Source organism: Shouchella rhizosphaerae, assembly GCF_900142675.1.
GTDB lineage: Bacteria > Bacillota > Bacilli > Bacillales > Bacillaceae_D > Shouchella > Shouchella rhizosphaerae.
The window spans coordinates 288,002-403,344 of the sequence record NZ_FRBS01000005.1 but is presented as its reverse complement, the minus strand read 5'-3'; the positions used below and the strand labels follow the sequence as shown (position 1 = coordinate 403,344).

Sequence of the window (115,343 nt, the reverse complement as noted above, 5' to 3'; positions counted from 1 at the left end):
GCCTTGGTAGGTGAATTCACGAAAAACAAGATCATCTGTGCCATGCACAGCTGCTGTTAATTTGTTTTTAATCTCTTTAAGTTCGCTCATCTAAACCACCCTCTACTTGCTAATAGGCTTACTATTTCCTAAGAGTGGTTCTTTATACGGCAGCCAAGGTGATTTTAGCCATAACGATGCCATTGTTTGGGCAGCGGTGCGTTGAGGAGTGAAGAATCGACTGATCGCTTCGAGGATTGGGTAGCGCCTGCTTTTTATAAATCTAAATAAAAGGATAAATGACGTGATTGTATGCTATTAACTGGGTTTCATACTCTCTTTTTTACTATATACATTCATTTAAAGGGTTAAAATGTATTTTTACTAGGCCTTAGTTCTTAATTGTTTCTTCTTCACTGGCAGTTTATGCTCCTTTTCTTTGTTTATTTTAATTAAACGGAAGAAGGCGAATTTGAAAAAAGGGTTGATTGCGACTGTCATGTTGGCTTATAGTGGTTACTGGATTGATTGGCCTCATTTTACAATTGGGGAAATGTTGGACGTTTTTTCAGTGTCTGGCAATACAATAGTATGGATGGTGCCAAATGATGGAGGAGGATTATTTGTGAATAAAATGAAATGGTTTTTGCTTGTGCCTTTCAGCACGCTTGCATTAGCGGCTTGTGGAAGCGACAATACAAGCGGTAACGGTGGACAAGAGGCAGAAGCGGAAACTGAACCTGCAGCGGAAACAGAAGAGCTAACGGCTGAAGACGTATTAGTAAAAACAAGTGAAGCGATGGAAGCTCTTGATAGTTTTCGTATGGAAATGTCAATGGATTATGGGATGGAGTACGAGGGCCAGCCGTTTGAAATGTCCATTGGCATGACGGCTGATATGATTCAAGAGCCCCTATCGGCTTATTTGAGCACGACTATTTCCGATTCAGAAACAGGTATGGATTTTACAACAGACCAATACATGGTTGACGATACTTTTTACATGCAAAATCCACTTGGACCAGAGTGGATGAAGTATGATATGAGCGAAGATCCAGCATTTGCAACAGAAATGGAAATCGATACGCAAGAACAGCTTGACGTATTGAAAAGCGTCGCGGAACATATTGCCCTTGAGGAAGAGGAAGGGTCGTATGTCTTAAAAGTAGACGGATCAGATGAAGAAATGAACGCATTGGTTCAATCTTTTATGGAAATGGGCCAAGAAGGCGCGCTTCCAACTGAAGAAGACATGGCATTAATGGAAGGCTTTGGATTAAAAAACGTTACCTACACGATTTATGTCAATAAAGAGACGTATCTTCAAGAAAAAATGGTAATGGATTTTGAGATGGCTTTTGACGATGAAAGCGAAAGTGAAAGCTTTAGTATGTCTGGTACTGCCGAAGCAACTTACTCGAAATTCAATGAGTTTGACGAGATTGATATTCCACAAGAAGTGTTAGACAATGCTGTTGATGGTGCAGAAATGGAAGCACAATGGGAAGCTGAGATCGATGCCCTTGAAGACATTGAAGGCCTCGAAGATGTTGAAGGGTTCGAAGAAATTCTTGAAGATATTGAAGAAGAGAATGGCGAATAATCATTTGCAACAACACGCGTCCTTTTGATCAAGGGCGCGTTTTTTTATGCCCACTTTTTCAAAAAAAAGCACACTCATTAGCCACTATGTTTAATAATTGCCCTATGAGGGTTAAGAAATAGGAGGCAACGAATAAAGCAAGCGTTGCTCAGAAACAACACTATTTAGGAGGTTTTCATTATGCAAGAAAAGGTAGATCTCTATCCTTCACGCGTTAAGGAGACCGCAACCATTATGGAAAGAAAAGACCCAATCGTTTATTCAAGGGAAAAAGGGCCGCTTGATCGTGAGGAATTGGCTTTTTATGAGGCAAATGGGTATGTAATGTTAGAACGGCTTTTTCAAGAAGACGAAGTGCAAGTCATGGCTAATCAATTGGATGAAGTGATGAAACAGAACCAAGAGCGGGACAGTGATGAAGTCATCAAAGAGCCTGATAGCAATGAAATTCGCTCTGTGTTTGAAGTCCACAAAGACAACGGCTTTTTTGAAATGTTGTCTAAACATGAGCGCATTGTGGCCATTGCAGAACAACTCCTAGGCAGCCAAGTGTACATCAACCAATCGCGCATTAATTTTAAACCTGGTTTTAAGGGCAAAGAGTTTTTCTGGCATTCTGATTTTGAAACGTGGCATGTGGAAGATGGGATGCCAAAGATGCGGGCTGTCAGCTGCTCGATTATACTTACGGATAACTATGAATTTAACGGACCGCTAATGCTAATCCCAGGCTCACATAAATGGTATGTTTCTTGTGCGGGCACAACGCCGGACAACCATTACAAATCATCGTTAAAGCAACAAGTTGCAGGAACGCCAGACCATACAAGTTTGCAATGGCTGACTGAACAAGCGGGCGGACGGATTGACCGTGCTACTGGCCCAGCCGGATCGGTGCTATTTTTTGAGTGCAATACGATGCATGGCTCCAATGCCAACCTTTCTCCTTACCCACGCAGCAACGTCTTTTTCGTATTTAACTCAATTGAGAACCAGTTGCAGGCACCTTACTCCGGAAAACAACCAAGGCCTGAATTTTTAGCCAACCGCGACAGCATAACCCCGATTCAACCTGTGAAAGATAGCATTGCCCAACATGCCCATGCAACTAAATGAAGGACAGATCTGGATTGAAAGTAACCGTAGCAATATGAAAGTGGTGGCAATCAAAAACGGGACGAGCGGCTTTATGACGTTTCCAATTACAAACCAGCCACTTTTGTGCCTGCTTGCTGGAGTACACGGATGGCCAGGGGAAAAAACAGCGTTAACAGCCCATAGTAGAATCAAAACACGAACAGTGCATGAGCCTGTTCGTGTTTTATTGTAATTAGAATGAGAAGGGGGACGCGCATTCGTCAGGAAATATGCTATATTTATTGATAATGATTATCAATTAATTGAGGTGTGTGCGAGTGAGAGATTGGAAAGAAGCGCTGATCCGTTTGGAAAAAACGACAACAAGCACTGTCTCTCTGGTTCATAGCATGGCATACGCGGACACGTATATGCTTTGCTTTGTCCAGTCCGGTTCTTTGGCGGTCCAGGTAAACGATACAAAGGCATCGCTGTCCCCCTACCATTTTTATCTTTTAAAACCTGGGGATGCCTACCATTTTCCAGGCGAAGGCGCGGAAATCGCCCTCTTTTGTTTCCGTATGTATGAACCGAGAGAGAATGGGGAGTTGCTGCAAGCGACAAATTGGCATTTTCCAAGACGAAAAGGATGTGCAAATGAGAAAACGGCAGATCTTGCAGCTGCTCTTTTGAGAAAAAACAAATATGCGTTTTTCTGGAATCAAGTCCAATTTCCAGACTTGTTATACCGCTGTCTGGAAGAAGGCAGCAATATCTCGATGAGCGGAATTGAATTGGCAAAGCAATATATTGAAGAAAATCCCCATGCCCGTATTAGCTTAAAAACGTTGGCGGGATTATCAGGCCTCCATCCGTCGTATTTAAGCGAAAAGTTTGCGCAACAAACGGGCAAAAGCGTGTCACAATATGCAGCGGAAGTCAAATTAACGGAAGCAAAACGGCTTATTCAAACAACGACGTTGCCCCTTAAAGACATTGCACATCGGATCGGCTATGACGATGAATTTTATTTTAGCAGGAAGTTTAAAAAGGAGGTTGGCCTTTCGCCTAGCCAGTATAGAGAGAAGAAAATGCGGAAACTGGCCGCCTACGATCTTGATTCGCTAGGTGATTTGCTTGCTTTGCGGCAAATTCCATTTGCTGCGCCGATGCACCCGAAATGGACAAAGCACTATTATGAGCTGTACCAGCACGAGGTTCCAGTCCATTTGAGCGCTTACCGGGCGAATCATGATTGGCAAGCAAATATGGAAAGGCTGATCGATTGGAAACCGGATGTTTTATTTGCGAAAAGGAAACTCCATGAAGAAGAACGGAATGCCTTTACTGTCTCCATCCCTACTTTTATAGACCTTAGCAACGCTGGAAGTTGGAAAGACCAGTTTATCCTCGTCGCCGAAGCCTTACATGAACAGAATGAAGCACAGCGGTTTCTTAGCCATTATGAAGAAACAGCAGTCGCTTGCAAACAATCGATTGAAAAAGAAAACACGGCCAGTCCAGTCATTTTGCGGATTGCAGGCGAAGGGATTTATTTATATACAAACCCAGGCATTTCAAGTTTGTTTCATGACGTTGGTTTTGAAGGCTGGCAGCAGTCGGCAGCACCGTTGTCTTTGCTTGAGCTTAAAGAATTGGCGCCGAGATGGTTGTGGGTGCTTTGCCTCCATGACAGCCAAACAAAGGCTTTTTATGAACATGTCCGGCAAAGTGAAGAATGGAACGGGCTGCCTGCTGTAAGAACCGGCCAAGTCAAACATTTGCCTTCTGATTTGTGGTTCGAATACTCTGCCTTTGCCCAGTGGCGCAAGCTTCTTTTTCTCCGCTCCCAACTTCAGTCCATGTAATTGCTGAAAAAATTCCATGTGCATATACAAGTTGTCCCCCTATACTAACCAATAGTGATAATCGTTCTCATTTAATTGACGATAAAGAAAGGGGTTATAAACAATGGAAAAAGGGTGGTTAGGGGCACTTGCCTTGGCGAGTATAGCTGCATTAACAGCATGTGGTTCTGGAGCAGAGGGCAGTGGTCCAGCTAATGAAGGAACGACAGAGAACAGTGGGGAACAACAGGGCAATGGCGAGCAGACGCTCTCGTACCTTGGCCAAGACTATGTGCTGCCGGAAAACGTCGAGCGCATTGTTGTAACGGGAGCGATGGAAGCTATGGAAGATGCTCTTGTTCTCGATGTAGAGCCAATTGGCGCTATGACCATTGGCGGTGCGTTTCCTGACATGTTTGCGCCGATTACGGGGCAAACAGAACCAATCGGGGAAAAGACGGAGCCAGATGTAGAAAAAATTTTGGCGCTCGACCCAGATGTCATCTTGGCTTCAACGAAATTCCCTCCTGAAGTCATTGAAGAGCTTGAAAAAATAGCGCCCACTGTGCAAATTTCACACATTGCAACAGACTGGGAAGACAATCTTCGCTTTTTAGCGGAGCTAACAGGCAAACAAGAGGTGGCAGAGGAATCGATTGCCGCTTACTACGAGGAACTGGAAGAGGCGAAGGCAGTAATTGGCGATTCGTTAAAGGATCAAACGGTTTTAGCCGTCCGTGTGCGAAATAACGATCTTTATATTTATCCGCATACCGTATTTGTCAATCCAATTCTTTATGAAGACTTAGGTATTGAGGCGCCGGAAGTCACACAAGCTGCCGAAGCACAACAATTGATTTCAACCGAGCAACTTGCCGAAATCAATCCCGATTATTTGTTTATTCAAGATGCAGCACAAGAGAACTCAGAAGATGAAGGGGATTTGCTTGAACAACTGCAGGATGACCCAATTTTGCAAAATGTCCCTGCCCTTGCTGAAGGACGGACATTTGTGAATGTTGTGGACCCATTGTCTGAAGGAGGTCCGTCTTGGAGCAGGATCGAGTTTTTAAACGAGGCTGTTGATCTCCTTGTCGATTAACGGCGACGCCTTCCGACCAGCAAGGCGAAACGCAATAGTTCTCGCCATTGGGTTTGTCGTTCTCATAGCAGCGATCGGATGGTGTTCACTTGCCATTGGCGCGAAGTCAATGGAGTGGCGCACGGTCATACAAGCGCTGTTTCAGTTTGACCCTGGCAATACGGACCATCAAGTAGTATGGCGTACGCGCTTGCCACGCTTTGCCGGAGCAGCACTCATTGGCGCCAGCCTCGCGGTCTCAGGGGCGTTGATGCAAGGCATTACGCGGAACTATTTAGCTTCCCCGTCCATTATGGGGGTAACTGATGGTTCGCTGTTTATGATTACGGTCTTAATGGTATGGCTTCCGGGGGCGTCGGGGCTCGAAATGATCTTGTTTTCCCTAGTTGGCTCTGCTGTAGGAGCAGGGGCAGTTTTTGGGGTTGCCTCGCTCTTGCCACATGGTTTTTCCCCTGTCCGGCTTGCGATTTTAGGAACGATTATGGGGACGTTTTTAGGAGGAGTCGCCCAAGCGATTGCTGTCTATTTCCAAGTCTCTCAAAACGTGAGCTTTTGGTATAGCGCCAGGCTTCATCAAATGGAACCATCTTTACTGGTGTTGGCGCTCCCATTCTGTGTCGTAGGCACCCTATTAGCGCTGTCTTTGGCGCGGCAAATTACAGCGCTTGCTTTAGGCGATGAAGTATCGGCGGGTATCGGACAGCGCACTCGCTTGATTAAACGTTTAGCGTTTTTAGCCGTTGTCATTTTAACCGGCATATCGGTTGCCTTGGCAGGGAAAATTGCTTTTGTAGGCCTAGCCATTCCCCATATTGCCCGGTTTCTATTTGGGTATGATTACAGAAAAATCATTCCTGCATCTGCCGTATTAGGAGCGATGTTTTTGCCTCTTTGTGATGTAGCGAGCCGCCTCGTCCATTTTCCGTTTGAAACGCCTGTTGGCATAATGACATCTTTCGTTGGCGTGCCTTTTCTCTTGTACTTAATTAAAACCAAAGGAGGGAAAAGGCATGCCCTCTGATCGAAAGCGCTTTGGATTGTTTCTAGTTGGGGCAGCTACACTGCTCATCGTCGCCGTCTATCTTCATTTAACGAGTGGGTCATATGAATTAACGCTTACGGAAACGTTCAAGACGTTATTTCGGCTTGAAGAAAATACGCGCTTCGACCTTGTTGTCTTTGAATTCCGCTTGCCTCGCATTGTGATTGGGGCGGTTGTCGGATTTGGGCTTGGCCTTGCAGGGGCAATTTTGCAAGGCATCACGCGAAATCCATTGGCTGACCCCGGCATTATAGGCATTAATGCCGGGGCAGGGGCGGCTGTTGTTTGTTTTATGTTCTTCTTTCAAGGGCAGCTGTCTACTGTCAATTGGCTAAGCGTGCTGGCAATGCCAGTATTTGCCTGGTGTGGCGGTTTGCTTGCCATCGTTTTTATTCTCGCATTTGCAATGGAAAAGGGCCGGCTCGATCCGCAAACATTTATATTGACAGGCATCGCCGTTTCGGCTGGATTTGGAGCGCTCACGCTGTTTTTCTCACTTAAAATGAATCCTAGAGATTACGAAGCGGCTGCTGTTTGGTTGGCAGGCAGCGTCTATAGCGCCAATTGGAAACATGTCGTCACAGTGCTGCCGTGGATTTTTTTATTGACGCCTGCTGCCTTTTATAAGGCTAGAGTTCTCGACGTACTTGGCTTAGCTGATACAAGTATAAAAGGGCTTGGTGTTGATTTAGCAAAAGAGCGCCGTCTCCTGATTTTGCTAAGTGTTGGCCTTGTGAGCGCATGTGTATCCGTGGCCGGAAGCATGACCTTTGTTGGTTTGCTTGCCCCTCACATAGCAAGGAGGCTTGTAGGGATCCACCATCGTTTTCTTTTGCCGTCTAGTGGACTTATTGGAATGGGGATCGTCGTCGCTGCTGATTGGCTAGCGAAAACGATGTTTTCCCCAGCACAGCTCCCGGTCGGCATTGTCATTTCGATAATCGGCGTCCCTTATTTTGTATTTCTATTGTTCCAAACACAAAAAGCTAAATAAATCGATGCACGGCAAAGGAGGTTGGTGACATGCTAAGCAATGCTGGGGCATACGTATTGCCTCATAGCGATAAGTGGGTTTTAAAAGCAAATGGCAGCGAACACGTCCTATTTGTATCGGTGCCATCAGAACAGGCACCTGAAGGTGGATTCCCTGTGTTGTATTTGCTCGATGGCAATGCAGTATTTGCCTCGATGACAGAGGCGCTTCGCCTCATGACACGGCCGCCACATGGTTTTTCTCCCGCGGCTGTTGTCGCCATTGGTTATGACACCGATGGACCGTTTTGTAAGGAAAGGCGCTTTTTTGATTATACCGTTTCTGCTACACAAGAAGAGGTTGGCACAAGCAAACATGGCGAACCTTGGCCACCATCAGGCGGGGTAGACGTTTTCCTTTCTATGTTGGAAGAACAGGTAATGCCTGAGCTAGAGCGAAAATATCCCCTTGATCCAACAAAACGAGCATTTTTCGGGCATTCACTCGGCGGGCTTTGCGTTCTTCATACATTATTTACGAGAAACCACTTGTTTGACACGTATATAGCAGGAAGTCCGTCGGTTTGGTGGAAAAACCGCTATATTCAAGACGTGGCAGCCGCGTATTTAGCGGGAAAACACGATGCTGCAGCGCCCATGAAAAAGCTACTGCTTAGTGTAGGAGAAAAAGAAAAATCCCATATGGTCGAAGATGCGATCGCTCTCCATGCACGTTTAACAAGGAATGCATCCAACATTCAATCCACTTTTTTCTCTGTACCAGAAGCGGGACATATGAGTGTATTGCCTACACTGATCGGAGAAGCGATTCGTTTCTTTTTAGCTAATGGCACGGAGTCTGAACATTTATAAGGCAACCGCCAGTAAGCTCAATAAACTTACTGGCGATTCAAGTGCTTGGCTCCCAATTTATCTCCTATTTGTTTTTCTGTTTTAGTTGATAGAGGTCAACAATTGGGCAAGTACGTCCTTTAATACGGCTGTGCCTTTTACACAGTCATCAAGTGAGGTAAACTCCTCTGGACAATGGCTTCTGCCGTCAACGCTCGGTACAAAAATCATGCCTGTATGGGGGACATGGCGGCCGATAATCATCGCATCATGCCCAGCACCGCTAGGGAGAGTCATCGTAGGCAAGCCTAGTTTTTCCCCACTTGTTTTAATCGTCTCTTGAATAAAAGCAGAAATGGGAACAGGGGCAATATCAGTTAATACTTGATAAGAAAAGTCCAGTCCACGTTTGGCAGCAATCTCCAACCCGGCCGCTTGAATGGCTTCCACTAAGCGGTTGCGTTGTGTGAGCTCAATGTCGCGAATGTCAACGGTAAGTGTTGCTTCACCGCTAATAACATTCGGCGTATTCGGATATACCGTTTGTTGGCCAACGGTAGCAACAGCCGTTTGGCTAAACTGGGCAGGGAGGCTTTCAATCGCGACCAGCCATTCCGCTCCAGCGACAGCTGCGTCCTTGCGCATGCCCATCGGCGTATTCCCGGCGTGGTCGCTTTCACCTTTAAATGTGCCCTGAAGCCATAGCGGGCCCGCAATCCCGCTAACGACACCAATCGGAATATTTGCTTTTTCTAACCGTTTGCCTTGCTCGATATGCAATTCGATGAAGGCATAAAAGTCTTTGTGCTGACGATGGGCTTTTGCTAGTTTGTGTGGGTCAAACCCTTGATTTTTTAAGGCATCTACTAACGTCACGCCATCTTTGTCAGCGTAGCGCTCAAGATCAGCCTCAGTAAATTCGCCCATCATCACTTGTGAGCCATAAATGCCAGTTGGAAATCGAGATCCTTCCTCGTTCACAAAAATAATCCATTCCAACGGGCGAGGAAATGACTTGCCGTCTTCTAGAAGCGATTCAATTGCACATAGGGAAGCGACCGCGCCGAGAGCGCCATCGAACGCTCCGCCATTGACAACGGTATCAATATGAGAACCTGTCGCTACGGCTCCTAGATCAGGCTGTGTTCCTTCGAGCCGGCCAATAAGGTTTCCAACCTCGTCCTCTCGCATTGTCAGCCCAATGCGTGTCCCCCATTGCGTCAGCAGGCGTTTTGCGTGTGCTTCTTCGTTGGTATAAGCAAGCCTCGTCACCCCTCCTGTTTTCGTACGGCCAATTTGCGATAGGGCGGTGAGGCGGGCTGCAAGTTTGTTCGGCTGGATGCCATTGAGCGCCTTTGTTTGGCTGGCATCATCGTTGAATTGTTGGCGGATAAAACTCATATTATGCTCCTTTTTCATATAAATGGTTGTCTCCCTTGTCTCCCTTATTATACACGGCCAAAGCTCGTTGTCTTTCTAAATAAGTGGAAGTCGATTATGATAAGGAAAGAGTGATCGTAAAAAAGGAGGAAAAGGGATGCAGAAAACCGCCATCCAAATCATTAAAGGGCAAGGTTTTCCAAGCGGCGAGCAGCTTTTTGTTCGCGGAGGTCGAATGCTCATTGGCCGGGCAGGCCCTTCTGTCGATATTGGCTTTGCTGATCCTTATATTTCACGCAAGCATGCTTTAATAGAAGAAAAAGATGGCGATTATACAATAACAGACTTGAATAGCAAGCATGGCGTCGAAGTGAATCGGTTGTCAATACCAGCAGGCAAGCCTTTTCCCCTACACCATAGTGATTCGATCACATTGGCAAAAGGGGTAGTGGAGCTGACATTTTTGCATGGAAGCGAACAACGCCAAGAACAAACGCGAGAATTAGATGCCGTCATTGACCATCGTTTAGTTGTACACAAGACGAAGCGGCAAGTCATTGTCGATGGCAAGCGCTTAGCATTGAGCGGCAAACATATTGAATTGCTGTTTTGCCTATATGATCATCGCAACCGCGCCGTCAGTTATGAAGAATTGAAAGCCAATGTTTGGCCTGAGCGTTTGGCCGTACAAGGAGGAACGGTGCCTGATGTTGAGAAGGAAGAAGTGAATGCACTCGTTTATCGACTTAGGAAAAAGCTAGGCGCATACAGCAGCATGATTGTGACAATACCAAGGTACGGCTATATGCTGGATTTAGGGGAAGGTCGCTCAAAGAAAGGTTGAATCGGACATCTCAAGATTCTGAACATTATTAGGGAAACGTCAGGAAAGCATCATCTTCATGCCATGTTAAAAGAAGTGGCTTTTTGCTATGCTCGAGGAAGAAGATGAGGTGAAAGCAATGAAGAAGGCAATAATGGCAGCGAGTGTTTTAGGTTTAGCTGGTGTAGTAGCGTTTATAGGCGAAGGTGTTCCAGCAGATGAACCAACATTTGCAAAAGAGATTCCGAAACTAGAGGAGATTGAAGCGGAGGAATATTTTTCTGGCCATGATGGCACTTTTGTTCTTCACGATTTACAGCAGGACCGTACATTTGTGTACAACCACGAGAGAGCAGAAAAAGCATTTCCGCCACAGTCGACTTTTACAGTCGCAAATGCCCTAATTGGCTTGGAAACGGGGGCAGTGGAAGATGAATACGATATAAAGTACTGGGACGGCATTGAAAGAGAGCTCGACGTCTGGAATAAGGATCACACACTTGGATCTGGATTGAGGCATTCTGTCGTTTGGTATTACCAAGCGCTTGCCAGGGATATTGGCGAAGAACAAATGCAAAAATGGCTTGATGCCATTTCTTACGGCAATCGCGATATCACGGGTGGCATTGACCAATTTTGGCTAAGCAGTTCACTTGAGATTACTCCTCTTGAGCAAGCTGACTTTATCCACAATTTATACTACGAAGTACTTCCATTTTCAAAAGATGCAATGAAAACAGTAAAACGTATGATGATGGAGGAGGAAGGCGACCATTTTACCCTTTATGGGAAAACGGGGCAAGGGCCAGACGTTGGCTGGTATGTCGGTTTTATTGAATCTAGCAATGGCACGTATGCGTTTGTGACAAACTTAGATGGCACAAGTGCGCACGCGAAAGAAATTACGTTAAGTTTGTTAGAAGAATTTCACTTAATGGATAGGCCATCATAAATAGAGCAGACAGAGCTCTATCCGAGGTTGTCGACTAGGTTGACAACCTCTTTATGCTTATCGCAGGAAATCGAGCATTGTCAGACATACACGATCCGCCTTCTATCAACGTCTTAAAGGCTTTTTACTTCTTCCAGCAGTGCCTTTAGTTGGGCAATGGCTTGCTGGCAGCAGGAAGCATGACTAGAAAGAAGAGTGATTGCTTCATCAATCCGTTCTGTGTAGTGAAGCGGCTTACGTGGAAAGGATGAAATCATCATGACGGCTTTCTTCTCATTAATGCAATATCGTTCATTTTTAGCGAAGAGGACTTGATTTAAACAGGCTATCGCTCGGTAGCCGTGCCCCATCAAGTATGATAAATCGTTTTTATCAACATTGGCTTCCATCAACATGAGGGAAAATGAAGCTTCAAACGTGAAAAACTGGATAAGCGCCTGTTTCATTTTTATTGGATATGGCTCAGTCAACGCTTTTAATTGTGCGAGTTTTCCGAAAGGATCAGTTTGAATACGGGAGATCGCCAGTTCACCCATATACATAGCATTGGCATAGCCGTGTGGATGTCCCGTTTGGTAATGCATCGTGACGGCTCCGTTACGGCAATCGGCAATGGCTTGTTCGACCCGTGTGATGTCACGTAATATTAGATCCACGTGATAGCTATTAATAACAAGCCAGGCACCAGCATTCACCCACTCTCCCCACTCCCCAATAGCGGTAACGACACGCTCCTCTTCGTTACAATCTTGTAAAGCCCGGACAGACCGGTCAAGCTGTTCGGTCGTAAATCCTTGGCTGAGATCATAATAGATGCCGATATCGATGTCAGAATTGGCGCTGTGGGTGCCTCGCGCGCGAGAACCACCAAGAACGGTGCCAACAATTCCGGGCACAGCTTTTAGTTGTTCGCCTACTTTGGCAACGAGTTCGTTTGGATCCATGGCTTATGTGCTCCTTTCGCTAAAGGTTTTGCAAACAAAACAAGCATACACGATAAGCAATCATTCATCAAAGCTAAACGGAAAAAACTGGCTGCCGATAAAAAAGAAAAGTGTGCAAATAAGAAGGGGGCAGACTGTTGTTTTTAAGAAAAGCAAACAAACAGGAGAACGAGCAAGTGAAAAGGGAGCCAGAACCTATTAAAATCGAACTGGATGAAAGTGACTGCCAAAAACAAATTGGGTTTATCGATTTACATGCAAGTGATCTCGAATATATACATCTCTTGTATCCACTTGTAAACGAACATATTGCACCGATTACTGAAGCCTTTTACGAGAAATTGCTTGAACAGCCCCATTTACGGCAGTTAGTAACGACTCATAGCAGCATTGACGCGTTAAAACAAACATTAAAGCAGCATATTTTAGAAATGTTTGAAGGAAAGGTGGATGCCGCTTTTTTTGCTAAGCGTAAACGGATCGCACAAACCCATGTTCGAATTGGCCTTAAAACCAAGTGGTACATCGGCGCTTTTCACAACTTGCAACTAGAACTACAGCGGATGATCGTCAAACACTTCAAAAGTGGCAATGAACAATTTCTTGCTTTTTGCGCAGTTGGGAAGTTTATCAACTTTGAACAACAGCTCGTTTTAGAAGCGTATGAAGAGGAAGAACGGCGGATCCGGTTAAAATTTGAGAAACACAAAGATACGTATATCGGGCAAGTCCGCCACGCTCTCCAAAACATTGAGCATTTAATCGGTAAAATGGAACAATCTGTCCAAAAAGCAGCTGTCCAATCCCAATCAATTGAAACATTAACGGACGAAGGCAAATTTCATTCCGCGCGCTCATTAGATGCTTCCAAAAGTGGCCAGCTGCAAGTGGACAGGCAGAGCGGCCATATGGACCACATCCAAGCATGTATAAAACAAATTGAAGCTAGCATGAATGAATTGACGACGTTATCTACACAATTTGAGGAAGTTGTTGCGATTGTTAAGCAAATCGCAGACCAAACGACACTATTGTCTCTAAATGCGAGCATTGAGGCGGCACAAGCGGGAGACTACGGAAGAGGGTTTGCCGTGGTAGCAGACCAAGTCCGCAAATTGGCAATAAAAACCAAAGACTCAAGTGGCCACGTAGCCAGTTTAGTTTCAGACGTCCATGCCCAAAGAAAGCTTGTTGAACATTCGATTTCGGAAGTTGTCCAAGCTGTTGAACAAGGAATCTCTAGTATGGAAACGATGGAGACATGCTTCGAACAGATTCTCCATTTTGGGCAAACAAATGAAGCCCACTTTGGCGAAATTCAAAGCAATGTTAGCCAATTGCATGTATCGATAGCTGAACAAATGAAAGCGGTTGTCTCATCAGCTGCAGCTGCGATCGAACAATTGGCAGCTCAGACTGCAAATTATGAGCAATCGATCGAGAAAAAGACAGAAGACGAGATCACGACTTTATCAGGGCATTCCTGAATAGTCTTAAAAACCCTTTAAAGAGCGTGTTTAATCCATCGTTTTAGTGGATGAGGGCATCTGGACGGAGTGCCTTTTGATGAGTTCATGTCGGATGATGCGTCCTGAACTTGCTTGCCCGGTTGCGATTGAATCAAACAGCAAGTTAGCAGCCGTTTTGCCCATGCTAAAAAAATGTTGCGAAACGGTTGTTAAAGGAGGAACGGCCATTTTTGCGAGCTTGGTGCCATCAAAGCCGATAACAGAAAGATCTTCCGGAATGCGAAGCCCTTTTGCAGTAGCGGCGGACATGGCACCGATCGCGAGTTCATCGCTTGCCGAAAAGATAGCTGTCAAATTCGGATGATCGGTGTAAAGCCGTTGAAAGGCTTTCTGCCCATCTTCAAAATAGAACCCTTTGTCCCAGGCAACTTTCGTAGGCACATAAGCAATTCCCGCTTCCTTGAGCGCCCGTTTGTAACCGGCCATTCGTGGCGCTCCAGCCAACAAATCAGACGGGTTTCCGCTAATCATACCGATCTCTGTATGGCCTTGCTGAATGAAATAACAGACCGCATCATAAGCTGCCGTTTCATTGTCGACTTGGACAGCTGGTATCGTTGGGTCTTCCGAATAAGCAGATACGGTGACAACAGGCACGCCCATTTTGCGGACGATTGCCACATATTCCAATGTTAGCAGTTGGCTTGCAAATAAAATGCCGTCTACTTGTTTTTCTTGCAACAACTTTAAGTATTCTTTTGTTTTATGGCCGCTAGAGGCTGTATTGCAAATGACAATGCTTTTCCCTCTCGCATGTGCAGCTTCCTCTATTCCTTGAAGAATTTCAGCGCTGACAAGTCCTGATATTTCTGGAAACAAAACGCCAATCGTATTGCTTTGCTTATTAATGAGGCCGCGGGCAATCGCATTTGGGGAATAACCCATTTCTTCGATTGTTTTTAGCACATGTTGTTTTGTTTTTATAGAATAGCCAATTCCGTTGTTTAATACGCGGGAAACAGTGGCAATCGAAACGCCTGCTTCTTTGGCTACATCTTTAATGGTTGGTTTGTTCAATCGCGTCATTCCCCCTAAAACACACTTTCCTAAGTTTAGTATGGGAGCGTTATAATAAATAGTCAAGCGCTTTCATGAAGCAACACGAGTACATTTACTGTACTCGTGTTAGCCTGTGGACAAGGGTATGCTCGGCATTTGCCTCGATCATATGCTTGCTTATGAAACTACGTGTATTCGTTACGTCCCGCTCTACCATTTTTTGTCTAATCGTTAAAATTCTTCATATTCGGCAGGATCCTGGTTTTGAATGCGGCCGTCGGCTTTTGTTAATTTGTTTATTTGCTCCATTTCTTCCGTGCTTAGGGAAAAATCGAAAATCGCTATGTTTTCAAGTTGGCGTTCAGGTGAAGCCGATTTTGGCAACGGAATTGCCCCAAGCTGTACGTGCCAGCGCAATATAATTTGTGAGACGCTTTTTCTGTGCGTAGCCGCAATCTGTTTAATCACTTTGTCTTGCAAAACGCTGCTAGCGCGGCCGAGAGGGCTCCATGATTCGGTAACAATATGATGATTGTTATCCCAAACACGTTGGCTTTCCTGAGAAAAATAAGGGTGAAGTTCAATTTGGTTAATGCTTGGCATGACGCCTGTTTCCCGTTCTAATCGCTCTAAATGCTCTGGCAAAAAGTTACATACTCCAATTGAGCGAATAAGCCCCCATTTTTGGGCATCGATTAATGCTTGCCATGCTTCTACATATAAGTCGGTTTTTGGGTTTGGCCAATGGATCAAGTATAGGTCATAATAGTCCAATCTTGCGCGCAACAAAGATTCTTGAATGGTCACGATCGCTTGCGCATATGCTTGTCGCCGCCCTGGTAGCTTTGAAGTGACGCGCAACTGTGCCCTTGGGACAGAACTACGCCGAATCGCTTCTCCGACAGCTCCCTCATTCTCGTAGTTGAAGGCAGAATCTAGCAGACGATAGCCAATATCAATCGCGCTCACCATTGCATTGACGCCTGCTGCTCCATTCAACGCATACGTGCCAAAGCCAATAGCTGGCAACTGCAGCCCATCTTTCAGTGTGACAGTGGGAATCATCTGAAACACTCCTTGTCTTTTTTCAATAGTCTAACATTGAACGTTTATCAACGTCTAACCAAAGGTTGTTTGCGACTTCAATTGCTGTTGACGCTTTGCTTTGCTGCTGCTATAGTGTTGGTGATAATGATTTTCATTTGCAAATAAACATATGGAGGTACTTGGTTCATGAAGGTTCCTGTTATTTTCAGTTCTTTCCTTGCAACTGTACTTTTGCTTGGAGGCTGTGGTACAAGTTCAAATGAAGGCGAGGAGCCTAGCGATAATCAAAACGACGCAACTACGAGTGGAGAGACGCGGGCGTTTACGGCTCCTAATGGGGAAGAAATAAACATACCTGAAAATCCAGAAAGAATTGTCACTGATTTTTATGCTGGCGAGTTTTTAGCCGTTGGTGCGAATGTGGTCGGGGCAGGTTCTTGGAGTTTTTCGAACCCGTTTATTGAAGAAGAGCTTAAAAATATAAAGGATGTGGGTGATCCGATTCATACAGAAGAGGTTCTTGCGCTTGAACCTGACTTAATTGTTGTGATGGACGAAGAACAATACGAGAAGCTTTCTCAAATTGCGCCAACCGTAGTCATTCCATACAATACGGCTAAAAATGTTGAAGAATCGTTGCAACTGTTTGGCGAACTAGCAAATGCCGAAGCAGAAGCGGCTCAATTTCTCGACAGTTTTAATGAAGAGGCGGAAGCGGCTCGAGCTCGCGTACAGGAAGTAGTCGAAGACGATGCGACATTTGGCATTTATGAATTGACGGACAAAGGCGATTTCTGGGTATTCAATGACAACGCCGGCCGTGGCGGGCAAGTCATTTACAATGCGCTTGGTTTAAAGGCGCCGAAAGCGATTGACGAAGAAGTAATCAAAACAGGGGAAATGAAACAATTGTCTACGGAAGTCATTCCTGATTACGCAGCTGATTACATGTTTATTACCGACTACCATCCTGAAGGGGACAGCAAGCTTCCTGAGATGGAGTCTTCCCCTATCTGGCAAGGGCTTGAGGCAGTCAAAAACAATCGTGTGTTTATAAATGATTTCGATACATTTTATCCGTATGACCCGATTTCTGTCCGTGGCCAAATCGATTTAATTGCTGACATGATTGTAGAGCGTGCTGAAAATAACAGCCAGTAGAAACGGGACAAATTAGCGATCTCGCTGTTCCATTTCGGTGGAACAGCTTCTTCCGTTTTCATCTACCGGGGCTTGATTTGCCAGCAACTCTCTGCCAAGGTACAATGGTAGAAAAAGAGGTGTGAACCGTTGTCAGCTCCTACGCCGGAAATCATCGAGGCTGTTTCGTTTATCCAGCGAAACCTCCATGAATCGCTTCGCTTAAACGTGATCGCCAAACATGTCGGATATAGTCCGTATCATTTTGTCCGAAAATTCAAAAATGAAATCGGGATTTCGCCGCTTTATTATGTCTCTGCCCTTCGTTTAGATAAAGCGAAACGTCTGCTCGTCCATACAAATTTAGGAGTTCGCGACATCGGTTTAGAAATTGGCCAGCAAAGCCTTGGCACGTTTACGACCCGCTTTACTGAACGAGTAGGGGTGAGCCCTGGCCGTTTCCGTGAATCATTAGCAAGTGCGGAAGGACATTTACAAGCTTTGCAAAGGCTGCAAAAGTGGCACGCGACACGAGCGGCTGCCCCTCCGATAAATAGCGTAAGCGGGACTGTTACAGCCGGTTCGCCGTTTTCAGGTGTTGTGTTAGTCGGCTTATTCTCAAAACCGATCCCTGAAGGGTTGCCACGTTACGGTACGTTGCTCTCTGGCAGCGACGATTTTTGCTTTGTGAATGTTGCCCCTGGGACGTATTATTTGCTGGCAACAGCCGTTTCATGGGGGATGGAAGGCAAAGACTTTCTACTCCCGCAGCAAACATTGCGCGGCCGCCTAAAGACAGCGATTGTCATGCGGCCATTTGCCGCAGTAGAGGGGATTCGCCTACAACTTCACCCTCCTAAACAGGATGATCCGCCAATCTTGATTTCCTTGCCATTATTGATGAACCATTTTCTTCTTAAACAGCGCAATTGGTGAGAAACGGCTGTTTGTTCCATTTGGTAAGATGAGTGTAACTTGATTTAAGGAGGCAATGACTTGAAAACAGAACAAACACAGTTTACGCAATTGTATGCAGATTTAAATGAGGCATTCGCCAAAGGGGACGTTGATTTTATTCTTAGCCATGCGGCCGAAGACATCCGGTGGGAAATGGTAGGTGACTCCGTTATTGAGGGGAAGCAGGAGGTCGCCAAAAGGCTGGAATCAGTAGTAGGGGTTGTGAGCGAAGAATACACGACAAAACGGATCATTGCTTCTGGCCGTACTGCAGCCATCGAAGGAACGATGCTGTGCCCAGATAAAACAGGAACGAAAAGGAAAGCGGCGTTTTGTGACCTATATACACTCAATGAAAAAGGAAAGATTACGGATTTAACGGCTTATTTCTTTTTTTTATAAAAGAAGATCGTTTCCGAGAACAACGCCTGGTTACGCCAGGCTGTTACGCCAGGCGTTGATTGTGTCATAAAATTTTATGCTTGTTTTTTAAAACGTTTACATGTATGATTTTAATAATCTTACAATTGACTTACGATAATCAAAACGAAGAGGGAAGAAATGAAAGTCACAGCAAAAGAAATATCGAAACAACTAGGCGTTTCAATTGCTACAGTAGATAGAGTTCTGAACAATCGCGCCAATGTCAGTGAAAAAATGCGCAAGCGCGTATTGGAAAAAGCGGAGGAAATGGGCTATGTTCCTAACCGGATGGCCAGCATCCTCTCACGAAAAGTAACCTTTCATGTCGCTGTCGTTTACAAAGAATATCCGGCTTACTTTTGGGAGCAAATCGAGACAGGCATTGGCCAAGCTGAATTAGAACTGCGGGACTACGGCGTCACAGTCCATCGTTTTCGCCTCCCGGTTGAAGCATTTACGGAATCACCTGAACGGATTCAAGAAATATTGGCAGATGACACCATTGATGCTGTTGCAATAGCTGCCCTTGGCGATGCGATTTCCCCGTATTTAAAAGCGAGTAAAAAGCCTATTTGTACGTTTAATGTGGACGCACAAAACAGTGGGCGGTTATTTTATGTTGGCTGCGATTATTACTCGTCAGGAAGGTTAGCTGCTGAATTAGTGGCGAAGCTGGTTCCAGCGCAAGGAAAGGTTGGCGTGCTGCTAGGCGGAAATCATGATTACCAAGCGCGGGAAAAACTACAAGGTTTTCGTGAAGGCCTAGAGGAATTTAGGCTGGAGCTGTGTAAGGCGGTTCGCCTTGGAGAAAGTGACTTGCCCTTCCAGCCAGGACAGCAATGGCAGAAAGAAATGGCTGGTTTGGATGGGTTGTATGTAGCTACAGCAGAGTTAGGGAATGTGGCCGAGTTTTTTTCAAAATACCCTAAGCATCAAGTGGCAGCATTGGTTGGCCACGATATGAATGATTTGATCTATAAGCATCTTCGTACGCAAATGATTGCCGCAACGATTACTCAAGACCCAGTCAGCCAAGGATACCTAGCAATCAAAAAATTGTTTTCTTTGATGGTGCTCGAGGACGAAGACGCTAAACAATCAACGATTACGAAACTGGAAATTGTCATGAAAAACAATGCCTCGTACTATACTTAATCATTGGGTTGTGATATTCCAATGATTAAGTTGTTTCTTTACTTTGTTTTGATTATCGATAATCAATTGACTGAAAAATGGAGGTTGAGGGAACATGTTAAAAGCGATTCAAGTTGGAGTAGGGGGGTTTGGACTTTCTTGGTTTGAACTGCTCCAATCTTACCAGCAAGCAGAGGTAGTAGCCATTGTCGATCCACTCGAGACGAATGTGCAAGCGGCATTGAAACGGGCAAATCGCAGTGTTTTATCATTTGACAGTCTAGCAGAAGCAATCGAGAAAGTAGAAGCCGACTTTGTGTTAATTGTGACGCCACCAACTACTCATGCCGATTTGGCGAAGACAGCCATCAAAGCGAAGCTTCATGTCATGATGGAAAAACCATTGACAGATACGCTCGAGGAAGGAAAAGCATTACTGGCATTTACGAACGCACACGCGCAAAAAGTAATGGTTAGCCAAAATTATCGCTACCACCCGCAAATCCAGACGATTAAAGAGCTACTCGATCAACAGGTGATTGGAAAGGTGGAGTATGGGGATTACTATTTTAACCGCGCCACTCGTTTTGGCGGCTGGAGGGACGAATATGCTGATATTCTTTTGCAAGACATGGCGATCCACCATTTTGACATTCTCCGTTTTCTGCTAGAAAAAGAGGCGGTTGAAGTGACAGCAGCAAGCTTCCGCCCATCATGGAGCTGGTTTAAAGGCATGCCTAATGCCCATGTTGAGATCCTGTTTGAAGAGGAAGTGCGAATAAGCTATACCGGTAGATGGGCTGGAAAGGGGCGTAAAACCCCTTGGAATGGAGAATTGCGTCTCGTAGGTGAAAAAGGGGCAATTGAACTAGTCGACGACCGCGTTTACGTGTATAAAGCAGAAGAAGATGAACCAACGGAGATTCAACTTAAAACGAGTTTGTTGCCAGACCGACTATTGTCGCTTGATGCATTTGTTGCCGCTATTCACCATGATACAGTCCCACCTACGTCAATTGAAGATAATGTGAAAAGCCTCGAATTGACGTGGGCAGCGATTGAAGCGGCAAAGTCAGGAAAGAAATGGACTTGTTGAAAACGGCTTGATACTCGTTAAACAGGGAGTGTTTCTTTATGAAAAAAGCATTTGCGTTCATGCTGGCATGTTCACTGGCGCTTGGCGTTGCCGCCTGTAACGAAACAGCCTCGAAGGAGCAAACGACTTTGTCATGGTGGGATACATATGGCAGGGATGGCACAGAAAAATCAGTCATCGATGCCATTGCCAAATATGAGGAAGCCCATCCTGATGTCAAGATTGAACGCGTGTCTGTCCCTTTTTCAGAAATGCAACGGAAGCTTCTCTTGGCGATGGTTGGCGGGGAACTTCCAGATATTATGATCGTAGATAATCCGAACCATCAAGCGCTTTCAGCTGCTGGGGCAACAGCTGATCTGACAGAATTGGTTGAGCAATGGGGAGAAGCAGACCAGTATTTTGAAGGCCCGTGGGAATCAACGATGTACCAAGGACGGAATTTTGGCATTCCATTTGGAAGCAACAATTTAGCCCTTTTTTACAACAACGACTTGCTAGAAGAAGCGGGAGTCAAACCGCCTAAGACATGGGATGAGTTGAAGGAGGCTGTTCCTCATCTGGCAGGTACGACGGACGGTTACCCATTTTCTGTAGCTGCTGTTCGCAGCGAGGAAGGCGCCTTTCAATTTCTCCCTTTTTTATGGCAGGCAGGCGGGGATTTGCACCAGTTGGATAGCGAGGCAACGAGAGAGGCACTTGCGCTTTGGAAAGAGTTTATTGATAGCGGTTACATGTCCCGTGAAGTTCTATCGCTCAATCAGCAGGATATTGCCTTGCAATTTGTAAATGGGAATACAGCGATGATGGTAAATGGGACTTGGCAAGTGGAGCAATTTCGCGATTCGCTTGAATTTGATTGGGGCGTAGTCCCTCTCCCAGCGGCTGAGGCACAGGCAACCGTCATTGGCGGCGAAAATTTTGCGATTGGCAGTTCTTCAGAGCATATTCAAGAAGCGTGGGATGTGATCATGTTTATGCAAGAAGAAGAGGTGCTCATGCAAATGGTAAAAGACAAACATTACTTGCCTGCGAGAAAAGACTTAATCGAAGACCCCTATTGGCAAGAAGACGAAATGTATGAGCCGTTTGCTGAAAGCATGGAATTTGCCAGAGCAAGGGCATATGGCGAACAGTACCCAGCCATTTCCAACGAAGTACAGAACATGATTCAAGCAGCGCTGTCTGGATCAATCCCTATTGATGAAGCGATTCAGGAAACAGCCAGTGAAGTGAACGCCTTGTTTGAGAAAAACCAATAATAAGCTTAGGGGGAAAGCGAATGGAGTCGCCACTTTCAGCCGTAAAACGGCCGCGTTCGTTCAAACCGAAGAAAAGGCTGCAAAACGATATAGTAGGAAAGTATATGTTTGTGTTGCCTGGGCTGCTTTTTTTAGCTGTCTTTATGTTGTTCCCAATCGGCTACAATGTATATTTGACGTTTCATAATGTAACCGTATTCAACATTATGTCTGGCTACGAGTTTACTTGGTTTGACAATTACAAGGCTGTTTTAACGGACGCGGTGTTCTTGCAATCCATGAAGAACTCGGTTGTGTTTACAACATTATGTTTGCTATTCCAGTTTGTCATCGGGCTTGCCTTGGCGTTATTTTTTAATAAAACATTTCCAGGCCGTGGCCTATTTCGGGCGCTCCTTTTAATGGCCTGGATGATTCCACTTGTGATTACTGGTACGCTGTTTCAATGGATGTTCGCCGGCGAATATGGGGTCATCAACCATTTTCTATTATGGGCAAACATTATCGAAGAGCCTATTTATTGGGTGTCGAATGAGCAAACGGCCCTTTATAGCACGATTATTGCTAACATTTGGATTGGCATTCCCTTTAACATGGTCATCTTGCTGGCAGGACTCCAATCGCTGCCAACGGACATTTACGAAGCAGCCCGAGTAGATGGGGCTTCTAAATGGCAGCAGTTTTTTGCGATTACATTGCCTTTGCTAAAACCGACGTTGTTCATTTTGGTCATGCTCGGCATCATTTACACATTTAAAGTGTTTGACATCATTTTGATTATGACCAAAGGCGGGCCGCTGTACGCTTCAACTGTCATGCCGTTTTATGCCTATGAACAAGCGTTTATTAACTACAACTTCAGTATCGGCGCTACCATTACCACCGTGATGCTTGCCTTGTTGATTGTTGTTTCGCTTATCTATTTACGGATTGCTCGTAAGGAGGATGCAGCATGAAAAAGCGGTTTGTGGAAAGTCAGTATGTAGCCAGTTTAGTTGGGCTTATTTCAACGATGCTGTTTTTGTTTCCTGTTTATTGGATGTTTGTTACGTCCATTAAACCAATGTCAGCGATTTTCGCAATTCCCCCACAACTCATTCCACGGGAGGCGACTACGGATGCCTATATGGACAATATTTTAAGCAACCCAGAGATTGTCCGTTTTTTTCTCAATAGTGTCGTGATTGCACTGGGCACATTGGTTTTAACATTAGCGCTTGCTGCTCCTGTTGCTTACGGATTGGCAAGGCTCGACATTAAGGGGAAAGGAGCGATGATTGGCGTCATGCTTGTAGCGCAAATGCTGCCGAGCATCATGCTGGCACTGCCCTTTTTCTTGCTGTTTTCTCATTTGGGGTTGTTAAATCATGTTATCGCCTTGATTTTGGCCAATACAACAACGGCGCTGCCGTTTGCCGTCCTTGTATTGCGTCCATTTTTTATGTCCATTCCCCAAGGGTTAGAAGAAGCAGCAGCCATTGACGGAAGCAATCGTTTTTTAACGTTTGTACGGATTATTTTGCCATTGGCAAAGCCAGGGCTGCTAACAGTCGGTGCCTTTGCCTTTTTATTTGCCTGGGGTGACTTGCTATACGCCCTTATTTTGACAACCGATGAAAGCATTCGGCCGCTTACAGTCTACTTGTATACGTTTGTTGGCCAGCATGGAACGAATTGGAACAGTTTAATGGCAGTTTCATTCGTGGCCATTATTCCGATTATCTTAATTTTTATTGCTTTTCAAAAGCATATTGTCGATGGTATTGCATCTGGTTCAATGAAATAAATAATGGGAGGAACGAATGATGAGGCTTGGTGTATTTGCTGTTTTATACGGAGAAAAGCCGTTGGCAGAAATGTTGGATCACATAAAAGACAAGGGCCTTAATACAGTTGAAATCGCCACAGGCGGTTATGTTGGTGATGCCCATTGCCAACCAGAGGTGCTTTTAACAGATGAAAATAAGCTTGCCGCGTTTAAAGCTGCTTTTGACGAGCGTGGTATAACCATTAGCGCCCTTAGTTGCCATGGCAATGGGCTACATCCTAATCCGCAGGTGAGCAACGCGCATGACCGTGTGTTTGAGCAAACTGTACAATTGGCTGCAAGGCTAGGTGTGGAGACTGTTGTGACCTTCTCTGGTTGTCCAGGCGAGTCGGAACAGTCTCGCTATCCTGTTTGGAATACGTGCCCATGGCCACATGATTTTTCGGAAATGCTTAAATGGCAATGGGAGGAAAAAGTCCTCCCTTACTGGCGCCAAAAGCATCGCTATGTAAAAGAACATGGTGTGCGGGTTGCCATCGAGCCACATCCTGGTTTTGTCGTATATAACAATGAGACATTGTTGCGGCTACGCAGGGAATGCGGGAAGCAAATCGGCGCCAATTTTGACCCGAGCCATTACTTTTGGCAAGGCATGGATCCCGCCCTTTGTATTCGTGAACTTGGAGAGGCCATCTATCATTTTCATGCGAAAGACACGAAAATCGAGGCAGTAAACGCAAGCCGCAACGGCGTTCTTGATATGAAGCCGTACCGCGATATCGCGAATCGGTCCTGGATTTTTCGGACTGTCGGTTATGGCCATCATGAAGAAGTTTGGCGAGAAATAATTAGTGCCCTTCAGCTCATTGGCTACAAGGGAGCCATTAGCATTGAGCATGAGGACGGGCTCATGACAAACGAAGAAGGCTTGACGAAGGCGATCGCGTTTTTACAAACGGCGATTATTCGTAATGATGCGGGCGAGATGTGGTGGGCTTAAAGGAAAAACGAGTACGCGTCAAAGCAAGCAAAAAGAGGTGATAATAAAATTGAATCAATAAGCTTCCAATAAACCACACACTAGCACCACGCTGATAGCGCTATAATGAGGAAGGAATGTTTTGAATTAAAAAGGAGTTATCAGCAATGGGGTACATGAGTCTTGTATTTATGAACGTTGTCCTTCCAATTCTTATTTTAATGGCAATAGGCGCTTTGTTTCAGCGGCGTTTTCACTTTCAATTAACGCCAATTTCGAAACTCTTGACGTCTTGTTTTATGCCAGCTGCTGTGTTTTTGAACATTTATGAAGCACAGTTTGACATGCAGTTATTAGCGCAGCTTGTTTTTTATTTGCTCGTGTTCACAGGAAGCACGATGGCGCTTGGGCAGCTTTTAGCGAAAGTCCTAAAATTAAAACGCGGGGAAGGAGCGGCATTAAAAAACAGCATCTCGTTGATGAATTCCGGCAATTACGGGCTGCCTGTTAGCCAACTTATTTTTAGTGCAAACCCGTTGGGCGTGTCTGTACAAATTATTGTCCTTGTTTTTCAAAACTTGCTTACATATACATATGGGCTTTACAATTTGTTATCGGCGACTAAGTCGATCGTTGACATTGGCAAGTCGCTTGTAAAGCTTCCAATTGTGCATGCGCTGTTAGCAGGAATCGTTTTTCAAGCTTTTGCTTGGCCGATTCCAGGATTTGTACTCGTTCCACTTGAGCAATTGGCCAATGGATTTGTAGCGTTGGCACTGTTTTTGTTAGGTGCTCAACTTGCAGGCATACGTTTACGTTCTTTCCATCGTGCAATCGCCTGGAGTTTGCTTGGAAGGCTCGTCGCCGGTCCCGCCTTTGCTTTGCTGTTCATCTTTACCCTTGGCATTGAGGGTGTTGTAGCCCAATCCTTGTTTATTGCAAGCTCGTTTCCTACTTCAAGAAATACGGCGACACTGGCGCTTGAGCACGAGGTAGAGCCTGAGCTCCATGCCCAAATCGTTCTTTATTCAACGCTGCTCAGTTGTGTAACAGCTACAGCAGTCATTCATTTGGCGAGCGTCTTATTTTAATGGCAGGAGGCTACTATCTGTCGGCGTTTATCCAACGGTCTCTGTTTCGGTTACCTTGATGTCGAGAAGATAGTAGCCTTCTGTACCGCGAAGCAACGTGCATAAAGCTTCCAGTTTTGCAACGGCTTCAGTAGGAGTTAAGGCTTTGTTATCATTTAGGCGAATGCTTGTCGAATGTTCTCGGTGATGATCTCTACTTGCTTGTTTGCTTGACTCGCCTTCCCCCGCCTTGTTTCTAGCCGACTCATGTGATGGTTCGTTTGACATAAACATCCTCACCCTTCGATTTGATTGTCCGCTACTTTCAATCTGCAGCGGGAAAGACTAGCAAATGCTATCGTAATAGGCGAAACATTACACCTCTTTTTTCTATTTTCTTCTTCCTTTTTCCTCTTTTTCCATCCATTTCTTTAAAAGTTGTTTTGCCTCTTTACGCCGATGAAGACCAATTTTGCTATAAATGTTACTGATATAGTTTCTTACAGTCCCTTCATGAATCGCCATTTCGTGGGCGATTTTTTTGTTAGGGTAGTCAGCCACTATGTAAGCGATTACTTTTCTTTCCATGCGGGAGAAGTGGACACGGGCCAAATGAGTCGATTCCTCTTCCAATAAATAGGTATCATAAATGGACTTGCCTTGCAAGATTTTTGCTACTTTTTCCATTAATTGTTGAAAGTTGGTGCTTGTCGATAGAAATCCGTTGACATCATAATTCCTACAAACTTTGATGTACTCGTATGTCGCCCTATCTGCGAGCACAAGCACCGGCAAATGGGGATTGCTAGCGCGCAGTTGTTTAATAAAGGCGATACTGTCTGGCTGTTCTCCATAGACGATGGCGATATCTACGGAAAAATTGGCAAGACACGTTTCTATCTCATGAGCTGTGTGGACAACGCACAGCTGACTGTCGGTTACTGCAATACGGTAACGGAACATGTCGGCAAGCAAGCCTTTTCTTGAAATAAATAATAGGTTCATCGCCTCATCATGACTATATATCAACCCTTTCCCTTCGTGCTCACACCTCTACCGTAATGTGACGACCTGTACAATTCCTAAACATTCCACAAAGCCTTATGGACTATGTATAGAAATTGTATAGATCAAAACAGTATTGTTAACCAAAAGAGTATTAAACGAACGAGTGTGTCGGTTTTAGGAGAAGCGAGGCGGATTAGGCAATGACGGTGCAGATCATACCAGTATTTAAAGTTACGAATTTGGCTAAGAGCAAAGAGTTTTATACAAAACGGCTCGGGTTTACAGCAAACGATATTGCAGCTGATTGCGTAGCGGTCCAAAAAAAAGATGCGATCTTCCATCTAATGGAGAGATCAGGAAGTCAAAACGCCCATTGCCGTCTATTTGTAGAAGACATTGGCGAGTTTTTTACGGAAAGAGAGACTTCATTAGAGGAATGGAAGGTACTTGGGAAATTGTGGTTAAGTGCAAATGGCCAACTTATTTTAGCAATCAAAGATACGGATGGAAATACAATTGAATTGATTGAGGGCAACCAAAAACAGTTGGATCTGGTACCTCACCTAAATGCGTATGAATAAATTGTTCCTTTTCTCATAAGCTAAATCCAGCTTAGAAAGAAAAGAGGGTAAAATTATGGGCAACAAGGACAAAAAGCGCAATAACCAATTTAAAGAGAACAGCAATCATGGCGCACACCGCAATGGCCGGTTAAGCCAAATCAAAAACCATCATGCAACTGGCGGCGAACCAAATGAATATTTGAACAGAAAAGCGGATGAGGAAGAGCATGGCCCAAACACAATCAATTAATAAAAGACGCCCTATGCAAGTGCGTCTTTTTTGTTTTTCGCTAAAAGGAGGGAATAGACATGGCAAATCGGTAACAGGAAACCATTCCTGGCTAGATCGTATTTTCAGCAATAATAAATAGTCGTCAAAAAAGTGGCAAATGGAGGCAGCGGCGTGCTGTTGTTAACCAAGGCAAATTATGGCGATTTCTTGAATTAGTTTGTGAAATGTTGAACAAATGAAAGTAGTTGTGTATAGTGGAGGTAGAAAGACATGTGAAAACATTCACAAATAAAAGGGGGAAATTATATGTTACATTTTTTACAAAAGACAAAAGCCGCGGCTGTATGTTTGCTTGCTGTGCGACTATATTTAGGATGGATGTGGGTTACTTCTGGCTTTGGCAAAGTGACAGGCGGATTCGATGCTTCCGGGTTCCTAGAAGCCGCAGTTGCCAATCCTGTTATGAAAGGGGAGGGACTTGCTTTTCCACTCTACCATGCATTTTTGGAAAATGTGGCCTTGCCGAATGCCGGGTTGTTTAGCTTTTTCGTTATGTGGGGGGAAATCTTCGTTGGGATTGGCTTGATCGTTGGTTTGCTTACACGAAGCGCTGCGTTCTTTGGAAGTACGATGAATATGTCCTTTTTGCTAGCGGGCACCGTTTCTAATAACCCGATCATGCTCATTCTCTCCATTTTCATTCTTATTAGCAAAAACAATGCAGGAACGATCGGTTTAGACCGTTATGCAGCTCCGTTAATGGGACAATGGCCGTTATTACAAGGAAAACCGAAAAGAAAAGCAAAGAGCGCCTGACCTGATGCCTAAATAAATAGGGTCAACGCTTGTGCGACTTCAAGCAGCTACAATAGCTGCTTGTTTTTTTATCCGTAATCGCTCCAGCAAGGCAGCTTCTTTGATTAAAATAAAGCTTTGGTAATGAAAACGTACAGCGTTCAAGCTTACAGATATTGCATGTGCTCATTTGGTGGTGCTTGCCCATACTAAGGGCAATGAAAGATAGCGAAGCCAAGGAGAAGGAGCCAGTATGTTATTAAGACATTTGTTGGATATATTGGAGTACGAGGAACGTCACGGCAGCGATGCTGTTAACATAACCGGCATATCGAATAACTCAAAAACAGTGAAGCCAGGTGATTTGTTTATCGCCATTGCGGGCTATTCGATCGACGGCCACAAGTTCATTGACCAGGCGATTGCCGCAGGAGCTAAAGCAGTCATCGGCGAGAAGGAAATCGGAAAACAGACTGTTCCTTATATAAAGGTGACAGATAGCAGAAAGGCGCTTGCGTTAGCTGCAAAGCGCTTCTATAAAAATGAACAGAAGAAAGCGATCATAATTGGCATAACAGGAACAAATGGAAAAACAACAACGTCCTATATGTTGAAACACATAGTAGAAACATGTGGGCATACATGCTCTCTGTTTGGGTCTGTCCAAAACATCGTAAACGGACAAATCTTACCAGCAACTACAAACACGACGATGGATGCTCTGGAGCTACAAAGGCAATTGGCAGCGAGCAACGACCAAGTGGTTATTATGGAAGTCACTTCCCATGCATTGATGCAGTATAGAGTATTTGGAATCGAATTTGATTATGGGTTGTTCACTAATTTAAGCCAAGACCATTTGGATTATCATGGAACGATGGAAGCTTATTTTGGGGCAAAGCTACGGTTATTTGAACAACTTGCGCCAGCTGGCAAAGCCGTCATTCACGCTCAAGGTGAATGGGGGGAAGCATTTCTAGCCTCTTTGAAAAAGATGGATGTGCCTTACATTTATACATTAGGTGGAGCAGAAGCGACGCTACAATTAAGCAATGTCCGGATCGAAAAGCCGATGCAAGCCACGCTTGCTGAAGACCATAAATCGTATGATTTAAAGGTTCCTCTTCTTGGCGAACATAATGTGTACAACGCTGCAATCGCTTTTTTGACAGCGCGCTTGCTTGGGCTGAATGCAAGAAAAATGTTGGCTGCACTTGAAAAATTCCCAGGGGTTCCTGGACGTTTTGAACTTATACACCATCCAAAAGGCGCCAATATCGTGATTGATTATGCCCACACAGAAGAGGCGTTTTATCATTGTTTAAAAACAGCGAAAGAGTTAAATGCCCGTCGAATCATTCATGTGTTCGGCTTCCGTGGCAACCGCGATACGTCAAAACGGCAGGCGATGGTTAACGTTTCGAAAAGGTTCTCTCACTTCATTATTTTGACTATGGATGACTTAAATGGCGAAAGCTTTGAAAGGATGAGGAAGAAGCTTGAGAACTACCAACTTGGCGAAAATGGAGTTGTGATTCCCGACCGCACAAGCGCCATTGCTTATGCGTGGGAATTAGCGGAAAACGGGGATTGGGTTTTTATTACAGGCAAAGGGCATGAAGCCTATAGGCAATCGTACCACTTGCCAACCCAATCCGATAAAGATACGGTACAACATTTATGGCAAAGAACAATAGCCAGTAAGATGTTGGTTGACTGAAATTTAGCCTAACTTTGCTTCAAAACTTAGTTTTTCCAGTGCTGCAGAGATGGATGAATAAATGCGGATATGGGTAAAGTCAATGCCAAGTTGAATCGCCGTTTGGGCAATTTCTGGTCGGATGCCTGACAGTGAAGCTTTTGTTCCAATTAGTTTTAATCCATCTATTAAGGAGAAAATCTGATTGGCGACCATCGTGTCAATCACCGGCACGCCAGACAAATCAATGAGCAGTGAATCAACGCGGGTGTTGACGCATTGTTCAAGAGTTTGATCAAAGATAACTTTTGCTCGGTGCGTGTCAATTTCACCGATAAGCGGCAACAGTGCTACTTGCTCATTTAAATGGATAACAGGAGAACTGAGTTCTGTAATCATATCTTTCTGTGCTTGCAGTAGTTCTTCGGATAACTCCTGGTTACGGACACTAAACGCAATCATAATTTTTTTGAACGAGTGGAAAATTAACTGGATCGTCTCGTTATACTGTTTTATGCTCATCTCAGGATGGTGCGTTTCCACATATTGGTGCAAGACGTGTAAATATAAGGATTGAGTATTTAAAAATTCTTCCATAATTTCAGGGAGGGGTGTATCCAAATGAGCAGGGTCCGAGGCGATGTCAGTAACCCACTTATCTATGTAGATGTCGACTTCTTCATTTGCTGGATTGAAAATTTCAATAAACAGTTCGTGAAACTGGTGGTTTTGCGCTTTTAATTGCTTGATTTTTATTGGGTCCGTTGTTCCATAAATCCCCTCTTTCGACTTGTCTAAATTTGCATACCATGTTTCCGTCAACTCTGCAGATCGGTCTTTAAAATATTGATATAAAGACAAAGGCATAAGCGTTCGCTACTCCTTCTTAAATACTGTATTTATCGTCATTATTACAGCTTTTTAAGCGCTTGTCCAGATTGTGGCCCGCAACAAGGACAAACGATGTTTTCGCAAGTATGTCGCTGTTTCTCTGTTACTTGAATCGAAAAGGAACCTCTTGACTTGTCTTTCTATTTCATGCTAATTTGATTACATAATCAATTTTTTGATTGTTTATTCAATAGGGGGGAGTCCCGTGGCCGAATCGTTTATTGCCGAAGCACGCAGAGAACAGATTATCCAAGCATGCATAAGAACGCTTTCTGAAATAGGCTACAATAAAATCAGCTTAACAAAGATCGCCAAAAACGCGAAAATTAGCACAGGTTTGATCTCCTATCATTTTACCGATAAAGCGGACTTAATTCATCATACGCTTATGTATTTAGTTGCTGATCAGCTTCATTATATTAGTGAGTGCATAGAAGCGACGAAAAAAGGGGCAACGGAACAATTAAAGGCTTTTATTGAGGCGAGCCTTGCTTATCAGGCAACCCATTATGAAAACAATGTGGCCATGATTGAAATTGTTTTTAATGCCCAAACGGAAGACGGCACGCCTTTTTATCTTTTAGCAGACAAGGAGACAGATGGGCTCGAATTGTTATTAACCGAAATTTTGATCGCTGGGAAGGACAAAAAAGAGTTTGCCACTGATTTCGATCCAGCGCTTGTTGCCACGATCATTCAAGGAGCGATAGGGGAGATCATGTTAAAAAACTGCAACCATGAGCAATATGAAACGTATAAAAATGAATTGACACGGATGGCTTTAAAGATGCTGGCTTAGAGCTATCCATCTTCTACGAAATAAAACTGATTGAACAGCCAAATAAAAAATTGGTTAACTAAAAAAACGGAGGATGAACCATGCAAAACGTTACCAAACTAGGCCCGAAGCGTTTTGAGCAGGGGCTTGTGTGGATAATACCGGCTCTAGTAGGAGGAGCAATCGGCTGGTTTCTGCCAGCGATTATTGATTTTTTGCTAAGTATTCCTTTCTTGTCATCGCAAGGCGTTCTGTTGCTCATTGATTCGTTTTCCGCCTTATTTGTTTCCATTGCTGGAGTAGTGGTTGGCGTATTGTTAGGACTGATTTTGTCGGGGGCAGCTTTTCATGAATCGTTAGTGGTTGATGTTTCCGACTCAAATGTTACCGTAATGAAGAAAAACAAACAAAAACAGTTTTTAAAAACGGATATTTCTGCAGTGTTTGTTGAACATAAGAGCCTTGTCATTCTCGGGGCAAATGGGAAAGAGCTTTATCGCGAAACGATTGATGTCAAGCAAGACAAAGTCGAGCAAGCGTTTTGGCACCATCGTTATCCATGGGTTAAGAGCGATCCATTTGCTAATGCGTACCGACTTTGGACGCTTAGCGATGAAGCTTGTGGTGAAGCAGCGAACAAGGTTCTCTATTCACGCCGTATGGCCTTAAGAGAAGGGGAAAGCGAACAAGCAGAGCGGTTGCGGGAAGATTTGCGAGAATTAGGTATTGCCGTAAAAGATAAGGGAGAAGAGCAGTATATCCGCTGTATGCAAACAAATAATAGCTATTAGCACAGAATCAATTTCTGTGCTTTTTTTTGCCAGTCCCTTGACATTATATCTACTTAGTAATACTATATACCTGTACTTAGTAATACTATATACCTGTACTTAGTAATACTATATAGCGGTGCTCTTTCATCCTTATTTGCATAAAGAGGTGCTTGTTATCGATAATTTAAGTTTAATGCTCAAAGGAGTATTGCAAGGAATGATTTTGCAGTTGATTGAGAACAAAGAAATGTATGGATACGAAATTACACGTAAGCTAAACCAACTGGGTTTTACTGGCATCGTCGAAGGGACCGTTTATACTGTGCTTGTTCGTTTGGAAAAGAACAAGTTGGTCAATGTGGTGAAAAAACCTTCTGATATGGGTCCGCCGAGAAAATTTTATACATTAAACGAGGAAGGCAAGGAAGAGCTTTTGCGCTTTTGGGAAAAATGGGCGTTCTTAAGTGAACGAATTGAACAAATCAGAAATGAGGGATAAGAATGGCTTTAAGCAAACAGGCGCAAGAAAGCATTAAATTATTCGCGAAAGAACAAGCCAGCAAGCATTTGGACAATGCGGAAATGAGTTATTTTGAAAGTTTAAGCCAAAAAAGCGGCGAAGTGAAGAAAAAACTCGCCAAACAAATGGAAAAGTTTAAACGGACATCCAAGCAAACCCTTGAAGCACGTGAGGATTTAGAAACGTATATGAGCGATTATGTCAATGATCTCATGAGCCAAGGCTACCAAGAGGAAGAAGCGATGGAGCTGGCCAAGCAAGCACTAGCTGCTGACAGCGACAGCGATTTAGCGGCAAATTTTCAAGATAAGTATAAAACGTATTATTTAACCCGAAGCCCTGAAATGGAGGAAACAATCGGACTGTTTTACGCAGGCTTTATGTTTGTTGGCATGGCGATCGGTGCCGTGGTTGGCATACTGATAGGGGCGTTTGTGTTTACTGCACACTTTTTTGCCTCAGTGGCGATCGGTACTGGTCTCGGGTTGATTTTTGGACTCGGCTGCGGCATGCTTAAGCACGGCTCTATCGTGAACAAATCATCAGCCAATGACCGCTATTGATGCGAGTATTTAGGAAAACTAGTTAGGTAAAAAACGCCTAACTAGTTTTTTTGATTCGTGTAGCCCATGTAACATTTTGGTGTTTGTGGCAACTAGGGGCCTAAATTTCTAGTGTTTTCGCCGTTCGTTTACACATTATGTCTCTTGTTCGGACAAAAATGGACAAATTAAATTACAATCATATTACAAATCGATTACATTTTTCTTGCTTATTCTAAGTGTTTGTTATAAAATCAAAATGGATGGAAATATATTCTATCCATTTAGCGAAAAGTAAACCTAGTTGTCTACTTTTCGGGCAATCATAATCGAATAATCCGTTACATACGCTATCTAGGAGACTTTGAAAAATACCGAAAAAAGAAACTTTCTAGGATTGTTTCAGTTTTTAAGTCGGATGCTGTGTTTTCTTCCTCCTAAATGAAGCAAAACGGAGTGATTGAGAGGTGTTGACGAATGAAACACTTTCTGGCACTTATGGCGTTTGCCTCTATTTGTGTGCTCGCCGCTTGCGGCAGTGGTGAAGAACGTGTGGCCGCTTCAGTTTCTACCCACGAGAACGTTGTCCTGGAAAAAACCATTCCTGACCTTTCCGTGACCGTTTTTTTAGACGAGGAAGAATTCGATAAACTTCCAGTGGAGTTGGTCAACGAGGATGACCTCCGAAAATGGGCAAGGGACTTGGCTAGAGGCAAAGACGGCTTTGACCAAACGATGATACCGGCTAAATGGAATGGCCAAGAACTAGTTGGCGGCCAAGACCAAGTAACGCTCGACGAACAGAAGCTCGTTGAAGACATCCTTAGCTTAAGCGTTTGGGAGCGAGAAGTGACGCTGCCTATCAACAGGCAAGCAATTTCTGCCAGAGCCGAAGATATAAACAACATTGAGAATAAAACAATTGGCCACGGCCGAACAAGCTACAATAAGAGCGTTAGCGGACGTGTTGAAAACATTCGCTTGTCGACAGAAAGCGTAGACTATGTCGTTTTAGGGAGCGGCGATACGTTTACGTTTAACGGCATTGTAGGCGAACGCACAAAAGAACGGGGCTACCAAGTGGCAAGCGTCATTATGGATGGCGATTTTACAGATGGGCTTGGCGGCGGCATCTGCCAGACATCGACTACTCTTTACAACGCTGTTCTTGACGCAGGTTTGACGGTATTAGAACGCCATCCGCATTCTCTCCCAGTTGGTTATGTAGAAGAGGGCATGGATGCGATGGTAAGCTGGGGCAGTGCAGATTTGCGCTTCCGTAATGACTTTGATTACCCAGTCGTGATCCGTGGCGGCGTTGATAAAGAAAAAGGCGAAGTCTGGTTCGACATTCGCAAATAATGTTGGGTGAGGGGAACGAAAATGGTCGTTCTCTTTTTTTGTTGGAGAAAAAAGAAAATACTTGAATATTGTGTAAAATTTGATGTCGAAATGGAAGGGGGAATTAAAAAAGAAGAGCGTGGTCTATCAGTGGGGCAACTAGATTGTTTTCTTGTAAATCCACGTGGATATATGACAAATTTCAATTTTATAACACTATAAATCGGTGAGACAATCGTTAAAAACAGGCAACCTATTCTTTATAAACAAGTCGCTTTTTTTTGTACTTCATACTAACGCGAAGCTAGTAATGAAAAGGGTTATGAACGAAACAATCATTAGAAACGGGTATGGAAAGAACTTGTTTTGAAAAGCATAAATATAATGATCCAACGATGTGACTCCTTGAATAGGAACGTTTCTCCCGTCCACCTTTACTTGTATATTACGAACCTCACTTCCTACGTACCAAGTAAGTGCGAGTGAAAACAACAATATCATTATAGACGCGCCTAATGGTAAAGAGTATTTGTAAAAATTCATTTATTTCCCTTCTTCCCTTAAACATTTTTATCCATTATAACACGAAAGGTTTTAAATTAACTATTATTTCAGAATACAAATATTAATACTGAGCATCCATCCGTTGGACTGCTTTGCGACGAGGTAATGGGAGCGAGTGATCGTAATAACGCAAGGAGGCAATTGCTTCGCCGCTAAAAAAAGGCCCCAAACAATAGACGTCTGGGACATGAATGGTGCCCTTTAGAAGGGCGAGAGAATGGAATTCGGGAGCGAGTATGGTGTAGGGGAGAATACTCGCTCTTTAAATACTACCATATTTATCGGAAAAGTAAAGATTTAAAATTGGTTTTTTTGATAACGGCTTTTTCATCTATTTTCTGCTTTGTGGTTGAGCGAGCCCCCATCTGTCTCTTTTTTGCTCAGCATAGAGTTTATAGCGGTCCCTTGTATGTTGGGTTGTTTATAGCTTTACTGATTCGGCAAGCATGCATTTTATCACTATCATAAGGCTCAAGCACTTTTTGAAGTAGGGAGGCGTCGGTAATATCAACATCAAGCCATGCTTCGCGGTTGCCTTCTTCTAAAATAACAGGCATGCGGTCGTGGTATTTTGCCACTAGCTCATTGGGGCGCGTGGTAATAATCGTGCAGGAAGAGACCGCCTCGCCGCTTTCGCTGTCTTGCCACGTGTCCCATAATCCAGCAAACGTCATGAGCCGCCCATTTTCGTTTTGAAAGTGGAATGGGGTTTTATCACTCGTCCATTCATAAAAGCCATCGGCGACAATGAGGCAGCGTTTACGGGGGAGCAAGTGTTTAAAAGGCATCGTATCGGCAATGGTTTCCGCCCTAGCATTAATCGGTTTAGGGCCTTTGTTCTTCTGTTTTGACCAATGAGGGATAAGGCCCCAATGAAAAAAGCATGCTTTTGGCGCCGTATGAATGGCAGCGATCGCAAGAATCTCTTCGGTAGGCGCAATGTTATGGCTAGGTGGAAACGACGGAATCTCAATGCCTAACTCCTCTTCAACGTCAGTAGGTGAGGCAGTTAGCGTAAAACGTCCACACATACAGCAAACCTCCTTTTTAACAAGTATATCCCTTTTTGCTTATTCCATAGACAAGCCTACATAACAAGTGGACAAACTTGGCATATTTCGTTCAGTTCGTCCATATATCTGTAAAAAGCGTTTAGCAGCTTAGAGAACACGAACATTCACATAGGACAAAATCGCAATCTTTGAAAAGGAGTGTCTGCACATGCGTAAATTTCGCTTGATCCCGTATAAGCAGGTTGACAAGGCAAGTGCTTTATCTGAAGTACCGATGGGGGTCGAAATCGTTGAAGCACCTGCTGTGTGGAAAGCTTCAGGCAAAGGAGCCGGCCAAATTATTGGCGTAATCGACACTGGTTGCCAAGTCGATCATCCTGATCTGGCTGAAAGAATTATCGGCGGTGTCAATTTGACAACTGACTATGGCGGAGATGAAACGAATTTTTCAGACAACAATGGGCATGGGACACATGTGGCAGGGACTGTTGCTGCTGCAGAAACAGGGAGCGGCGTCGTTGGAGTTGCTCCGAAAGCGGACTTATTCATTATAAAGGCGCTGAGTGGCGATGGCAGTGGGGAAATGGGCTGGATTGCCAATGCGATACGCTATGCAGTGGATTGGCGCGGCCCTAAGGGCGAACAGATGCGTATCATTACGATGTCTCTTGGTGGCCCCACTGACAGTGAAGAGCTTCATGATGCAGTCAAGTATGCTGTGAGCCACAATGTGTCGGTTGTATGTGCTGCTGGAAACGAAGGGGATGGCCGTGAAGACACAAACGAATTTGCTTATCCCGCAGCATACAATGAAGTGATTGCTGTAGGTGCTGTTGACTTCGATTTGCGGCTAAGCGATTTTACGAATACGAACGAGGAAATTGACATTGTTGCGCCTGGAGTAGGCATTAAGTCAACGTACCTTGACAGTGGTTATGCCGAGTTGTCAGGCACATCAATGGCAGCGCCCCACGTCGCTGGAGCTTTGGCATTAATTATTAATCTAGCAGAAGATGCCTTTAAGCGCAGTTTATCGGAAACAGAAATTTATGCGCAACTTGTCAGACGGGCGACGCCAATTGGTTTTACTGCGCAAGCGGAAGGCAACGGGTTTTTAACATTAGGCTTAGTTGAGCGTATTACTGGCCAGTTTACTGAGAAAGGCAAAAAATAAGGTCGTGGGATAACCACACAGCAAACACTCTCTCTTCGAACATGCAGGGGGAGTGTTTGCATCTGCATCGCTTTGAGCTGTTTTGCTAAAAATAGCGCATCTCGATAAGGAAATTTAGTATACTGAAAAGAAGTTTAATGTTTCGAGGTGCTGTCATGAAGGCAATGTTACTTGGCATTTTAGCCGCTTTTTTCTTTTCATTTACCTTTTTATTGAACCGAATGATGGAAGTTGAAGGTGGAAGTTGGTTGTTTAGCGCGTCATTGCGCTTTTTGTTTATGTTGCCATTTTTGTTGGTTATCGTTTATATCCGAACGGGATTCAAAGCACTGTGGCTGTCGGTGCGCAAAAACCCTTTCCCTTGGTTTGGTTGGAGTTTTGTCGGGTTCGTCTTGTTTTATGCGCCGCTTACGTTTGCTTCAGGCTATGCGCCTGGCTGGCTTGTTGCTGGTACTTTCCAATTGACGATTGTTGCCGGCTTGCTGCTGTCGCCGCTTTTTTATCATGTTTCAGCAAATGGCAGCAGAATCAGGCAAACGATTCCCTTACGGTCGCTTTTGTCTTCGGCCGTTATTTTCGTAGGCGTCGTCTTTATTCAAGCACAGCATGCGACCAGTATTTCTGGAAACTTGTTGTTCTCAGTCGCGCCTGTTATCGTTGCTGCATTTGCTTACCCACTCGGTAACAGAAAGATGATGGAACTTACTGATGGACGTATCGACACCTTTTCCCGTGTTCTGGGGATGACCGTGATGACGACGCCTGTATGGGTGGCATTGTTTGTGACAGGGACGATTCAACACGGATTGCCGACCGCTTCGCAAACAGGCCAGGCATTGATCGTCGCCATTTCTTCCGGAATCATTGCAACATTGCTTTTCTTTTATGCGACAGACCGTACACGGAAAAAACCAAATCAACTTGCCGCCGTCGAAGCAACCCAATCAGGGGAAGTCATTTTCGCACTCATATTGGAGCTTCTCTTTTTGCACGCATTGTTTCCTTCTCCCCTTGCGCTTCTAGGGATTGGACTTATTGTCATTGGCATGGCGCTGCACAGCTTTCTCTCACGGAAAACAGCACAGCCGGGTAACAGTAGATCTAGAAAGATTTTGGACTAGAGAGATTAAAACGAAAATCCCGAATGCGTACATACGTTTCTCTCAGGCTGAGTGATTTTGGCGACAGCCGCAAATCGCATCTCGCGTTTTTTTTGCTGAAATGAAAAGTTGGGACAAGTAAGCGGATACAAACGGTCGGGGCAAATCTATAGAACTATTACTTCTCTACTGTTTTACTAAAAACGCAGATTTTTTGCGTGAACATCATAACAAAGGAAAACATTTCCGTTAAAATACATACGTAGAGAATAGCAGTCTTAGCTGCCGTATTTCTAAAATAGCATCTAGTAAGTGAGTGTTCTTTCCATCTCCCTATTCCGATATACCCGCAATCAAGTAACATTAATGACATCTTTTAGCTGGCAATAGGGATCCATTAAGAACATATTTCCTGACATATTAAAAAAGTAGGGAACTCTAGAAAGCGCGATTCTTGTTACGAAGCCACACGTTCTTCCCTGAAAAAAGAAAAACGTTTCTTGGCTAATTAAGATCATTTTGAAGCGGGATGTAGCTTCTTTGTAGGAGGATGCACCGATGAATGGAGAAAACGAAAGGGGCAAGCTTGCTGAGCTAGGCCAAGAAGATATGGGCAGCGATAAAAGGCAAGTCTTAATTGTCGGAAGCCAGGAAGAGGGGGGCTATGAAGCAAGTTCACTAGATACAAGCCTCATGACAGAAAAACCGTTATATAGTGGAGGGGCCCAACAGATCGAACTTGATTATGGGTCGGTAGCCCAGTTAGGCAATTTATTGGAACGTACTGTACAGGAAAGGTTGCTTTTAGTCCGTACGCATATTAACGATGCGAAGGATATTACAGAGCAGGAGAGCGCACGCTTCCTAGAACGAGTCAACCAACTTCGTGAAATGTATGTCACGCTCGTTGAACAGGCAGGGGAGGGCGGGCTTTTTCAAGGGATTGGCCAAGCAAGTGGCCGTCTTACCCAAGCCATTTCTGGAGTGCAGCAGCTCATTAGCGATGCGGAAAGGTGTTGCCGTGGCCTTCGGGAAGCGCAAACGAATGCACCTGAGGAATTAGCTGGTTCGGTCTCGCAACAGGCCGTGCAAATGGAAGACATCTTTGCGGAAATTAGACATCTTGTTTCTCGCTTGGAAGAAGGGGCTGACCAGCTATTTTTGTTTGTTAATCATGTGTCAATGAATTATATTGAAGATGTGTTTAGGGGCGGACAGGACCTATTTGCCGACTCGGTAGTCGAAGAGTTTCGCGCCCATTTGGATTATATTGTCCGCAACGAACAACAAGTTTACCAGCAAATTGCCGATTATAAAGAACAAGTCGTATTTCTTGCCCAAGCTTTTACAGAACAAGATCAAACACGTGCCCTTGCCGATCAATCAAGCGCGAGCGGGGCGGTTAACCTAGCTACCCAAGGAACGTCCTATCCTCTGGAAGACTCACCTTATATGCTGTCGGCGATGGATATCCGGGAATTTCACGCTACTAACGGAATTGAGCGATTGTCAACGGCGACTGTACCGTTGCTGTTTAACATCTTAGAAGAGACTGTTGTCGCTGTAAAAAAACTAGAACTTCTCGGAGAGGAAGCGGTAGCTGCTGTCCAGGAGGCTTCGCATGTGCCCCTATACGGCACACTTTCCGTAAGTGGGGAAAGCCTATTTGCTTCTTATCGTGCCTCAATCGAGGAAAAAGCGCTAGAGGCTATGAGCTTGCTCAGAGAAGCGAATACTCAAGTAGCTGGAATTAGGCAAGGACTTTATTCCCTCCAATGGAACTATCCGTCTTTACTTGAAGAATTGCGCCCACAGATCGAAGAGGTTCTGTTTAATGGCATGGCTTTCCAGAGTGTTCATGCGTGCCACTCCGCTGCCAGTGATCTTTTAAATGAAATGCAAATCGCTTTTAAAGATGTGGTCTTCCAGCTCGCCCAAAATCAAGCTCAGTCCATTGAGGAGCTGCACAACAGTTCTCATATGATTGTCGAAAATATGGAATTGCTAAAATCGCAAATGAAACGCGGGACAATAGGCTAATAAGAAGCGCCTTCCACACGGAAGGCGCTTCAAACTGTAGGCAAACGCTCGCATACTTCGTCGTTTGCCTCACTCATATGCTCATGAACCCACGTTCTATTCGCATCTTCCCTCGGCTGCACTCCTCGTCTGACAAGCGCTTTCTATCAGTCTGAGGACGCTTCTTTTATGACGACTGATGGTTGCCTAATCGTCTTTCTTTTAAACCATTCATTAACACGGCAATCGCCCCGTCACCTGTTACGTTTGCAGCTGTTCCAAAACTGTCTTGAGCGAGGTAAAGGGCAATCATCAGGGCGATCGCTCCTTCCTCAAAGCCTAGCATAGAAGTAAGGATGCCTGTCGCAGCCATGACTGCTCCCCCTGGAACACCAGGAGCGGCAATCATAATGATGCCGAGCATAAAGATTACAGGAATCATTCCTGAAAATCCCGGAAACGCCAATCCTGGGTAAATGTGCATAACCGCTGTAGCAGCTGTTAAAATCGTAATGGTGCTCCCTGAGAGATGGATATTTGCGCATAATGGCACGACAAAGTTCGTGATCGAGTCACGGATGCGGTTTTTTCGAACAGCTTCCAGTGTAACAGGAATGGTTGCAGCACTGCTCATTGTCCCAAGCGCGGTTACATACGCAGGCAACATCGCTTTTAGCAACGATAGTGGATTGTTACGATTAACGGCTGCCGCTACGGTATATTGAATAAATAGCCAAATAATGTGCATAGCCACCGCTAAAAGCAGGACAACGCCAAAAACGCCTAATGTGTTAAAGACAGTGCCTTCGTAGCTCATTTCCGCAAAAACGCCAGCGATATAAAAAGGAAGCAACGGAATAATGGCCTTACGTATGACTAATTCAACAATGTTTTTCCCTTCCTCGATAAAGCCATATAGTGTACTTGAATGTGTGGCGGCAATCCCGATGCCGAAGACAAAAGCAAGAAGCAACGCCGTCAAAACGTCAAAAAGCGGCTCAACCGACAGTTGCAAGAACCCCTCGATTTCTGAAGGGGCGTTGGCGCCTGTCCCAGCAATCCCCAGTGAAGGAATAACGTTCATCGCTACGAAAACCGCAAAGAAGCCGGCTAGAATCGTTGACAAATACGAAATGAAAATGGTCGAGCCGAGCATCTTTCCTCCGCCCTTGCCTAGAGCAGCAATGCCAGCAGCAATAAAGAACACAATAATAAGCGGAACCATAAAGAAAATAAAGCTGCCGATCACGTCTTTTATCGTTACCATCAATTTGGCAATAAACTCATTGGCAACAAAGCCAATAGCAACACCGGCAATAATACCAAAAACAAGCCGGGCAATTAATTTCACAAACAACACTCCAATCTAAATAACGGTTGTTACTTGAAAAGTACGTTGCTAGTATACCATTATTTAGTAGGCTTCGCATTGAGAGCGTTATCATTGCCGTCCTGTTGAGTGAAAGGGCAAAAACGTTTCATTTTCAAAAACGCCTAAGTTTGGTACGATTAAGTACATGGAGGGGAAAATATGGGAAAATTTTATCAAGAACAATTGGATTTTTCAGATACGAAAAGCATTGAGCAAGCATTTACGAAATTGTTAGCTGTTTCTCTTGATACGAGAGAAGGACTTGAACGCTTTATGGAAGAGGAATCCGTCCTCCTTGATCAGTTGGAGGAAGCGATCACTGGGCATTATATTGATTTTAACTGCCATAACGGTTCTGAAGAAGCAAAGCGTGCCTTTGAGTATGACCAACAAGTGATCGAACCTCTAATGAAGCGTTATGAGGCTAAGCTCGATGAGGCGTTCTTGGCAGCGCCAGCTTTAGCACATTTGCCAGAAGAGAAATATGGCCTGTTTGTAAAAAGAAAACGAAATGCCCAACAACTTTACCGGGAAGAAAACGTCAAGCTTGAAATTGAAGAAGCAAGCCTCGCTACCGCCTATTTTGAACATACCGGTTCAATGACAGTAGACTGGGACGGGCAAGAGCTAACCATTCCACAGCTGTCTCCTTATTTTCAGAATGAAAATAGGGAGACCCGCAAAAAGGCCATGTCGTTGGCGAGGGAGGCGCTGCTCAAAATCGAAGAGCCATTGCAGGAAATTTTTTCGAAGTTGATGGTCATTAGGCAGCAAAAAGCCGAGAATGCAGGGCTCGCTAATTATCGTGATTATATGTTTAAAAAGTACGCCCGCTTTGATTACACGCCTGAAGATTGTAAACAGCTCGCTCTTAGCATTGCCAAACATGTGAAACCATTAAAGGAAAAGTTGCAGCGTAAGCATGCCGCCCAACTTGGCGTCGACACATACAGGCCGTGGGATGTGGAAGCCGTTATTCCCGGGCAACAGCCTTTAAAGCCATTTGAGGGAGCAGCGGAATTAATTGAAAAAGCCGGAACAGCACTTGATGCACTTGATGCTCGTTTTGGCGGCCTGCTTAGAAGAATGGATGGAGAGGGCATGCTTGACTTAGAGAGCCGCAAAGGCAAATCGCCTGGAGGCTTTTGTGCGCCACTGCCGATATCAAAGCTTTCGTTTATTTTTATGAACCACGCAAATACACATGATGACATGATTACGCTATTCCATGAAATGGGCCATTGCATTCATAATGACTTAAAAAAGGAATGGCCTTTGTCGCTTTACCGTGACACGCCGATGGAATCAAGCGAACTGGCGAGCATGTCGATGGAGCTTATGACAATGGACCAATGGTCATTGTTCTATTCAGAAGAAGACTTAAAACGAGCCAAATACAAACAATTAAAAGGCATTGTTGACTTTTTGCCAGCAGGAATTGTCATTGACCAATTCCAACATTGGCTCTATGAACACCCATCGCATAGCGAAGAAGAACGAAATCAAAAATACCGTGAGCTGTTAGAAACAATAGATGCCAATGTTTCTGATTGGAGCGGATATGAAAAATGGCGGGAGAGCAGTTGGATCAGGGTGCTCCATATTTTCGAAGTACCGTTTTACTACGTAGAATATGTGATTGCCCAGCTTGGGGCGCTGCAGTTGTATAAAAACTATAAACAAGAGCCTGAACAAACGCTTGCCCGCTATAAGGAAGCCCTAGCACTTGGCAGTTCAAAATCTCTTCATGAAGTCTACAGTGCAGCTGGAGTGCGCTTTGATTTTTCAGCAGAAATGATTGGCGATTTAATGGCTTTTGTTGAACAAGAGTTAAACGAGCTTGTCTAAAGATAGACTAGCTGCATCGTTTTTTATAAAACATAGAGAACTCTAGCTGCGGAGAAGGAGCGCAGCTCCCCATCGGCGTTCATTAATCTGACCTTTTTTGACTTTTTTTGCCCAAAGGGGTTGAAAGGTCAATGAAGGTCAGTTATAATAAAGCCATAGTCAACAGCCTCTTTATTTTAAAGGCTGTTTGTTTTTACTCACAAAGGTCAAAGATAGTCAAAATCAAATTCCGCTTATAAATAAAAAACAAGGAGGAGAAAGTCCATGAAATGTCAACATTGTCAAACTCGTGAGGCTGTGATTTCCTTGAATGTTGTTGTAAACAATCGTCAAAGCCACTATGCGCTTTGCCAAGAGTGCTATGCGCAGTGGAGCGATTCAAACATGAATGGTCAATTTGATTCGCTGTTTCAGCAATTTATGAATCAAGGCCAGCAGCCACAACAAAACGTGCGCACAAAAGAGCAAAAACGGACCGATGACGGTTTTCTCGGTCAATTTGGCCATAATTTAACAAACGATGCGAAAGACGGCAAAATTGACCCAGTGATTGGCCGCGACCAAGAAGTAGAGCGCGTCATTCAAGTGTTAAGCCGTCGAACAAAAAATAACCCTGTGTTGATCGGGGAAGCAGGCGTCGGAAAGACAGCGATTGCTGAAGGGCTTGCACGGCGAATTGCCAGCGGCGATGTGCCTGCAAAACTGCAAAATAAACAAATCTATGCGATTGACTTTTCTTCTCTAGTCGCCGGTACAAGCTACCGCGGCCAGTTTGAAGAACGGATGCAGAAGTTGATTGACGAAGTCAGCAGCCGTGATGATGTAATTGTGTTTGTCGATGAACTTCACATGATCGTAGGCGCTGGTGCTTCTGGAGAAGGCAACATGGATGCAGGCAATTTGCTCAAGCCAGCGCTTGCTCGTGGAAGCATGCAACTGATTGGGGCGACAACGCTAGCAGAATACCGCAAAATTGAAAAGGACCCGGCCCTGGAACGCCGCTTCCAACCGGTAACAGTCAAAGAGCCTACTACAAGCCAAGCGTTGGCGATTTTGCAAGGTCTAAAAGGCGTGTATGAAACGTACCACGGCGTTCGTTACTCAGATGAAGTGCTAGAAGCGTGCGTTAAACTGTCAGATCGTTATATTCAAGACCGTTATCTTCCAGACAAAGCGATCGACCTACTTGATGAAGCCGGTTCCCACTTGTCCTTGTCTTCTAACCATGAAGATAAAGCGACATTGGAGAAACGTCTTGCTACGATACGCGCGAAAAAACAAGAAGCAACTAAACAAGAACGGTATGAAGAAGCGGCCGCGCTTCGGGATGAGGAACTGAAAGTACAAGCAAAATTGCAAGAAGCCGTGTCAGAATTAGAACCAGTAGATGTCACTGTTGAAGATATTGAAATGCTGATTGAACGGCAAACAGGCGTACCTGTCCGTAAGTTGCAGAAAGCGGAGCAACAAAAAATGAAAGACTTGGCCAACAGGCTTGCAGCCAAAGTCATTGGGCAAGAGGAAGCAGTCGACAAAGTTGCCAAAGCTGTAAAACGAAGCCGTGCTGGTTTAAAAGCAGGCAATCGTCCAATTAGTTTTCTGTTTGTCGGACCGACTGGCGTCGGAAAAACGGAATTGACGAAACAGCTTGCCCAAGAGGTGTACGGCAAGAAAGAAAGCATGATACGCCTTGATATGAGTGAGTTTATGGAGAAACACTCTGTATCTAAACTGATTGGTTCCCCTCCTGGCTATGTTGGCCATGAAGAAGGCGGACAGCTGACGGAACGGGTGCGACGCAATCCGTACAGCATCATTTTGCTGGATGAAATTGAAAAAGCCCATCCTGATGTGCAACATATGTTTTTGCAAATTATGGAGGATGGCCGCTTGACGGATAGCCAAGGGCGTGTCGTTTCCTTCAAGGATACAATGATCATTATGACGTCAAATGCGGGTGTTGGCGTGACAAAACCATCGCTTGGTTTTACAGCTGAACAAAGCAAAACATTGGGGATTTTGGAAAACCTTAATGATTATTTCAAACCAGAATTCCTTAACCGCTTTGATGCATTGATCGAGTTTAACCAGCTTTCAGAAGAAAACTTGATTGACATTGTCGATGTGATGCTTGCCGATTTGAATGAACGGTTGGCAGCGCAAAACATTGAAATGGAAGTGAGCGAGGAAGCGAAGCGTAAACTTGCTAAACTTGGCTACCACCCTGCGTTTGGTGCCCGTCCGCTTCGCCGGGTGATTCAGGATACCATTGAAGATGATATCACCGACCTTTTGATCGATGATAACGACTTGAAGCGCGTAAACGTCGATGTCGTCGACGAGCAACTTGTTGTCCGTAAAGGATAAGCGCAAGGCAAACGGTGATGCGTGCGAGCGTTAGTCCGTAGTTTGCAGGCTGCTGGGATCATTCCAGCAGCCTTTTTTGGTTGTGCAGACACTAAGCTGTGCGAAGACTTAGGCAAAACGAGATAGATGCGTCTCTGTTTGTACAAAGGCTTGCTGGAACAGGTCATGCTTTTAATGGTATTGTTGGAGCCCGCGTACAATCGCTGTTGCAGCTTCGTTTGGAAAGCTGGCGGCTTTCATCCGTTCTGCTTCTTCAGCATTTGTAATAAATCCAAGTTCGACAAGGGCCGCAGGCATGGCAGTATTGCGCAATACACTAAAATTTGCCGATTTGACGCCGCGGTTTCTTGTATTTAGTGTGTTGACGAGTTCTGTTTGCAAAGCTGAAGCCAAAGCTTGTCCTTGGCTGCTTGATGGGAAGTGGAATGTTTCTGTCCCATGGGCACTTGGGGTAGCTGCATTGGCATGAATGCTAACAAATGTATCGGCATTACGGGCATTAGCAAGTTCGGCCCTGGCTTCGAGCCCAACATATACGTCCCCTGTTCTCGTCATAATGACTGTTGCCCCTGCCTCTTCCAGCCTATCTTTCGTATGCGCAGCTACTTTTAAAACAAGATCTTTCTCGGAAATTCCATTTGCGACTGCCCCAGGATCGCTTCCACCGTGGCCCGCATCAATGGCAATGACTTTACCAGATACACTAGCCGCCGCTTCTGATGCTAGAAAATAGCTAGTGGAGACTACTGCAAGGATGGCGGCCATCAAAAATGAAAAAGCATGCTTTTTTCTCATGAGCGCCTCCTTGGTTTTTATCGCTTGGCTTATTAGTAGTCTAAGAGATTGCCATAGAGGCAACAAGGGATTTTGTCGAAAACAGCCCTTCCTGATTAAAATGAAGGGAAAATATGTATCCAAAGAGAAAAACATGAAGAATCACAGTGGTTAAGTTTTATGAAAGCAAGGAAAAGCGTCTGAACAGAGGTGACTAGTAACGGTTCAAGATCGCCTAGTTAGGAAGCTGTTTAGCTCATTTCAATCTTTTGTCCCAGGTAGATATGGTAACGAAGTAACAAATCGGCTTAATTTCTCGTTTTTCGGCAATCATAGATGTTTCAAATTTTGCGAGCAAGGCGCAAAATATGAAATTAGCAAATTGGAAAACTATAGTAAAATAAGTACTAAAACCTAGACCTTTAGGCTTGTAATCGGAGGAGAAACGATGAAATCAAATTTAGAAGCATACCGGATTATGAATGACATTTATCGTCTATTGCGCCAAGAGGTAGGCTCTCCGACGTCTACGTTTCGTGAAGTGGTAGATTTTGCGATTGTAAAGCTACGCGGGCGAATGGAAGACAAAGAATTAAGTCGCCTCTGGCATATCGTTTACTTGCGTCAAGACATGATGAATTTCGAGACGATCTCCCGCAGCCAAGTCGAGTACTTAAAAGCTGTTCGCAAAGCTTTAATGAAAGCGCTAAAAAAGCAGGACGATGATAATGAGATCTGCGTATAAAAAACGCAGAAGCAGTGCTCAAGAGGGGGAGAAGGGGAGGAACGGCTTAACTAAACCATATTGGCAGATAATTCGGAATATAAATCGTTGAACGATTTCCTTATTTTATTCTAAGATAACGTTTTTTGTTAGGCCAATTAGCAGGCTTTTGCGTAATACTGGCAATGGGGTGCTATACAATGCATTTGCTATAAGCAGTCTGGTTATGGCTATTGATGGCTAGAAACAGTCATGTATTAGAAGTGCTTTGCTGTTTTTAACAGATAGCTACAAAAACAAAGGAATATTGACAGTCTTTGCAAAATAACTGGAAGGAAACCCAATTGTTGCGGAAAATAGGTAACCGTTATTTTTTAAACTTCATGTCCAATGATAAATTGTTTATGGCTAAGCGAGAGGAGGTGACAAAAAAGCGGGGGTCTGCACAAGAAAAATTATAGGGGGTTATTTGAACAGGCCAAAGCTAGGAGTTTGGAGGCAGAACGCAGCTGGTGGTTAAAGCGTTGATTGTAGGAAAGGGCTTGGGGTTTAGTCTACTCTTGTTCTTTATATAAAGCCCCTTTTATGGACTCACTTATAATAGCAATTAGAGGTTATGGGGGAGATGGCGTAGCAGGTTGATACGGCGAATATGCGGGATGCCGCTAGATCATTCACTAAGAGGGTTTTTTATGGATATGCTGACAGATAAACGCATTGAGCGCTTAGTGAAATTGATTCATTTCATTGGCGCCAAAGAGAACTGCACGAAGGCGGAAATCCGTAAAACATTGGCTTGTTCGGACCGCACGGTTGATTATACGATAAAAGAATTGGAAAAAGAACTACAGCAAACGGGCACAGACATGGCGATTGTGCGCAATGCTCATAATCAATATAGTTTTTCAAATAAAGATGACCGGCAGCTTAATGAAGTTTTGCGTCGTCTCTTTTTTCAGGATGATATGGTCCGTTTTATTGGCTGCTCTTTATCTGGCCGCTTAAGTGTGGATTCGTTTATTCAAAAACATTTCTTAAGCCGTTCTACATTCTTCCGTAAGCTCCATAAAATCAAACCTTTGCTTCATGCTTTCCATCTGCGGTTTGAGCCAAGGACGTTTAAACTTATTGGCAAAGAACATCATATCCGCATTTTTTATTTTTGCTTTTTTTGGGAAGTGACCGGAAGTGGAATTGCGTGGCCTTTTTCGATTGAAAAACAGTGGGCTAAACAATTGTTTGCGCCGATTGCAAAGGCAATGAAGTTAAACTTGTCCTCATTGCAAACAGAACGTTTCTTGTACTGGATTGCTATCCAATGGTTGCGAGTAAAACAAGGGCACTTCACTGACCTTTATGATGAGGCATTTCCGTCCGACTTGCAAACAAAGATGCTTGCACATGCTGGAGAATTGCTTAAAACCGTGCCGGAAAACATAAGGTCATCAGAAGTGCAGTTTTTATTGATCATTCTTTTAAATTCGCCATTTCTCTACCATGACGCGGAGCTTGTCGCTTCAAATCTAGCTGCAAACCAGTTACACCGCACTGAAGAGTGGAGGGCCACGCGGCGGTTCGCCCGTGCATTAAAAAAATGGTTTTCTAATGCATTAGACGAAGAAGCGGCGCAGCGGATGGAAGGGCATTTGCTACAAATCCACCGAAATAAACGGTACTTTTCCGTGAACTATTCGAGTTTTAAAGAGCGGATTCAACTAGACGTATTGCAAGAACGTCATCCGCTTATTACAGAAGGCGTTTTTGCTGCTTTTGAAAAAGTCTTGGCTGAGGAAATGGTGCCTTTTTTGCAAATGGATCAAGCTGCTTTGCTCATCCGTTATATTTTACTAGTCTATACATTTGCCGACATTGAGAAATTAAATGAACCATTGAATATCCACATCTTTTCAAGTGAAGGGCCTGTCTATGAGCAAAAGCTTTCTGAACGAATGAATGCTGCATTGCCGTACCATTTAAACGTCCAAACGTCCGTAACGTACACCCGTGACAAAGCAGAAATGCCTGCATTCATTGTGACAGATACACTTTTTCCCTATCATGAAAAAGTCGATGTTGTTTATATCCAGTCTCCACCAACGAACCAAGACTGGCGACGGATCCAACAACATTGTGAAAAACACCACAAAAGGGCGATTGAGTCGATCCTTCTTAAACGAAAAGAGCAGCAAGAGACGGAACACCTTTTCAAAAGGGAAATGAATGGGGGATAAAAAACCTGCAAGGCTAAGCAAGAACCTTGCAGGTTTTATAGGTTGTAGACTTGTTCTTGTTCATGGGCCGCCGAACGTCCGTTAGGTCACATCTCCGCTCGCCTACACTTCTCCCGCCTTCTATGTGTGAAGAAAAAAACCATTGGAAAGCCAAAAGCACAGTTGTCCACTATAAAGGGGGCGTGCCAAGAGACATTTATGTGTTTTGACCAGCTGTGTGCAGCATGCCTCTGCGGAATAATTCGTTTTTTAAAATCACAATAAAATCAACGGATAATTGATGTTCGATCGCTTGGTAGTATGAATGGAGCAGAAGGTCGTCTGATAAATCTTTCAGCATACGATATCCCCCTCTGTTATGTGGTGAGAAATGTTGGCTATGTGTGCCCTAATATTACTACATATAGTATTTAATATCAATAAAAAACCCTATATATATGATTGGTGATCGTTTAATTCGACCATGTAATAGCGGAGCGTTTTTTCAACATTTCTAGAAAGGACGAACGGCGCACCGCCAACTGAATATTTTACTCCTTTAACCCAATAAAGGTGTTCGATATAATGGGGAGACAAGGATGCTTTTTCAGAAACATGGATAGCGTGTTTTTGCATAAAGTCTTTTAGTTTTCTCATGTCGATGGAGAGGCGGGCGAGTGCTCGTTGAATGATGTTTATATAGATAGAAGGGTATTTAATGCCTGCCACTTGTTTCCCTTGGAAACGCACCAATTCCCGCGTCAAAATGATGCGCGCATAATGCAAGCGGATATAGGCTTGCGCCGCCTTTTCCGCTTTTTCGCTAATGGTTTCCCGGGCGGTTGGGGCAAGCCCAAACAGGGCTCGCACTTGGTTGTTGGACAGGTCCATGTTCAAACGGGGCTGACATGTTTGATGATACGCAAAGGAAGCCACTCGCACCTATCTGGAAAAGCGATTTTGATTCGCTTGTTCCATTCGTCCAATTTATCAATAGTGCCAATTTTTTGGCGGTAGCGTCCGTGATCCCAATAAGTGACAGTCACCTCATACGTGTGATTTAACGCGTCCATGATGGTAGCCCCTAGCTCGCGCCATTCGTCATCGTCCAACTCTCCATGCAACGGAACGTCCTCTTCCTGCCGTTGAAGTTCAATCCATGCCTGTTTATGCTCAGGCAGCATCATCCGACTTCCTTCCCATAACAAGTTTCCTCGATGGATGTACCACTCTTCTTTTCCCATCAGCAAACTCCTTTCTTATTGGAACGTTTGTTTGTATTGTATGCGAATGTCCGTTCGATAACAAGAGGAAAATAGAGGAAAAAGACTGGTTCTTTTCTGGATGGGAACAGCGTAAATGTAAGAAGGAAACGTCGTGCCTGTTAGCACCATGAAAACAGCTATCGCATTTCTTGAATACGTGCAATAAAATGGGCAAATTGTGTTATGATGTTGCTTAAGGCTTATGGTAAGATGAAATTTTTGCGAAAAACAAGGGAAGAGGAGACGTTGTATGAAACTAACTGCGACCATGCCTTCGGAGCGGATTCACGAGTTGGACATGATCCGGGGAATTGCCTTGTTCGGCATTTTAATGGCAAACATGATTGCCTTTAAAACGTTAGCTTTTACCGATGCGAGCTCTATGCTTGAGGGGAAAGCCCTGTCTGAAAACCGCTTGGACGCCAATGTACAGCTGTTTATCAGTTTTTTTGTAGACGGCAAGTTTTACCCGATGTTTTCTTTGCTGTTTGGACTTGGGTTTTTTATTTTTTATACCCGCGTTCTAGCGAAAAATATGGCAGCAACACGGGTTTTTTATAGGCGGATCGTCTTTTTGCTAGTGGTCGGTCTTGTGCATTTGCTGCTCTTATGGTCAGGAGACATCTTGTATACATATGCATTAACAGCTTTGCTCTTGCCATTGTTCTTCCACCGCAAGCAAAAGACGCTCATTACTTGGACGATCGCTCTAATGCTTGTTTCCGCAGTAACGATGACATGCTACATGTTGTTTTTAGGAGTTAGCATGGAATTTGGCTTACGGGAAGGGCTCATGACAATGGAAGACATTGCTGGCGATACGGCTAGTGCTTTAGCAACAATGGCGAACGGCACCTATTTACAAATAGTAGAATATCGCTTTTTTAATGAATCATTTTTCCAACTTTTCACCGTTATCTTTGTCATACCAGGAATTTTGCCGTTGTTTTTAATTGGCTTATCGATGGGGAAGGCAGGAATGTTCCATGATGGGAAAGCCAACGTAACACGCTGGAAAAGGCTGTGCTGGATTGGCTTCTTGGCGGGTTTGCCCCTTACGTTGCTTGAAGTGTCGATCAGATACAATTTAATCGACATCAATCCTGTGTTTACACAAGGGTTGGCCGAGGGCATCAGAATGCTTGCTGGCCCGTTGCAAATGTTGTTTTATGTATCAGCATTTGTGCTCCTTTTACAGAAAGGAACAGTGGCACGGTTGTTCATGCCAATTGCTTCGGCGGGGCGCATGGCCTTGACGAATTATTTGCTGCAAACGATTGTGGCAACGACCATCTTTTATGGGTATGGCTTTGGGTTGTTTGGCAGCGTCTCTAGCAGCCAAGGGTTACTTATTGCCATTGTCATTTATGCTACGCAAGTTATACTTAGCCACTTGTATTTAAAAAAATGGAAACAAGGGCCCCTTGAAGCTTTATGGCGGAAATGGACATATAGCGGCGGGGCGGCCAAACGTACCGCATAAAGAGCCATTTGGGCAATCGCCCAAATGGCTCTTAGCCTGAAAAAGCACCCCTTTTACAACGAGTTTCGCTTACAACCTCATCCGAGCCATACTGGACTAAACCTCAAAATCTGCTAACATTTGAAAGCTACTGGAAGAACTTCTGACAAATTAAAGGCGATATTAAAGAGGGATTTGCCTTTATAACATCGAAATGGTCTTAAAAACCGAAACTTTTTAAAGTTAAAACGAAAAGTGAGGTGGCGAAAAGATTAAGCCTCCGGTGCAATTGCATGAAGTCAATCGAATTAATGCGTTAAACCTTATCCGCCTACGCGGGCCCCTTTCCAAGAACATGATTGCCAAACAAATACAAGTCAGCCCAACGACGGCCGCAACGATTTTAAACAAACTTATTGACGAAGGGTATGTGCAAGAAGAAGGGGTCGGCCATTCAACAGGTGGAAGAAAGCCGGTGCTTTACCGCTTTAATCCAGACAAATCGTTTATAATCGCCTTGTCACTGGCAAACTCATCCGTTCGCATCGCTGCTTTGAATTTAGAAGGGCATGTCCGCTCCGAACAATATGGACAAGTCGATTCGCTCCGTGGCGAAGCTTATATCGATTTTGTTATGAAAACGCTATCTGAATTTATTGGCCGGTTTGAAAAGCTGGACGAATGTTTGGGCATTTCGATTGTTGTCCCAGGAATTGTCCAAGCCGAACGAGGTATCGTATCTTATAATGCAAAACTTGACTTGTATGACGTTCATTTAAAACAAAAAGTGGAAGCGGCATTTGGCTTGCGAACGTATGTAGACAATGACATGAATGCGATGATGATGGCAGAAAAGCAGTTTGGCACAGCGAGATATAAAGAAATGTTGTTTATTTCAGTAGGCGAGGGGGTTGGTTCAGGGTTGAGCGTAAACGGCAGCATTTACCGCGGCTTCAGCGGCAGTGCTGGCGAAATTGGTCACATGTCCGTTTTGCCTGGTGGTCCTGCTTGCCCTTGTGGCAACCAAGGCTGTCTTGAAAACTATGTGAATTGGCCAGCTATTTATTCACGAATCCTCTCTGCCTGGCTCACACAAGGCGTGAAAACGGCCATCATTGAGAGCGCCGCTGGGCGGCCAGAAGCAATCAAACCAACGGACTTTGTTGAAGCCGCTTGCGCAGGCGACCCGTTTGCGCTAACGGTTGTCGAGGAAATGGCAGAATCTCTGGCGGTAGCAATTACCAATAGTTTGCACTTATTGAATCCACAAGCAGTTGTGTTGACTGGGCCTCATGTGCAAAACAACCTGCCTTTGTTTAAACGCCTTAATGAAAAAATCAACAGCCGGGCATTGAATCCAATTGCGCGCCACACGGAAGTAAAACCGGCCTCTCTGGAAACAAATAAAGACATTCTTGGCGCGTTAGCAGTTTTGTTGCAATACGAAATGCAAGTTGGCAAGTATGAGCTGTTTTTACCTGAGGCAAATGATTAAGGAGGCAAAGCATGAAAAAAGCGATCGCTTTAGTAATGCTAGTCGCAGTACTTTCGGTGGCGGGGTGTCAGAGTGAACGGGCAAGTCCGCGGCAGCAGACGCTTGATATTGCATTATGGGATGAAAAGGCGAAGCCGGCAGTTGATGAAGCAATTGCCGCCTTTGAAAACAAGCATCCAGATGTCCGTGTCAATGTAACTTATAGCCCTTACTCTCAATATTGGACAACCCTTAGGACGAGCATAGGAGGAGGGGCAGGGCCAGACCTATTTTGGATGAATGCCGTCAACTTCCACCAATATGCAGAGCCTGGCTTGCTTCAAAGCCTTGAGCCATTTATTGCCGAGGACGAAACGTTTCAAAAACAGCATTACTATGAGAGCATGATTGAACTTTACAGTTATGAAAATGACCTATTCGGGGCGCCCTACTTTGTCGATGCTGTCGGCTTGTTTTACAACAAAGCGCTTTTTGATGAAGCAGGTATCCCCTATCCAGATGAGACTTGGGATTGGGAAGACATCGAGCGGGTTGGCGCTCAGCTGACAGACGCCGATAAAGGGGTTTATGGATACGCAGCGCCGATTGTTAGCAACCAGCGAGGCTATTACAATTACATCCACCAAGCGGGCGGGGAAATTGTTAGCGAAGACCAGGCGCATTCTGGTTTTGGCACTGCCGCGGCGAAAGAAGCGTTTGCCTTTATAGAACGACTAGTCGACCAAGGCATTTCGCCAGATATTAAGTCGCAAATTGAAAATGACCTCGATCAAATGTTTATGTCTGATAAAGTGGCTATGTATCCAACGCTCTCAGTTAGCGCTGTCTTGTTTCATGAGGAAATGGGCAACAAAGTCGATGTCGCGCCATTGCCGAAAGGGAAAGAAGATGCTGTGATTCTACACGGGATTAGTTGGACGATGAATAAAAAAACGGAGCACCCTGAACTTGCCTGGGAACTAATTAAGGAGTTAACAGGCGAAGCAGGCAACGAAACGATTGCCAAAAGCGGCTTTTCCACACCTGCTGCGCGCTCTGCAGGCGATCTCTGGCTTGAATCGATCCCAGACATGGATTTGCACGTTTTTATCGCTGCGCAAGAAACCGGAGTGGCGTATCCGGTTTCAAAAAACACAATGGAGTGGCAGCGGATGGAGCAAACAGAAATTCAAGGCGCTTTCCTTTCAGGGGAACCCCTTGACGATGCACTTGACCGAGTTGCTACAGAAATGGAGCGAATTTTGCGGCAAGGACAAGAGTCTGAATAGGAGGGAGATGTCATGATAAGCGAAGCGGGAAAACCCCCAGGTATGCGAGCAACACCTAAAGCGGGGAAACGAAAAAGCAAAGGGGCAAAAGAGGCGCTATGGGCGCTTTTGTTTATCAGCCCAACGTTCATCGGCTTGTTTGCCTTTTATCTCGGCCCGGCGATTGCTTCATTTGCCCTTTCCTTTACACATTGGGATGGGCTAACGCCGCCTACTTTCGCTGGGTGGGAGAACTTCAGCGCGCTGCTCTCGAGCCCGGTGTTTATCCGGTCGCTCGTTAATACACTTCTTTTTATGCTTGTCGCTGTGCCCGCTTCTGTGGCGCTTGCCACATGTATAGCTGTGCTGCTAAACCAAAAAATCAAAGGCATGGTTGTCTATCGTGCCCTTTATTTTTTGCCTGTCGTGACAATGCCGATCGCCGTCGGAATGGTTTGGAAATGGCTTTATAATACGGAGTACGGTTTGGTGAACTATGTTCTCGGCTTTCTCGGCTTGCCTCAACCTGAATGGCTATTTGATCCGAATATCGCTTTGCTTAGTGTGATCGCTGTATATGTCTGGATGACAGTCGGCAATAACATCATTTTAATCGTGGCGGGGCTCCAGCATGTTGATCCTACTTACTACGAGGCAGCAGCGATAGACGGGGCGTCCAAACGCAGTCAATTTTTTCGTATTACGTTGCCTTTGCTGACGCCGACGCTGTTTTTTGTCGTCATTACAGCCATGATTAGTTCGTTGCAAGTATTTGATTTGATCTTTGTAATGATCGGCGACACGACGGCGCTAGTCGGCCCGCTGCGCACGATGGTGTATGGCGTTTATGAATCAGGGTTTATGTTTTCACAAATGGGCTATGCGTCAGCGCAAGCGTTCCTGTTGTTCCTTCTTATTTTGGCAATGACAGTCATACAGTTTGCTGGGCAAAAAAAGTGGGTTCATTACGACGGATAATTAAGGAGAGGAGCGGTGGTCATCGTGAGAAAAGGAGTGGTTCATCTTCTTCTAATTGCCGGGGCCATTATGATGGTCACCCCGTTTTTATGGATGGTGACTACCTCATTGAAGACGTATTTAGAATCGATGCAAATTCCGCCAACCATTTGGCCGGAAACGTGGCGTTTTGACAACTTCGCCCGTGTGTTTGAGAGCGCCGATTTCCTGCGTTATTATGCCAACACGATTTTTATCACAGTGTTACGCACAGGCGCACAGCTTTTCCTTTGTTCAATGGCAGCCTATGCGTTTGCCCGCTTGAATTTTCCGTTTAAAAACACGCTTTTTCTCTTAATGTTGTCTGTTCTGATGGTGCCGATGCAAGTGATTTTGATTCCAAACTATGCGCTATTAGCACAATTAGGCTGGATTGATACATTTTATGCCCTTATTGTGCCAGGCATGTTTAGCGCGTTCGGTGTTTTCCTGTTGCGGCAATTTTTTATGGGGATCCCGAAAGAGCTTGATGAAGCGGCGATCATGGATGGCTGTACGCACTGGGGCATCTATTGGCGGATTATTTTGCCCAATGCCAAACCGGCACTCGTGGCACTGGCCATTTTTACAGTGCTTGCAGCTTGGAATGATTTTCTGTGGCCGCTTGTAATGACCAATTCCGCTGATATGAGGGTTTTGTCGGTAGGGATCGCCAATTTTGAAGGGCAGTATTCAACCGAGTATCCGCTCTTGATGGCCGCGGCGCTCATGTCGACTGTGCCGATGCTGCTCATGTTTTTATTTTTACAAAAACATTTAATTGCAGGAATTGCACTAGGGGGAGTACGAAGATAGTAGAGCAAGCCAGTAAAAATCGATTTGGACAAAGGGGATGGGAAGATGGTTCGTGTAGTAGTTGTCGGACTTGGAACGATGGGGGCTGTCCACGCACGCAGTTTCGCGAAAATGGAAAATGCAGACCTTATCGGCGTTGTCGATATAAACGAAAGCCGAGCAGATTCGTTTGCGAAAGAACTGGATACATTGGGATTTTATTCGTTTACTGATGCGAAACAAGCGCTCGGGGAACGCATTGATGTAGTGTCAGTTTGCTTGCCGACAGACTTGCATCCTTCCTATGTGAAAGAGGCGGCCAATATAGGCGCAGATGTTATCTGTGAGAAACCGCTTGCGCGTACGGCTAAAGCGGCAGAGGAGATCGTCCGTTACTGCAAGAAAAAGGGAGCCAGATTGTTCGTTGGCCATGTAGTCCGCTTTTTCCCAGAATACCGAAAGGCAAAAGAAGTGGTTGAGGCCGGGCGAATTGGCGATGTTGGCGTCGTTCGGACGACAAGGGGCGGCGCTTTCCCAAAAGCAAGCGAAAATTGGTATGCGGACTATGATCGCAGCGGTGGTGTTGTCCTCGATTTATTGGTCCATGATTTTGACTTTTTGCGTTGGACATTCGGCGAAGTAGAGCGAATCTATGCGAAAAATATCGGCGGCGTAGCTGGCATTAATGAGCAGGCAAAAGAGTATGCGCTCGTATCGATTCGGTTTAAAAGCGGCGTGATTGCCCATTTGGAAGGGTCATGGGCCCATAAGCAATTTAGAACGTCGTTTGAATTTGCCGGGCGCGATGGCATTTTAGCTTATGATAGCCAGAGCGCGCAACCGCTAATCGCCGAAAAAAGCGACGCAGGAAAAGCAGGTGGCGTGGCTGTACCAGAAAGCCCACTCAAACAGTCGCCTTATGAACAAGAACTCCGTCATTTTATTGCGTGCATTGAAAAAAATGAGCAACCGCTTGTTACCGCAGAAGATGCGTACCGAGCCGTTGAAATCGCAGAAGCCGCATTAGAGTCGATTAAACAAGATAAGCCCATCACGTTGCATGTGCAAACGGTGCTGTCATAACGAGAAAGAGGAGGAGATGAAGTGAGAGTAGGAATAATCAGTTTTGCGCACGGTCATGCCTATTCATATGCGTCGAGTTTACGGAACATAGAAGATGTCGAATTGGTAGGAATCGCTGATGATGACCAAGAAAGGGGAAAACAAGCCGCGAAAACATATGAAACGGCCTATTACCCTACCTACCAAGCGTTGCTTGCCGAAAAACTTGACGCAGTCGTTGTGACAAGTGAGAACAGTCGCCATAAAGAACATGCAGTGGCAGCGGCAAGAGCAAAAGCTGCTGTATTATGCGAAAAGCCTCTTGCCTCTACAGCCGAAGATGCACAAGAAATCATTGACGTTTGCAACGAAGAAGGCGTGCTCTTGCAAACCGCTTTTCCAGTAAGGTTCAATGAAGCCGTAGCCCGTGCCAAACAGCGCATTGATGCCGGTGAATTTGGGGATATAGTGGCGATTAAAGGGACAAACCGTGGCAAAAATCCAGGCGGATGGTTCAATGACGAGGAGTTAGCAGGCGGAGGCGCGGTAATCGACCATACTGTCCATATCGTCGATATTATGAGGTGGGTGCTGGATGATGAGGTGGCACAAGTATACGCAGAAGTAGACCAATTGTTTTCCGGCAACGGCGTTGATGATGCTGGATTGCTGACATTCACCTTTCACAATGGCGTGTTCGCCACTCTTGACTGTAGTTGGTCGAGAAATGACCATTTCCCCATTTGGGGAGACGTGACCATTGAGTTTATTGGCACGAAAGGGACCTTAAAAGTGGATGCCCAAGGGCAAAAGTTTGATGTGTTCCATGGCAGCGGGCTCAGCTACACGTATTGGGGAGATGACATGGACGACGGGCTTATCCGCGACTTTATTGCCAGCGTCCAAACAAACCAGGCCCCGTCCATTAGTGGGACTGACGGTTTGCGCGCGCTTGAAGTCGCATTAGGTGCCTATGAGGCGGCCGCTACAAAAGAAGTCGTTGTCCTCCAAGGAAAGGAGAACGAAGGCCATGAAAAAAGGGATTAACCAATGGTGTTATCCACCAGAGACAACGCTCGAAAATGTCTTAAAATGGACAAAAGCAGCGGGGTTTGAGGCGATTGAGCTCAATGTCAGCCAGCCAGGGGCAATCGGCTTGACATTGGAGACGAGCCATGCAGAAGCAAAGCAAATCAAACAAGCGATTGCAGCTCATGGACTAGAAACGGACAGCCTTTCCACTGCCTTGCTCTGGGAATTCCCTCTGTCGTCAGCGGACAGCGCTATTCAAGAGGAAGGCAAGCGCATCGTCCGAAAAATGTTGGAGTTGGCCTCTGCCATCGAGGCAAGTACGATCCTTGTCGTTCCAGGCGTTGTAACAAAGGAAACGCCTTATGATGTTTGCTATCAGAACAGCATTGCTGCTTTAAGAACGTTGTTGCCGTATGCGGAGGAGCTAGGCGTCGCTATTGGAATTGAAAACGTCTGGAATCGCTTTTTGTTGTCGCCCCTTGAGATGAAGACGTTTATTGATTCACTGCAATCAGAGCATGCTGGCGCTTATTTTGACGTAGGCAATGTATTGCCATTCGGTTATCCTGAGCAGTGGATCCGCATTTTAGGCAAGCGGATTTTAAAAGTTCATGTCAAGGATTTTAAAGAAACGATTGGGAACATGAATGGATTTACGAACTTGCTTGCCGGTGACGTTGATTTTAAAAGGGTGATCGCCGAACTCAAGGCCATTGGCTATGATGGGGAAGTAACTGCTGAACTGACCCCGTACAAAGAGCATCCTTTTGCGCTCGCGTACGATACGGCACGGCAACTTGATGTGTTGCTCGGACACGATTCTCTCGTCAGCCTGTAGACAAACGCTCGCTATACAACCTCAAACATGGAGCGCAATGGTCGCGCTCCATGTTGCAGCCTATAGACAAGTTTTTCTATCCGTCTAGGCGAGGTTTCTCATGGAGTATGCCTGCTATGTTTGATAAATGTCTTCTAAAAATGGCACAAGCTCTTGCATCATAGCGTCTGGCTGCTCTTCAGGAACATAATGACCACAACCAGCAAGCTCTTTCCCTGTAACCATCGTCGCTACTTCTTTCCATATCGTAAGCACAGGCTGACCAGCCAAATTCCCGTTTTCCCCCCAAAGCAGCAAACAAGGTTGATTGATGTTTTTATTCATTTCTTTTTCTACTCGATAGTTCGGTAAATCAAGCTTGTGCGCCGCACGATAATCGTTCAGAGCGGCTTGAAAACCACCTGGTTGCTTCCAAATACGTACGTATTCATCCCAAACTCCGTCAGCTTTTAATTGCTCCAGTAAATGGGGCGTTCGTTTAAACAAAGCCCCAAGATAAACCTCTTCCCGACCTGCAATGAGCGCTTCAGGCAACTCTGCGACTACTTGAAAAACCCAATGCCAATATTTTTTAGCCGCTTCCGAGGCAGAAAGGTTGTCATAAACATATTCCAAAGGAAGAATATCGATGAGGCAAAGGCTTGCTACATAGTCAGGATAATCTAAGGCGAATCTTCTGGCTACTCTAGCCCCACGGTCATGCCCAATCAAAGTCACTTTTTCTAATCGTAAATGGGTCACAAGGTCATAAATATCTTTGGCCATGTTCGCTTTCGTATAGCCTTCTATTCCTTCTGGTTTATCCGAATCCCCATAGCCTCTCAAATCGACAGCGAGTACACGATAACGCTTTACTAAATCGGGAATAACGAACCTCCATAAGACCCAACTTTGTGGGAAGCCATGCAATAAGACAACCGTATTAGAATGCTGCTCCCCTCCTTCAACATAGTGTAGTTGAATCCCATTCACGTGAGCATAGCGATGCTTCAGTTGGCATAACTGAAAATCATTCCAAGCATCCATTTGTCTAGCGCCTCCTTTTGCTATCTTTATAGCAATACAATTGCATTGTAAGCCCTTTCCTTTATAATTTAAAATGATTAAATTTAAAGGTATCGATCATTTTTAGTGATATGGAATAGGCGAACAACGATGTTAAAACAAAGGAGACGGTAAAGGTGGATATTAAAGACCTGCTTATATTTAAAACATTAGCTCAGCAAAAAAATATTACGAAGACTGCGGAGCAGCTTAACTATGTCCAATCAAATGTAACAGCAAGAATAAAAAAGCTTGAGGAAACATTAGGGACTAAGCTGTTTTATCGTCATCCACGGGGAGTAAGTTTAACTGGTAAAGGGCGCATTTTGTTGAAGAAAGCAGAACAAATCTTATTGCTCATCAACGAAACCGAGAAAATGATCCAAGATGATGACGAACCAAATGGGTCACTATCGTTAGGAACAAACGAAACAACAGCAGCGACACGGCTGCCGCAGTTATTAGTGACATACAATAAGCAATACCCTAAAGTTGAACTATCGTTACGCGTTGCCTTAACACATGAACTCATTGCCGATGTACTTGATTACAAACTCGACGGGGCCTTTGTGCTTGGCCCCATACATGATCAGCAGCTTCAGGCGATTCCAGTCTTTCAAGAAGAACTTGTCATTGTATCAAAATCAACAGCGTTGACTGAATGGCATACACGAAACGTCTTAACACGGCCATGTTGTCCTTATAAAGGGAAACTCGATCAATGGCTGGAAACACAAGGCTATCGCCCTGATCGTATTATTGAATTTGGCACGCTTGAGTCGATCATTCATTGTGTTCAAGCAGGCCTAGGAATGGCTATTATCCCAAAGTCATTAGTATTGAAACAGTTTGCGGAAAAGGATATAACGATACATTCCTTACCTGAACCTAATCAAATGATTAATCTTTTCTTTATTCATCGAAAGGATACGTATCTTGACAAAGCTTATCTCGCATTTCTGGAATTCTTGCAAACCTAAAAGGTGACATCCTTCATCCCACTTTTTTTGGTCTGTCACCATCTAAGGATTTTCCTGAATCAAAAATAAGACATGGAGCACAACAATGGCTTCATGTCAGAAAATAAGGGCACAAACCGTTCTGTGGATAAGATACCGCTGTTTGTTTATAAATATAAGATGAATAGTGGACAAACGTGGTGTATATGTGTATATGTTGATGGTTCATGTGGATAATCTCTACGGTCTGTGGACAATATTGTGGAAAAGAACGCGGCTTCAATTGTACTACAGGATGTGCTCCACTTTTATTGTACGGTGTAGCCGCCATCCACAACGAGTGTTTGTCCTGTAATGCCTTTTGCCTCAGCAGAAGAGAGGTATATCGCCAAACTAGCGACTTCTTCCACAGTAATCAAGCGTTTTTGTGGAACAAGTGGATAAATAACATCATCTAACACTTTTTCTACCGGCACTTGGCGGGATTTCGCCAAAGCTTCCATTTGATTGCGGACAAGGGGGGTGTCAATATATCCTGGGGCAATGCAGTTAACGGTTATTCCGTCTTCAGCCGTTTCGAGGGCAGCGACTTTCGATAGGCCAATAATGCCATGTTTTGCGCTGTTATAAGCCGCCTTACCAGAAAAGCCAATTAAGCCGTTAATGGAAGACATGTTGATAATCCGGCCAAACTGTTGTTTCCTCATAATGGGCATGACGTGTTTAATTGCCATAAATGGGCCAACAAGCATAATGTCAACGAGGAGCTTGTATGTCTCTGTTGGAAAGTCTTCAATCGGTGATACATGTTGCATGCCTGCGTTGTTAATAAGCACATCAATTCGTCCAAAACAAGCAACTGTTTTTTGAACCATCGCTTTTACTTCGTTCTCATTCGTAACGTCTGTTTGGATGCCTTTAGCAACGTAGCCGTTTTCCGTCAATGCCAATGTCGCTTTGTGCAAGCTGTCAGCATGCACATCGGCAACCATAACGCTCGCTCCTTCAGCGGCAAAACGTTGAGCTAAATGAAAGCCGATCCCGCTTGCTGCACCAGTAATCAGTACAACCGTTCCTTTCATCATAAAACCTCCAATAGGCGCTGTGAAATGGCCAATAGACTGAAAGAAGTGCGTCTTCGTTTACAGGCATAAAAAAAACACTTCTTTTTTATCAAAGTGCCAAAAAACATATGTTCGTTTGTTGCAGCAGCTAAAGAGAAAAATCGCTTCCTTTATTTTCTTATTATTAGTATAAAATATTTCTGAATATAAGTCTATATTTTTATTCTCCTACTTCATAAAATAAAAGGCACCTGGCCAGGAATACAGTGAAAAGAGGAGCATTGCGTGTATTGGAAACGCCTTGATCGGAATCTGAAAGTGCGTTTAGTCGGTGAAGGGCTGTTTAACATTTGTTACTGGATGTATTTTCCGTTTATTGCTCTCTATTTTAGCATGACTTTGGGCAGTGAAGTTGCTGGAGCATTTATGATGCTTCCGCCTCTTGTCAGCATGATCGGAAATTTGGCAAGTGGAAATCTAGCCGACCATTTCGGACGGCGTCCTATCCTAATAGGAGGGGCGGCTATACAAACAGTGATGTTTGTTTTCTTTGCTTGTTCCTTTTCCCCTTGGCTTGATTATGCTGCATTTATCGGCATTGCGCTTGGAAGCGCTCTATACCGTGCGCCAAGTCTGGCAATGGTAGCTGATGTCGTACCTGAAGAGGAGAGGCGCGACGTATTTGCGCTATTTGCAACGACGAACAATATGGGTGCTGTCGTCGGTCCAGTAATGGGAGCTTTTCTCTTTTTTCAATTTCGCCAAATACTGCTATGGACGACCGCAAGTGTATTACTGCTTTATTTATTGTGCCTAATTTTGTTTGTCAACGAAACAAAACCAACAAGCACACATGAAAAACAAGTTTCTGTTATCGCTGGGGTGAAGCATGCTTGCGTTGCATACAGGCATATTTTGGGCGACCGGGTGTTTGCCCGTTTTATTATTGCCGGTGTTTTCTCCGTTATGACCATCATGCAACTAGACTTGTATTTGGCCTATTACATTGTGACGGAAATACCAGATCAGCGCTTCTTATTTTTTGAATTAGGTAGTATGTTGCTGACAGGCGAGACCATTCTAGGTTGGATGCTAGCCTTAAACGGCCTGCTGTTTGTTATGCTCGTTTTTCCGCTTGCCAATTGGACAAAAAGGTGGAAAGAACGAGATCTGTTTGTCTTCTCCTGCTTGCTCTCAGGTATCGGCATGTTTGCACTCGGTTTCGTGTCGACGATTTGGTCATTGTTATTATTGACCGTTGTCTTTACAGTCGGTGAACTATTGCGAGCGCCAATTTCTGATAGTTTTGTAAGTCGTTATGCGCCTATGGAATCAGGGGCAATGTACATTGGCGCTTCCAATTTACAATATACAGTTGGACGAATGCTAGCCCCCCTTACGATTTTATTTGCTACATGGGTGGCTCCGTTAGGGATATTTTTTTTCATGCTTGTTTGTTCACTGGCGAGCGCGGCATTGTATACCAACTTGTTTCGGATCATTTCTCAAAACAAAGAGAAGCATGAACGGAGCAGTTGAGCGATATCGTTTTTATGTCTGCTCTGCTGCAAAATTTGATGATAGGAGAATAAACCAAAAAAATGTGCACCCTTTTCGCAAGGGGTGCACATTTTTATTCGGCTTGTGTTTGTTTGCTGCGCTTGATAAAAAATGAAAGAACGACTGCTGCACAAGCAAAAAAGAAACCAGTAGAGAAGCTTTGTTGGGAACCGTATATGAGCGCTTCGACCGTCTGTTCAGCAGTCGGCTCGCTAATGCCTAAATTAGCCAAATAACGTTGTTGGCCGTTTTCCATGACAGAAATAAACAAAGCGGCGCCGATTGCGCCAGCGACTTGCATAAGCGTGTTCATAATCGCTGTTCCGTGAGGGTAAAGTCTTGCTGGCAGTTGGTTAAGCCCGTTTGTATTGGTAGGCATCATAATCATGGCGACAGCAACCATTAGAATCGCCAGTTGGACAATGACGAGCCAAACTGGCACACCTGGCGTTGTATAGCGGTAGCTAAACACAATCGCAGCAAGGATAATGGTGCCTGGAATTAACAGCGGCCGCGGACCAAATTTGTCAAAAAGCCGTCCCATTACCGGAGAAAGGGCACCATTGAGAAGCCCGCCTGGGAGCATAATGAGCCCAGCTGTAACAGCCGTAAATAACAATGCCCCTTGCATATAAATCGGCATAATGAGCATCATCGCAAACATTGTCATCATGACGAGCATCACGACAATAAGGCCAATTAGAAACATCGGGTAGCGGAAAACACGTATGTCTAACAGCGGCGTTTCCAATTTCAGTTGGCGCCAGCCAAAAATGCAGAGGCTCGCAAAACCAATTAACAGAGTCGAATAGACGAGGGGGTCTGTAAAAGAGGCGTCCCCTTTGCCTGCCGCACTAAAGCCAAAGACAATTCCACCAAAACCGAGTGTCGAAAGGATAAACGAAACGACATCAAGTTTCGGCCGTGATGTCTCTCCGATATTGCGTAAAACTTTTACGCCAAATAGCAACGACAATAAAGAGATGGGCGTAATAAAATAAAAAAGCCAGCGCCATGACAGGCTATCGACAATGATACCAGACACAGTCGGTCCGATTGCTGGGGCAAACATAATGACAAGTCCGACCATCCCCATGGCAGCGCCTCGGCGCTCGATTGGAATAACAGCTAAAATGACGTTCGTGAGCAGGGGAATCATGAGCGCTGTCCCGACTGCCTGCGTCAACCGGCCGACAAGCAACATAGCAAATACTGGACTAAATCCAGCTATTAATGTGCCGAGTGTAAACAGCGACATCGCTGTAATAAACAATTGCCGCGTCGTAAAACGTTGCATAAAATACGCAGAGATGGGGATTAATGTGCCTATTACTAACATATAGCCTGTAACAAGCCATTGGGCTGTACTGGAAGCCACACCAAAATCGCTCATAATAGCGTTTAAGGCAACATTTAAAATGGTTTCGCTTAAGATAGCGACAAATGCCCCAGATAATAATACAGCAAGTAAAGGCAGCACTTTGACTTGTACGGTTTCCGTCGTCGCTGCCGCCGATGGTTCTTGTGAAACGTGAGCCATTTTGGAGATTCTCCTTCCTTATAAAACATACGGAACGCGTGCGTTCAGCTAAGTTATCTTACCACCTCCAATTACGAAACGCAATAGAATCGTATTTGCTCGCAAAATTAGGAAATGGTATGATGAAATGTAAGGAGTTGTTAGGAGATTTGAGGAAAGGCGGTAGCATTCATGGGGCAAAACGGGGAGCAACAACAAAAAGAGGAAGGGAAGCGCGGTCGTCCCCTTGACCTTTCGTTGAATAAAGCAATCTTAGAAGCTACACTCGACTTGCTAGCGCAGCATGGGTTTGACGCCCTCACCATTGAAGCAATCGCCCAACGGGCCAAAGTAGGAAAAGCGACGATTTACAGGCGTTGGTGTTCAAAAGTGGAGCTTGTCATTGACGCTGCTTCGTTCATGAGCCCGTATGAGACATTGTTAGAACAATTGGACAAAAGCAAAGGGCTGCGGGAGCAGTTAATTGATTTGCTCTCGACCACGTTCCAAAATGAGCATGAAACGCATCAACAGGCTATGGCGCAAATTGGCTCTGCGCTCGCCAATCACAGTGACCTAGAACAAGGGTTGCATACCCATTTTAATAGCCTGCATCGCTCTGCGGTGGAAGCGGTTATTTCTCCATTTCTAAAGGAAGGCCACCAGCTTGCAACAAAAGATTTGGATTTGCTTTCCGATGTCGGCCCTGCCTTAATGATGTACCGGGCTTGGATTATCCGCAAACCGTTTGATCGTTCTTATATAGAGCGGATTGTGGACCGGCTCATGATGCCCTTGCTTGAGGAATGGATATAAGTAAAACAATCCGCTGGATTGCCAGCGGATTGTTTTTGCTATTTTATAGGTATTTTGTAGCCAACCACCATAAGCCGTTTGTAATCGGCGATCCACTGCCCTTCTTCCATCAGAACTGGTTGAAGGGCGATTTCTGTTTTGGCGATAATCGCTTGTTTGTCCTGTTCATCGATTTCGTTAAAGAAAGGATTTGCAAACATTTCAAGCCAATTGCGGAAGCCGTCTGCTCCTTCTAATGGGGTTGGCCGTTCATAAAGCCGGGCAAATGAAACGGAAAAGCCTGTTTTCTCCATTAAAGAAGTATATTCCCCAATGGAAGGGAAATACCAAGGGAATTGCTTGCTCGAATATGGATATCCTGCCTGCTTAATTTGAGCAACTAATTCCGTTGTGATCGTTTCAACGTTCCCTTTGCCGCCGAATTCGGCGACAAAACGCCCTCCTGGTTTTAGTGCCCTCCATATGCTTTTTAATGCGGCTTCCGCGTCTAATACCCAATGCAAGACCGCATTGGATAAGACGGCATCGAACGTTTCAGTGAAAGGCAGGTTGGTGGCATCGGCCATGTCAAATAAAAGGTGTGGATATTTTGAACGGGCCTTAGCAACCATATTCGACGATTGGTCGACGCCTGTGACGACTGCCCCAAGTTTGGCCAACTCATTTGCTAAATCGCCAGTCCCTGAGCCGAGATCAAGGATGGCTTCCTTTTTTGTTGGCTGCAATAATTCGAGAAGATGGTTTCCGAATTTTGAGACAAATGCATGGCGATTATCGTACAAATTAGAGTTCCAGTGGTCATTGAATGGGGATCGTTTGTTCATATCAGCATTCTCCTTTCCTTGATTATAACGAAAAAGAAAGACTAGAAAAAGCATTGTTTTGAGAATGGAGTGTGGAGGATGAATAGCATCAATAAGCTTTGACAAACTATCCTTTAAAGGAGGTTTATTGAATGAAAGCTGTCACGTACCAGGGAATGAATCATGTGGAAGTATCGACTATAAAAGCACCGGAAATCCAAGATCCAGAAGACGTCATTGTCCGCATTACGTCAACAGCGATTTGCGGCTCGGATTTGCATTTGTACCAAGGCAATATGTATACGCCAAAAGGGTTTGTTATCGGGCACGAACCAATGGGCATCGTTGAAGAAACAGGGCCAGAAGTAACGAAAGTCAAAAAGGGAGACCGAGTGGTGATCCCCTTTACAGTCGCATGCGGACATTGTTCTTATTGCCAAAACCACCAAGAAAGCCAGTGCGACCGCTCAAATCCTCATTATGATTCCGGAGGTTTATTTGGCTACTCGGAAAAATTCGGCGATTATCCAGGCGGACAAGCAGAATATTTGCGTGTCCCTTTTGGCAATTACACGCCATTTCGTTTGCCAGACGATTGCGAATTAGAGGACGAGCAAGTGTTGTTTTTATCTGATGTTCTCCCAACTGCATATTGGAGCGTCGTGCATGCAGGCGTAAAGAAAGGCGATACAGTCATTGTGCTTGGCTGCGGCCCAGTCGGCTTGATGACGCAAGCATTTGCCTGGCAACAAGGGGCAGAACGGGTCATTGCTGTCGATTATTTTGATTATCGGCTCGAAAAGGCACGGCAAATGAATCACACGGAAACATTTGATTTTACAAAAGACAAAGACATAGGCGAAACATTAAAAGAATTGACAAAAGGCGGCGCAGACGTCGTCATTGATTGCGTTGGCATGGACGGAAAAAAGTCTCCATTAGAAATGGTGGAACAAAAATTGAAATTACAAGGCGGGACATTAGGGCCAATCCAAATCGCTACTAAGGCCGTCAAAAAATGCGGCATCGTCCAATTGACTGGCGTGTACGGTGGCAATTATAACCTCTTTCCTTTAGGCGCATTTTTTAGCCGCAATGTCACTTTAAAAATGGGACAGGCGCCTGCACGCGCCTATATGGAGACGCTGTATGAACAAATCAGCAAAGGGTTGATTAATCCAACAAGCATTATCACCCATAAACTTGCTCTAAGTGATGCGCCAAAAGGGTACGATCTATTTAATAATAAGAAAGATGGCTGCATCAAAGTGGTTTTGAAGCCTTAACCAATCAATCAGTCAAATGGTGTTGCCGATAACTGCTAGGATAGCATAGGCCCTCCTAGCGGTTGTTTTTTGTCCAAAACACTTGTTATCAACAAGCAACAATATTTAACAAAAAGAACAAGAAACTTGAAAAACAATGAAACTAGCAATTGACATTGATATTGATTCTCATTATCATAATAATTGAATGGTAAATGATATTGATTCTCATTATCTTTAAGGTGTGAATGAAATGAATAAAAAAGCATGTGCTTTTGCGGTTTTTCTATTGCTTGCAGGTTGCCAAGGGGCCAGTTCAGAAACAGAGAACAAAGAGCCTAGTAAGGAAGGGGCTTATTCTGTCACCGACTTCGCAGAGCGAACGGTTTCCTTTGAACACCCCCCTGAGCGAATCGCTGTATTAGGAAATGGTGAGCTAGATATTGTTTATGCCTTAGGGAAGGAGGTTGTTGGAAGGCCGACGAGCGCAGAACCTGCTATTGTAGCGGAAGCAAAAGAGGCCGCGCAAGTAGGGTCGTCCCATGAAATTGACATGGAACGTTTAACGTTTGCCAATCCTGATCTAGTACTTGGTAGTTTCCCGATGAATGAGAAGGATGTCCCTGCTATAGAAGGAATGGGCGCCGATGTTCTCCTTACTAGCGCCAATTCTGTCAGCGAAATTGAACAACAAATCGAGTTGATCGGTCAAGCATTGCAAGAGCAGGAAGAAGCAGAGAAACAGATCGCGACAATTAAAGAAAAAAAGCAAGAGCTTTCTGCCAACCCTTTACATAAAAAAGATAAAGTACTGCTTGTTTATGGAGCGCCTGGTTCCAATTTAGCAGCGCTTCCAAATTCGCTGGCCGGTGACATTCTCGACATTGCAGGCGGAGAAAACGTAGCGGCGTCTTTTGAACAGTTAGATGATTTTCCACAATATGCGGCGCTTTCGCCAGAACGGATTATGGAAGCAAATCCAGATCGGATCTTATTTATGGCCCATGGTGATCCTGCCAACGTCCAGGATGGTTTTATCAAGGAAATGGAGCAACATGCTGGCTGGTCGCAGTTGCCAGCTGTTAAAGAAGGGAAGCTTGAGATTTTGCCTGCTAATTTGTTTGGCACCAATCCTGGCACAAACATAACGGAAGCGCTTGATTATATGCGTGCGTTACTAGAAGAAGACGGTGCAGAACAGTGAGCGAGCTAGTGCTTGCTAAACGGGCTAGAAGAAGAAAAGGACTTTTGATCTCTTTGCCATTGGTTTTGCTCGTTTCGATGGCCGGTGGGCTTATGCTAGGAGCTGTGCCATTTTCGTTAGGAGACATTGGTGCGGTTTTAATGGGAGAAGGCACGGAAACAACCCGAGCGGTGATTGCGAATATTAGGTTGCCGCGTATTATAGTCGCCGCACTTGCAGGGGCATGCTTAGCGGCCTCTGGCGCGATATTGCAAGGTTTAATGAAAAATCCATTAGCCGATCCAAGCATCATTGGCGTGACAGCGGGAGGAGGGCTTGCTGCAAGCATCGCCATGGTCGCATTGCCACAGCTAGGCTATTTGCTTCCTGGCTTTGCTTTTATCGGTGCGCTTTTAGCAACGGGAACGATTTATGTACTTGCCTGGGAAAAAGGCACTTCTCCTTTGAAGCTTATTTTAGCTGGAATTGCAGTGAATGCCTTTTTTGGAGCAATTCAAAGCGGAATTTTTATTTTATTTAGTGATAGGGTCCAGTCGATTCTTCCTTGGTTAGCAGGAGGATTTCAAGGAAGAGGTTGGTTTCATGTTGAATTTGTCCTGCCTTATGCATTAATAGGGCTGTTGTTATCGATTTTTGCAATTAGACCAATCAATTTGTTGCTGTTAGGTGATGACACGGCACGATTGCTTGGCGCGCCAGTCGAACGGTTTCGCTTGTGGCTTATTTTGCTTGCCGCTTTTTTAGCAGGAGCGGCAGTGAGCGTCGCTGGTTTGCTCAGTTTTGTCGGCCTTGTCGTTCCCCATATGGTCCGTCTTTTTATCGGCAGTGATTACCGCTATTTGCTGCCATTTTCGATTATTGGCGGAGCAGCCCTTGTTGTTTTAACAGACACTGTGGCCAGAACAGTGTTTGATCCAATCGAGCTTCCAGTCGGCATTTTGCTCGCTTGTCTCGGAGCGCCGTTTTTCCTGGTTTTGCTTAAGTACAACAAAATAACGCATTAGCGCGCGTCGTTTTAGTAAAGGAGGTGAGCATACGTGTAAGCAGAACGGCAGCGACAATGTGAAAAAAGAGGAGGAAATAAAATGGTGATTGTGGCAAACAAAACGTTGATTCGTAAAGGGGAAGGCCATAAACTCGTTAAGCGTTTTGACAAGATTGGCAAAATTGAAATGCAAAAAGGGTTTCTTGGCCTTGAAGTCCTTGTTAACGCAAAGGAAAAAGAGGTCGATGAAGTAACAATTAGCACCCGTTGGGAAACGAAAGCCGATTTTCATGCGTGGACGAAAAGCGAAGCTTTCCGTGAAGCACATTCAGGCCGAAACGCTCGCCCAGATTATATCTTAGGCAATGAAATCGAATTTTACGATGTTGAAGTAGTTCGCATGCCGATTGCACAAGCACAATAATAAAGGGGTCTTTTACCAAGCAGTACAACGACTAAGGGAGGAGAACAATGGGTATTCGACTAAGAAATATGATGTTTCTGCTAAGTATGGTCGCGCTGTTCGTGCTCGGAGCTAATTCTGACTACGCCAGTGCCGAGCTAGCAGACGGGACCTATACGATTGATTATACGGTCATGCATGCAACTGATCCTTCGGCTTCCATTGCCAATGACTACTGGGAGAAGCCAGCAACATTGCATGTTAAAAACGGTGAGATCACAGCAGAAATGAAACTAAACCATAGTTCATGGATTGTTGCATTCCAAACGCCAACAAATGGCGGTTTTGCAGATGTAGCTGTCGTTTCGGAAGATGAAGGGGCCGATACAAGAGTTGTGCAATTTCCCCTTGAAGGAATTGACGACATGACCGAAGCAAAAATCCATGTGATCGTTCCTGATATTGATTATGACCATCATTACACGATTCGCTTTGATTTTAATGAAAATAGTTTAACTGCTTTGGAAACGGCTGCATCAAGCGAAGAAGACAAAAACCAAGAAGATAAAAAAGACGATGAGCCGCTGGGAACGGCCCAATCGTCTGAAGACGAAGGCAAACGCACACACACAGACACAAGCAAACCAACGGAGGAGGACAATCCGCAAACAAACGATGCCGCACCCATTGCTTTGCTTAGCAGCCTTGCCATCGTCAGTGCTATTGTACTCCTTCGCAAACGTCTAAGACAAGTTTCGTGAAGGAGGAGAGGTAAACATGAATGTGCGAAACCGTTTGATTAATGGATTTCTTTCTCTCTTGCTTGTATTCGCTACCGTGCTGCCGACATTTGCAAACACAGCTTCGGCAGCCAGCGAGCCATTGCAAAACGGTACTTATGAAATCCCTTTTAAAGTGCTTAAAAATGGAACTGATGAGACGTCGGTCATGGATGGTTATACAAAAAAGCCAGCCACGCTTTATGTAAAAGACGGCAGCTATGAAATTGATATGACGCTTACGAATAGCAACTGGTACCAAGACTTTAAGGTCGAAGGCGCACAGCCAGAAACGATTTCCGAGGATACGGGCAAAAATGAACGCGTCGTCCGTTTTCCCGTTTCCCAATTAGATGAAAAACTTGATGCCTATGTCCACATCATTGTTACTGGCATCCCTGGATTCGAATACGACAATAAATATGATGTGCAAATTGTTTTTGACATAAATGGAATCTCCATAATTGAATTAGACGAGCCTCCAACTGTCGAAGAACCAGGCACCGAAGAGCCAGGCACCGAAGAGCCAGGCACCGAAGAACCAGGCACCGAAGAGCCAGGCACCGAAGAACCAGGCACCGAAGAGCCAGGCACCGAAGAGCCAGGCACTGAGGAACCAGGCACAGAGGAGCCAGGTACTGAAGAACCGGGAACGGAGGAACCAGTCGTACTGGAAGATGGCGAGTATACGATTCCATTCGCAGCTAAGCATGCAACAGAAGACCGCGATTCGACGATGAGCCGTTATTTAGTAAATCCAGCTCAGTTGAGCGTGAAAGACGGTGTTCAAACGGTTGCCTTAACAGTGAAAGACAGCCATCAAATTACAGCGCTCCAACTTGAAGAGAATGGCACGTTTTACGATGGCGAGGTTGTCAAAGAAGACGGAGAGGCCAATACCCGTACGTATGCATATACGGTAACAGATTTGGACAAGCCAGCAAACGCAAACGTGTCGATGCGCGTTTCAATGCCAAACGGAGACGTATATGAAAATACACAAAGTTTCCGTCTGTTGTTTGATGTTGAAGGAATTGAAGCGTTGCCTGCACCTGAAGAACCAGGCACCGAAGAACCAGGTATTGAGGAACCAGGAGCAGAGGAGCCAGCAACAGAAGAGCCAGGCACCGACGGACCAGGAACTGAAGAGCCAGGAACTGAGGAACCGGGAGCAGAAGAACCAGGAACTGAAGAGCCAGGAACAGAAGAGCCAAGTGCCGAGGAACCAGGGACTGAAAAGCCAGGAACAGGCAACTCTGGAACAGCCCCTAGCGGAAAAATAGACAATCTCGCCAATGGACGTTATGAAATTGACTTTACCTTTTTGAAAGATGGCACAGAGGACGTCTCGGTTATGGATGGCTACACGGAAAAACCAGCGACTTTGTACGTGGAGGATGGCGAGTTTACTGTTGATTTAACGTTGCTTCACAGCAGTTGGTATGAGGATCTTAAGATTGCAGGGGAACGGCCTGAGGTTGTTTTAACGGACGTAGAGGCTGATAAACGTGTTGTCCGTTTCCCTGTTAGTAACCTTAACGAAAAAACGAACGCTTGGGTGCACATTGTCGTCAAAGACATTCCAGGATTTGAGTATGACAATGAGTACAACACACAACTGGCATTTGACGTCGATTCGATTAAGTTGATTGAGAAGGATCCGGATCCTGAGTTGCCAGGAAGCCCAGATCCTGGAGAGGGACAAAATGGAAATAACGGTGGAAATACTGGCAATCATGGAGGAAACAATCACAACGGCGGAAACAGCAGAAATCCTGGCGGCAATGGCGGAAATGGAGGAAACAATGGAAACGAACCGCCTGTTGACGTTAACCAGTTAGAAGATGGTCGTTACGAAGTGGATTTCGCTGTTTACAAAGACGGCACTGAAGACATTTCAGTGATGGATGGCTATACGGAGAAGCCGGCGACCGTTTATGTGAAAGACGGCGAGTATACCGTTGATCTCACATTGACACATAGCGACTGGTATAACGATTTAAAGATTGAAGGCGAGCGCCCTGAAGTGGTTTCTGAAGATGAAGCAGCTAGGAAACGCGTAGTCCGTTTTGAAACAGACTCATTAGAAACACGCGTCAACGCATGGGTGCATGTCATTGTTCCTGATATTGGTTATGACAATAAATACGATGTGCAAATTGCGTTTGACACAGCTAGCCTTAACCTGATTGAAAAAGGGGAAACACCCCCTCCAGCGACAGAGCCAACAAAAAAAGGCAATAACGGCAATGATAACAATACGGGCAATGTTGGTCAAAACGGCAAAGGGCCGAATGGGGAAAACCTTGATTATAAGCGGGGCCAACTAAAAGATGAGAATGGGCTAAAGCAATTAAGCGGTGATCATGTTGCCAATGCCAAAACGGGCGATATGGCGATGATTGGTTTGTATGCGGCCTTGCTCGTCGCATCAAGTATCTATTTTATTTGGAAACGCCGCAACAAGCGGTTTTCAGCCAATTAATGAAAAGCCCTGGCCGCTTGTTTGGCCAGGGCTTTTAAAAAGGAGCTTGTTTGCAATGAAACTGAGAACACCTGTTGGTATAGCGGCAGCAGCCGTGATGCTTGCATCGTGTCAGCCAGCAAGTGAAGGGGCTACTGGGAAAAAAGCAGAGGAGGGAGTCGAACCATTAGACGAGCAGCCAGCTCGGATCGTGGCGACGACTGTCTCTGCAACAGAATTAGCCGACGCTCTTAACTTGGAGCTTGTCGGCATTCCGACTAGCTATAAAGAGCTGCCTGTACGTTATGAGAACGTCACGGAAATTGGCAACCCTATGAGCCCAGACATGGAACAAATTCGCAGTTTGGACGCTGATGTCGTTTGGAGTGTGACAACGCTAGAGGCTGACTTGGAAGAGCCGTTTGCTCAAGCTGGTATTGACGCTAAGTTTTTGAACTTTCAAAGCGTGGAAGCGATGAGTGAAGAAATCTTGGAAATGGGCGAGGCCTATCAACGAGAAGAACAAGCCAATCGTCTCGTCGCTCGTTTTAATGAACGGATTAGCGAGCTGCAAAAACAGACAAAGGACGCGGATTCGCCGTCCGTATTGATTTTAATGGGCGTGCCAGGAAGTTATTTGGTCGCGACTGAGCATTCTTACATTGGCGACCTTGTCCGTCTTGCAGGCGGGGAAAATATTGTTCAAGGAGAAGAGGAGGCTGAGTATTTAGCGTCCAATACGGAATATTTGCAACAGGCCAATCCAGATGTGATTTTGCGAGCTGCCCATGGGATGCCAGAGGAAGTCGTTGAAATGTTTGATGAGGAATTTAAAACCAATGACATTTGGAAACATTTTAACGCTGTCAAAAATGGGCGCGTTTATGATTTAGAAGAGCTGTTGTTTGGGACGACTGGCAATATCGCTGTAGTTGAAGCGTTAGATGAACTAGAAGCGATGCTCTATCCAGAGGCGGGCGATTAAATGAAAAAGACGGTTGTGTTTATTAGTCTTGCTGGATTGCTACTAGGCTTGTTGTACTGGTCGGTGATGAGCGGCAGCATTCGTGTGCCCTTTTCACAGCTTGTGCACGGGGTTATTAGCAAAGCAGATGAAGAAGTCAATGTCATTTATGATCTCCGCTTTCCGCGTATCATTATCGCCAGTTTTGCCGGTGCTGCTTTAGCGGTTGCTGGCGCGTTGTTGCAAGCTGTCATGCGCAACCCGATTGCCGACCCGAGTATTATCGGCATTTCGTCAGGAGCTAATTTTACGGCGTTGTTAGCGGTTACGATCTTCCCGCAACTGTTTTATTATATGCCACTGTTTGCCTTTCTTGGCGGCATGGTCGCCTGTGGCCTCGTTTACTCATTATCTTGGAAAGACGGTTTACATCCTTTAAAGCTCGTATTGATTGGCGTGGCTATCCACGCAACGTTTAGCGGTCTTGCCGAAGCATTTAATTACAGAGGCAGCTATTCGGTGACAAGCATATCAGCAGCCACGACGTCGACATTGTCGATGAAAACATGGGCAGACGCCAACGTTATGCTGTTTTATGGCGGGGTGGCGATTGTGCTCTCCCTTTGCCTGTATTCGATATGCAATTTATTAGTTTTAAATGATCGCACAGCAAGCAGCCTCGGCATGCGTGTCATTCCTGCAAGGCTTCTTGTTTCGTTTGCAGCGGTGGTGCTTGCGTCGACGGCGACGGCGATTGCTGGTGTGATTGCCTTTTTAGGGCTGCTTGTGCCCCATATTGGTCGGCAGTTGGTTGGGTCTGATTATAAAATGCTGTTGCCATTTTGCGCATTGGCTGGCGCAAGTCTTTTGCTCGCAGCTGACACGATTGGGCGCCTTCTCCTTGCACCGAATGAGATTCCTGCATCGATTCTCATGTCGATCATTGGCGGCCCATTCCTGATTTTCTTGTTGAGAAAGAGGGAGCAAATGAATGGACATTCGTAATTTATCGTTTTCTTATCGTCATCATGAAAAGACAATCAATCACATTAATGCCGCGATCCGCCCAGGGGCTATTACTACAATCATTGGCCCAAATGGCTCTGGAAAGTCGACATTGCTCTCCTTGCTAGCAAATCGCTTGACTCCTATAAAAGGCGAAGTCGTGGTAGACGGCAAGACGCTTTCTTCTTACCGGGCGAAAGAATTGGCTCGACATTTGGCGGTTGTCTACCAGCAAAATGAAGCACCGGCTGACATTACAGTCAAAAAATTAGTCGCGTATGGGCGCTTTCCTTATCGGAAACGATTTTCCAACTGGAAAGAAGAGGACGAGCTTGCGGTAAATGAAGCGCTTGAAGCGACTAAATTAGAAAACAAGGCCCATTTGCCGTTGTTGTCTCTTTCTGGAGGCGAGCAACAGCGAGCTTGGATTGCGTTAGCGCTTGCACAAAAAACAAACATCCTGCTTTTAGACGAACCGACTACGTACCTTGATTTGTACCATCAGTTAGAAGTATTGGAACTTGTGCGCTCACTAAATCGGTTAAAAAAGACAACAATTGTGATGGTGCTCCATGATTTAAACCAAGCCATTCAATACAGCGATGAGCTCATCGTTATGCAGGCAGGAAGCATTGTCAAAGCTGGCTTGCCAAGAGAAGTGGTGACGGAAGAAATGGTAGAAAACATTTATGGCGTTCGTGCTGTTTTGCGCGATGACGCGGAAGCGGGCCTCGTATTGTTGCCAGTTGGTATTTAGAAAGGGGGGAGGGGATTGAAACAAGCCATTAGCAAAGTCATATCTTTCTTGTTCGCATGCGTGTTTGTTTATGCTTGCGCCAATTTGATTCAAATCGGTTATGATTACTGGAACAATCGTACAGTATTGGCGGAAGCCCAACAGCTGTACGAAAGGAGCAATCGCCCAACCGCTAGACAAGGCAAAGAGGGCACTGCCTTACAGGATTTGCAGCAATCGGCTTTTTCAGGTTTGCACGCGATCAACGATGACATAGTCGGCTGGATTTTTATTGGCGGGACCAATATTGATTATCCAGTCTTGCAAGGGCACGATAATGAATATTACTTAAACCGCAACTATAAAGGCGAGGAAACACGAGCAGGCAGTATTTTTATGGATTACCGCAATCACATTGGGGGAGAGGAGCGAAACCGGATCTTATACGGGCATCGCATGAAAGATTCGTCTATGTTCAGCGACCTTACTGCCTTTACGGACCAGTCTTTTTTTTATAACCAGCCAGACATGTTTTATGACACAACAGACGCGCAGTATGATATTGAAGTCTTTTCTGTTTACCAAACGAAAACAGATTTTTATTATATAGAAACCGATTTTCAATCAGATGATGCGTACGAAGCTTTTTTAACCGATATTCAAGAACGCTCGCTTTTTCAAGCTGAAACAGAGGTAACTGTAAACGATCAAATTATTACCCTTTCCACATGCGATTATCGCCTTCACCCAACAGAAGGAAGGCTCGTTGTCCATGGCAAATTGATTGAACGCAGCAGCGGTTGATCGGGGACAAAAACTTAGAAATGAATTTAAATAAAGAGACGGGCGCTGGCAAAAATGCTGGCGTTTTTTTACAGGTAGTGATGTCTAATGTAAATAACCGCTTTAAGACAATGAGGAGCAATTGCGACATTTTTACACGGTTTATTAATCGTATCTTAACATATATTCGTTATAATAATATATTAAGTATAAAATGGAGCGGCCTCGTGCCTTGTTTGCCACTAAGCAGAAACATGCAGACAAAACAGCTACATTTCATTCGCCTTTGGTCAATTACCCATGTTTTCTAATGAAATTGAGCCAATTGTAAATACTACCGAGAAAGGTGGCTTGAAAGAAGGCGATGTGATGATGAAAAGGCTAAACGAAGCTGTAATGCGTATAAATGTCATTAAATGAACGTCAATCCACGAATCAATTGCGGAGGTGAATCCCTTATATAAGGGAATTGATTGGACATAGGCATAATGATTAATTTGATCGGCGTAGCGGTTTTAATTGCGCTCACTGCGTTTTTCGTTGCGTCTGAATTTGCGATTGTAAAAATACGAAGTACACAACTTGAACCCCATATTGAGGGCGGCAGCAAACGCGCGTTAGCAGCGAAAAAAGTTGTTACCCACTTGGACGAGTATTTATCTGCCTGCCAATTAGGAATCACGATTACGGCCCTCGGGATCGGTCGTTTGGCAGAGCCGACATTTGAGCGGTTGCTCCATCCTGTCATTGGCTCCTTTGCGATTAGCGATGCGTTAGTAACGACGATTTCGTTTCTTATCTCTTTTCTATTTGCAACGTTTTTGCATGTTGTCATTGGTGAACTTGCTCCGAAGACGATTGCGATTCAACGAGCAGAACAGGTGACGCTATGGATCGCCCGGCCGCTCATCTGGTTCTATCTCTTGCTCTACCCATTTATATGGCTTTTGAACGGTTCTGCCCGTCTGATCGTGAAAGCTTTTGGATTCCAGCCAATGAGTGAACATGAAGTAACGCATAGTGAAGAAGAGCTGCGCTTGATCTTGTCAGAAAGCTACAAAGGCGGGGAGATTAACCAAGCAGAATACAATTATGTGAACAAAATTTTTGAGTTTGATGAGCGGATTGCCAAAGAAATTATGGTTCCGCGGACGGAAATGGCCACACTGACGATTGACGACGATATGGATGAAATTCTTGCGAAAATCCGCGACCAAAAATATACCCGCTATCCCGTCACAGATGGAGATAAGGACCATGTCCTCGGGATTGTCAATGTGCGAGAGCTGTTAGGAAAGCTGGCGTATGAACCAGACCATCCCTTAGATTTAAGGGAAATTATGCGTCCTGCCATTACAATCATTGAGTCCGTTCCTATCCGCGACATTCTTGTGGAAATGCAGAAAAATCAGAGCCACATGGCGATCCTTTTTGATGAATACGGTGGCACGGCTGGTTTGGTCACAATGGAGGACATCATTGAAGAAATCGTCGGCGAAATCAATGATGAATTTGATATTGAAGAAGAACCGCATATTCAAAAAATTGCCGAGCACCACTACCGGATTAGCGGGCAGACACTCATTGGCGAATTGAATGAGTTGCTCCATATTGATATGGACGATGAAGACGCAGACACAATTGGCGGCTGGATGCTCACGCAAAAATACGATCTTCAAGAAGAAGAAACGCTCACCTATGGCAAGTATACGTTTAAAGTCAATTCGTTTGAAGGCTACCAAATCAACACGGTTGATGTGTTTTTAACGCCTAAGGAAGCGATGGAAGTCGAATAGCAAAAACCCCTTCTCTTTTAAAAGAGAAGGGGTTTTTCACGTTTAACCTTCCAGCCATGCGTGAACTAGATCCTCGTGTTTTTCGATCCATTCCGCTACGGCCCCGTCAATATCATCCTCATACTGTTGTTGCAGCGTAAGAAGTTCAGACAGCGTTTCCTCTGTAAAATGGCAATTATTTAGCCATTGAATAAGATCTGGCTCGTCTTCTGCCAAACCATTGCGAGCCATATAGTAAATATCATCTTCCTCGCCATAAACATGATCTGGGTCATCCAGAAACTTTAAATCGTAAGATCCAAATGTCCAATGAGGGCTCCAAAGAGTGACGACAATCGGTTCCTCGTTTTTGTAACGGGCATCTAGCTCGGCAATCATGGCTTGTTCAGAAGAGGATTGTAAAGTAAACTCTTCCAAGCCGTAATGGTCGATGACTTCGTCTTGCGTCAATTGCATTAACGCCGAGCCTGGATCAATCCCTGTGATTGTTCCCTTTAGCTCGTCGAAATAGCCAGCTAAGTCCCCAATTGTTTCCACATCATCCATATACGAAGGGACAGCCAGCCCTAAGGTTGTCCCTTCGTACAGGACGCCATCAGCCTGTACGTCTATTTCTTCTGAATCGAGTGAGACATATGCTTGGTCAGTGAAAGGGAGCCAAGTATTAAAGCCGATATCGATATCGCCGTTTTCGACTCCATTAAAAAGCATTGCTTTCTCTACAAGAGAAAGTTCCACTTGATAACCTTGGTCCTCTAAAAGCGTTTTCCATAAATGGGCAAAAGCAATTGACTCGGCGTAATTGTTGTGGCCAATTGTAATCGTTTGTTCATTGCTGGCACAGCCGCCAAGTGTCAAAGCGGCCAAAAGAATTCCCGTTATGCTTGTTATTTTGTTCACAACATTCCTCCTGAAATAAAATAAGGTACAGGCTTAGTATACAAAAAGGCGCGAAAAATTGCTTACGAACGTGAGTCCGCCTCAGCCTGTTGTTTGACTTCTTCCACAAACGATCGGTATCCCTCTTGGTTTCCTGTGGTGTTCGCTATTTTTTCCAAGCTGTCAAGAAAATGGCTTCTCGTATAATTGAACGTGAAAGGAGCGCGATAGCCTTTTGCGACCATAAGAGCGAATTCCCAAGAAATTTGATAATAAGAAGAGTCGATTGACTCGACAAGAAGGCAAACGGCTTCAAGGACATCATTGGTGATGACAGGATCGTCTTGGGCATAAATGGTGATGTGGGAGAAGGTGGAGTACAGGTAAAATTCAAATGTTTCTTTTTTAATTATGACGCGCAGGTCATTTTTTTGATCAGTCAAGTAAGGCGTAAAACGGGTTACTTTTGAAATCGACAAAAGCAAATCCGTCAACTGGAAAATGGCATTTGAAGCTGTATCAGGATCGTCATTGCCAATCGACTTAATCGCAATTTCTTTTAGCTTGTTAATGCCAAATTCAAGGTCTTGAACTTCTGTTTTTTTTGCGCCAATGTATACCCATTGCCGTAGCTTTTCCACGTTTGCATGGTTGCTTCCCCTCTCCCAATAAGTCATCAAAGGCGTTCCTTCCAAGACAAATTCGCCGATCCGTCTTTCAAATCGAATGATGAGATCGTTTTTTTGTGCATACCGTACGAGGTTTTTGTAATTGACAATTTGAATGTAGCCTGACTTGGCTGCACAAACAGTAATCGCCTCCTTGTTGCAAAGATCATTCGGAGATCCATTCGGTTCCCGTGTCCTGTAAGGCTCCAAATCTTTTCCAAGTGTCTCTAGTATTTGGTTTTTCGATTCGCATTTCATATTGAACATAATATTCGAGACTTGCATCCATTTAACAGAGTGGTTAATGAAATAAATAAAGGCAGCAACAGCACTCAACATAAACAGAACCGTCATCGTCGGAATCGCAAAGTAATAATTGGTCACTTGCTGATCAAGCAGAAAAAACGAAAAAAGAATAAACACAAACACCAAATTAAAAATCCCCATTACATGTTGGGTGCGCTTATCAGAAATAAACGTTGTCAGCATCCGCGGTGTAAACTGCCCAGAAAAATTCGTCAGGACAACTAAAATCGAGTTTAATGTAAATGCATTTAGCGTAATGATTCCAGCTACGAGTGAGCTGACGATTTGCCGCGTCAATTCATAGTCTGCCTGAAAAAAGTGGGGAACCGCTCCACCTAAAGACAGCTCCATGTCAAGCCAATAAGCAATTGCAACTAAGCAGACGCCTACGATTGCATACAACAAGCAAATGACCCAAACATTTGCTTTTATCTCGTAGCGAAATTGACGTATGGACAAATTTTTGAATTTTTTTAGCATGCGCGGAAAAAGGTGCAGAAAATGCATTTGTTTTTTCCTTTCATCTAGTTGATTATAGCAAGACAATGTCCTTTACCCCTGTTCGCCCCATATCAAACTAGCGAGAAGGCGCTTCATGGAGTCAAGAGGCAGAAAAGGACAACAAACAAAACGCCTTGAAAAGGCAAAGGCGTTTTGTTTGTCAACCGTGTTTTTGTTATAACCCAGCTTCATATTGCAGTCGCTTGGAGAGCTCTCTAAACTGTTCTTCATCAAAACCAGGTGCGTATTCTTCAGGCACAGGGTCTAAATCAGGAATCTTACCGCCTTCTGGTGTCCCATCGACGACTTCTAATTCACCTGGAGGGCCAATCGGTGTCGGACCAGACCAAATGCGGTTAAGCAATTGATAATCATCATCGCTGAAACGATAAAGCTTACGGTGCACGCCCGTTGCTTCGTATTTATGGGCGTGGTCGAATTTGCTATTATCCAAGTCTGGGACAGGCAGCAATTTCGTCATGTTGACGCCTGTGACTTCTTCGAGCGCCCGTGCATAAGCAACCGCGTGGACACTTCCTCGTACGAGCAAATAACCGATTAACTCCCGTGCGGTTTCATTCTCCGTCATTTGATAAACACGCATTTTATGGGTGCGGGCGCCGCATTCCAAATAAAAATTGTGGAGGAGGTCATTGACTAAGTTGCCACTCGAAAATACATTGTCGCCTGTCCATGGTTTGCCGCTTGAATCTGTTGGCAGCGCATTTTGACCGCCAAGCAAAAAGTTAAATTTGTTGCCGATGCCTTGAACTTCTTTAAGCGGGGCATGGTCGGGATTGGTGCTGCCATTGCCAACAGACCCGTCCAAACAGAGGTTAATTGTATTGGCGACAAGCTCTACATGCCCAAATTCTTCTGCTGTAATGCTCGCAATCAACTCATAAAAAGGGCGAAGCTTTTTTTTGCTGCGGAAATTAAACGATTGGAACATATAGTTGTTCAGCGTCGACATTTCGCCAAAGCGGCCGCCTAACAATTCTTGCACCACGCCAGCTGATTCTGGATCAGGTTCATTTAGTTCAGGCAAATCAATTTGCAGTTTATCAATACGCTTAAACAATGATATCCCTCCCGGCGAATATGGTAGTGTTCTTGGACTACCTACCCGGTACAGAAAATTTTAAACAGAAATGGCTCTTTGGAAATGACAAAAAAAAGCGTCCGGCAATGCGTATTGCCAGACGCGGGAGCCCCTAAGTCACTGCACATACTTCCCATAATCAGGAACAGCGATGCGTTCAAATTGCTGGTCAAGGCCAGCGAGGCCGTCGCGAAGCTCTTGGCCGAAAAGAGGCAATCCATGGCCAGGAACGAGGACGGCTGGATCTAATGACCGGAGCTTTTGGACGGAGCGATGTGCCGCTGTCCAATCGGTGGTCCAGTAGCGGGGCGGACCTTGAATTTGTTGATTTTGGGTGATGACGTCAAATAACTCGTCTTGCTTCACAGTAATAATCGCATCTGCTGATAGCAAAGCTTTGTCCCGCTCACGGAAAAAGGCAACTTGACCAGGGGAATGTCCAGGTACGTGTAGCCATGTCCATTCATTCTCAAGTCCTGCGAAATCAAGTTTGTCTGGGAGTGGCTTAACATAGTCGTCAAGCTGGATCGGTTCATTTGGAAAGAAGCGGGATAGCTTGGCTACTAACCCTCCTTCGACAGTGGCATCCGGTTTCGGATAAGCTTTTTCGCCTGTTACATAAGGCAGCTCGTCGGGATGAATGTAGATAGGGACATCCCAATTTTGTGCTAAATCAAAAGCGCCGCCTACGTGGTCAAAATGGCCATGTGTTAATAGAATCGCTGATGGCGGGTTGCTTTCGCCAAATTGCTTGATGAGCGCCTCTGTAATCATGTCGCTTTTTCCAGGCATGCCTGTATCAATTAACACCCAGCCATGTGCTTTTGTAGGGTCGCCGATAAAACAAACATTGACAATTTGTGTTGTTAAACAAAAAAGTTTTTCCGTCACTTTTTGCATAAGCCCGCTCGTTGCCGAAGTCATCGGCAGTTTGATCGAATTCGGGGCAGTATGATTCCAGTCAACGATATCCATTGCTTTCCCTCCACAATTGTGATGCCTCTAGTGTGTACAAGAAAACAAAAACCATGTATCAGACTGGAGGTAAACCCAGCGTATCTAGTCATAGTCTGCCCACCAAAAATCGTTGCTCACTTGGATGTGCCCCATCACTCCTCGTTTGTTGAGTGATGGGGCACATTCATTACAATTTAAAAATCGTTTTAATGTTGCCGTCTTCTTTTTGGTCAAATATCCGATAAGCGTCTGGGGCATCTTCAATCCCCATTCGATGCGTAATGATATCAGTTGGGTCAATCGTTCCTCTTTCAATCATGGTGTAAAGGGTGGGCATTAAATGGACAACAGGGGCTTGCCCCATTTTTAAAGAAACATTGCGTGTGAAAAAATCATTAATTGGGAATTGATTGGCTTCGGAGCCGTATACGCCGGTAATTTGCACCGTCCCGAATTTCCGTACAGCTTCGCTGGCAGTTACAATTGGCTGGATTGTCCCGAATTGGTTGTCCCCGCTAGAGCCAAATGTTTCTCCTGGTGGAACGGTGCCATCCATGCCTACGCAATCAATGACAACGTCTGCGCCGCCCTCTGTGTCTTCATAGAGCTGTTTGCCTATGTCAGGCGTATTGCTGAAGTTATAGGTTTCCACTAAGTTGGTCCGTTTTCCATGTTCAAGGCGGTGTGCGACTTGGTCAACAGCAATAACACGTTTGGCGCCATGAAGCCAAGCAAATTTTTGTGCCATTAAGCCAATCGGCCCACAACCTAAAATAATAACCGTATCGCCTGTCGAAACCCCAGCATGTTTGACGCTCCAATAAGCAGTAGGGATCACATCCGATAATAAAACAACTTGCTCGTCATCCAATTCACTCTCGGCCGGTAGCTTAAATGACGTAAAATCGCCATAAGGCACGCGCAAATACTCGGCTTGCCCGCCTGGATAATTTCCAAACTGCTCAGCAAAACCAAATAAACCGCCTGCATCCGAATGAGGGTTTCCGTTAGAGTTGTCGCACTGGCTTTCCATTTGGTGTTGGCAAAAGAAACATTCTCCGCAGCTGACGTTAAAAGGAATGACGACGCGGTCGCCCTTTTTTAACGACTTGACCATTGGCCCGACTTCCTCGACGATGCCCATCGGTTCATGGCCCACTACATAATCGGTTTCAGGCACGATGCCGCCGTGATACAAATGCAAATCCGATCCGCAAATACCACTTGCGGTAATTTTTACTATAATGTCTGTGTCTTGTTGAAGGGAAGGTGCAGGTACTTCCTTTGGTTCCATCTGCTTTTTGCCTTGAAAGGTAACTGCTTTCATCTGTGAATGCCCCTCCTTGTTTAGTATGTAAGGGGCTATTCCTTCTCTAACGGAGATTAAAACTTCCTTGGACAATCTAATAATAAAAGCGCCGCTGCAACACGATGCAGCGGCGCTTTTATGAGAGGGTTACGATTTTCCTTTTCGCATGTTGAGCATTTGAAAAATAAAAACGACTAAAGCAACAATTAGCAACAGGTTAATGAGACCTCCGCCAATGTCAGCAATCAAGCCTAGCAGCCACAATACTAAAATAATGATAATAATGGTCCACAGCATCTTTTTCACTCCCATTTTTAACGTGTTTCGTTTTTTTAATCTTTCCCTAATCGGTCATTGTTAAACATCGAAAGGGCGGTGTGGAACGAAGAGGCTATGGTATAGTGAAAATAGTTATGAGTAAAGGAGTGGCACAAATGGGAGGACTAGCAGGAAAACATGTGGCCTTAACTGCTTCGCGGAAAACGGAAGAAATGGAGGCGCTTTTACATAAGCAGGGGGCAACGAGTGCCGTCCGTTCGTTGCAAGGCACGGTCATTCAAGATCAAGAAACCGTGACAGAAGCGATAATCTCAGGGCTTGCTACACAGCCCGATTGGTTTATTTTTACGACTGGCATCGGTGTCCAGACGCTGCTCGCTTTTGCAGAGGAAGCAGGGGTAAAAGAGGCATTTATAAAGCAAGTTCGTTCTGCTCGCATTGCTGTGCGAGGCTACAAAGCGAAAAACGCGTTGTTGAAAGAAAATATACCTATGGATGTCGTGTCAGAGGATGGGACGACCGCACAATTAGTTGAGCAATTAAAGGAAATCAACTGGAACGGCCAAAAAGTTATTGTTCAGCAGTACGGTCTGCCTTCGCCAACGTTGGAACAGTTTTTAAAAGAGGGAAAGGCGATGGTGTCCGCATGGCTTCCCTATATCCACTATGCTCCGAAAGGAGAAACGATTGACTTGTTTTTAGAGGAGTTGCTCGAGAAAAAAGAATACGATGCCGTCTGCTTTACAACGGCATTACAAGCAAAGGCGCTATTTGCCAGAGCCAGTGAAACAGGAAGGCACGAGCAGCTTTTGCATATGTTTGCTGGACCGACAGTTGCATGCGCCGTTGGCAAAGTCACAGCCGAAGCTCTGTCAGAAGAAGGGGTCAGGCGTGTAATTTATCCTAAAAAAGAACGGATGGGCGCGATGATCATTGAACTAGGCAAGTTTTTAGAAGCGTGATGGTTGTGTATATGTTAAAGGGGGAGGACTATGTACGGGGATATTAAAGCCAGCATTGCTGCTGCTTATAACGAACATGTACAAGAACGTGAAAAAGCCGTTATGGCTGGCTGGAAAATACAAGAACGAGAACGTTTTATGCAGCAATTAGCGAGCGAACATAAACAGGCATTGCTTGATATTGGCTCTGGTCCCGGACACGATGGGCTGTTTTTCCAAACGCATGGAATGGACGTTTTTTGCGCAGATCTGTCTGAAGCCTCTGTTCGTCTTTGCAAAGCGAAAGGGCTTAAAGCTGAAGCGATGAGCTTTGAGCAGCTTAAGTTTGCTGACTGTTGCTTTGACGCCGTTTGGGCGATGAATTGTTTGCTCCATGTTCCAAAGCAAGAATTGCCCGCAATTTTGCTGGAAGTAAAGCGTGTGATGAAAAAGGATGCGTTGTTTTATGTAGGTGTTTACGGTGGTGAAGACTTTGAAGGTGTTTGGGAAGAGGACCATTATCAGCCAAAGCGGTTTTTTTCTTTTTATGAAGCTCAAGCGCTAAAAAAGATACTTGCACGCTTTTTTTCTGTAGCAAGCTTCTCGGTAGTCACGCCTGAGATCATTGGCGGAAAGCTAGAATTTCAAGCGTTCGTGCTTCGTAAATAATAAAGGATAGCAGGAATATGAAAAAATTACGGTTTTGATCAGCTGTTCATGGCTGGTCTTTTTTTGGGGTAAAAAACAGGTTTACAAAAACAGGTGCTTATTGTATAGTTGATTACACGACTAATCAACCGATCAACAATAGGAGGAACGAGAATGTGAAGTCCGTTTTTGATGATTCGAAGCCGATTTTTCAGCAAATATCAGAAATGATTGCCGACGATATTGTTGACGGCCAACTGCAAGAGGGAGATCAACTTCCTTCAACGACGGCCCTTTCTCAATTTTATCGCATCAACCGGGCGACTGCGCAAAAAGGATTGGCGGCGTTAGTGGACGGAGGATATGTATATAAACAACGTGGAGTTGGCATGTTCGTCGCAGAAGGAGCACGCGACAAACTTCTAGCTGAGCGTAAGCTTGACTTTCACCAACAGTACGTGCGCCCGATGCTGGAGGAAGCAAGGCGAATCCATTTACCAAAAAAAGAGATCATACGCTTGATTGAGGAGGATTATGATGATTGAAATGAACAATGTACACTTTTCCTATGGGGAGACCAAGGCGCTACAGAATGTAACAATCAACGAGAAAGAGCCGATGATTATTGGGCTTTGGGGCCGCAATGGCGCCGGGAAAACAACATTAATGAAGCTTCTGGCGGGATTAGAAAAGCCAGAGAGCGGCACGGTGCTTGTCAACGGAATTGCGCCTTACAATTATAGTGGATCAATGAGGCATGTGGCCTATATGCATGAAAACCATCCGTTTTCAGAATTATGGAATGTCAGCGATGCTTTACGATTCGCTTCGTATTTTTATCAAAACTGGGACGGGGAATTAGCGAATGAACTAGTTGATTTATTTGAACTGCCACGCCACAAAAAAATCCGCAAGTTTTCAAAAGGGATGCAGACGTTGACGAAAATTGTCATCGGCTTGGCCTCAAAAACCCCTGTCACAATTATGGATGAACCAACGAATGGGCTAGATGCTGACATGCGAAAGCTTTTCTATGAAGTTCTGTTAGAAACGTATGAAGACCATCCACGGATGTTTCTGTTATCTACCCACCATATCGATGAATTAAAGCCTTTGTGCGAAAAAATCGCGATTGTCGATCAGAAAACGGTCATTCGTTATGAAGAAACCGAAATGTTAACGGTGCAAGGCATTTTGTTGACTGGGGAGAGAGCGGCCATTGAGGAACTAACAGCAGGATATAACATTTTAGAGGAACGCACTCTTGGAAATGTCGTGAATGTCATGCTTGATGATTCCTTTTCTGAAACATGGGCAGAGCGGGCAAAAGCAGCTCATGTGAATATTGAAAAGGCATCGCTTCAAGATTATCTTGTTTCTTTAACAAAAAATCAAAAGAAGGAAGTGCAGCAATGAACGCATTGAAAGGTCCTTTTCGTTTAATGTTTGAAGACATGCGAATGCAGTTTTATATTTTGACGGGTATAACTGTTGCATTGTGGTTGTTTTTTCTGGTGTTAGGAATGAGTGTAGACACATTTATGGGCACGTTGTTTGGCCCTTATTATGGCTTGTTTGCGATTTATCCGTTTTTAGTTTACAACAAAGGCTATGTTTACACGCTTGCACTCGGGGGGACAAGAAAGCAGTTTTTGTTTAGTATGCTAGCTGCCTCTGGCTTGTTTATTGTCATTTGCATGGCTGTGTTAAATGGTATTTACCAACTAAATGCGTTTTTGCTTAACCAAGGAATAATCAATATCCCCCTCTTTCATATGGGCGAATTAGTTGGTTCTGCCAATCCGTTGCTTTATTTCTGGGTTGATCTCCTTTGGTGTGTGTTTCTGTTTGGCGTTAGCTTTGGTATAAACTCTGTCTGGTTTTATTTTGGAACGGTGCGTTTTTTGTTAGGCTTAACTGGAGTTGCACTAGTTGTCATTACCTATTTGGCGTTTGCTGACCTTCGCACGTTGTTTACTTGGATTGTTGAAAACCATCTTGTCTTTTTACATGTTATTGGCGCAATTGGCTTCGCAGCTGCCGCTCTTTCCTATGTGATTATGAAAAATGGCCCACTAGAACGAGGCGGTGAAAGAAGCTTCTTCTTTAAAAACAAAACCGTTCAAGACTAACGAGCTCGTATAGTGCAAAACATAAAATCCAAAGCGATTTGGCGAGTGCCTGCTTTGGATTTTATGTTCTCAACATGACAGCGATCAGGCTTTATGTTCGTAAAAAAAATGAAACCTATTCTCTTGTGGTTGCGTAAAGTTAATGAATGTCAAGCAGGTTAGCGGCACAGTTGCACAATTCACGGAGCTCCTTAACGGTAGCCATCGTTGCCAACATGCCTTGAAAAATGATTTTTTTAGGCTCTTTTTTATCCAATTCAGCCTGCAATACAGATAGGGCGTCGAGGACTTCTTGCTTTTTTTCCTCTGAGATGTGCAAAGTCGGCAATCGTTTTCGAATCGCTGAAAGTGTTTGCTTAACTTGCTCCTTGGTGCTGCCTGAACAGGGCCAGTCTAACTGTTGAAGACTCTGTTCGGAGACGAACGGCTCTTCGCCCCCAGCAACCAGCCCTTCTGCCAAGTTATCGAGCCGCCTTAGCAAATAAGTTGCTGCCTTTTTAGGGCTAAGGGGATGTTTTGTAAGAAGCAGAAGCTTGAAAAGCGAATGACTCAGTCCTTCAAACAGCAGGATTAGGTCAGGAATATAGCGCTCCGCTTCCTGTCCGTAGATCGATAACAATGACCGCTTTTGCCAATTGTAGTGCTCGAGCTTTTTCTCGTACACAAACTGTCGCACCTCGTGGCTAATGGGCAGCACTTGTTCTTGAAAATGCATGATAATAAACTCTTTATGCTTCGAAACCTCGGCAAACAAAAATTCAATTTGTGTTTGAAATGCCCGCCTTGGCGTTAACTTTTTTTGTTCAATCCGGTCCAATAAAGTCGACATCTTTTCGTAATAGTAGCGGTAAATGTCGATAAGCAGCTTGTCTTTTGACTCAAAATGCAAATAAAAAGCACCTTTTGATATACCAGCCTCAGATGCGATTTCTTGTATAGACGTCGAAAAGTAGCCCTTTTCGGCAAATAAGTGAATCGCCGTTTCGATAATCGTTGTTTTTTTCTCGTTCATTCCTATTCCCATCCTCTCGGAGTTGCCATTATCGTAACAGATTAGATGGCCACAAAGCAATCAAAAATGACTGCTCAGTCATAAAAGGGGAATTCAAGCTGTGGTTCTGTAAATTTTTTTGTGTAAAATTGTTGGCACAGTTGTATTTTGACGTTTAATCAACTAAGATTAAGTGTATAAAATTGACCGGTCAGTCATGAGGCGACTGCAACATTTAGGAGGGGGAACATGAAACGAAAATATACATTGCTTATCGGCGGCCTCTGGACGAATCAAGCCACTACATATGTTCGAGAAATAACGAGAACACCACCCTATTCTTTAGAAGAAATTGTTTCACGTCTAAAATCAATCGGTGTCGACGCATCCGTTTGTGAAAGGCCGTTATAGAATAAGGGAGTGCAATTAGAGAGAAGGGGAGAATACGCTAAATGAAATCGATTATTCAGTTTTCGATGAGTAATAAGTTTGCCGTCTGGCTGTTGACAGTTATGCTCATTGTCTTCGGTTTGTATGCAGGGATGACAATGAACAGGGAAGTGATCCCAGACATTGATGCACCAGTTGTTACGGTATCAGGCGCTTATCCTGGCGCTACGCCAGAAGAAGTTGCCAATGAGGTATCCATCCCGATTGAACAAGCGGTAGAAAATTTGGACGGCGTATCGGCCGTGAACTCGTCTTCTTTTGAAAACTTCGCTTCGATTCAAATTGAGTATGAATTTAGCAAGGAAATGGATGAGGCTGAAGCAGAGGCAAAAGAGGCGATTGAGCAACTTGAATTTGCAGATGGGGTTGAAGAACCAACTGTATCCCGTATCAACTTTGGTGCTTTTCCTATTTTAACGTTGAGCGTTTCTGAAGAAGGCGCATCGTTGACGGAGCTAACTGAGCGTGTTGAGCAGGACATCATTCCTGAGCTAGAGGGTTTACCTGGAATTGAATCTGTAACCGCTGCAGGCCAAGAAACAAAAGAAGTGCAGGTTACTTTTGATGAAGAGGCACTTGCCGAACATGGCCTAGATGAAGAAACCGTTACACAATTGTTGGAAGCATCATCGATGCGATTCCCGTTGGGGCTTTATACATTTTCAGGTGAAGAACAGTCCGTTGTCATCGACGGCAAGGTGACTACACTTGATGACTTGCGGAATTTGCAGCTTCCGTCCATCCCTGCTGGTGGTGGGGCGCCAGAAATGGGGCAATTGCCTGAAGGCGGCATGCCTGAAAGTGAAATGCCACAAATGCCAGAGGGCGAAATGCCTGACGGAAGCGGGCCGATTGAAGGGCAACAAGGCATGGAAGGCGGAGAACTGACTGGAGAAATGCCTGAGCTTGCGCTTGAAACGATTGCGCTTGAAGATGTAGCTGACATTGAAGTTGTCAATGAGTCGAATTCGATTTCAAGAACGAACGGCCAAACGGCCATTGGGATCGAAATTGTTAAAGCTGGAGATGCCAACACAGTCGCAGTAGCGGACGAAGTAAAAGAAGCGATTGCTTCTTTTGAAGAAGACGGATTGTCACTATCCATTACAACAGACCAAGCGGAACCGATTGAAGAATCCGTTGCAACGATGGTAAACAAAGCGTTGTTTGGCGCGCTGTTTGCAGTCGCTATCATTCTGTTGTTTTTGCGGAATATCCGTACGACAGTCATTTCGGTTATTTCCATTCCAGTTTCGCTATTTATTGCTTTAATTGTGCTTCAGCAGTTGGACATTACTTTGAATATCATGACTCTTGGTGCGATGACCGTTGCCATTGGTCGGGTTATTGATGACTCCATTGTTGTTGTTGAAAATATTTTTAGGCGTATGGGATCAAAAGAAGAAAAACTGTCTGGCCGTGCATTAATCCAAGATGCAACGAAAGAAGTGTTTAAGCCAATTCTGTCCTCCACGATTGTCACAGCGGTTGTGTTCCTGCCGCTCGGGCTTGTCGAAGGAATGGTTGGAGAGTTGTTCCTTCCGTTTGGCTTAACGGTTATTTTCGCTTTATTTGCCTCTTTGCTTGTTGCTATTACAGTTGTGCCGATGATGGCAAATTCGCTCTTTAAAAATGGCGCACCTGAAAAACATAAAAAGCAAGAAGAAAAGCCAGGCAAGTTGGCATCTGGCTACCGGCGTCTACTGGAAGCGGCTCTTAACCATAAAATCATCACTTCGCTTATCGCTGTTGCCCTGTTAGTAGGCAGCTTGTTCCTTACACCTTTTGTCGGTGTAAGCTTTCTGCCAGAGGAAGAAGAGAAGCTTGTTTTTGCCACTTATTCGCCTAATGCAGGGACAACGTTTGAAGATGCAGAAAACGACGTCAATGCAGCCGAGGAAGTGCTCCTTGACAGAGAGGGAATTGACGTATTCCAACTTTCCCTTGGGGCGCAAAGCTCATCGATGGCCATGATGCAGGCAGGAGATAATTCAGCGATTTTCTACATTCAATATGAAGATGATTTTGAAGGCTTTACACAAGAAAAAGAAGCCGTTGTCGAGGCGTTAGAAGAAGTAACGGAAAACGGCACATGGACTGGGCAAGACATTGCGACTGGAGGCGTAGGGTCAAGTGAATTTTCGGTAACGGTGTTTGGTGATTCGGAAGAAGACATTGAGCCGGCAGTTGAAGACATCAAAGCGCTTCTGGAGGAGCATGATGACTTGGCCGATCCTGAAACGTCTATTGCTGACCGTTACCAAGAGTACACGCTGAAAGTCGATCAAGAACGATTGAGTGAACTAGGCTTGACAACAGCACAGCTTGGCATGGCTCTGTACCAGGTCGATGACCATAACGCCGTAACGACAGTGGAAGCAGATGGGGAAGAGCTTGATGTGGTCATTGCGACAAATGAGGAAGAGTATGGCTCCCTTGAAGAACTAACAGATGTTGAAGTGGAAACGCAACTTGGTACACAAGTAGCGATTGCCGATCTGGTCTCAGTTGAAGAAGGTACATCTTCATCAACGATTACAAGAAGGGATGGGCAGATTTATGCGGAAGCATCGGCAAAAATTTTGTCTGATGATGTAGCTGGCGTCTCCACAACTGTTTTAAATGAAATTGAGAAATTAGAGCTTCCTGAAGGGGTTGACGTCCAAGTTGGAGGCGTAACCGCTGATATCGAAGAATCATTTACACAGTTAGGAATTGCCATGCTTGTAGCGATTGCGATCGTTTACTTTGTGTTAGTCGTAACTTTTGGCGGTGGACTTGCACCATTTGCGATTTTATTCTCACTGCCATTTATCGTGATTGGCGCCCTTGTTGGCTTGTTTGTGACAGGGGAAACCATTAGCATTTCAGTGTTGATTGGAATATTGATGTTAATTGGCATTGTCGTCACCAATGCAATCGTTCTGATTGACCGTGTAATCCATAAGGAAAAAGAAGGCCTTTCCACGAGAGACGCACTTTTGGAAGCCGGAACCGTTCGGCTGCGTCCAATTTTGATGACTGCCCTCGTTACGATTGGCGCGTTGATTCCACTTGCAATCGGTGCTGAAGGAGGCGGGCTCATTTCGAAAGGGCTAGGCATTACCGTCATTGGCGGTTTGACAAGCTCAACTTTGCTCACTTTGGTCATCGTTCCGATTGTTTACGAATTGTTAATGAAAATGCGCCGGAAACTTTTGCGCAAGTAGCACGATCGCCCTCTGGCTTATAAGCCAGAGGGTTTTTTCATCATGGTGCTTTTCCATATCATTCCTCGGATAGGCGTTTTTGCTGTTTGGCATTCTATAAGTACAAACCCAAGGAGGTGAAACGATATGGCAGACAACAGAAGCTCAAACAACTTGCTTGTTCCTGGTGTGGAACAAGCGCTTGACCAAATGAAGTATGAAATCGCGAGCGAGTTTGGCGTAAACCTTGGTGCTGATACCACTTCTCGTGCAAACGGTTCAGTAGGTGGAGAAATCACAAAACGCCTTGTGCAAATGGCTGAACAACAAATCGGTGGCAAGCAATTTTAATTCAATACACATGGCGTAGGCGGCTTACTAGCCGCCTTTTTATATAAGCATGACAAATGGATAAATAAGGATAAAAATACTCATACATAGTTCTTTAGCAAATGGTCATTCTAGTGTTATAGGGAGGTGAAACAACAATGGCAAACAACAGAAGTTCAAACAACTTGGTTGTACCTGGTGCTGAGCAAGCCCTTGAACAAATGAAAAACGAAATCGCAAGCGAATTTGGTGTAAACCTTGGCGCTGACACGACTTCCCGTGCAAACGGTTCTGTAGGCGGTGAAATCACAAAACGCCTCGTTCAAATGGCAGAGCAGCAAATGGGCGGACAACAACGTTAAACCCTATATGATGGCTTGAAAGGCGGCTTCATGCCGCCTTTCCTTTTTTCTTGGAGAAAAAAAGAAGGATAACGGTTTCCTGTTTGACACACACTGTTAAAAGAACCGATCTATGGAGGGATAGTGTGGGAGAACTACTTCAAACAAGTGTAGAACTGGCAATTGGCCTAGTTGCATTACTAATTTTAACAAGAGTGATGGGAAAAACATCGTTTGCGCAAATTACCCCATTTGATTTTATTTCAGCCCTCATTTTGGGGGAACTTGTAGGGAATGCCATCTATGATGAGAAAGTCAAAATTGGCGCGATTCTGTTCTCCATTTTTATATGGGGGCTTCTGCTTTATATTATAGAATGGCTCACACAGCAGTTTCGGAAGTCGCGAAAACTTCTTGAAGGCAGCCCATCCATTATTATTCAAAATGGCCATTTAAATCGCGCCGAGATGAAAAAGAATAAACTTGATATGAACCAACTTCAGCATTTGTTGCGTAAACAACAAGCTTTTTCCGTCAGAGAGGTCGAACACGCTATTTTAGAGACCGATGGAACCATTAGTGTTTTAAAGAAATCACAGTACGACCTACCAACTTACGAAGACTTAAACGTTCCTCAAAAACCGGTTTATTTGCCGGTAACGTTTATTAATGATGGCGCCGTTGACTGGGAAAACCTTCATAAAGCTGGCTTTAACGAAAACTGGCTCAAAAAACAGCTTGACCAGCAGCAGATCGACAAATTCGAGGACGTTTTTTATATGGAATGGAAGCAAGACGAGGGCGTTTATATTGAAAAAATGTAAGAATGAGAACATCGGTGTTCCATTCGCTTTAAAAACACATAACTACAAGCAAACGCCAATTGCCCTTATAAACACCGGCCACGCCACAAGTACAAAGCCCTTTTAGCGGACGTCTGTTTAGTTGTTGTCCACACTTAGGTAAGTACGGCAACTTGGCTTTTCATTTGACAGAAATGTGAAGATGGTTCAGGTCCCTTGCGTAACCAGCAAGACTGTACTATGATGAAAGCGATTTACATCATGTGCAGGATGAAAGGTTATCCGAGGTGAACTTATGACCAATAAACTATACTTGTCTGTATTGTCTTTTGCAGCACTTTTACTTTTGTCATCCTGTGGATGGATCTACCAGATTGGCGGAGCGCAAAGCGAATTTGACGCCACCGAAGCAGATTTGGAAGTTGCCGATTTTGCTTATACTAATCAAAATGGGGAGGAAGTATCGCTAAGCGATTTTGAAGGGGACTATTGGTTGGCTGACATGATTTTCACGTCTTGTCCGACCGTTTGTCCAATTATGACCCCTAATATGCGAGAGTTGCAAGATATGGCAATTGCCGAAAACTTGGATTTGTCGTTTGTTTCATTTTCAATTGACCCAGAGAACGATACGGTTGAGCATTTAAAAGGGTATACGGAAAACATTGGTGTAAACGATGCGTACTGGGATTTCCTAACAGGTTATGATTTAGAGGAGATTCAAGCATTTGCTTTGGATTCGTTTAAAGCACCTGTTGAAAAAACAGAAGACGATTTTCTGCATAGCACCCGGTTTTTTCTAATCGATGGGGAAGGGAAAGTTGTTCGGATCTATGATGGGTTGGCTTCTGACTTAAGTGACATTAAAGCAGACATCCAACGGACAGTGAAGTAACGGGATAAGAGGAAGGAAAGGCGATCGGGAAGTCGATTTCGCCTTTTTTTATGTTGGCTGGGTTTTCCGTTTTTTAACCACGACGCTTATTTATAGTATAGTAAATTGATAATATATACTTGAATAGTGTGTTTTGTGAAGCTACTATATGATGTAAGGAGGGTGGTTATGGATTTAAGAAGCATTAAGACCTTTCAAACGATTATCAAGCATGGCAGCTTTCAAAAAGCTGCAGAAGAGCTGTCCTACGCACAATCGACGATTACGATGCAAATGAAAAAGCTGGAAAGTGAGCTAGGAGTGGTTCTTATTGAACGTGGAAAGCCGTTTCAATTAACAGAGGCTGGACGTCTCCTCGCTTTACAAGGTGATTTGCTCCTTCAAGAATTTGAACGATTACAAGAACGGATGGATGCATTAGTAAAAGGAGAAGCTGGGCATATCCGGGTTGGTGCAATGGAACCAGCAGCTAGCTATCGCTTGCCTTACGCCCTCGCACCGTTTTACAAAAAGTTTCCGAGGGTAAATGTCAGCGTCCAAATAGAAAGCAGCAGAAAGCTAATCGAGATGGTTGAGGCCGATGAGCTTGACTTGGCCATTTGTACAGCCGCGAATGTGCCGACGACAGTTGGCTTTTTGCCGCTATTTCCTGAAGAGGTCGCCATATTAATGCCAGATGCCCATCCCCTTGCTAATGAGAAGGACATTTCATTGCCCCAGTTGGAAAACGAGCCAATGTTAATTACAACAGCTGCGTGTCCATTCAGGAGAAACATTGAAAAGCAAATGCGGGATCGTGGACTGCGGCCAACTTATCGAATGGAGATAAGCAATATGTTGGCGCTAAAGCATTATGTTCAAGCCGGATATGGGATAGCAGCGGTTCCTATCCGTTGTGTGATGCCTCCTCCAAAAGGAACAGTCTTGAAGGCGATCCGCCTGTTTGAGGAAGATTTGTTAGTCGGTCTTGCGGAAAATAAAACAAAACCGTTTGGCAGAGTAGCGACATCGCTTAAAAGCATTCTTCAAAAAAACCTCCGATATGAAAAGGAACCAATTCAAAAATAATGAATAGAAACTTCATTTTTTTCAATTATACAAAAGCGTTATCTTTCGTTATAGTATTATTAATCCGATAGGTTCACTTTAATTTAAAGGGGGGATTGTGTGGGTAAGACTGTATTTATATATGGAGGAAACAGCAAACAGTCCAGGTTGATCGGTTTATGGCAAAAGGCTTCTTCTGTTTTCGCTGAGTACGGCGAAAAAGTGGAAACAATCTTTGTTCATGAGTTGCCTGGAAATGACTTATTGGCGGCAAACCCTAAAAGCGAAGCGGTACAACAGGCGAAGCAGAAGGTGGAACAAGCGAGCACCATTGTTGTGTTTACTCCGATTTATAAAGCGTCATTTAGTGGGATTTTAAAAACGTTCCTTGATTTGTTGCCTCAAAAAGCATGTTCCGAAAAAATCGTTTTGCCGATAGCTATTGGCGGTACTTTTGGCCATCTTCTTGCAATTGACTACGCACTTAAGCCTGTTTTAGCGGCCTTAGGCGCGACCACCATTCTTAGCGGTGTTTTTGTGCTCGATCAAGACGTAAAACAAGAAGAATCAGGCACATATGTGTTAATGGAACAAGCGAATGAACGACTCGAACAACAAGTGCGTCTCGCTCAAAAAACGGCGCAGTCGGCCTTTATAACCAACTAAATTTATGAGAAAAGAAGGAAACGTTATGAGCAATAAGATGAAGCTTGGAGTGTTTTTAATGGGGGCTGGCCACCACATTGGTGCTTGGCGCCACCCTAAAGCAGCAGCTGATGCCTACGAAAGCATCGACTTTTATAAACAAGTGGCTCTGTTAGCTGAAAAAGGGAAGCTTGATATGTTGTTCATTAGTGATGCCCTGTCTTTGACAGAAAAAAGCCATCCGTCTGAGTTGGTGCGATTCGAACCGCTTACGCTCGTGTCTGCCCTGGCAATGACGACAGCTAAAATTGGATTGGCCGCTACCGCAAGCACGACTTATAATGAACCGTTTCATATCGCCCGCAAGTTTGCATCAATCGACCATTTAAGTAATGGCCGTTCTGCTTGGAACATTGTTACCTCTTATTACGAAGAGGAAGCGCACAACTTCGGCGATTTGCCTCACCCGCCACATGCCGAGCGTTACGAACGAGCAGCTGAATTCGTCGAAGTGGCCAAAAAACTGTGGCGTAGCTGGGAAAGAGGGGCAGTCATCCGAAATCAACAAACAGGGGTTTACTTTGACGCAAACAAAGTCCATGCCGTCAATCATAAAGGCAAATATTTTTCAGTCAAAGGCCCCTTAAATGCATCGGCGCTGCCGCAAGGGGAGCCTGTTCTCATTCAAGCCGGTTCCTCTACTTATGGCACTAAGTTTGCAGCTCAATACGCAGAGGTTGTCTTTACAGCGCAACAGCATTTAAAAGGGGCGAAGCGATTCTACCGTAACGTAAAAGAGCAAGTCGCCGCCGCCGGGCGGCCGCCTGAAGAGGTTCTCGTGATGCCAGGCATTTCGCCGATAACAGCCAACTCAAAAGAAGAAGCGGAGGCGATTTACGAAGAGTTGCAGTCGCTGTTGGATGAGGAAACGAGTTTGGCTTTTTTATCAGACTACTTAGGTAAAGTATCTTTTTCGAGAAACCAGCTTCACCAACCGTTATCGATTGCTGACTTGCCACCTACAAATGGCAACCAAAGCAGGCGTGACCTAATTGTCGAGCTTGCTAGCCGCGAGCAATTGACTGTTTTGCAATTGGCACGGCGTGTTGCTGGGGCGAGAGGGCACCATATTGTTTGCGGTTCCCCTACACAAATTGCAGATGTCATGGAAACATGGTTTCGGGAAAAAGCAGCAGACGGCTTTAATTTGATGTTTCCTTATTACCCAGGCTTAATGGAAACATTTATCGAACAGGTTATTCCCATTTTGCAACAACGAGGGCTGTTCCGCCTTGATTATGAAGGGGAAACATTACGGTCTCATCTCGGTTTACATGAACATCAAGTTTAAAAGGAGGAGGAGCTATGAAAATCGCTTTTGTTTTAAATGAATCAGAAGACATTGTCCCGATTACAGAAGGGCTCGTTCTGCGTGTTTATGATAGCTTGTCGAAGAGCTACAACGATTACTCTAATCCAGCTTTAGAACGAAAAGAGGGGAAACGGTCCGCTGCACTCCAATTTGCTATTAAACAGGGCGCCCATGCGTTGGCAGCTCCGCCTGAAACATTATGCGAACAGTCATACAAGTTTGCGCGTAAAGAGCAGCTATCGTTTATTTCTTTGCCTGGTCCGGTCCCATTCAACCAAATCATCAGCCAACCACTTGCCTTGACGGACCAGCTGCCCAAAAAAGAAATTATCCCAAGTGTTTAACAGAGGAAAGGGGTTTATAACGGATATGGCAACCGAATTGCAACACGGTGCGGCAATTGAGATCGATCAGCTCTACAAGCAATTTGGCAAAAAAAACGTTCTTCAAGGCATAGATGCAACCATACATGGAGGCGAATTTGTTGCTGTAGTAGGGAAAAGTGGCTGCGGCAAGAGCACATTGTTGCGGCACGTGGCGGGGCTTGAAACGGCGACTTCAGGAGAAGTGAGGCAGAATGGAGAACGGATCGACGGCATCAATCAGCAAGCATGTCTCATGTTCCAAGACTCGCGCCTTTTGCCGTGGCAAAATGTGCTAACCAATGTTGGCGTTGGGCTCCGCCTCGAAGGAGAGTGGCAACGGCAAGCAGCGGCGCTTCTCAAAGATGTCGGCTTGGATGGTCGGGGCAATGACTGGCCGGCTGTACTATCTGGTGGGCAAAAACAACGCGTTGCCCTAGCCCGTGCTCTTGCAGGCGGACCGAAACTGCTGTTGCTCGACGAACCTCTTGGAGCCTTAGACGCACTGACCCGAATGGAGATGCAGCAGTTGGTTGAAAGACTGTGGCTTATACATCGATTTACAGCGTTGCTCGTCACCCACGATGTCAGCGAAGCAGTCATGCTTGCTGATCGGATCATCGTGATTGAGGAGGGGAGAATTGTGATGACGAAAGACGTTTCATTGCCACGTCCCCGTGTACCAACGGCGCCAGGTTTTGCTGACATTCAGGAAACGATCTTAAATGAATTATTAGGCATTCAGGCGGAGAAACCGCTTTTGCAGCAAACGAATTAAAGGGGATGAGGAATTGGTTGAGTTTATTACAATGGCACCCACTTCAGGAGATGGCACTAGCATTTCCACTGGGAATGCTGGCTGGACAACGGCAAAAGGGACAACGCAGCGTGAGCCTTCTTTTTCCTATATAAAGGCAATTGCCGAAGCAGCTGAAGCTGGCGGCTTTACGTCGCTATTGCTTCCAACAGGCGCTGGCTGTTTAGATTCAGTAGCGGTAGCTGCTAATTTGATTAACTGCACCCAATCATTGAAATTTTTATTTGCCGTTCGACCTGGCGTCATGTCGCCAACGACGTTTGCTAAGCAATTTGCCACAATCGACAATTGGTCGGAAGGCAGGGCGCAAGTGAATATTGTCACAGGCGGTTCGCCAAAAGAACTGGCTGGCTATGGCGATTTTTTGCCTCATGATGACCGTTATCGTCGTACAGAAGAATATATCCATGTGTTGAAGCGTCTATTTTCAGAAAAAGAAGTTAGTCACGCAGGAGAATTTTATGAGTTAAAAAACGCTACGTTGTTTCCAGCATTAAAGCAAACAGGCAGTCCAAAAATTTTCTTTGGCGGGGCCTCGGAAACGGGAAAACAAGTAGCGGCAAATGTCGCTGATGTATATATGATGTGGGGCGAGCCGCTTGAAATAGCACGGGAGCGAATTAACGATATGAAAGCGCGTTACGCAAGAGCGGGCAGACAAGCAAGCTACAGCATTTCTTTTCAAGTTGTGCTCGGAAAAACGGAAGCAGAAGCATGGGCAAACGCGAATGCGCTCGTTCAACATTTAGCACCAGAAGCCCTTGAACAAAAACAGCAGGACAGGGCAAAAGGCGATTCTGTCGGTGTTAATCGCCTTCATGATTTGATGGAAGCGAGCCGTAAAGACAACTTTGTCATTGGCCCTAATTTGTGGGCAGGATTGACACAAGTACTGTCCGGCAATTCTATTGCCCTTGTCGGCACGGCAGATCAAATTGCTGACCGTGTTGTTGAATTTGTCAGTCTTGGCTTCGACAAAGTCCTTTTGCGCGGTTTTCCCCATTTGGAAGTGATAACGGAAATTGGCGCAGACGTGATCCCGCGTGTAAATGAGCGCCTATCCCACGCCGTACCACATTAAAGGGGGTGACATTGTTGAGAAAGATGGCAGTTTTTGGACTTTCGTTTGGGGTGGCGGTAGTGTTGGCGGCATGCAATGACCCTGGCGCGGCAGCGGAGAAAGGCGAAACGGTGACAATTGGCTACCAGAAAGGAGCGTTAACGCTGTCTCTTAAAGAAGATGAGGCGTTCGCGAGGACAATGGCTGATTTGGGTTATTCCCTTGAATGGGCAGAATTTAATACAGGCAGCTCTACACTTGAAGCATTAGGGAGTGGGAGCACAGACCTTGCCAATGCCGGGGATACGCCTTCCATTTATGCCATTGCCAACAGGCAGCCGATCGATTACATTGCCGCTACGGATAATGCCCCTTACAGTGAAGGCATTTTAGTCCGCCCCGATTCAGGCATCGATCGCGTGGAAGATTTAGATGGGAAGCGGATCGCCTTTAACCGAGCATCAATCTCCCAATATTTGTTGTATAAAGCATTAGACTCGGTTGGGCTGACTTTTGCAGATATAGAGCCTGTGTATCTAGGGCCAGCCGATGCAAATTTGGCTTTTGAACAAGGGAATGTAGATGCATGGGTCACATGGGATCCGTATTTAGCTGTCTCTGAAGAAAAAGGCAATCATATCATTGCGACGGCGGACGGCCTTGCTTCCTATCGATCCTTTTACTTTGCCAACAGTGATTTTGCCGATCAACATCCAGAAGCGGTACTGGCGTATGTCGAGGCTTTGCAACGGGTAGGGACTACGATTGAAAGCGACGCAAGCGAGGCGGCAGCGATTATGGAGAAAGCGACTGGATTGCCGCAAGATACGTGGATTGGCATTTTAAACCGTCTCGATCATGTTCCTGACTTTATTGATGAGGAGGCAGTATTTGACCTCCAAGAACAGGCGGATGATTTAATGGCCATCGGTTTGCTAGAAGATGAAGTGTCCATTGTTGATTATGTCTGGGATCGAGAGGAGGAAAGTGAATGAACAGTTGGCGACAATGGTACCAAGATGGAGTAGCGCCATGGATTGTGCCCCTCTTGTTACTCCTTTCTTGGCAGTTTATGAGCGTTTACGGTTTGTTCTCCCATTTACTTGCAAGCCCTTTGGAGGTCGTCCAAGCAGCGTGGCGGATGATTGCGAATGGGGAACTGGTTAGCCACATGGCAACCAGTTTTTATCGAGCGTTGGCAGGCTTTATCATAGGAGGCGGGCTTGGCCTTTTGCTTGGCATTGCCAATGGCTTATCCCCATTTTCAAGAAAGTATTTAGATAGTACCATCCAAATGTTGCGGAATGTGCCAAACCTTGCACTAATTCCACTTGTCGTCATTTACATGGGGGTAGGCGAAAGTGCCAAAATCTTTCTTGTGGCCGTCGGTGTGTTGTTCCCTGTATACATTAACACGTTCCATGGCATTCGCTCGATTGACCAAAATATGCTAGAAATGAGCAAAATGTATGGATTATCAAAATGGAAGTTATTCACTAAAGTGATTTTTCCTGGAGCACTGCCATCCATTTTAGTTGGCATTCGTTACGCTTTAGGCGTGATGTGGGTAACACTAATTGTTGCCGAAACGATTGCCGCCACTTCAGGAATCGGTTATATGTCGATGAACGCAAGAGAGTTTATGCAAGTGGATGTCATCATTTTAGCCATTCTCCTTTATGCGCTTTTAGGGAAGCTGGCAGATACGTTGGCAACGTTTGCCGAAAAGCGGCTGCTGCGCTGGAACCCAGCTTACCGTTGACCCATTTGACTAAAAATGGGTCTATCACACAAAGAGAAAAACGTCCAAAGTTTAAAACCAACAAGCAGCTCGTTTTTAATCAAAACAAGCTGCTTGTTTCGTTGGGCGTTTATGTGTTTATATTACTCCTTGTGCGATCATCGCATCGGCTACTTTAACAAAGCCAGCAATATTAGCGCCCACTACTAGGTTGCCAGGAGCATCGTTCTCTTTTGCCGCTTCTATACAATCTCTGTAAATGGTCTTCATAATGTCTTGGAGCTTCGCGTCGACTTCTTCGAACGTCCAAGAAAGCCGGGCGCTGTTTTGCGCCATTTCTAAAGCAGAGACAGAAACGCCGCCTGCGTTCGCCGCTTTTGCTGGAGCAAACAGAACACCATGTTCGTGAAACACGTTTACCGCTTCTAGCGTTGAAGGCATATTGGCTCCTTCGCCAATTGCTTTTACGCCGTTGGAGACTAAAACGGTCGCCGCGTTTTCGTCAATTTCATTTTGCGTGGCACAAGGAAGAGCAATATCACAAGGCACAGACCAAATGTCTGAGCAACCTTGGAAAAAGTGAGCTTGTGGGTGTTCGTTTACGTATTCGCTAATCCGTTTTTTCTCGCTTTCCTTCAAACGTTTGACCGTTTCCAAGTTAATGCCGCGTTTGTCGTAAATATAGCCTTCTGAGTCGCTACAGGCGACCACTTTCGCGCCAAGATGCATGGCTTTTTCCATCGCATAGATCGATACATTCCCTGACCCTGACACGACAACGGTGCTCCCTGCGAAACTATGGCCTTTTTCTTTAAGCATCTCTTCGACGAAATAAACCGTTCCATAACCTGTCGCTTCTTTTCTGGCAAGACTTCCGCCGTAAGCGATGTCTTTTCCGGTCAGGACGCCTGCTTCAAAACGACCGCGCATTTTTTTATATTGACCAAACATATAACCAATTTCCTTGGCACCTACACCAATGTCTCCTGCCGGAACATCGGTATCTGGTCCAATGTATTTGCTCAGTTCAGACATGAAACTTTGCGTAAAGCGCATGATTTCGCCATCGCTTTTTCCTTTTGGATCGAAGTCTGAACCGCCTTTTCCGCCACCGATCGGTTGGCCTGTCAGTGCATTTTTGAAGATTTGTTCAAACCCGAGGAATTTAATGATGCTTGTATTGACGGAAGGGTGAAACCGCAACCCGCCTTTATACGGGCCTAAAGCACTGTTGAACTGTACTCGGAAACCACGATTTACTTGGACATTTCCTTGGTCATCGACCCACGGAACGCGAAAAGAGATCATTCTTTCTGGCTCCACGATTCGTTCAAGTATAGCTTGTCTAATATACTGTGGGCGCTTAGCAAGGACAGGCAATAACGAGTCCAACACTTCCTTGACTGCTTGATGAAACTCGTTTTCATATGGGTTCCGCTGTTTTACTGTTTCGTAGACGTGTTGAACATATTCGTGCACGTCACTCGTATACGTTCCTTTCTCTTTTTCCAATACGTTCATTGATATGGCCTCCCCATTCAGTCTGAATCCAATCTATGGAAATGAAATCGTTTTCAAGGTCTTGGCATAGAAGACTGCCCTTTTGAAACAGGATTCGCTATCTGCTATCAAGTATTTTATAATTAAGTGAATCATCTAATCAATATTAATAACTGATGGATTTAATGCCTTTTTTAGATGAATGAAAGGGAGAGCTGCGATGGAAATCAGACAGTTGCTATATTTTATGGAAGTAGCGAAACGGGAGCATGTCACCGAAGCTGCAGCGGCCTTGCATGTCGCACAGTCTGCCGTCAGTAGACAGATCTTTAATTTAGAAAGCGAATTAGGCGTCGATTTGTTTATTCGAGAAGGCCGGAGGGTGAAATTGACACCAATCGGTAAAATTTTTTTAGAGCGAATTAAACATGCTATGAATGTGATTGATGATGCTAAACGGGAAGTTCAGGAGTATCTCGATCCGAAAAAGGGAACAATTCGCGTTGCTTTCCCTATCAGTTTGGCTGCTTATACATTGCCGACAGCGATCTATGCGTTTCGAAAGCAGTACCCGGAAGCGAAATTCCAGCTCAAACAGGGGCTTTATCGTGAATTAATAGACGGGGTTATTAAAGGGGATTACAATATGGCGCTGATTGGCCCAGTGCCGATGGAAGAAAAGAAAATCACCCCTCGAATTTTGTTTGCAGAAAGGATTGTCGCTCTTTTACCAATACACCATCCATTAGCGAAAAGCGCCGAAATCAATTTGCTTGATTTAAAAAATGATCCGTTTGTTTTGTTGCCTGAAGGGTTTGTTTTTCGGGACCTTGTCATTAATGCCTGTTCCGAAATAGGCTTCGTCCCGCAAATTGCTTTTGAAGGAGACGACATTGATGCGTTAAAAGGCTTAGTGTCGGCTGGTCTTGGCGTCACATTAATGCCGGAAGTCACACTCGTTGACAATACGCCGCGCTCAACTGTAAAAATCCCGTTAAGTGAACCGAATGTCACGCGAACCGTTGGAGTCATTACACCGACGGAGCGAGGGCTGTTGCCAACCGAAGAGTTGTTTTATGAATTTTTGCAGGAGTTTTTTACGAAGCTGAATCATTTTAAAGATTGAATGCTTGTTTTTTTGCCCCCAAAGTCCACGTTTATGGGAATATAGGTGTCCACAGTTGGATAGTAAAAAAAATAGGTTGAAAAAAAGACAATTAAATTATAATATGAACATATAATCATATATAGGGGGTATGGAGATGGAAAGCAACTATGTTGATTTAGATGAAGAAACGTTGTTTATAGTCTCGCAAACATTCAAAGCGCTTGGCGACCCAACACGGATACGAATCTTGCATTTGCTTGCTGAAAAAGAATGTGCTGTTGGCGAGATTGTAGAAGCGTTGGCGCTTGGCCAATCAAATGTGTCCCATCAGCTTCGTTTTCTTAAAAATTTGCGGTTGGTAAAGTCGCGGCGAGTAGGAACGGCCATGTATTATTCGCCAGAAGACGAGCATGTAATGGAAATACTAGAAAAGACGATCCAACATGCCAAACATGATTAGGAGGGGTTAGGATGGGACATTCCCATGATCACGGCCATTCTCATGGAGTTGGCCATAGCCACATTCACACGAACAATAAAAAAGTGCTACTGATTGCTTTTGTGCTTATTACCCTGTTTATGATTGTTGAAGTTATTGGCGGCATCCTCACAAATAGCTTGGCGCTTTTGGCTGATGCTGGCCATATGTTAAGCGATGCGGTTGCCTTAGGGCTTGCACTAGCCGCATTCAAATACGGGGAACGAGCAGCGAGCAACTCGAAAACATATGGCTACAAGCGCTTTGAAATTTTGGCAGCATTTATAAATGGCTTAACATTGATTGGCATTTCCGGTTATATCATCTACGAAGCAATAACACGTTTTGCCGAGCCACCAGAAGTGGCAAGTGTTGGTATGCTTGTTGTTGCTGTTTGCGGTTTGCTTATCAACATGATTGTCGCTTGGATTCTTATGCGCGGTTCTGATGTGAAAGGAAATCTGAATATGCGTGGCGCATTTCTCCACGTACTTGGTGATTTGCTCGGTTCTGTGGGCGCAATTGCCGCCGGCCTCCTGATGCTTTTTTTCGGCTGGTCAATAGCAGACCCAATTGCCAGCCTGCTTGTAGCGGCATTGATTTTAGTCAGTGGCTTCAGAGTGACCAGGGATTCGGTCCATGTGCTTATGGAAGGCAAACCGGCATCTGTGGATGTTGACGAGGTGAAAAACGAATTGCAATCGCTGCCTGGCGTTTTAAGCATCCACGATTTGCATACATGGTCGATTACGTCTGATTTTCCAGCATTGACGGCACATGTAGTCGTTGGACACGGTATTGACCGCGACGACTTGTTGAAAACAGCAAAGCGTCTTCTCCATGACCGTTTCGGGATCCACCATACAACGCTTCAACTGGAAGGCGAAGAAAAGCAATGCAACCACTCGTGTAATTAATGGGAAGAAGGGGAGAATTTACGGACGAAATCTGCCAAAATGTAAAATTTGTTCGGATATTTATCTAAGCGCCCGTCATTTGTGTTACAATAGGAACGAATTATACCATGAATCTGTATGTGACTGGCGCGAAGTGGATAACCACAAGGGAGCATACGGATCAAAGCCGTGCGCCTGGGCAAAGGAAGAATAGGAAGTCTTCCTTATATGTTCCGAATAAAGAAAGGATGGTTTTAGGTGGCAGAGCCTATGATTTTGGATGGAAATGACGTTTCTAAACGAATAAAAGACAAACTAGCATTGCAAGTCGCAGCCTTAGAACAAAAAGGGGTACGCCCGTGCCTTGCGACCATTCTTGTTGGCGATGATCCCGCTTCTGCAACGTATGTACGGATGAAAGGCAATGCCTGCAAACGCCTCGGCATTGAATCGAAAAAAATCGAGCTTCCTAAAGAGACAACGACGAAGGAATTGCTTGCCGTCATCCGCGAGTTAAACAACGACAGCAGCGTCCACGGGATTTTACTGCAACATCCAGTCCCAAGCCAAATTGATGAACGTGCTGCATTTGATGAAATTGCGATCGAAAAAGATGTTGACGGCGTCACAACGCTAGGCTTTGCCCAAAATGCGTTTGGTTTTGCCCATTATCCCTCTTGCACACCGGCTGCGATTCTCGCTATTCTTGACCATTACCAGTTGCCAATCGAAGGCAAACATGCTGTTGTCGTTGGCCGCAGCCCGATTCTTGGAAAACCGGTTTCGCAAATGTTGTTGAACCGCAATGCAACGGTGACCATTTGCCATTCGCGCACGGAAAACGTAAGTGATTTTGTCGAGAAGGCTGACATCGTGGTTGCAGCTGTCGGCAAGCCCAACTTTATTCAAGGAGAATGGATAAAATCAGGGGCTGTTGTCCTCGATGCCGGTTACAATAAAGGCAATATTGGCGACTGTGAGTATGACGGATGCGCCCAACGAGCTTCAGCGATCACGCCTGTACCTGGCGGTGTAGGCCCTGTAACGATTTCAATGTTGCTGAAACATACGGTTGAGGCGGCTGAGCGATCTGTCTAACTTCATATAAACGGCAAACAGGCTCGAACTTGTATGCCAGCTGATGTATCGGTCATTTACACGAAAAGAACGCCCATTGCGGGAAACGCAACGGGCGTTTAGACGATAGATAAAGTTCGAATGATGCCGCAATTGCCCTACGGTGCCTCACTGACAACGATGCCACATGCAATCCGATCACCAGCATCGCCGGTAGCTTCCGTATCTGCATCAGGGCCGCCTTCCTCTTCACCTTCGGCTACATAGCGTTCAGGAATGTGGCCAAAGTTGTCAGGGTCGGCATGGACGATGACAGCCCGTTCATCTGCCAAATTAGTTGGAGTAAAGCGGTCGGTCGTAAACGATAAAAAGGCACTGCCATCTTCGCTTACATAGAGAGGTGGCATGTCGCCACTATGACCGCTATGCGCCCCGTCTTCATCATGGAAATGCCCACCTGCTGATTGAAAAGGCCCTTCGTTGTTACCCGCGTCACAGGCTGCTTCTTCATGGACGTGAAAGCCGTGGTATCCTGGAGGAAGCCCATCAACAGTCACATCGACCCTTGTTTTGTTTTCACCTTGTTCAAAAAAAGAAACATCGCCCACACGGCTTCCTTGCTCGTCGTTTAATTCAGCAAAGGCGTCGGCTTGTTCTTGCTCGCCATTGTCAGGAGCCATGCCATTGTCCCCTTCTTCTGGCAAGTCAATCTGGTCATTTCCGCACGCCACCAGCATTCCTGCTGCTGCGCATACCCCTACTGCTTTACGGAGCTGCATGTTTTCGTCCCCCTCCTTGGATGTTCATGTGCTACAGAACTATATCACAAATTCCTCTTTTTAAAACGTCGAAAACAAAAATGAGATCAGCCAATATCAGCATGGGCTTTTAAGGCTTGTTCGGCAATCATCCAAACGTGTTCTTTTAACTCGGTCGGGGAAATCATTTTCACCTTGTTTCCGAAGCCAACGATATAGGCTGCTGCCTCCTCTTTTGTATCGAAAGACAGCCTAGCAGTTAGCCAGCCGTCTTCGCCTGATTCATAGAGGTCGAGCACACGGACATAACGGCCTGAGTTGTGCAACATATCTTTTTGTTCATAGGCAACGAGAAGGTTAACTTCATAGGAAGGCAGTGTTCGAATAAACGCGTTTTTTGAGTCATGCCAGTAGCGGGCCAAATCGAAGTTTTCTGGCCGTTCAAACCGCTTTGGCAAAAGCTGCGCCGAACGAATCCGGGACGCCCTAAATGTTTTCAGTTCTTGTTGTTCAGCTGCGATCAAGTACCAAGTGCTGCCTTTGGCGACGAGCCCTAAAGGCTCCACTTCACGTTCTGATGCAGTAGACCCGTATTTTTCATAAGAGATAGACAGGGCGCGCTGTTCCCACAGCCCTTGGTTAAGCAAACTGAATGCCTCGACGGTTTCTTTTTTGCCACGCCAAGTGCTAGCGTCAATGTAGATGCGGTTTTGTGCGTCGGCAAAGTCAACAGACGTGGCAGAGGATAAAGAAGCCAGCAATTTTTCGCGCGCTTCTTGCCAGTTTTTTGTGTAGCCTAAGTCGCCAAGCAAGTCGATTGGTGGGGAAAGAAACAGCGTTTTTACTTCCTCTTTTGTTAGACCAGTTAACTGTGTTCTGTAACCATCTAGAAGCTTCCAGCCTCCCGTTTTTCCACGCTCCGCATAAACAGGAATGCCTGCACTGCTTAATGCATCCATATCGCGGTGGACCGTCCGCTCTGAAACGCCAAGTTCCTCGGCTAATGCTTTTGTCGAAATGATTTTTCGGTTTTGCAACAACAATACGATTGATAAGAGTCTTTCAGCTCTCATTTCAACCACGCCTTTTTCTTTTTTATATATGACATTAGGTGTCAACTTTAGTGGATATAGTAAACATACATGAGGAAGGAGGAATATGCAAATGAATGCTTTAGCAAACAAAGTCGCACTCGTAGCTGGCGGTACGCGAGGGGCAGGGCGTGGGATTGCCGTTGAGCTTGGCGCAGCCGGTGCAATCGTTTATGTGACTGGCCGAACAACAAGGACAGAAACGTCGGAATACAACCGACCTGAGACGATTGAAGAGACAGCTGAACTAGTAACAAAAGCTGGCGGCAAAGGGATTGCTGTCCAAACCGATCATTTGGTGCCAGAGCAAGTGGAAGCGTTAGCGAATAAAATCAAGTCAGACCACGGCAAATTAGATATTCTTGTGAATGATATTTGGGGTGGGGAGTTACTGACGGAATGGCATGTTCCTATTTGGGAGCTGTCGCTTGAAAAAGGGTTTCGTCTGTTGCGACTAGCCATTGATACTCATTTAATCACAAACCATTATTTGCTGCCGTTGTTAATTAAACAAAAGGGCGGGCTTGTGGTCGAAGTAACAGACGGAACGAAAGCCTACAACGATACTCATTACCGCCTCTCGATGTTTTATGACTTGGCCAAAAGTTCCATTATCCGCATAGCCGAGGGTCTTGCTCACGAGCTTGCTCCGCACCATTGTACGGCTGTATCGCTCACTCCAGGATGGCTCCGATCAGAAATGATGCTTGAGGTGTTTGGTGTCACGGAAGAAACGTGGCGCGACGGCCTGAAAACAGATCCTCATTTCGCCATTTCAGAAACACCCCGTTTTATCGGCAGGGCGATCACGGCCCTCGCTGCCGATGGAGACAGGCACCGTTGGAATGGCAAGTCGCTTTCAAGTGGGGAATTAGCAAAAGTCTATCACTTTACCGATGTCGATGGCTCACAGCCAGATTGTTTTCGCTATTTGCTCGAAGTCCAAGAAGCTGGAAAGCCAGCAGATGTGAGCGGTTATCGTTAACTAGACGTTCAGCCACCTGAACAAGCGATATTAGAGAAGTTCAAAGGCTTGCTCGATAAAGGCATTGTGTTGCGACAGGTTTATTTTGAGAGCAAGGAAGGGATGAAACCGTTAGACGTGGAAGGCCGCCCAATTGGGTTGTATATTGGAAGCTAAAAAACAGCACATGCAGCGATTGCATGTGCTGGGTGTCTTTTTTAATTCACGGCTTGAATGCCATCGTTGCGTTAACGGCGTTTTTCCAGCCTTTGTATAACGCATCTCGCTCATCGGCGTTCATTTTTGGTTCAAATGAACGGTCCATATTCCATTTGCGGGCGATATCTTCTTTGCTTTTCCAGACCCCAACAGCGAGGCCAGCTAGATAGGCAGCACCAAGCGCCGTCGTCTCTGTAACGGAAGGAATTTCAACGGGTGCATCAAGGAGATCGCTTTGGAATTGCATTAAAAAGTCATTAGCAACAGCGCCTCCATCGGCACGAAGCTTTTTCGATTCCATGCCAGCGTCTTGTTCCATTGCTGCCATCACATCTTTTGTCTGATAAGCAAGTGATTCCAGCGTGGCACGGACAATATGAGCACGCTCTGTGCCACGGGTTAACCCAAACATGGCGCCTCTTGCTTCGCTGTCCCAATATGGGGTACCTAGGCCAACAAATGCAGGGACTAAGTAGACACCATCAGCGGACGTTACTCGTGTCGCTAACGCTTCACTTTGCGGGGCATTTTCAATAATTTTAAGGCCATCCCGTAACCATTGAATTGCCGAACCGGCAACAAATACACTGCCTTCAAGGGCGTACTCAACTTTTCCATCAATTCCCCATGCCAGTGTTGTCAAAAGCCCGTTTTTCGACTCAACCGCTTGTTCTCCTGTATTCATCAAAATAAAACAGCCAGTGCCGTAAGTGTTTTTAACCATTCCTTTTTCAAAACACGCTTGCCCGAATAAAGCCGCATGCTGGTCACCGGCGACGCCAGCAATTGGCACATTTTCCCCAAAGAAATGGTAGTCAACGGTTGTGGCGTATACTTCAGAAGAGGAGCGGACTTCAGGCAGCATTTGCTTTGGAACATCGAGCAGTTCGAGCAGTTCGTCGTCCCATTTCAACTCGTGGATATTGTACATAAGCGTCCGAGCTGCATTTGTATAATCGGTCACATGAGCTTTGCCGCCGCTTAGTTTCCAAATGAGCCATGAATCAATTGTGCCAAACAACAGGTCGCCTTTTTCAGCTTTTTCTCTTGCGCCATCTACATGGTCAAGAATCCATTTTACTTTTGTGCCAGAGAAATAAGGATCAAGCAATAAGCCCGTTTTTTTACGGAATGTCTCGTTCAACCCTTTTTCCCGCAAATCAGCGCAAATCTTTTCAGTTTGCCGTGATTGCCAAACCAAAGCATTGTATATCGGTTTTCCTGTGTGTTTATCCCATACGACTGTTGTTTCCCGTTGGTTTGTAATGCCAATTCCAGCCACATCTTTTGGCTCAACATCGGACTCGGAAAAGACTTCAGCGATGACGGCAAGAACGGATGTCCAAATTTCATTGGCATTATGCTCTACCCAGCCTGGATTTGGGAAGTATTGCGTGAATTCCCGTTGCGCCGTTTTTTTGATTTCTCCTTGGCTGTCAAATAAAATCGCGCGTGAACTAGTTGTTCCTTGATCGATGGATAAAATGTATGGGTTTTTCATCAATATCGTCTCCTTTGTTTAGAAAATAAGGGTATAAAGAACAGCGCCAACAATACCGCCAACAAATGGTCCGAGAATGGGTACCCATGCATAAGCCCAATCGGATGGCCCTTTTTTGTTAATTGGCAATAAAGCGTGGGCAAGGCGTGGCCCTAGGTCACGTGCTGGGTTAATGGCATAGCCAGTCGTGCCCCCGAGAGAAAGGCCAATCGCAATGATGAGCAAGCCAACGACAATAGGATTCAATCCTTCGCTGAATGTGTTGGCGCCAATAGCCAATAACCCGAATACCAATACAGCAGTGCCAATTAATTCGCTTAAGAAATTGGCTGGGAGGTGGCGAATCGCGGGACCAGTTGCAAATACGCCCAGTTTAACTCCTGCATCTTCCGTTGCCTTCCAGTGTGGATAATAATGAAGAAAGACAATAACGGCACCAAGAAAGGCTCCGGCTAACTGTCCGATTATATAGCCAGGTACTTGCGCCCAAGGAAACTGTCCGATGGCAGCAAATCCAAGCGTGACAGCAGGGTTCAAATGGGCGTCACTCACAGTGCCGGCCACATAAACGCCAAGCGCTACTGCAAAGCCCCAGCCTACCGAAATCGCAATCCAGCCTGCCCCTTCTCCTTTTGATTGTTTTAGCGTCACACCGGCGACAACGCCAGCACCAAAAATGATAAGAACCATAGTGCCGATAAGCTCTGCCATGATTTCTGCCATTTTTCGTACCTCCTTCATAGTGTCAAGCCGAAAGCCAAATTGGAAGAAACGAAACTGCATTTGCATAAAAAAGGGCAACCTTAATCACAGGGTCGCGCAGGACGCTGTTATAAGGCTGCCTCTCATTTGCTCATCAGCTCTCACTTTAACTTGTCCCCGCATTATATCCTGTTTTAACAAATTTGTAAACGGATACATCGACAATTGGGAAAATCTACACAATGACTCTTTAAAATCGTATTCGCTCTTGCAAAGGGTAGAACTATTTTTAGCTTTGGAATGCCTTTTTATTAGCCTATGGATGAGCGATGAAAGGTGAAAAAAGCCGTGTGGGAAAGGACGGAAAGAACGGATATAAGGTAGGGCTAGTGTCCTCGTCTGTACGTCTATTGAACAAGCGAGCCTGTGTAATGTTTAGACACCGTCGCCAATCTCAATGGTCATCTGTACTGCCTAATAGGAGGAAAAACGGCTAGGCGATAATGAATAGGAATTATACATTGACAAATGGAAAAGGAAGCGTTTACACTATTACCGAAACCGGTTTCGTTTGCGTTCTCTTAATGATTCGTACGTGAATGATTATGGTATGATAATGTCAGGCACGCTTTGGGCAACAGCTCCGCTCATTGCGATCTT

At 45.0% G+C, this 115,343-nt stretch carries 113 protein-coding genes, 1 pseudogene and 1 riboswitch (2 of these 115 running past the window's edge); of the genes and pseudogenes, 84 read left to right on the top strand and 30 right to left on the bottom strand.

What is annotated here, in order from left to right:
* On the bottom strand, positions 1-90 hold the 5' end (the start) of the coding sequence (locus BUC05_RS16120; protein ID WP_051881177.1) for a spore germination protein. Its footprint begins 1,344 nt before the window's first position; 90 of the gene's 1,434 nt are visible here — the first part of the coding sequence; it begins with the start codon at positions 88-90; its stop codon lies beyond the left edge, outside the window.
* A 361-nt stretch (positions 91-451) separates the two neighbouring features.
* Here BUC05_RS16120 and BUC05_RS16115 point away from each other — a divergent pair, with 361 nt between their 5' ends.
* The 8 genes from BUC05_RS16115 to BUC05_RS16080 all read left to right on the top strand — a co-directional run bounded on the left by BUC05_RS16115 (position 452) and on the right by BUC05_RS16080 (position 8,495).
* Positions 452-1,582, top strand: a complete 1,131-nt coding sequence (locus BUC05_RS16115; protein WP_035203301.1) for a DUF6612 family protein — start codon at positions 452-454, stop codon at positions 1,580-1,582.
* Between the two features lie 180 nt (positions 1,583-1,762).
* Positions 1,763-2,698 carry an ectoine hydroxylase gene (gene thpD / locus BUC05_RS16110; RefSeq protein ID WP_073305344.1) on the top strand — a complete coding sequence of 312 codons (936 nt, stop codon included), beginning with the start codon at positions 1,763-1,765 and terminating at the stop codon, positions 2,696-2,698.
* Complete coding sequence (locus tag BUC05_RS16105; RefSeq protein ID WP_035203298.1) at positions 2,679-2,912, top strand: hypothetical protein; 234 nt, start codon at positions 2,679-2,681, stop codon at positions 2,910-2,912. The genes thpD and BUC05_RS16105 overlap by 20 nt, the downstream gene beginning before the upstream one ends.
* An 85-nt stretch (positions 2,913-2,997) precedes the next feature.
* Positions 2,998-4,527 carry an ABC transporter substrate-binding protein gene (locus BUC05_RS16100; RefSeq protein WP_073305342.1) on the top strand — a complete coding sequence of 510 codons (1,530 nt, stop codon included), beginning with the start codon at positions 2,998-3,000 and terminating at the stop codon, positions 4,525-4,527.
* Between the two features lie 103 nt (positions 4,528-4,630).
* On the top strand, positions 4,631-5,608 hold the full coding sequence (locus tag BUC05_RS16095) for an ABC transporter substrate-binding protein (protein ID WP_035203294.1): 978 nt from the start codon (positions 4,631-4,633) through the stop codon (positions 5,606-5,608).
* Positions 5,598-6,629: a FecCD family ABC transporter permease gene (locus tag BUC05_RS16090; protein ID WP_170969630.1), complete on the top strand. Its 1,032-nt coding sequence runs from the start codon at positions 5,598-5,600 to the stop codon at positions 6,627-6,629. The genes BUC05_RS16095 and BUC05_RS16090 overlap by 11 nt, the downstream gene beginning before the upstream one ends.
* A complete protein-coding gene (locus BUC05_RS16085) occupies positions 6,619-7,644 on the top strand; it encodes a FecCD family ABC transporter permease (protein ID WP_073305340.1) in 1,026 nt (341 codons plus the stop codon). The genes BUC05_RS16090 and BUC05_RS16085 overlap by 11 nt, the downstream gene beginning before the upstream one ends.
* A gap of 29 nt (positions 7,645-7,673) precedes the next feature.
* The gene (locus tag BUC05_RS16080) at positions 7,674-8,495 is read left to right on the top strand and encodes an alpha/beta hydrolase (RefSeq protein WP_011248322.1); all 822 of its coding nucleotides are present in this window, start codon (positions 7,674-7,676) and stop codon (positions 8,493-8,495) included.
* Between the two features lie 81 nt (positions 8,496-8,576).
* Here the strand turns inward: BUC05_RS16080 and BUC05_RS16075 are convergent, their stop codons facing one another.
* Positions 8,577-9,875, bottom strand: coding sequence for a Zn-dependent hydrolase (locus BUC05_RS16075; RefSeq protein WP_011248321.1), 1,299 nt, complete (start codon positions 9,873-9,875; stop codon positions 8,577-8,579).
* A 136-nt stretch (positions 9,876-10,011) separates the two neighbouring features.
* Here BUC05_RS16075 and BUC05_RS16070 point away from each other — a divergent pair, with 136 nt between their 5' ends.
* The gene (locus BUC05_RS16070) at positions 10,012-10,698 is read left to right on the top strand and encodes an FHA domain-containing protein (RefSeq protein ID WP_011248320.1); all 687 of its coding nucleotides are present in this window, start codon (positions 10,012-10,014) and stop codon (positions 10,696-10,698) included.
* Positions 10,699-10,816: 118 nt separating this feature from the next.
* On the top strand, positions 10,817-11,629 hold the full coding sequence (blaOXA, locus tag BUC05_RS16065; protein ID WP_041824819.1) for a class D beta-lactamase: 813 nt from the start codon (positions 10,817-10,819) through the stop codon (positions 11,627-11,629).
* 113 nt (positions 11,630-11,742) lie between these two features.
* Here the strand turns inward: blaOXA and BUC05_RS16060 are convergent, their stop codons facing one another.
* On the bottom strand, positions 11,743-12,573 hold the full coding sequence (locus BUC05_RS16060) for a nucleotidyltransferase domain-containing protein (protein ID WP_035203284.1): 831 nt from the start codon (positions 12,571-12,573) through the stop codon (positions 11,743-11,745).
* 137 nt (positions 12,574-12,710) lie between these two features.
* Between BUC05_RS16060 and BUC05_RS16055 the strand changes: the two genes are divergently transcribed.
* Positions 12,711-14,060, top strand: coding sequence for a globin-coupled sensor protein (locus BUC05_RS16055; RefSeq protein ID WP_011248317.1), 1,350 nt, complete (start codon positions 12,711-12,713; stop codon positions 14,058-14,060).
* A gap of 30 nt (positions 14,061-14,090) precedes the next feature.
* Here BUC05_RS16055 and BUC05_RS16050 read toward each other — a convergent pair whose 3' ends face one another.
* Both BUC05_RS16050 and BUC05_RS16045 read right to left on the bottom strand, forming a co-directional pair.
* Positions 14,091-15,128, bottom strand: coding sequence for a LacI family DNA-binding transcriptional regulator (locus BUC05_RS16050; RefSeq protein ID WP_041824106.1), 1,038 nt, complete (start codon positions 15,126-15,128; stop codon positions 14,091-14,093).
* A 204-nt stretch (positions 15,129-15,332) separates the two neighbouring features.
* Entirely contained in the window at positions 15,333-16,166 is an 834-nt protein-coding gene (locus tag BUC05_RS16045) for an aldo/keto reductase (RefSeq protein WP_011248315.1), read from the bottom strand.
* A 168-nt stretch (positions 16,167-16,334) separates the two neighbouring features.
* Between BUC05_RS16045 and BUC05_RS16040 the strand changes: the two genes are divergently transcribed.
* The 10 genes from BUC05_RS16040 to BUC05_RS15995 all read left to right on the top strand — a co-directional run bounded on the left by BUC05_RS16040 (position 16,335) and on the right by BUC05_RS15995 (position 25,998).
* On the top strand, positions 16,335-17,309 hold the full coding sequence (locus BUC05_RS16040; RefSeq protein WP_011248314.1) for an iron-hydroxamate ABC transporter substrate-binding protein: 975 nt from the start codon (positions 16,335-16,337) through the stop codon (positions 17,307-17,309).
* Positions 17,310-17,438: 129 nt separating this feature from the next.
* Positions 17,439-18,224 (top strand): helix-turn-helix transcriptional regulator, encoded by a 786-nt coding sequence (locus BUC05_RS16035; protein ID WP_011248313.1) that lies wholly within the window; start codon positions 17,439-17,441, stop codon positions 18,222-18,224.
* Positions 18,225-18,284: 60 nt separating this feature from the next.
* Positions 18,285-18,647, top strand: coding sequence for a nuclear transport factor 2 family protein (locus BUC05_RS16030; protein ID WP_011248312.1), 363 nt, complete (start codon positions 18,285-18,287; stop codon positions 18,645-18,647).
* A gap of 159 nt (positions 18,648-18,806) precedes the next feature.
* Positions 18,807-19,823 (top strand): LacI family DNA-binding transcriptional regulator, encoded by a 1,017-nt coding sequence (locus tag BUC05_RS16025; protein ID WP_011248311.1) that lies wholly within the window; start codon positions 18,807-18,809, stop codon positions 19,821-19,823.
* A 94-nt stretch (positions 19,824-19,917) separates the two neighbouring features.
* On the top strand, positions 19,918-20,898 hold the full coding sequence (locus BUC05_RS16020; protein WP_011248310.1) for a Gfo/Idh/MocA family protein: 981 nt from the start codon (positions 19,918-19,920) through the stop codon (positions 20,896-20,898).
* Positions 20,899-20,936: 38 nt separating this feature from the next.
* Positions 20,937-22,160 carry an ABC transporter substrate-binding protein gene (locus BUC05_RS16015; RefSeq protein WP_073305338.1) on the top strand — a complete coding sequence of 408 codons (1,224 nt, stop codon included), beginning with the start codon at positions 20,937-20,939 and terminating at the stop codon, positions 22,158-22,160.
* Positions 22,161-22,180: 20 nt separating this feature from the next.
* On the top strand, positions 22,181-23,116 hold the full coding sequence (locus BUC05_RS16010) for a carbohydrate ABC transporter permease (protein WP_073305336.1): 936 nt from the start codon (positions 22,181-22,183) through the stop codon (positions 23,114-23,116).
* Entirely contained in the window at positions 23,113-23,946 is an 834-nt protein-coding gene (locus BUC05_RS16005; RefSeq protein WP_035203265.1) for a carbohydrate ABC transporter permease, read from the top strand. The genes BUC05_RS16010 and BUC05_RS16005 overlap by 4 nt, the downstream gene beginning before the upstream one ends.
* 19 nt (positions 23,947-23,965) lie before the next feature.
* A complete protein-coding gene (locus tag BUC05_RS16000; RefSeq protein ID WP_063609227.1) occupies positions 23,966-24,928 on the top strand; it encodes a sugar phosphate isomerase/epimerase family protein in 963 nt (320 codons plus the stop codon).
* Positions 24,929-25,074: 146 nt separating this feature from the next.
* Positions 25,075-25,998, top strand: coding sequence for an AEC family transporter (locus BUC05_RS15995; protein WP_063609228.1), 924 nt, complete (start codon positions 25,075-25,077; stop codon positions 25,996-25,998).
* Between the two features lie 27 nt (positions 25,999-26,025).
* On the opposite strand, the gene BUC05_RS15990 is transcribed toward BUC05_RS15995, so the two are convergent.
* Together BUC05_RS15990 and BUC05_RS15985 are read right to left on the bottom strand one after the other, a co-directional pair.
* Positions 26,026-26,265, bottom strand: coding sequence for a hypothetical protein (locus BUC05_RS15990; protein WP_035203257.1), 240 nt, complete (start codon positions 26,263-26,265; stop codon positions 26,026-26,028).
* Positions 26,266-26,367: 102 nt separating this feature from the next.
* Positions 26,368-26,982: a helix-turn-helix transcriptional regulator gene (locus BUC05_RS15985; RefSeq protein WP_073305333.1), complete on the bottom strand. Its 615-nt coding sequence runs from the start codon at positions 26,980-26,982 to the stop codon at positions 26,368-26,370.
* A gap of 203 nt (positions 26,983-27,185) precedes the next feature.
* Here BUC05_RS15985 and BUC05_RS15980 point away from each other — a divergent pair, with 203 nt between their 5' ends.
* The 4 genes from BUC05_RS15980 (at position 27,186) to BUC05_RS15970 (ending at position 30,295) form a co-directional block, all read left to right on the top strand.
* Positions 27,186-27,566, top strand: coding sequence for a VOC family protein (locus BUC05_RS15980; protein WP_073305331.1), 381 nt, complete (start codon positions 27,186-27,188; stop codon positions 27,564-27,566).
* A gap of 55 nt (positions 27,567-27,621) precedes the next feature.
* Positions 27,622-27,798, top strand: a complete 177-nt coding sequence (locus BUC05_RS21560) for a hypothetical protein (protein ID WP_167369584.1) — start codon at positions 27,622-27,624, stop codon at positions 27,796-27,798.
* Positions 27,799-28,086: 288 nt separating this feature from the next.
* Positions 28,087-28,596, top strand: a complete 510-nt coding sequence (locus BUC05_RS15975; protein ID WP_073305329.1) for a DoxX family protein — start codon at positions 28,087-28,089, stop codon at positions 28,594-28,596.
* Positions 28,597-28,828: 232 nt separating this feature from the next.
* Positions 28,829-30,295: a UDP-N-acetylmuramoyl-L-alanyl-D-glutamate--2,6-diaminopimelate ligase gene (locus BUC05_RS15970; protein WP_073305327.1), complete on the top strand. Its 1,467-nt coding sequence runs from the start codon at positions 28,829-28,831 to the stop codon at positions 30,293-30,295.
* 3 nt (positions 30,296-30,298) lie between these two features.
* Here the strand turns inward: BUC05_RS15970 and BUC05_RS15965 are convergent, their stop codons facing one another.
* On the bottom strand, positions 30,299-31,141 hold the full coding sequence (locus BUC05_RS15965; RefSeq protein ID WP_035203248.1) for an STAS domain-containing protein: 843 nt from the start codon (positions 31,139-31,141) through the stop codon (positions 30,299-30,301).
* A 229-nt stretch (positions 31,142-31,370) separates the two neighbouring features.
* Here BUC05_RS15965 and BUC05_RS15960 point away from each other — a divergent pair, with 229 nt between their 5' ends.
* From BUC05_RS15960 to BUC05_RS15940, 5 genes are all read left to right on the top strand, one after another.
* Positions 31,371-31,964, top strand: a complete 594-nt coding sequence (locus BUC05_RS15960; RefSeq protein ID WP_035203245.1) for a TetR/AcrR family transcriptional regulator — start codon at positions 31,371-31,373, stop codon at positions 31,962-31,964.
* 80 nt (positions 31,965-32,044) lie between these two features.
* The gene (locus BUC05_RS15955) at positions 32,045-32,734 is read left to right on the top strand and encodes a YqeB family protein (protein ID WP_011248297.1); all 690 of its coding nucleotides are present in this window, start codon (positions 32,045-32,047) and stop codon (positions 32,732-32,734) included.
* A 175-nt stretch (positions 32,735-32,909) separates the two neighbouring features.
* Positions 32,910-33,215: a PadR family transcriptional regulator gene (locus BUC05_RS15950; protein WP_170969632.1), complete on the top strand. Its 306-nt coding sequence runs from the start codon at positions 32,910-32,912 to the stop codon at positions 33,213-33,215.
* A 2-nt stretch (positions 33,216-33,217) separates the two neighbouring features.
* Positions 33,218-33,799 carry a hypothetical protein gene (locus BUC05_RS15945; protein ID WP_011248295.1) on the top strand — a complete coding sequence of 194 codons (582 nt, stop codon included), beginning with the start codon at positions 33,218-33,220 and terminating at the stop codon, positions 33,797-33,799.
* Positions 33,800-34,255: 456 nt separating this feature from the next.
* On the top strand, positions 34,256-35,140 hold the full coding sequence (locus tag BUC05_RS15940; RefSeq protein ID WP_011248294.1) for a VanW family protein: 885 nt from the start codon (positions 34,256-34,258) through the stop codon (positions 35,138-35,140).
* A gap of 935 nt (positions 35,141-36,075) precedes the next feature.
* Here the strand turns inward: BUC05_RS15940 and BUC05_RS15925 are convergent.
* Positions 36,076-36,714, bottom strand: a complete 639-nt coding sequence (locus BUC05_RS15925; RefSeq protein WP_011248293.1) for an SOS response-associated peptidase — start codon at positions 36,712-36,714, stop codon at positions 36,076-36,078.
* Positions 36,715-36,904: 190 nt separating this feature from the next.
* On the opposite strand from BUC05_RS15925, the gene BUC05_RS15920 reads away from it, so the two are divergent.
* The 3 genes from BUC05_RS15920 to BUC05_RS15910 all read left to right on the top strand — a co-directional run bounded on the left by BUC05_RS15920 (position 36,905) and on the right by BUC05_RS15910 (position 41,010).
* Positions 36,905-37,870: a S8 family peptidase gene (locus tag BUC05_RS15920; RefSeq protein WP_011248292.1), complete on the top strand. Its 966-nt coding sequence runs from the start codon at positions 36,905-36,907 to the stop codon at positions 37,868-37,870.
* Positions 37,871-38,025: 155 nt separating this feature from the next.
* Positions 38,026-38,991, top strand: a complete 966-nt coding sequence (locus BUC05_RS15915) for a DMT family transporter (RefSeq protein WP_041824099.1) — start codon at positions 38,026-38,028, stop codon at positions 38,989-38,991.
* A gap of 537 nt (positions 38,992-39,528) precedes the next feature.
* A complete protein-coding gene (locus BUC05_RS15910; RefSeq protein ID WP_011248290.1) occupies positions 39,529-41,010 on the top strand; it encodes an SA1320 family protein in 1,482 nt (493 codons plus the stop codon).
* Positions 41,011-41,176: 166 nt separating this feature from the next.
* Here BUC05_RS15910 and BUC05_RS15905 read toward each other — a convergent pair whose 3' ends face one another.
* The gene (locus BUC05_RS15905; protein ID WP_011248289.1) at positions 41,177-42,340 is read right to left on the bottom strand and encodes a dicarboxylate/amino acid:cation symporter; all 1,164 of its coding nucleotides are present in this window, start codon (positions 42,338-42,340) and stop codon (positions 41,177-41,179) included.
* Between the two features lie 180 nt (positions 42,341-42,520).
* Between BUC05_RS15905 and BUC05_RS15900 the strand changes: the two genes are divergently transcribed.
* Together BUC05_RS15900 and BUC05_RS15895 are read left to right on the top strand one after the other, a co-directional pair.
* Complete coding sequence (locus BUC05_RS15900) at positions 42,521-44,209, top strand: M3 family oligoendopeptidase (RefSeq protein ID WP_011248288.1); 1,689 nt, start codon at positions 42,521-42,523, stop codon at positions 44,207-44,209.
* A gap of 264 nt (positions 44,210-44,473) precedes the next feature.
* Complete coding sequence (locus BUC05_RS15895) at positions 44,474-46,576, top strand: ATP-dependent Clp protease ATP-binding subunit (protein ID WP_011248287.1); 2,103 nt, start codon at positions 44,474-44,476, stop codon at positions 46,574-46,576.
* A gap of 171 nt (positions 46,577-46,747) precedes the next feature.
* On the opposite strand, the gene BUC05_RS15890 is transcribed toward BUC05_RS15895, so the two are convergent.
* Positions 46,748-47,371 (bottom strand): N-acetylmuramoyl-L-alanine amidase family protein, encoded by a 624-nt coding sequence (locus BUC05_RS15890; RefSeq protein WP_035203235.1) that lies wholly within the window; start codon positions 47,369-47,371, stop codon positions 46,748-46,750.
* A gap of 427 nt (positions 47,372-47,798) precedes the next feature.
* On the opposite strand from BUC05_RS15890, the gene BUC05_RS15885 reads away from it, so the two are divergent.
* Together BUC05_RS15885 and BUC05_RS15880 are read left to right on the top strand one after the other, a co-directional pair.
* Entirely contained in the window at positions 47,799-48,095 is a 297-nt protein-coding gene (locus BUC05_RS15885; protein WP_035203234.1) for a hypothetical protein, read from the top strand.
* A gap of 671 nt (positions 48,096-48,766) precedes the next feature.
* Positions 48,767-50,305 (top strand): AcpB/EbpR/MafR family transcriptional regulator, encoded by a 1,539-nt coding sequence (locus BUC05_RS15880; protein WP_035203232.1) that lies wholly within the window; start codon positions 48,767-48,769, stop codon positions 50,303-50,305.
* A 196-nt stretch (positions 50,306-50,501) separates the two neighbouring features.
* On the opposite strand, the gene sda is transcribed toward BUC05_RS15880, so the two are convergent.
* The 3 genes from sda to BUC05_RS15865 form a co-directional block, all read right to left on the bottom strand.
* On the bottom strand, positions 50,502-50,645 hold the full coding sequence (gene sda, locus BUC05_RS15875) for a sporulation histidine kinase inhibitor Sda (RefSeq protein WP_081427673.1): 144 nt from the start codon (positions 50,643-50,645) through the stop codon (positions 50,502-50,504).
* A gap of 89 nt (positions 50,646-50,734) precedes the next feature.
* The gene (locus BUC05_RS15870; RefSeq protein ID WP_035203230.1) at positions 50,735-51,181 is read right to left on the bottom strand and encodes a YhjD family protein; all 447 of its coding nucleotides are present in this window, start codon (positions 51,179-51,181) and stop codon (positions 50,735-50,737) included.
* Positions 51,178-51,528: a YolD-like family protein gene (locus BUC05_RS15865; RefSeq protein WP_011248283.1), complete on the bottom strand. Its 351-nt coding sequence runs from the start codon at positions 51,526-51,528 to the stop codon at positions 51,178-51,180. Before BUC05_RS15865 ends, BUC05_RS15870 begins: the two co-directional genes overlap by 4 nt.
* Positions 51,529-51,799: 271 nt before the next feature.
* Here BUC05_RS15865 and BUC05_RS15860 point away from each other — a divergent pair, with 271 nt between their 5' ends.
* From BUC05_RS15860 to BUC05_RS15825, 8 genes are all read left to right on the top strand, one after another.
* Positions 51,800-53,032, top strand: coding sequence for a DUF418 domain-containing protein (locus tag BUC05_RS15860; protein ID WP_035203227.1), 1,233 nt, complete (start codon positions 51,800-51,802; stop codon positions 53,030-53,032).
* Positions 53,033-53,294: 262 nt separating this feature from the next.
* A complete protein-coding gene (locus BUC05_RS15855) occupies positions 53,295-54,506 on the top strand; it encodes an ROK family transcriptional regulator (RefSeq protein ID WP_011248281.1) in 1,212 nt (403 codons plus the stop codon).
* An 11-nt stretch (positions 54,507-54,517) separates the two neighbouring features.
* Positions 54,518-55,774, top strand: coding sequence for an ABC transporter substrate-binding protein (locus tag BUC05_RS15850; RefSeq protein WP_011248280.1), 1,257 nt, complete (start codon positions 54,518-54,520; stop codon positions 55,772-55,774).
* Positions 55,775-55,786: 12 nt separating this feature from the next.
* Complete coding sequence (locus tag BUC05_RS15845) at positions 55,787-56,731, top strand: carbohydrate ABC transporter permease (protein ID WP_035203224.1); 945 nt, start codon at positions 55,787-55,789, stop codon at positions 56,729-56,731.
* 69 nt (positions 56,732-56,800) lie between these two features.
* Positions 56,801-57,565 carry a carbohydrate ABC transporter permease gene (locus BUC05_RS15840; RefSeq protein ID WP_081427723.1) on the top strand — a complete coding sequence of 255 codons (765 nt, stop codon included), beginning with the start codon at positions 56,801-56,803 and terminating at the stop codon, positions 57,563-57,565.
* Positions 57,566-57,610: 45 nt separating this feature from the next.
* Positions 57,611-58,627 (top strand): Gfo/Idh/MocA family protein, encoded by a 1,017-nt coding sequence (locus tag BUC05_RS15835; protein ID WP_035203218.1) that lies wholly within the window; start codon positions 57,611-57,613, stop codon positions 58,625-58,627.
* A gap of 21 nt (positions 58,628-58,648) precedes the next feature.
* Positions 58,649-59,653: a Gfo/Idh/MocA family protein gene (locus tag BUC05_RS15830; RefSeq protein ID WP_035203215.1), complete on the top strand. Its 1,005-nt coding sequence runs from the start codon at positions 58,649-58,651 to the stop codon at positions 59,651-59,653.
* The gene (locus BUC05_RS15825) at positions 59,637-60,476 is read left to right on the top strand and encodes a sugar phosphate isomerase/epimerase family protein (RefSeq protein WP_035203213.1); all 840 of its coding nucleotides are present in this window, start codon (positions 59,637-59,639) and stop codon (positions 60,474-60,476) included. The genes BUC05_RS15830 and BUC05_RS15825 overlap by 17 nt, the downstream gene beginning before the upstream one ends.
* 114 nt (positions 60,477-60,590) lie before the next feature.
* On the opposite strand, the gene BUC05_RS15820 is transcribed toward BUC05_RS15825, so the two are convergent.
* A complete protein-coding gene (locus tag BUC05_RS15820; protein WP_051881173.1) occupies positions 60,591-61,502 on the bottom strand; it encodes an alpha/beta fold hydrolase in 912 nt (303 codons plus the stop codon).
* 155 nt (positions 61,503-61,657) lie between these two features.
* On the opposite strand from BUC05_RS15820, the gene BUC05_RS15815 reads away from it, so the two are divergent.
* Entirely contained in the window at positions 61,658-62,500 is an 843-nt protein-coding gene (locus tag BUC05_RS15815) for a LysR family transcriptional regulator (protein WP_035203211.1), read from the top strand.
* Positions 62,501-62,787: 287 nt separating this feature from the next.
* Here BUC05_RS15815 and BUC05_RS15810 read toward each other — a convergent pair whose 3' ends face one another.
* Entirely contained in the window at positions 62,788-63,564 is a 777-nt protein-coding gene (locus tag BUC05_RS15810) for a 3-hydroxybutyrate dehydrogenase (protein ID WP_035203209.1), read from the bottom strand.
* Between the two features lie 264 nt (positions 63,565-63,828).
* On the opposite strand from BUC05_RS15810, the gene BUC05_RS15805 reads away from it, so the two are divergent.
* Positions 63,829-65,082 (top strand): MDR family MFS transporter, encoded by a 1,254-nt coding sequence (locus BUC05_RS15805; protein ID WP_035203206.1) that lies wholly within the window; start codon positions 63,829-63,831, stop codon positions 65,080-65,082.
* Positions 65,083-65,176: 94 nt separating this feature from the next.
* Here the strand turns inward: BUC05_RS15805 and BUC05_RS15800 are convergent, their stop codons facing one another.
* Positions 65,177-66,643 (bottom strand): MDR family MFS transporter, encoded by a 1,467-nt coding sequence (locus BUC05_RS15800; protein ID WP_035203202.1) that lies wholly within the window; start codon positions 66,641-66,643, stop codon positions 65,177-65,179.
* A gap of 171 nt (positions 66,644-66,814) precedes the next feature.
* Here BUC05_RS15800 and BUC05_RS15795 point away from each other — a divergent pair, with 171 nt between their 5' ends.
* Positions 66,815-67,438: a TetR/AcrR family transcriptional regulator gene (locus BUC05_RS15795; RefSeq protein WP_011248269.1), complete on the top strand. Its 624-nt coding sequence runs from the start codon at positions 66,815-66,817 to the stop codon at positions 67,436-67,438.
* Between the two features lie 38 nt (positions 67,439-67,476).
* On the opposite strand, the gene BUC05_RS15790 is transcribed toward BUC05_RS15795, so the two are convergent.
* On the bottom strand, positions 67,477-68,262 hold the full coding sequence (locus tag BUC05_RS15790; protein ID WP_035203198.1) for a class I SAM-dependent methyltransferase: 786 nt from the start codon (positions 68,260-68,262) through the stop codon (positions 67,477-67,479).
* Positions 68,263-68,393: 131 nt separating this feature from the next.
* Here BUC05_RS15790 and BUC05_RS15785 point away from each other — a divergent pair, with 131 nt between their 5' ends.
* From BUC05_RS15785 to BUC05_RS15735, 11 genes are all read left to right on the top strand, one after another.
* Complete coding sequence (locus BUC05_RS15785; RefSeq protein WP_035203194.1) at positions 68,394-69,527, top strand: zinc-dependent alcohol dehydrogenase; 1,134 nt, start codon at positions 68,394-68,396, stop codon at positions 69,525-69,527.
* A gap of 232 nt (positions 69,528-69,759) precedes the next feature.
* Positions 69,760-70,710, top strand: a complete 951-nt coding sequence (locus BUC05_RS15780; protein ID WP_073305325.1) for an ABC transporter substrate-binding protein — start codon at positions 69,760-69,762, stop codon at positions 70,708-70,710.
* Complete coding sequence (locus BUC05_RS15775; RefSeq protein ID WP_051881172.1) at positions 70,707-71,714, top strand: FecCD family ABC transporter permease; 1,008 nt, start codon at positions 70,707-70,709, stop codon at positions 71,712-71,714. The genes BUC05_RS15780 and BUC05_RS15775 overlap by 4 nt, the downstream gene beginning before the upstream one ends.
* Positions 71,715-71,795: 81 nt before the next feature.
* The gene (gene isdG / locus BUC05_RS15770; protein ID WP_011248264.1) at positions 71,796-72,119 is read left to right on the top strand and encodes a heme oxygenase; all 324 of its coding nucleotides are present in this window, start codon (positions 71,796-71,798) and stop codon (positions 72,117-72,119) included.
* 47 nt (positions 72,120-72,166) lie between these two features.
* On the top strand, positions 72,167-72,859 hold the full coding sequence (gene isdC, locus BUC05_RS15765; protein WP_035203187.1) for a heme uptake protein IsdC: 693 nt from the start codon (positions 72,167-72,169) through the stop codon (positions 72,857-72,859).
* A 16-nt stretch (positions 72,860-72,875) separates the two neighbouring features.
* The gene (locus tag BUC05_RS15760) at positions 72,876-75,362 is read left to right on the top strand and encodes an NEAT domain-containing protein (RefSeq protein WP_073305323.1); all 2,487 of its coding nucleotides are present in this window, start codon (positions 72,876-72,878) and stop codon (positions 75,360-75,362) included.
* Between the two features lie 55 nt (positions 75,363-75,417).
* Positions 75,418-76,326, top strand: coding sequence for a heme ABC transporter substrate-binding protein IsdE (gene isdE, locus BUC05_RS15755; protein ID WP_035203182.1), 909 nt, complete (start codon positions 75,418-75,420; stop codon positions 76,324-76,326).
* Positions 76,327-77,310 (top strand): FecCD family ABC transporter permease, encoded by a 984-nt coding sequence (locus BUC05_RS15750; RefSeq protein ID WP_035203180.1) that lies wholly within the window; start codon positions 76,327-76,329, stop codon positions 77,308-77,310.
* Positions 77,297-78,067 carry an ABC transporter ATP-binding protein gene (locus BUC05_RS15745; protein WP_035203178.1) on the top strand — a complete coding sequence of 257 codons (771 nt, stop codon included), beginning with the start codon at positions 77,297-77,299 and terminating at the stop codon, positions 78,065-78,067. The genes BUC05_RS15750 and BUC05_RS15745 overlap by 14 nt, the downstream gene beginning before the upstream one ends.
* A gap of 15 nt (positions 78,068-78,082) precedes the next feature.
* Complete coding sequence (gene srtB / locus BUC05_RS15740) at positions 78,083-78,850, top strand: class B sortase (protein WP_011248258.1); 768 nt, start codon at positions 78,083-78,085, stop codon at positions 78,848-78,850.
* A gap of 467 nt (positions 78,851-79,317) precedes the next feature.
* Positions 79,318-80,625: a hemolysin family protein gene (locus tag BUC05_RS15735; protein ID WP_053856836.1), complete on the top strand. Its 1,308-nt coding sequence runs from the start codon at positions 79,318-79,320 to the stop codon at positions 80,623-80,625.
* 42 nt (positions 80,626-80,667) lie between these two features.
* Here the strand turns inward: BUC05_RS15735 and BUC05_RS15730 are convergent, their stop codons facing one another.
* From BUC05_RS15730 to BUC05_RS21290, 6 genes are all read right to left on the bottom strand, one after another.
* Entirely contained in the window at positions 80,668-81,525 is an 858-nt protein-coding gene (locus tag BUC05_RS15730; protein WP_073305320.1) for a glycine betaine ABC transporter substrate-binding protein, read from the bottom strand.
* 62 nt (positions 81,526-81,587) lie between these two features.
* A complete protein-coding gene (locus BUC05_RS15725) occupies positions 81,588-82,985 on the bottom strand; it encodes a DUF2254 domain-containing protein (RefSeq protein ID WP_035203671.1) in 1,398 nt (465 codons plus the stop codon).
* 169 nt (positions 82,986-83,154) lie between these two features.
* Complete coding sequence (locus BUC05_RS15720; RefSeq protein WP_035203175.1) at positions 83,155-84,060, bottom strand: manganese catalase family protein; 906 nt, start codon at positions 84,058-84,060, stop codon at positions 83,155-83,157.
* Between the two features lie 138 nt (positions 84,061-84,198).
* Complete coding sequence (locus BUC05_RS15715) at positions 84,199-85,056, bottom strand: MBL fold metallo-hydrolase (protein ID WP_035203174.1); 858 nt, start codon at positions 85,054-85,056, stop codon at positions 84,199-84,201.
* Positions 85,057-85,225: 169 nt separating this feature from the next.
* Complete coding sequence (locus BUC05_RS15710; RefSeq protein ID WP_035203172.1) at positions 85,226-86,365, bottom strand: alcohol dehydrogenase catalytic domain-containing protein; 1,140 nt, start codon at positions 86,363-86,365, stop codon at positions 85,226-85,228.
* A gap of 129 nt (positions 86,366-86,494) precedes the next feature.
* The gene (locus BUC05_RS21290) at positions 86,495-86,644 is read right to left on the bottom strand and encodes a lmo0937 family membrane protein (RefSeq protein ID WP_011248251.1); all 150 of its coding nucleotides are present in this window, start codon (positions 86,642-86,644) and stop codon (positions 86,495-86,497) included.
* A 137-nt stretch (positions 86,645-86,781) separates the two neighbouring features.
* Between BUC05_RS21290 and BUC05_RS15705 the strand changes: the two genes are divergently transcribed.
* The 5 genes from BUC05_RS15705 to BUC05_RS15685 all read left to right on the top strand — a co-directional run bounded on the left by BUC05_RS15705 (position 86,782) and on the right by BUC05_RS15685 (position 90,347).
* Positions 86,782-87,588, top strand: coding sequence for a uroporphyrinogen-III synthase (locus BUC05_RS15705; protein ID WP_035203169.1), 807 nt, complete (start codon positions 86,782-86,784; stop codon positions 87,586-87,588).
* A 30-nt stretch (positions 87,589-87,618) separates the two neighbouring features.
* On the top strand, positions 87,619-88,236 hold the full coding sequence (locus BUC05_RS15700; RefSeq protein WP_035203166.1) for a class I SAM-dependent methyltransferase: 618 nt from the start codon (positions 87,619-87,621) through the stop codon (positions 88,234-88,236).
* 155 nt (positions 88,237-88,391) lie between these two features.
* Entirely contained in the window at positions 88,392-88,760 is a 369-nt protein-coding gene (locus BUC05_RS15695; RefSeq protein WP_011248248.1) for a GntR family transcriptional regulator, read from the top strand.
* Positions 88,753-89,631 (top strand): ABC transporter ATP-binding protein, encoded by an 879-nt coding sequence (locus BUC05_RS15690; RefSeq protein WP_035203163.1) that lies wholly within the window; start codon positions 88,753-88,755, stop codon positions 89,629-89,631. Before BUC05_RS15695 ends, BUC05_RS15690 begins: the two co-directional genes overlap by 8 nt.
* The gene (locus BUC05_RS15685; RefSeq protein WP_035203160.1) at positions 89,628-90,347 is read left to right on the top strand and encodes a hypothetical protein; all 720 of its coding nucleotides are present in this window, start codon (positions 89,628-89,630) and stop codon (positions 90,345-90,347) included. Before BUC05_RS15690 ends, BUC05_RS15685 begins: the two co-directional genes overlap by 4 nt.
* A gap of 139 nt (positions 90,348-90,486) precedes the next feature.
* Here BUC05_RS15685 and BUC05_RS15680 read toward each other — a convergent pair whose 3' ends face one another.
* Positions 90,487-91,359, bottom strand: a complete 873-nt coding sequence (locus BUC05_RS15680) for a TetR/AcrR family transcriptional regulator (protein ID WP_011248245.1) — start codon at positions 91,357-91,359, stop codon at positions 90,487-90,489.
* A gap of 228 nt (positions 91,360-91,587) precedes the next feature.
* Between BUC05_RS15680 and BUC05_RS21555 the strand changes: the two genes are divergently transcribed.
* From BUC05_RS21555 to BUC05_RS15615, 14 genes are all read left to right on the top strand, one after another.
* Positions 91,588-91,749, top strand: a complete 162-nt coding sequence (locus BUC05_RS21555) for a hypothetical protein (RefSeq protein WP_156323118.1) — start codon at positions 91,588-91,590, stop codon at positions 91,747-91,749.
* 41 nt (positions 91,750-91,790) lie between these two features.
* Positions 91,791-94,997 (top strand): efflux RND transporter permease subunit, encoded by a 3,207-nt coding sequence (locus BUC05_RS15675; RefSeq protein ID WP_063608521.1) that lies wholly within the window; start codon positions 91,791-91,793, stop codon positions 94,995-94,997.
* A gap of 126 nt (positions 94,998-95,123) precedes the next feature.
* Positions 95,124-95,327, top strand: a complete 204-nt coding sequence (locus BUC05_RS15670) for an alpha/beta-type small acid-soluble spore protein (protein WP_035203155.1) — start codon at positions 95,124-95,126, stop codon at positions 95,325-95,327.
* Between the two features lie 137 nt (positions 95,328-95,464).
* A complete protein-coding gene (locus BUC05_RS15665; RefSeq protein ID WP_011248242.1) occupies positions 95,465-95,668 on the top strand; it encodes an alpha/beta-type small acid-soluble spore protein in 204 nt (67 codons plus the stop codon).
* 125 nt (positions 95,669-95,793) lie between these two features.
* On the top strand, positions 95,794-96,471 hold the full coding sequence (locus BUC05_RS15660) for a DUF421 domain-containing protein (protein WP_063608520.1): 678 nt from the start codon (positions 95,794-95,796) through the stop codon (positions 96,469-96,471).
* A gap of 274 nt (positions 96,472-96,745) precedes the next feature.
* Complete coding sequence (locus BUC05_RS15655) at positions 96,746-97,345, top strand: SCO family protein (RefSeq protein WP_063608519.1); 600 nt, start codon at positions 96,746-96,748, stop codon at positions 97,343-97,345.
* Positions 97,346-97,513: 168 nt separating this feature from the next.
* Positions 97,514-98,413, top strand: a complete 900-nt coding sequence (locus BUC05_RS15650) for a LysR family transcriptional regulator (protein WP_063608518.1) — start codon at positions 97,514-97,516, stop codon at positions 98,411-98,413.
* A gap of 99 nt (positions 98,414-98,512) precedes the next feature.
* Entirely contained in the window at positions 98,513-99,058 is a 546-nt protein-coding gene (ssuE, locus tag BUC05_RS15645; protein ID WP_035203148.1) for an NADPH-dependent FMN reductase, read from the top strand.
* A gap of 25 nt (positions 99,059-99,083) precedes the next feature.
* Positions 99,084-100,388, top strand: coding sequence for an LLM class flavin-dependent oxidoreductase (locus BUC05_RS15640; RefSeq protein WP_035203146.1), 1,305 nt, complete (start codon positions 99,084-99,086; stop codon positions 100,386-100,388).
* A gap of 14 nt (positions 100,389-100,402) precedes the next feature.
* Positions 100,403-100,753, top strand: coding sequence for a hypothetical protein (locus tag BUC05_RS15635; protein WP_035203145.1), 351 nt, complete (start codon positions 100,403-100,405; stop codon positions 100,751-100,753).
* Between the two features lie 25 nt (positions 100,754-100,778).
* Positions 100,779-101,549 (top strand): ABC transporter ATP-binding protein, encoded by a 771-nt coding sequence (locus tag BUC05_RS15630; RefSeq protein ID WP_035203143.1) that lies wholly within the window; start codon positions 100,779-100,781, stop codon positions 101,547-101,549.
* 13 nt (positions 101,550-101,562) lie between these two features.
* Positions 101,563-102,669: an LLM class flavin-dependent oxidoreductase gene (locus BUC05_RS15625; RefSeq protein ID WP_035203140.1), complete on the top strand. Its 1,107-nt coding sequence runs from the start codon at positions 101,563-101,565 to the stop codon at positions 102,667-102,669.
* Positions 102,670-102,692: 23 nt separating this feature from the next.
* The gene (locus BUC05_RS15620; protein WP_073305388.1) at positions 102,693-103,643 is read left to right on the top strand and encodes an aliphatic sulfonate ABC transporter substrate-binding protein; all 951 of its coding nucleotides are present in this window, start codon (positions 102,693-102,695) and stop codon (positions 103,641-103,643) included.
* Positions 103,640-104,410 (top strand): ABC transporter permease subunit, encoded by a 771-nt coding sequence (locus BUC05_RS15615; RefSeq protein WP_011248232.1) that lies wholly within the window; start codon positions 103,640-103,642, stop codon positions 104,408-104,410. Before BUC05_RS15620 ends, BUC05_RS15615 begins: the two co-directional genes overlap by 4 nt.
* A gap of 117 nt (positions 104,411-104,527) precedes the next feature.
* Here BUC05_RS15615 and gdhA read toward each other — a convergent pair whose 3' ends face one another.
* The gene (gdhA, locus tag BUC05_RS15610; RefSeq protein WP_051881171.1) at positions 104,528-105,910 is read right to left on the bottom strand and encodes an NADP-specific glutamate dehydrogenase; all 1,383 of its coding nucleotides are present in this window, start codon (positions 105,908-105,910) and stop codon (positions 104,528-104,530) included.
* Between the two features lie 199 nt (positions 105,911-106,109).
* Here gdhA and BUC05_RS15605 point away from each other — a divergent pair, with 199 nt between their 5' ends.
* The 4 genes from BUC05_RS15605 (at position 106,110) to folD (ending at position 109,469) form a co-directional block, all read left to right on the top strand.
* Entirely contained in the window at positions 106,110-107,015 is a 906-nt protein-coding gene (locus BUC05_RS15605; RefSeq protein ID WP_011248230.1) for a glutamate biosynthesis transcriptional regulator GltC, read from the top strand.
* Positions 107,016-107,151: 136 nt separating this feature from the next.
* Entirely contained in the window at positions 107,152-107,457 is a 306-nt protein-coding gene (locus tag BUC05_RS15600) for an ArsR/SmtB family transcription factor (protein WP_035203133.1), read from the top strand.
* A gap of 11 nt (positions 107,458-107,468) precedes the next feature.
* Complete coding sequence (locus tag BUC05_RS15595; protein WP_011248228.1) at positions 107,469-108,392, top strand: cation diffusion facilitator family transporter; 924 nt, start codon at positions 107,469-107,471, stop codon at positions 108,390-108,392.
* A 109-nt stretch (positions 108,393-108,501) separates the two neighbouring features.
* Positions 108,502-108,579, top strand: a riboswitch (ZMP/ZTP riboswitch).
* Between the two features lie 50 nt (positions 108,580-108,629).
* Complete coding sequence (gene folD, locus BUC05_RS15590; RefSeq protein ID WP_011248227.1) at positions 108,630-109,469, top strand: bifunctional methylenetetrahydrofolate dehydrogenase/methenyltetrahydrofolate cyclohydrolase FolD; 840 nt, start codon at positions 108,630-108,632, stop codon at positions 109,467-109,469.
* 137 nt (positions 109,470-109,606) lie between these two features.
* On the opposite strand, the gene BUC05_RS15585 is transcribed toward folD, so the two are convergent.
* Together BUC05_RS15585 and BUC05_RS15580 are read right to left on the bottom strand one after the other, a co-directional pair.
* On the bottom strand, positions 109,607-110,227 hold the full coding sequence (locus BUC05_RS15585) for a superoxide dismutase family protein (protein ID WP_051881170.1): 621 nt from the start codon (positions 110,225-110,227) through the stop codon (positions 109,607-109,609).
* A gap of 86 nt (positions 110,228-110,313) precedes the next feature.
* Positions 110,314-111,279, bottom strand: coding sequence for a helix-turn-helix transcriptional regulator (locus BUC05_RS15580; RefSeq protein WP_035203130.1), 966 nt, complete (start codon positions 111,277-111,279; stop codon positions 110,314-110,316).
* Between the two features lie 91 nt (positions 111,280-111,370).
* Between BUC05_RS15580 and BUC05_RS15575 the strand changes: the two genes are divergently transcribed.
* Positions 111,371-112,282: an SDR family oxidoreductase gene (locus tag BUC05_RS15575; protein WP_073305317.1), complete on the top strand. Its 912-nt coding sequence runs from the start codon at positions 111,371-111,373 to the stop codon at positions 112,280-112,282.
* Between the two features lie 202 nt (positions 112,283-112,484).
* On the opposite strand, the gene glpK is transcribed toward BUC05_RS15575, so the two are convergent.
* Both glpK and BUC05_RS15565 read right to left on the bottom strand, forming a co-directional pair.
* On the bottom strand, positions 112,485-113,981 hold the full coding sequence (gene glpK / locus BUC05_RS15570) for a glycerol kinase GlpK (RefSeq protein ID WP_035203129.1): 1,497 nt from the start codon (positions 113,979-113,981) through the stop codon (positions 112,485-112,487).
* An 18-nt stretch (positions 113,982-113,999) separates the two neighbouring features.
* The gene (locus BUC05_RS15565; protein ID WP_279626607.1) at positions 114,000-114,722 is read right to left on the bottom strand and encodes an MIP/aquaporin family protein; all 723 of its coding nucleotides are present in this window, start codon (positions 114,720-114,722) and stop codon (positions 114,000-114,002) included.
* A 532-nt stretch (positions 114,723-115,254) separates the two neighbouring features.
* On the opposite strand from BUC05_RS15565, the pseudogene BUC05_RS21770 reads away from it, so the two are divergent.
* Positions 115,255-115,343, top strand: a pseudogene (locus BUC05_RS21770) (carbohydrate ABC transporter permease) (its annotated part continues 58 nt past the right edge of the window); the annotation flags it as partial.

Coding starts and splice junctions, on each gene's coding strand:
- thpD (WP_073305344.1), top strand. CDS start 1,763: ATGCAAGAAAAGGTAGATCTCTATCCTTCACGCGTTAAGGAGACCGCA.
- BUC05_RS16105 (WP_035203298.1), top strand. CDS start 2,679: ATGCCCATGCAACTAAATGAAGGACAGATCTGGATTGAAAGTAACCGT.
- BUC05_RS16095 (WP_035203294.1), top strand. CDS start 4,631: ATGGAAAAAGGGTGGTTAGGGGCACTTGCCTTGGCGAGTATAGCTGCA.
- BUC05_RS16085 (WP_073305340.1), top strand. CDS start 6,619: ATGCCCTCTGATCGAAAGCGCTTTGGATTGTTTCTAGTTGGGGCAGCT.
- BUC05_RS16080 (WP_011248322.1), top strand. CDS start 7,674: ATGCTAAGCAATGCTGGGGCATACGTATTGCCTCATAGCGATAAGTGG.
- BUC05_RS16075 (WP_011248321.1), bottom strand. CDS start 9,875: ATGAGTTTTATCCGCCAACAATTCAACGATGATGCCAGCCAAACAAAG.
- BUC05_RS16070 (WP_011248320.1), top strand. CDS start 10,012: ATGCAGAAAACCGCCATCCAAATCATTAAAGGGCAAGGTTTTCCAAGC.
- blaOXA (WP_041824819.1), top strand. CDS start 10,817: ATGAAGAAGGCAATAATGGCAGCGAGTGTTTTAGGTTTAGCTGGTGTA.
- BUC05_RS16060 (WP_035203284.1), bottom strand. CDS start 12,573: ATGGATCCAAACGAACTCGTTGCCAAAGTAGGCGAACAACTAAAAGCT.
- BUC05_RS16050 (WP_041824106.1), bottom strand. CDS start 15,128: ATGACGCGATTGAACAAACCAACCATTAAAGATGTAGCCAAAGAAGCA.
- BUC05_RS16045 (WP_011248315.1), bottom strand. CDS start 16,166: ATGATTCCCACTGTCACACTGAAAGATGGGCTGCAGTTGCCAGCTATT.
- BUC05_RS16040 (WP_011248314.1), top strand. CDS start 16,335: ATGAAGGTTCCTGTTATTTTCAGTTCTTTCCTTGCAACTGTACTTTTG.
- BUC05_RS16025 (WP_011248311.1), top strand. CDS start 18,807: ATGAAAGTCACAGCAAAAGAAATATCGAAACAACTAGGCGTTTCAATT.
- BUC05_RS16020 (WP_011248310.1), top strand. CDS start 19,918: ATGTTAAAAGCGATTCAAGTTGGAGTAGGGGGGTTTGGACTTTCTTGG.
- BUC05_RS16015 (WP_073305338.1), top strand. CDS start 20,937: ATGAAAAAAGCATTTGCGTTCATGCTGGCATGTTCACTGGCGCTTGGC.
- BUC05_RS16010 (WP_073305336.1), top strand. CDS start 22,181: ATGGAGTCGCCACTTTCAGCCGTAAAACGGCCGCGTTCGTTCAAACCG.
- BUC05_RS16005 (WP_035203265.1), top strand. CDS start 23,113: ATGAAAAAGCGGTTTGTGGAAAGTCAGTATGTAGCCAGTTTAGTTGGG.
- BUC05_RS16000 (WP_063609227.1), top strand. CDS start 23,966: ATGAGGCTTGGTGTATTTGCTGTTTTATACGGAGAAAAGCCGTTGGCA.
- BUC05_RS15995 (WP_063609228.1), top strand. CDS start 25,075: ATGGGGTACATGAGTCTTGTATTTATGAACGTTGTCCTTCCAATTCTT.
- BUC05_RS15990 (WP_035203257.1), bottom strand. CDS start 26,265: ATGTCAAACGAACCATCACATGAGTCGGCTAGAAACAAGGCGGGGGAA.
- BUC05_RS15985 (WP_073305333.1), bottom strand. CDS start 26,982: ATGAACCTATTATTTATTTCAAGAAAAGGCTTGCTTGCCGACATGTTC.
- BUC05_RS15980 (WP_073305331.1), top strand. CDS start 27,186: ATGACGGTGCAGATCATACCAGTATTTAAAGTTACGAATTTGGCTAAG.
- BUC05_RS21560 (WP_167369584.1), top strand. CDS start 27,622: ATGGGCAACAAGGACAAAAAGCGCAATAACCAATTTAAAGAGAACAGC.
- BUC05_RS15975 (WP_073305329.1), top strand. CDS start 28,087: ATGTTACATTTTTTACAAAAGACAAAAGCCGCGGCTGTATGTTTGCTT.
- BUC05_RS15970 (WP_073305327.1), top strand. CDS start 28,829: ATGTTATTAAGACATTTGTTGGATATATTGGAGTACGAGGAACGTCAC.
- BUC05_RS15965 (WP_035203248.1), bottom strand. CDS start 31,141: ATGCCTTTGTCTTTATATCAATATTTTAAAGACCGATCTGCAGAGTTG.
- BUC05_RS15955 (WP_011248297.1), top strand. CDS start 32,045: ATGCAAAACGTTACCAAACTAGGCCCGAAGCGTTTTGAGCAGGGGCTT.
- BUC05_RS15950 (WP_170969632.1), top strand. CDS start 32,910: ATGCTCAAAGGAGTATTGCAAGGAATGATTTTGCAGTTGATTGAGAAC.
- BUC05_RS15945 (WP_011248295.1), top strand. CDS start 33,218: ATGGCTTTAAGCAAACAGGCGCAAGAAAGCATTAAATTATTCGCGAAA.
- BUC05_RS15940 (WP_011248294.1), top strand. CDS start 34,256: ATGAAACACTTTCTGGCACTTATGGCGTTTGCCTCTATTTGTGTGCTC.
- BUC05_RS15925 (WP_011248293.1), bottom strand. CDS start 36,714: ATGTGTGGACGTTTTACGCTAACTGCCTCACCTACTGACGTTGAAGAG.
- BUC05_RS15920 (WP_011248292.1), top strand. CDS start 36,905: ATGCGTAAATTTCGCTTGATCCCGTATAAGCAGGTTGACAAGGCAAGT.
- BUC05_RS15915 (WP_041824099.1), top strand. CDS start 38,026: ATGAAGGCAATGTTACTTGGCATTTTAGCCGCTTTTTTCTTTTCATTT.
- BUC05_RS15910 (WP_011248290.1), top strand. CDS start 39,529: ATGAATGGAGAAAACGAAAGGGGCAAGCTTGCTGAGCTAGGCCAAGAA.
- BUC05_RS15900 (WP_011248288.1), top strand. CDS start 42,521: ATGGGAAAATTTTATCAAGAACAATTGGATTTTTCAGATACGAAAAGC.
- BUC05_RS15895 (WP_011248287.1), top strand. CDS start 44,474: ATGAAATGTCAACATTGTCAAACTCGTGAGGCTGTGATTTCCTTGAAT.
- BUC05_RS15890 (WP_035203235.1), bottom strand. CDS start 47,371: ATGAGAAAAAAGCATGCTTTTTCATTTTTGATGGCCGCCATCCTTGCA.
- BUC05_RS15885 (WP_035203234.1), top strand. CDS start 47,799: ATGAAATCAAATTTAGAAGCATACCGGATTATGAATGACATTTATCGT.
- BUC05_RS15880 (WP_035203232.1), top strand. CDS start 48,767: ATGGATATGCTGACAGATAAACGCATTGAGCGCTTAGTGAAATTGATT.
- sda (WP_081427673.1), bottom strand. CDS start 50,645: ATGCTGAAAGATTTATCAGACGACCTTCTGCTCCATTCATACTACCAA.
- BUC05_RS15865 (WP_011248283.1), bottom strand. CDS start 51,528: ATGGGAAAAGAAGAGTGGTACATCCATCGAGGAAACTTGTTATGGGAA.
- BUC05_RS15860 (WP_035203227.1), top strand. CDS start 51,800: ATGAAACTAACTGCGACCATGCCTTCGGAGCGGATTCACGAGTTGGAC.
- BUC05_RS15850 (WP_011248280.1), top strand. CDS start 54,518: ATGAAAAAAGCGATCGCTTTAGTAATGCTAGTCGCAGTACTTTCGGTG.
- BUC05_RS15845 (WP_035203224.1), top strand. CDS start 55,787: ATGATAAGCGAAGCGGGAAAACCCCCAGGTATGCGAGCAACACCTAAA.
- BUC05_RS15840 (WP_081427723.1), top strand. CDS start 56,801: ATGATGGTCACCCCGTTTTTATGGATGGTGACTACCTCATTGAAGACG.
- BUC05_RS15835 (WP_035203218.1), top strand. CDS start 57,611: ATGGTTCGTGTAGTAGTTGTCGGACTTGGAACGATGGGGGCTGTCCAC.
- BUC05_RS15825 (WP_035203213.1), top strand. CDS start 59,637: ATGAAAAAAGGGATTAACCAATGGTGTTATCCACCAGAGACAACGCTC.
- BUC05_RS15820 (WP_051881173.1), bottom strand. CDS start 61,502: ATGGATGCTTGGAATGATTTTCAGTTATGCCAACTGAAGCATCGCTAT.
- BUC05_RS15810 (WP_035203209.1), bottom strand. CDS start 63,564: ATGATGAAAGGAACGGTTGTACTGATTACTGGTGCAGCAAGCGGGATC.
- BUC05_RS15800 (WP_035203202.1), bottom strand. CDS start 66,643: ATGGCTCACGTTTCACAAGAACCATCGGCGGCAGCGACGACGGAAACC.
- BUC05_RS15795 (WP_011248269.1), top strand. CDS start 66,815: ATGGGGCAAAACGGGGAGCAACAACAAAAAGAGGAAGGGAAGCGCGGT.
- BUC05_RS15790 (WP_035203198.1), bottom strand. CDS start 68,262: ATGAACAAACGATCCCCATTCAATGACCACTGGAACTCTAATTTGTAC.
- BUC05_RS15785 (WP_035203194.1), top strand. CDS start 68,394: ATGAAAGCTGTCACGTACCAGGGAATGAATCATGTGGAAGTATCGACT.
- BUC05_RS15780 (WP_073305325.1), top strand. CDS start 69,760: ATGAATAAAAAAGCATGTGCTTTTGCGGTTTTTCTATTGCTTGCAGGT.
- isdG (WP_011248264.1), top strand. CDS start 71,796: ATGGTGATTGTGGCAAACAAAACGTTGATTCGTAAAGGGGAAGGCCAT.
- isdC (WP_035203187.1), top strand. CDS start 72,167: ATGGGTATTCGACTAAGAAATATGATGTTTCTGCTAAGTATGGTCGCG.
- BUC05_RS15760 (WP_073305323.1), top strand. CDS start 72,876: ATGAATGTGCGAAACCGTTTGATTAATGGATTTCTTTCTCTCTTGCTT.
- isdE (WP_035203182.1), top strand. CDS start 75,418: ATGAAACTGAGAACACCTGTTGGTATAGCGGCAGCAGCCGTGATGCTT.
- BUC05_RS15750 (WP_035203180.1), top strand. CDS start 76,327: ATGAAAAAGACGGTTGTGTTTATTAGTCTTGCTGGATTGCTACTAGGC.
- BUC05_RS15745 (WP_035203178.1), top strand. CDS start 77,297: ATGGACATTCGTAATTTATCGTTTTCTTATCGTCATCATGAAAAGACA.
- BUC05_RS15735 (WP_053856836.1), top strand. CDS start 79,318: ATGATTAATTTGATCGGCGTAGCGGTTTTAATTGCGCTCACTGCGTTT.
- BUC05_RS15725 (WP_035203671.1), bottom strand. CDS start 82,985: ATGCATTTTCTGCACCTTTTTCCGCGCATGCTAAAAAAATTCAAAAAT.
- BUC05_RS15715 (WP_035203174.1), bottom strand. CDS start 85,056: ATGGATATCGTTGACTGGAATCATACTGCCCCGAATTCGATCAAACTG.
- BUC05_RS15710 (WP_035203172.1), bottom strand. CDS start 86,365: ATGAAAGCAGTTACCTTTCAAGGCAAAAAGCAGATGGAACCAAAGGAA.
- BUC05_RS21290 (WP_011248251.1), bottom strand. CDS start 86,644: ATGCTGTGGACCATTATTATCATTATTTTAGTATTGTGGCTGCTAGGC.
- BUC05_RS15705 (WP_035203169.1), top strand. CDS start 86,782: ATGGGAGGACTAGCAGGAAAACATGTGGCCTTAACTGCTTCGCGGAAA.
- BUC05_RS15700 (WP_035203166.1), top strand. CDS start 87,619: ATGTACGGGGATATTAAAGCCAGCATTGCTGCTGCTTATAACGAACAT.
- BUC05_RS15690 (WP_035203163.1), top strand. CDS start 88,753: ATGATTGAAATGAACAATGTACACTTTTCCTATGGGGAGACCAAGGCG.
- BUC05_RS15685 (WP_035203160.1), top strand. CDS start 89,628: ATGAACGCATTGAAAGGTCCTTTTCGTTTAATGTTTGAAGACATGCGA.
- BUC05_RS15680 (WP_011248245.1), bottom strand. CDS start 91,359: ATGAACGAGAAAAAAACAACGATTATCGAAACGGCGATTCACTTATTT.
- BUC05_RS21555 (WP_156323118.1), top strand. CDS start 91,588: ATGAAACGAAAATATACATTGCTTATCGGCGGCCTCTGGACGAATCAA.
- BUC05_RS15675 (WP_063608521.1), top strand. CDS start 91,791: ATGAAATCGATTATTCAGTTTTCGATGAGTAATAAGTTTGCCGTCTGG.
- BUC05_RS15670 (WP_035203155.1), top strand. CDS start 95,124: ATGGCAGACAACAGAAGCTCAAACAACTTGCTTGTTCCTGGTGTGGAA.
- BUC05_RS15665 (WP_011248242.1), top strand. CDS start 95,465: ATGGCAAACAACAGAAGTTCAAACAACTTGGTTGTACCTGGTGCTGAG.
- BUC05_RS15655 (WP_063608519.1), top strand. CDS start 96,746: ATGACCAATAAACTATACTTGTCTGTATTGTCTTTTGCAGCACTTTTA.
- BUC05_RS15650 (WP_063608518.1), top strand. CDS start 97,514: ATGGATTTAAGAAGCATTAAGACCTTTCAAACGATTATCAAGCATGGC.
- BUC05_RS15640 (WP_035203146.1), top strand. CDS start 99,084: ATGAGCAATAAGATGAAGCTTGGAGTGTTTTTAATGGGGGCTGGCCAC.
- BUC05_RS15635 (WP_035203145.1), top strand. CDS start 100,403: ATGAAAATCGCTTTTGTTTTAAATGAATCAGAAGACATTGTCCCGATT.
- BUC05_RS15630 (WP_035203143.1), top strand. CDS start 100,779: ATGGCAACCGAATTGCAACACGGTGCGGCAATTGAGATCGATCAGCTC.
- BUC05_RS15620 (WP_073305388.1), top strand. CDS start 102,693: ATGGCAGTTTTTGGACTTTCGTTTGGGGTGGCGGTAGTGTTGGCGGCA.
- BUC05_RS15615 (WP_011248232.1), top strand. CDS start 103,640: ATGAACAGTTGGCGACAATGGTACCAAGATGGAGTAGCGCCATGGATT.
- gdhA (WP_051881171.1), bottom strand. CDS start 105,910: ATGAACGTATTGGAAAAAGAGAAAGGAACGTATACGAGTGACGTGCAC.
- BUC05_RS15605 (WP_011248230.1), top strand. CDS start 106,110: ATGGAAATCAGACAGTTGCTATATTTTATGGAAGTAGCGAAACGGGAG.
- BUC05_RS15600 (WP_035203133.1), top strand. CDS start 107,152: ATGGAAAGCAACTATGTTGATTTAGATGAAGAAACGTTGTTTATAGTC.
- BUC05_RS15595 (WP_011248228.1), top strand. CDS start 107,469: ATGGGACATTCCCATGATCACGGCCATTCTCATGGAGTTGGCCATAGC.
- BUC05_RS15585 (WP_051881170.1), bottom strand. CDS start 110,227: ATGCAGCTCCGTAAAGCAGTAGGGGTATGCGCAGCAGCAGGAATGCTG.
- BUC05_RS15580 (WP_035203130.1), bottom strand. CDS start 111,279: ATGAGAGCTGAAAGACTCTTATCAATCGTATTGTTGTTGCAAAACCGA.
- BUC05_RS15575 (WP_073305317.1), top strand. CDS start 111,371: ATGAATGCTTTAGCAAACAAAGTCGCACTCGTAGCTGGCGGTACGCGA.
- glpK (WP_035203129.1), bottom strand. CDS start 113,981: ATGAAAAACCCATACATTTTATCCATCGATCAAGGAACAACTAGTTCA.
- BUC05_RS15565 (WP_279626607.1), bottom strand. CDS start 114,722: ATGAAGGAGGTACGAAAAATGGCAGAAATCATGGCAGAGCTTATCGGC.